Source organism: Pseudomonas sp. FP1740, from assembly GCF_030687165.1.
Taxonomy (GTDB): Bacteria; Pseudomonadota; Gammaproteobacteria; order Pseudomonadales; family Pseudomonadaceae; genus Aquipseudomonas.
In genome coordinates this window covers 3,116,877-3,232,219 of the sequence record NZ_CP117461.1, presented here as the reverse complement: position 1 = coordinate 3,232,219, position 115,343 = coordinate 3,116,877, and the positions used below count along the sequence as shown (strand labels likewise).

99 protein-coding genes and 5 pseudogenes (2 of these 104 cut by a window edge) are annotated in these 115,343 nt (G+C 58.1%); 65 read left to right on the top strand and 39 right to left on the bottom strand.

From position 1 onward, the window contains the following. The 4 genes from PSH69_RS14640 to PSH69_RS14625 form a co-directional block, all read right to left on the bottom strand. A protein-coding gene (locus PSH69_RS14640) for a GH36-type glycosyl hydrolase domain-containing protein (RefSeq protein WP_305412694.1) crosses the window boundary here: on the bottom strand, positions 1-5,758 show its 5' portion. It extends 2,747 nt beyond the left edge of the window; only the first 5,758 of its 8,505 coding nucleotides appear in the window; it begins with the start codon at positions 5,756-5,758; the stop codon falls past the left edge of the window. Between the two features lie 121 nt (positions 5,759-5,879). Then, on the bottom strand, positions 5,880-6,038 hold the full coding sequence (locus PSH69_RS14635) for a DUF3309 family protein (RefSeq protein WP_105341824.1): 159 nt from the start codon (positions 6,036-6,038) through the stop codon (positions 5,880-5,882). 180 nt (positions 6,039-6,218) lie between these two features. Further along, complete coding sequence (locus PSH69_RS14630; protein ID WP_105341827.1) at positions 6,219-6,419, bottom strand: DUF1656 domain-containing protein; 201 nt, start codon at positions 6,417-6,419, stop codon at positions 6,219-6,221. After that, positions 6,409-8,556, bottom strand: a complete 2,148-nt coding sequence (locus PSH69_RS14625; protein ID WP_305412691.1) for an FUSC family protein — start codon at positions 8,554-8,556, stop codon at positions 6,409-6,411. The genes PSH69_RS14630 and PSH69_RS14625 overlap by 11 nt, the downstream gene beginning before the upstream one ends. 210 nt (positions 8,557-8,766) lie before the next feature. Here PSH69_RS14625 and PSH69_RS14620 point away from each other — a divergent pair, with 210 nt between their 5' ends. The 4 genes from PSH69_RS14620 to PSH69_RS14605 all read left to right on the top strand — a co-directional run bounded on the left by PSH69_RS14620 (position 8,767) and on the right by PSH69_RS14605 (position 14,108). Beyond that, the gene (locus PSH69_RS14620; RefSeq protein WP_305412690.1) at positions 8,767-9,666 is read left to right on the top strand and encodes a bestrophin family protein; all 900 of its coding nucleotides are present in this window, start codon (positions 8,767-8,769) and stop codon (positions 9,664-9,666) included. 76 nt (positions 9,667-9,742) lie between these two features. Then, a complete protein-coding gene (locus tag PSH69_RS14615; protein ID WP_305412689.1) occupies positions 9,743-10,798 on the top strand; it encodes a tetratricopeptide repeat protein in 1,056 nt (351 codons plus the stop codon). A 140-nt stretch (positions 10,799-10,938) separates the two neighbouring features. After that, positions 10,939-12,441, top strand: coding sequence for an ATPase domain-containing protein (locus tag PSH69_RS14610; protein ID WP_305412688.1), 1,503 nt, complete (start codon positions 10,939-10,941; stop codon positions 12,439-12,441). Next, complete coding sequence (locus PSH69_RS14605) at positions 12,438-14,108, top strand: ATP-binding protein (protein WP_305412686.1); 1,671 nt, start codon at positions 12,438-12,440, stop codon at positions 14,106-14,108. Before PSH69_RS14610 ends, PSH69_RS14605 begins: the two co-directional genes overlap by 4 nt. A 29-nt stretch (positions 14,109-14,137) precedes the next feature. On the opposite strand, the gene PSH69_RS14600 is transcribed toward PSH69_RS14605, so the two are convergent. The 4 genes from PSH69_RS14600 to PSH69_RS14585 all read right to left on the bottom strand — a co-directional run bounded on the left by PSH69_RS14600 (position 14,138) and on the right by PSH69_RS14585 (position 20,156). After that, the gene (locus PSH69_RS14600; RefSeq protein WP_038983388.1) at positions 14,138-14,515 is read right to left on the bottom strand and encodes a response regulator; all 378 of its coding nucleotides are present in this window, start codon (positions 14,513-14,515) and stop codon (positions 14,138-14,140) included. Between the two features lie 44 nt (positions 14,516-14,559). After that, on the bottom strand, positions 14,560-15,774 hold the full coding sequence (locus tag PSH69_RS14595; protein WP_305412682.1) for a hybrid sensor histidine kinase/response regulator: 1,215 nt from the start codon (positions 15,772-15,774) through the stop codon (positions 14,560-14,562). A gap of 78 nt (positions 15,775-15,852) precedes the next feature. Further along, entirely contained in the window at positions 15,853-16,665 is an 813-nt protein-coding gene (locus tag PSH69_RS14590; protein ID WP_105341841.1) for a protein-glutamate O-methyltransferase CheR, read from the bottom strand. Further along, positions 16,665-20,156, bottom strand: coding sequence for a response regulator (locus PSH69_RS14585; RefSeq protein ID WP_305412680.1), 3,492 nt, complete (start codon positions 20,154-20,156; stop codon positions 16,665-16,667). The genes PSH69_RS14590 and PSH69_RS14585 overlap by 1 nt, the downstream gene beginning before the upstream one ends. A gap of 257 nt (positions 20,157-20,413) precedes the next feature. Here PSH69_RS14585 and PSH69_RS14580 point away from each other — a divergent pair, with 257 nt between their 5' ends. The 17 genes from PSH69_RS14580 to PSH69_RS14500 all read left to right on the top strand — a co-directional run bounded on the left by PSH69_RS14580 (position 20,414) and on the right by PSH69_RS14500 (position 43,471). Next, positions 20,414-20,776 (top strand): response regulator, encoded by a 363-nt coding sequence (locus PSH69_RS14580; protein ID WP_111453626.1) that lies wholly within the window; start codon positions 20,414-20,416, stop codon positions 20,774-20,776. Positions 20,777-20,976: 200 nt separating this feature from the next. Beyond that, complete coding sequence (locus tag PSH69_RS14575) at positions 20,977-24,768, top strand: hypothetical protein (protein WP_305412677.1); 3,792 nt, start codon at positions 20,977-20,979, stop codon at positions 24,766-24,768. Positions 24,769-24,914: 146 nt separating this feature from the next. Next, positions 24,915-26,210, top strand: coding sequence for a glycosyltransferase (locus PSH69_RS14570; protein ID WP_305412675.1), 1,296 nt, complete (start codon positions 24,915-24,917; stop codon positions 26,208-26,210). A 149-nt stretch (positions 26,211-26,359) separates the two neighbouring features. Continuing rightward, complete coding sequence (locus PSH69_RS14565) at positions 26,360-27,226, top strand: phospholipase (RefSeq protein WP_305412673.1); 867 nt, start codon at positions 26,360-26,362, stop codon at positions 27,224-27,226. A 189-nt stretch (positions 27,227-27,415) separates the two neighbouring features. Beyond that, complete coding sequence (locus PSH69_RS14560; RefSeq protein WP_305412671.1) at positions 27,416-28,297, top strand: phospholipase; 882 nt, start codon at positions 27,416-27,418, stop codon at positions 28,295-28,297. Between the two features lie 80 nt (positions 28,298-28,377). Continuing rightward, positions 28,378-29,283: an AraC family transcriptional regulator gene (locus PSH69_RS14555; protein WP_305412669.1), complete on the top strand. Its 906-nt coding sequence runs from the start codon at positions 28,378-28,380 to the stop codon at positions 29,281-29,283. A 288-nt stretch (positions 29,284-29,571) separates the two neighbouring features. Next, positions 29,572-30,882, top strand: a complete 1,311-nt coding sequence (locus PSH69_RS14550) for a sugar ABC transporter substrate-binding protein (RefSeq protein ID WP_018926037.1) — start codon at positions 29,572-29,574, stop codon at positions 30,880-30,882. A gap of 182 nt (positions 30,883-31,064) precedes the next feature. After that, positions 31,065-31,994 carry a carbohydrate ABC transporter permease gene (locus PSH69_RS14545; protein WP_370695243.1) on the top strand — a complete coding sequence of 310 codons (930 nt, stop codon included), beginning with the start codon at positions 31,065-31,067 and terminating at the stop codon, positions 31,992-31,994. Between the two features lie 10 nt (positions 31,995-32,004). Next, positions 32,005-32,835, top strand: coding sequence for a carbohydrate ABC transporter permease (locus tag PSH69_RS14540; protein WP_105341861.1), 831 nt, complete (start codon positions 32,005-32,007; stop codon positions 32,833-32,835). 32 nt (positions 32,836-32,867) lie between these two features. Beyond that, the gene (locus tag PSH69_RS14535) at positions 32,868-33,971 is read left to right on the top strand and encodes an ABC transporter ATP-binding protein (RefSeq protein ID WP_305412668.1); all 1,104 of its coding nucleotides are present in this window, start codon (positions 32,868-32,870) and stop codon (positions 33,969-33,971) included. A 16-nt stretch (positions 33,972-33,987) separates the two neighbouring features. After that, positions 33,988-35,463: a mannitol dehydrogenase family protein gene (locus PSH69_RS14530; RefSeq protein WP_305412667.1), complete on the top strand. Its 1,476-nt coding sequence runs from the start codon at positions 33,988-33,990 to the stop codon at positions 35,461-35,463. Between the two features lie 126 nt (positions 35,464-35,589). After that, positions 35,590-37,086: a xylulokinase gene (gene xylB, locus PSH69_RS14525; protein ID WP_305412666.1), complete on the top strand. Its 1,497-nt coding sequence runs from the start codon at positions 35,590-35,592 to the stop codon at positions 37,084-37,086. 13 nt (positions 37,087-37,099) lie between these two features. Continuing rightward, positions 37,100-38,038: a carbohydrate kinase gene (locus tag PSH69_RS14520; RefSeq protein ID WP_305412665.1), complete on the top strand. Its 939-nt coding sequence runs from the start codon at positions 37,100-37,102 to the stop codon at positions 38,036-38,038. Between the two features lie 396 nt (positions 38,039-38,434). Continuing rightward, complete coding sequence (locus tag PSH69_RS14515; protein WP_305412663.1) at positions 38,435-39,166, top strand: hypothetical protein; 732 nt, start codon at positions 38,435-38,437, stop codon at positions 39,164-39,166. Between the two features lie 227 nt (positions 39,167-39,393). Further along, the gene (locus tag PSH69_RS14510) at positions 39,394-41,601 is read left to right on the top strand and encodes a type VI secretion system tip protein VgrG (RefSeq protein ID WP_305412662.1); all 2,208 of its coding nucleotides are present in this window, start codon (positions 39,394-39,396) and stop codon (positions 41,599-41,601) included. Further along, complete coding sequence (locus PSH69_RS14505; RefSeq protein WP_305412661.1) at positions 41,598-42,596, top strand: hypothetical protein; 999 nt, start codon at positions 41,598-41,600, stop codon at positions 42,594-42,596. Before PSH69_RS14510 ends, PSH69_RS14505 begins: the two co-directional genes overlap by 4 nt. 155 nt (positions 42,597-42,751) lie before the next feature. Further along, positions 42,752-43,471, top strand: a complete 720-nt coding sequence (locus PSH69_RS14500; protein ID WP_305412660.1) for a hypothetical protein — start codon at positions 42,752-42,754, stop codon at positions 43,469-43,471. Between the two features lie 316 nt (positions 43,472-43,787). On the opposite strand, the gene PSH69_RS14495 is transcribed toward PSH69_RS14500, so the two are convergent. Continuing rightward, positions 43,788-44,084 carry a hypothetical protein gene (locus tag PSH69_RS14495; protein ID WP_111453612.1) on the bottom strand — a complete coding sequence of 99 codons (297 nt, stop codon included), beginning with the start codon at positions 44,082-44,084 and terminating at the stop codon, positions 43,788-43,790. A gap of 373 nt (positions 44,085-44,457) precedes the next feature. Here PSH69_RS14495 and PSH69_RS14490 point away from each other — a divergent pair, with 373 nt between their 5' ends. From PSH69_RS14490 to PSH69_RS14480, 3 genes are all read left to right on the top strand, one after another. Then, positions 44,458-44,991: a hypothetical protein gene (locus tag PSH69_RS14490; RefSeq protein ID WP_018926050.1), complete on the top strand. Its 534-nt coding sequence runs from the start codon at positions 44,458-44,460 to the stop codon at positions 44,989-44,991. A 171-nt stretch (positions 44,992-45,162) separates the two neighbouring features. After that, positions 45,163-45,432 (top strand): DUF2790 domain-containing protein, encoded by a 270-nt coding sequence (locus tag PSH69_RS14485; protein WP_305412658.1) that lies wholly within the window; start codon positions 45,163-45,165, stop codon positions 45,430-45,432. Positions 45,433-45,521: 89 nt separating this feature from the next. After that, positions 45,522-45,920: a hypothetical protein gene (locus PSH69_RS14480; RefSeq protein WP_305412656.1), complete on the top strand. Its 399-nt coding sequence runs from the start codon at positions 45,522-45,524 to the stop codon at positions 45,918-45,920. On the opposite strand, the gene PSH69_RS14475 is transcribed toward PSH69_RS14480, so the two are convergent. Continuing rightward, positions 45,917-46,186, bottom strand: coding sequence for a DUF1652 domain-containing protein (locus PSH69_RS14475; protein ID WP_305412833.1), 270 nt, complete (start codon positions 46,184-46,186; stop codon positions 45,917-45,919). The two genes, PSH69_RS14480 and PSH69_RS14475, sit on opposite strands and share 4 nt — an antisense overlap. A gap of 389 nt (positions 46,187-46,575) precedes the next feature. Between PSH69_RS14475 and eco the strand changes: the two genes are divergently transcribed. After that, complete coding sequence (gene eco, locus PSH69_RS14470; RefSeq protein WP_305412655.1) at positions 46,576-47,058, top strand: serine protease inhibitor ecotin; 483 nt, start codon at positions 46,576-46,578, stop codon at positions 47,056-47,058. Between the two features lie 30 nt (positions 47,059-47,088). Here eco and ilvA read toward each other — a convergent pair. Next, a pseudogene (gene ilvA, locus PSH69_RS14465) lies at positions 47,089-48,084 on the bottom strand (threonine ammonia-lyase, biosynthetic); the annotation flags it as partial. A 247-nt stretch (positions 48,085-48,331) separates the two neighbouring features. Between ilvA and PSH69_RS14460 the strand changes: the two are divergent. Continuing rightward, on the top strand, positions 48,332-48,649 hold the full coding sequence (locus PSH69_RS14460) for a DUF2834 domain-containing protein (RefSeq protein WP_305412653.1): 318 nt from the start codon (positions 48,332-48,334) through the stop codon (positions 48,647-48,649). Here the strand turns inward: PSH69_RS14460 and PSH69_RS14455 are convergent. Continuing rightward, the gene (locus tag PSH69_RS14455; RefSeq protein WP_305412652.1) at positions 48,624-50,102 is read right to left on the bottom strand and encodes a RimK family protein; all 1,479 of its coding nucleotides are present in this window, start codon (positions 50,100-50,102) and stop codon (positions 48,624-48,626) included. The two genes, PSH69_RS14460 and PSH69_RS14455, sit on opposite strands and share 26 nt — an antisense overlap. A gap of 200 nt (positions 50,103-50,302) precedes the next feature. Between PSH69_RS14455 and rimI the strand changes: the two are divergent. Further along, positions 50,303-50,749 (top strand): annotated as a pseudogene (gene rimI / locus PSH69_RS14450) (ribosomal protein S18-alanine N-acetyltransferase); the annotation flags it as partial. Between the two features lie 32 nt (positions 50,750-50,781). Here the strand turns inward: rimI and PSH69_RS14445 are convergent. Next, a complete protein-coding gene (locus PSH69_RS14445; RefSeq protein WP_305412651.1) occupies positions 50,782-51,939 on the bottom strand; it encodes a PQQ-dependent sugar dehydrogenase in 1,158 nt (385 codons plus the stop codon). 51 nt (positions 51,940-51,990) lie between these two features. Further along, positions 51,991-52,350: a hypothetical protein gene (locus PSH69_RS14440; protein WP_305412650.1), complete on the bottom strand. Its 360-nt coding sequence runs from the start codon at positions 52,348-52,350 to the stop codon at positions 51,991-51,993. A 205-nt stretch (positions 52,351-52,555) separates the two neighbouring features. On the opposite strand from PSH69_RS14440, the gene PSH69_RS14435 reads away from it, so the two are divergent. Next, positions 52,556-53,416, top strand: a complete 861-nt coding sequence (locus PSH69_RS14435) for a Ku protein (RefSeq protein ID WP_305412649.1) — start codon at positions 52,556-52,558, stop codon at positions 53,414-53,416. An 80-nt stretch (positions 53,417-53,496) separates the two neighbouring features. Here the strand turns inward: PSH69_RS14435 and lpxO are convergent, their stop codons facing one another. Continuing rightward, positions 53,497-54,396 (bottom strand): lipid A hydroxylase LpxO, encoded by a 900-nt coding sequence (lpxO, locus tag PSH69_RS14430; RefSeq protein ID WP_305412648.1) that lies wholly within the window; start codon positions 54,394-54,396, stop codon positions 53,497-53,499. Between the two features lie 234 nt (positions 54,397-54,630). Here lpxO and PSH69_RS14425 point away from each other — a divergent pair, with 234 nt between their 5' ends. Beyond that, positions 54,631-55,308: an SOS response-associated peptidase family protein gene (locus PSH69_RS14425; RefSeq protein WP_305412647.1), complete on the top strand. Its 678-nt coding sequence runs from the start codon at positions 54,631-54,633 to the stop codon at positions 55,306-55,308. A 182-nt stretch (positions 55,309-55,490) separates the two neighbouring features. Then, a complete protein-coding gene (locus PSH69_RS14420; protein ID WP_305412646.1) occupies positions 55,491-55,703 on the top strand; it encodes a hypothetical protein in 213 nt (70 codons plus the stop codon). Here PSH69_RS14420 and PSH69_RS14415 read toward each other — a convergent pair. Then, a complete protein-coding gene (locus tag PSH69_RS14415; RefSeq protein WP_305412645.1) occupies positions 55,673-56,014 on the bottom strand; it encodes a hypothetical protein in 342 nt (113 codons plus the stop codon). The genes PSH69_RS14420 and PSH69_RS14415 overlap by 31 nt on opposite strands. Before the next feature lie 154 nt (positions 56,015-56,168). On the opposite strand from PSH69_RS14415, the gene dapF reads away from it, so the two are divergent. After that, positions 56,169-56,987 (top strand): diaminopimelate epimerase, encoded by an 819-nt coding sequence (dapF, locus tag PSH69_RS14410; RefSeq protein ID WP_305412644.1) that lies wholly within the window; start codon positions 56,169-56,171, stop codon positions 56,985-56,987. Between the two features lie 38 nt (positions 56,988-57,025). Here the strand turns inward: dapF and PSH69_RS14405 are convergent, their stop codons facing one another. Continuing rightward, positions 57,026-57,307 (bottom strand): excalibur calcium-binding domain-containing protein, encoded by a 282-nt coding sequence (locus PSH69_RS14405; RefSeq protein ID WP_081626508.1) that lies wholly within the window; start codon positions 57,305-57,307, stop codon positions 57,026-57,028. Between the two features lie 348 nt (positions 57,308-57,655). On the opposite strand from PSH69_RS14405, the pseudogene PSH69_RS14400 reads away from it, so the two are divergent. From PSH69_RS14400 to PSH69_RS14390, 3 genes and pseudogenes are all read left to right on the top strand, one after another. Beyond that, positions 57,656-57,927, top strand: a pseudogene (locus tag PSH69_RS14400) (hypothetical protein); the annotation flags it as partial. Next, on the top strand, positions 57,911-59,500 hold the full coding sequence (locus PSH69_RS14395) for an ABC-F family ATPase (protein WP_026286413.1): 1,590 nt from the start codon (positions 57,911-57,913) through the stop codon (positions 59,498-59,500). The pseudogene PSH69_RS14400 and the gene PSH69_RS14395, both read left to right, overlap by 17 nt. A 246-nt stretch (positions 59,501-59,746) precedes the next feature. Further along, positions 59,747-60,934, top strand: a complete 1,188-nt coding sequence (locus tag PSH69_RS14390) for an MFS transporter (protein WP_305412643.1) — start codon at positions 59,747-59,749, stop codon at positions 60,932-60,934. A 27-nt stretch (positions 60,935-60,961) separates the two neighbouring features. Here PSH69_RS14390 and PSH69_RS14385 read toward each other — a convergent pair whose 3' ends face one another. Both PSH69_RS14385 and PSH69_RS14380 read right to left on the bottom strand, forming a co-directional pair. Continuing rightward, the gene (locus tag PSH69_RS14385; protein ID WP_111453602.1) at positions 60,962-61,999 is read right to left on the bottom strand and encodes a dienelactone hydrolase; all 1,038 of its coding nucleotides are present in this window, start codon (positions 61,997-61,999) and stop codon (positions 60,962-60,964) included. 169 nt (positions 62,000-62,168) lie between these two features. Beyond that, a complete protein-coding gene (locus PSH69_RS14380; RefSeq protein ID WP_064618091.1) occupies positions 62,169-62,780 on the bottom strand; it encodes an FMN-dependent NADH-azoreductase in 612 nt (203 codons plus the stop codon). A gap of 130 nt (positions 62,781-62,910) precedes the next feature. On the opposite strand from PSH69_RS14380, the gene PSH69_RS14375 reads away from it, so the two are divergent. Both PSH69_RS14375 and PSH69_RS14370 read left to right on the top strand, forming a co-directional pair. Then, positions 62,911-63,819 (top strand): LysR substrate-binding domain-containing protein, encoded by a 909-nt coding sequence (locus PSH69_RS14375; protein ID WP_305412642.1) that lies wholly within the window; start codon positions 62,911-62,913, stop codon positions 63,817-63,819. Next, on the top strand, positions 63,816-64,175 hold the full coding sequence (locus PSH69_RS14370) for an MmcQ/YjbR family DNA-binding protein (protein ID WP_026286414.1): 360 nt from the start codon (positions 63,816-63,818) through the stop codon (positions 64,173-64,175). The genes PSH69_RS14375 and PSH69_RS14370 overlap by 4 nt, the downstream gene beginning before the upstream one ends. A 7-nt stretch (positions 64,176-64,182) precedes the next feature. Here PSH69_RS14370 and PSH69_RS14365 read toward each other — a convergent pair whose 3' ends face one another. Together PSH69_RS14365 and PSH69_RS14360 are read right to left on the bottom strand one after the other, a co-directional pair. Then, entirely contained in the window at positions 64,183-64,611 is a 429-nt protein-coding gene (locus tag PSH69_RS14365) for a DUF1294 domain-containing protein (protein ID WP_305412641.1), read from the bottom strand. Further along, the gene (locus PSH69_RS14360) at positions 64,608-65,438 is read right to left on the bottom strand and encodes an undecaprenyl-diphosphate phosphatase (protein ID WP_305412640.1); all 831 of its coding nucleotides are present in this window, start codon (positions 65,436-65,438) and stop codon (positions 64,608-64,610) included. Before PSH69_RS14360 ends, PSH69_RS14365 begins: the two co-directional genes overlap by 4 nt. A gap of 261 nt (positions 65,439-65,699) precedes the next feature. Here PSH69_RS14360 and PSH69_RS30265 point away from each other — a divergent pair. The 10 genes and pseudogenes from PSH69_RS30265 to PSH69_RS14315 form a co-directional block, all read left to right on the top strand. Beyond that, positions 65,700-66,461: pseudogene (locus PSH69_RS30265) on the top strand (cache domain-containing protein); the annotation flags it as partial. Between the two features lie 171 nt (positions 66,462-66,632). Beyond that, complete coding sequence (locus PSH69_RS30260; RefSeq protein WP_370695259.1) at positions 66,633-67,367, top strand: methyl-accepting chemotaxis protein; 735 nt, start codon at positions 66,633-66,635, stop codon at positions 67,365-67,367. A 121-nt stretch (positions 67,368-67,488) separates the two neighbouring features. Next, positions 67,489-68,052, top strand: a complete 564-nt coding sequence (gene pnuC / locus PSH69_RS14350; RefSeq protein ID WP_305412638.1) for a nicotinamide riboside transporter PnuC — start codon at positions 67,489-67,491, stop codon at positions 68,050-68,052. Further along, positions 68,049-68,573 carry an AAA family ATPase gene (locus PSH69_RS14345; protein ID WP_305412832.1) on the top strand — a complete coding sequence of 175 codons (525 nt, stop codon included), beginning with the start codon at positions 68,049-68,051 and terminating at the stop codon, positions 68,571-68,573. Before pnuC ends, PSH69_RS14345 begins: the two co-directional genes overlap by 4 nt. Positions 68,574-68,941: 368 nt before the next feature. Then, positions 68,942-69,394, top strand: coding sequence for a hypothetical protein (locus PSH69_RS14340; protein WP_305412637.1), 453 nt, complete (start codon positions 68,942-68,944; stop codon positions 69,392-69,394). 1 nt (position 69,395) lies between these two features. Beyond that, positions 69,396-69,986, top strand: a complete 591-nt coding sequence (locus PSH69_RS14335; protein WP_019649954.1) for a hypothetical protein — start codon at positions 69,396-69,398, stop codon at positions 69,984-69,986. Between the two features lie 64 nt (positions 69,987-70,050). After that, positions 70,051-70,992: a heme utilization protein gene (locus PSH69_RS14330; protein WP_096480148.1), complete on the top strand. Its 942-nt coding sequence runs from the start codon at positions 70,051-70,053 to the stop codon at positions 70,990-70,992. Positions 70,993-71,059: 67 nt separating this feature from the next. After that, positions 71,060-71,740: a C39 family peptidase gene (locus PSH69_RS14325; RefSeq protein ID WP_019579214.1), complete on the top strand. Its 681-nt coding sequence runs from the start codon at positions 71,060-71,062 to the stop codon at positions 71,738-71,740. 45 nt (positions 71,741-71,785) lie between these two features. Further along, positions 71,786-72,532: a hypothetical protein gene (locus tag PSH69_RS14320; RefSeq protein WP_305412636.1), complete on the top strand. Its 747-nt coding sequence runs from the start codon at positions 71,786-71,788 to the stop codon at positions 72,530-72,532. A 46-nt stretch (positions 72,533-72,578) separates the two neighbouring features. Beyond that, on the top strand, positions 72,579-73,883 hold the full coding sequence (locus tag PSH69_RS14315; protein WP_305412635.1) for a hypothetical protein: 1,305 nt from the start codon (positions 72,579-72,581) through the stop codon (positions 73,881-73,883). A 67-nt stretch (positions 73,884-73,950) separates the two neighbouring features. Here the strand turns inward: PSH69_RS14315 and PSH69_RS14310 are convergent, their stop codons facing one another. Next, a complete protein-coding gene (locus tag PSH69_RS14310) occupies positions 73,951-75,276 on the bottom strand; it encodes a sigma-54 dependent transcriptional regulator (protein ID WP_305412633.1) in 1,326 nt (441 codons plus the stop codon). Between the two features lie 343 nt (positions 75,277-75,619). Here PSH69_RS14310 and PSH69_RS14305 point away from each other — a divergent pair, with 343 nt between their 5' ends. From PSH69_RS14305 to nhaB, 3 genes are all read left to right on the top strand, one after another. After that, positions 75,620-75,886, top strand: a complete 267-nt coding sequence (locus PSH69_RS14305) for a hypothetical protein (RefSeq protein WP_305412632.1) — start codon at positions 75,620-75,622, stop codon at positions 75,884-75,886. A gap of 274 nt (positions 75,887-76,160) precedes the next feature. Next, the gene (locus PSH69_RS14300; RefSeq protein WP_305412631.1) at positions 76,161-77,450 is read left to right on the top strand and encodes a hypothetical protein; all 1,290 of its coding nucleotides are present in this window, start codon (positions 76,161-76,163) and stop codon (positions 77,448-77,450) included. 78 nt (positions 77,451-77,528) lie between these two features. Then, positions 77,529-79,031 (top strand): sodium/proton antiporter NhaB, encoded by a 1,503-nt coding sequence (gene nhaB / locus PSH69_RS14295; RefSeq protein ID WP_305412629.1) that lies wholly within the window; start codon positions 77,529-77,531, stop codon positions 79,029-79,031. Between the two features lie 55 nt (positions 79,032-79,086). Here nhaB and PSH69_RS14290 read toward each other — a convergent pair whose 3' ends face one another. The 3 genes from PSH69_RS14290 to gnd are packed head-to-tail and all read right to left on the bottom strand — an operon-like array spanning position 79,087 to position 82,405. Beyond that, complete coding sequence (locus PSH69_RS14290) at positions 79,087-79,908, bottom strand: HAD family hydrolase (RefSeq protein WP_305412628.1); 822 nt, start codon at positions 79,906-79,908, stop codon at positions 79,087-79,089. Further along, the gene (gene zwf, locus PSH69_RS14285) at positions 79,905-81,428 is read right to left on the bottom strand and encodes a glucose-6-phosphate dehydrogenase (protein ID WP_305412627.1); all 1,524 of its coding nucleotides are present in this window, start codon (positions 81,426-81,428) and stop codon (positions 79,905-79,907) included. Before zwf ends, PSH69_RS14290 begins: the two co-directional genes overlap by 4 nt. Further along, positions 81,425-82,405, bottom strand: coding sequence for a phosphogluconate dehydrogenase (NAD(+)-dependent, decarboxylating) (gene gnd / locus PSH69_RS14280; protein ID WP_305412625.1), 981 nt, complete (start codon positions 82,403-82,405; stop codon positions 81,425-81,427). Before gnd ends, zwf begins: the two co-directional genes overlap by 4 nt. A gap of 272 nt (positions 82,406-82,677) precedes the next feature. Between gnd and PSH69_RS14275 the strand changes: the two genes are divergently transcribed. Further along, complete coding sequence (locus tag PSH69_RS14275; RefSeq protein ID WP_019579222.1) at positions 82,678-82,860, top strand: DUF6026 family protein; 183 nt, start codon at positions 82,678-82,680, stop codon at positions 82,858-82,860. Positions 82,861-83,054: 194 nt separating this feature from the next. After that, positions 83,055-84,800 carry a phosphoethanolamine transferase CptA gene (locus PSH69_RS14270; protein ID WP_305412624.1) on the top strand — a complete coding sequence of 582 codons (1,746 nt, stop codon included), beginning with the start codon at positions 83,055-83,057 and terminating at the stop codon, positions 84,798-84,800. 65 nt (positions 84,801-84,865) lie between these two features. Here PSH69_RS14270 and PSH69_RS14265 read toward each other — a convergent pair whose 3' ends face one another. From PSH69_RS14265 to PSH69_RS14235, 7 genes are all read right to left on the bottom strand, one after another. Beyond that, entirely contained in the window at positions 84,866-85,357 is a 492-nt protein-coding gene (locus PSH69_RS14265; protein ID WP_305412623.1) for a GNAT family N-acetyltransferase, read from the bottom strand. Between the two features lie 119 nt (positions 85,358-85,476). Next, the gene (locus PSH69_RS14260) at positions 85,477-86,058 is read right to left on the bottom strand and encodes a DinB family protein (protein WP_305412622.1); all 582 of its coding nucleotides are present in this window, start codon (positions 86,056-86,058) and stop codon (positions 85,477-85,479) included. An 18-nt stretch (positions 86,059-86,076) separates the two neighbouring features. Continuing rightward, positions 86,077-87,195 (bottom strand): cell division protein ZapE, encoded by a 1,119-nt coding sequence (gene zapE / locus PSH69_RS14255; RefSeq protein ID WP_258612103.1) that lies wholly within the window; start codon positions 87,193-87,195, stop codon positions 86,077-86,079. A 203-nt stretch (positions 87,196-87,398) separates the two neighbouring features. Continuing rightward, positions 87,399-87,740 (bottom strand): nuclear transport factor 2 family protein, encoded by a 342-nt coding sequence (locus tag PSH69_RS14250; RefSeq protein ID WP_105341972.1) that lies wholly within the window; start codon positions 87,738-87,740, stop codon positions 87,399-87,401. A gap of 52 nt (positions 87,741-87,792) precedes the next feature. Continuing rightward, positions 87,793-88,509: a YafY family protein gene (locus tag PSH69_RS14245; RefSeq protein WP_018926092.1), complete on the bottom strand. Its 717-nt coding sequence runs from the start codon at positions 88,507-88,509 to the stop codon at positions 87,793-87,795. A gap of 279 nt (positions 88,510-88,788) precedes the next feature. After that, the gene (speB, locus tag PSH69_RS14240; protein ID WP_305412618.1) at positions 88,789-89,748 is read right to left on the bottom strand and encodes an agmatinase; all 960 of its coding nucleotides are present in this window, start codon (positions 89,746-89,748) and stop codon (positions 88,789-88,791) included. Positions 89,749-89,770: 22 nt separating this feature from the next. Next, positions 89,771-90,862 carry a polyamine ABC transporter substrate-binding protein gene (locus PSH69_RS14235; protein WP_305412616.1) on the bottom strand — a complete coding sequence of 364 codons (1,092 nt, stop codon included), beginning with the start codon at positions 90,860-90,862 and terminating at the stop codon, positions 89,771-89,773. Between the two features lie 101 nt (positions 90,863-90,963). Between PSH69_RS14235 and PSH69_RS14230 the strand changes: the two genes are divergently transcribed. From PSH69_RS14230 to PSH69_RS14220, 3 genes and pseudogenes are all read left to right on the top strand, one after another. Further along, positions 90,964-91,857 (top strand): LysR family transcriptional regulator, encoded by an 894-nt coding sequence (locus tag PSH69_RS14230; RefSeq protein WP_305412614.1) that lies wholly within the window; start codon positions 90,964-90,966, stop codon positions 91,855-91,857. Between the two features lie 44 nt (positions 91,858-91,901). After that, positions 91,902-92,132: pseudogene (locus tag PSH69_RS14225) on the top strand (xanthine permease XanP); the annotation flags it as partial. 55 nt (positions 92,133-92,187) lie between these two features. Further along, positions 92,188-92,661: an LEA type 2 family protein gene (locus PSH69_RS14220; RefSeq protein WP_111453645.1), complete on the top strand. Its 474-nt coding sequence runs from the start codon at positions 92,188-92,190 to the stop codon at positions 92,659-92,661. An 8-nt stretch (positions 92,662-92,669) separates the two neighbouring features. Here the strand turns inward: PSH69_RS14220 and PSH69_RS14215 are convergent, their stop codons facing one another. Together PSH69_RS14215 and PSH69_RS14210 are read right to left on the bottom strand one after the other, a co-directional pair. Further along, positions 92,670-94,232, bottom strand: coding sequence for an alkaline phosphatase D family protein (locus tag PSH69_RS14215; protein WP_305412612.1), 1,563 nt, complete (start codon positions 94,230-94,232; stop codon positions 92,670-92,672). Between the two features lie 68 nt (positions 94,233-94,300). Next, positions 94,301-95,224 carry a carbon-nitrogen hydrolase family protein gene (locus PSH69_RS14210; RefSeq protein WP_305412611.1) on the bottom strand — a complete coding sequence of 308 codons (924 nt, stop codon included), beginning with the start codon at positions 95,222-95,224 and terminating at the stop codon, positions 94,301-94,303. Positions 95,225-95,309: 85 nt separating this feature from the next. Between PSH69_RS14210 and PSH69_RS14205 the strand changes: the two genes are divergently transcribed. Beyond that, positions 95,310-96,230: a LysR family transcriptional regulator gene (locus PSH69_RS14205; RefSeq protein WP_305412609.1), complete on the top strand. Its 921-nt coding sequence runs from the start codon at positions 95,310-95,312 to the stop codon at positions 96,228-96,230. On the opposite strand, the gene PSH69_RS14200 is transcribed toward PSH69_RS14205, so the two are convergent. Beyond that, entirely contained in the window at positions 96,223-96,474 is a 252-nt protein-coding gene (locus PSH69_RS14200; RefSeq protein WP_007983592.1) for a hypothetical protein, read from the bottom strand. The two genes, PSH69_RS14205 and PSH69_RS14200, sit on opposite strands and share 8 nt — an antisense overlap. A 166-nt stretch (positions 96,475-96,640) precedes the next feature. Between PSH69_RS14200 and PSH69_RS14195 the strand changes: the two genes are divergently transcribed. Next, positions 96,641-96,958, top strand: a complete 318-nt coding sequence (locus PSH69_RS14195) for a YqjD family protein (protein ID WP_019649979.1) — start codon at positions 96,641-96,643, stop codon at positions 96,956-96,958. 23 nt (positions 96,959-96,981) lie between these two features. Here the strand turns inward: PSH69_RS14195 and PSH69_RS14190 are convergent, their stop codons facing one another. Next, the gene (locus PSH69_RS14190; RefSeq protein ID WP_305412606.1) at positions 96,982-98,022 is read right to left on the bottom strand and encodes an Ldh family oxidoreductase; all 1,041 of its coding nucleotides are present in this window, start codon (positions 98,020-98,022) and stop codon (positions 96,982-96,984) included. Between the two features lie 229 nt (positions 98,023-98,251). Between PSH69_RS14190 and PSH69_RS14185 the strand changes: the two genes are divergently transcribed. Continuing rightward, on the top strand, positions 98,252-103,114 hold the full coding sequence (locus PSH69_RS14185; protein ID WP_305412604.1) for a dermonecrotic toxin domain-containing protein: 4,863 nt from the start codon (positions 98,252-98,254) through the stop codon (positions 103,112-103,114). 131 nt (positions 103,115-103,245) lie between these two features. After that, the gene (locus PSH69_RS14180; RefSeq protein ID WP_305412602.1) at positions 103,246-104,247 is read left to right on the top strand and encodes a FecR family protein; all 1,002 of its coding nucleotides are present in this window, start codon (positions 103,246-103,248) and stop codon (positions 104,245-104,247) included. 56 nt (positions 104,248-104,303) lie between these two features. Here the strand turns inward: PSH69_RS14180 and PSH69_RS14175 are convergent, their stop codons facing one another. Continuing rightward, positions 104,304-106,649 carry an acylase gene (locus tag PSH69_RS14175; protein ID WP_305412601.1) on the bottom strand — a complete coding sequence of 782 codons (2,346 nt, stop codon included), beginning with the start codon at positions 106,647-106,649 and terminating at the stop codon, positions 104,304-104,306. A gap of 234 nt (positions 106,650-106,883) precedes the next feature. On the opposite strand from PSH69_RS14175, the gene PSH69_RS14170 reads away from it, so the two are divergent. Beyond that, positions 106,884-107,285, top strand: a complete 402-nt coding sequence (locus PSH69_RS14170; RefSeq protein WP_305412599.1) for a fe2+ zn2+ uptake regulation protein — start codon at positions 106,884-106,886, stop codon at positions 107,283-107,285. Here PSH69_RS14170 and PSH69_RS14165 read toward each other — a convergent pair. After that, positions 107,275-107,463, bottom strand: coding sequence for a hypothetical protein (locus PSH69_RS14165; RefSeq protein ID WP_018926107.1), 189 nt, complete (start codon positions 107,461-107,463; stop codon positions 107,275-107,277). The genes PSH69_RS14170 and PSH69_RS14165 overlap by 11 nt on opposite strands. A gap of 158 nt (positions 107,464-107,621) precedes the next feature. On the opposite strand from PSH69_RS14165, the gene PSH69_RS14160 reads away from it, so the two are divergent. From PSH69_RS14160 to PSH69_RS14135, 6 genes are all read left to right on the top strand, one after another. After that, positions 107,622-107,759: a hypothetical protein gene (locus tag PSH69_RS14160; RefSeq protein WP_305412597.1), complete on the top strand. Its 138-nt coding sequence runs from the start codon at positions 107,622-107,624 to the stop codon at positions 107,757-107,759. A gap of 298 nt (positions 107,760-108,057) precedes the next feature. Further along, positions 108,058-109,299: an MFS transporter gene (locus tag PSH69_RS14155; RefSeq protein WP_305412831.1), complete on the top strand. Its 1,242-nt coding sequence runs from the start codon at positions 108,058-108,060 to the stop codon at positions 109,297-109,299. A 21-nt stretch (positions 109,300-109,320) separates the two neighbouring features. After that, positions 109,321-110,451 (top strand): acyl-protein synthase, encoded by a 1,131-nt coding sequence (locus tag PSH69_RS14150; RefSeq protein WP_305412596.1) that lies wholly within the window; start codon positions 109,321-109,323, stop codon positions 110,449-110,451. A 1-nt stretch (position 110,452) separates the two neighbouring features. Then, positions 110,453-112,855: an aldehyde dehydrogenase family protein gene (locus PSH69_RS14145; RefSeq protein WP_305412595.1), complete on the top strand. Its 2,403-nt coding sequence runs from the start codon at positions 110,453-110,455 to the stop codon at positions 112,853-112,855. A gap of 39 nt (positions 112,856-112,894) precedes the next feature. Continuing rightward, positions 112,895-114,184: a phenylacetate--CoA ligase family protein gene (locus PSH69_RS14140; protein WP_305412594.1), complete on the top strand. Its 1,290-nt coding sequence runs from the start codon at positions 112,895-112,897 to the stop codon at positions 114,182-114,184. Beyond that, positions 114,184-115,146, top strand: a complete 963-nt coding sequence (locus tag PSH69_RS14135) for a GNAT family N-acetyltransferase (RefSeq protein ID WP_305412593.1) — start codon at positions 114,184-114,186, stop codon at positions 115,144-115,146. The genes PSH69_RS14140 and PSH69_RS14135 overlap by 1 nt, the downstream gene beginning before the upstream one ends. On the opposite strand, the gene PSH69_RS14130 is transcribed toward PSH69_RS14135, so the two are convergent. Then, a protein-coding gene (locus PSH69_RS14130; protein WP_305412592.1) for a LysR family transcriptional regulator crosses the window boundary here: on the bottom strand, positions 115,135-115,343 show its 3' portion. It continues 718 nt past the right edge of the window; only the last 209 of its 927 coding nucleotides appear in the window; the start codon falls outside the window, past its right edge — the gene reads right to left on this strand; the stop codon is at positions 115,135-115,137. The two genes, PSH69_RS14135 and PSH69_RS14130, sit on opposite strands and share 12 nt — an antisense overlap.

Sequence of the window (115,343 nt, the reverse complement as noted above, 5' to 3'; positions counted from 1 at the left end):
CCTTTATCCGCCAGTATTCACGGGCACGCAGCAACTGACGGACCTGGGCGAGGTCCTCGACCTCGTCGATGCGCAAGAGAACCAACGGCAGATCACCAGAAATCCCCAGCGGCCATAGCCCCGACTGGCACCCCGCCCCTCGTATGATGGCCGGCGCCGAAGCGCGAAAACGTGGGTCAACATAGAGAATCGGCGCGGCCAGGCGCTGGAAGTCCGCCGCCTCCTCGGAGTCGATGCCAAGGTCGCGCAATTGCACCTGGGCCTGGGTCCAGGCCAGGGTCTTGGCGCGCTCGAAGGCATTGCGTTCATGGTGCTTGTCGATCAGATCCAGTAATTCCTCTCGCGAGCTTGCGACCACCGTCCAGAAGGCTACCCGCGCAACTTTGCCGGGCCCAACCCGCAGACGTTGACGCAAGGAAAAGATCGGATCGAGGACCGTCCCCTGGCTGTTCGACAGCGCCCGATGCCCGGTGATCGCCAGCGCCTCGCGCACGCTACGGTTGCGGCCAAGGAAACGCGCGCGGTCGGACTCGTATTGCGGATCAGCGATCAGCTCACCTTCCACCACCACGAAGTGCGCCGCCCATACCGGCGTTTCCTCCGGTCCACGCGGGCGGCGAGTGGCGACCAGTGCCGTGAACTCGGCAAGGTATTCAGTCTGCACGAACATTCGCGAGAACACTGGATGCGCGCTGTCAGCGGCCCGAGTCGCCAGGACCACCTCGGCATAGGAGGTCAGTTCGATGTCGCGTGGCCTGCGCCCGTTGTTGACCAGCGAAACTCGCCGCACTTCGCCGTTGTCCTCGCCGGACACCAGTACTTCCAGGCTGGTGACCAGCGAGCCTTGGCGATGAATGAACTCGGCCTGATCCTCGTGGAACAGTACCTCGCCGTTTTCCACGTCGCGGCCACTGGGCTGCAGCGTCGCCGACCAGGCTTCCCCACTCTGGGTGTCACGCAGGAAGATGAAGCTGCCCCAGTCATCGCGGGTGGCATCCTCACGCCAGCGCGTCACGTCGATATCCCCCCAGCGACTGTAACCGCCGCCTGCCGAGGTGAGCATCAGCGCGTAGCGGCCATTGGAGAGCAGATGGGTGATCGGCGCGCCGCCGCCTCCCGCATCGATGCGCCGCAGGGTTTCGCTGCGGCCCTCGGTCGCGGAAACCGTCACCTCTTCGGCTCGTGGATGCGCCAACAGTACGTCCCGTGGCACGCGCTCCTGCAGTAGCAAATCGCAGGCCTGAATCATCGGCTCGCGGTGGAAACGGCAGCGCATCCTGCCATCGTGCAAGGCATTGGCGATGGCAACGATGGTCATGCCCTGATGGTGGGCCATAAAGCAGCGAACGATCGCCACATTCTCGTCATCCGGCAGCCGTGAGCGGGTGAAGTCCAGCGCCTCGTAGAAACCATAGCGGCCCTGCGCGCCCATCCCGGCCAGCCGCTCGTAATTGCGGCGCGCCGCCTGCGGATCGATCATCGCCGCCAGACCGGTCGCATAAGGCGCGACCACCACGTTCTCGGACAGCCCGCGCTTGAGGCCAAGCCCGGGCACACCGAAATTGGAGTACTGGTAGGTGAATTCCAGGTCGCGGGCGTTGTAGGCGGACTCCGAGATCCCCCAGGGGATGCCCAACGAACGGCCGTAGGCTTCCTGTAACGCCACCACCAGACGAGTACTCTGTTCCAGCAGGCTGCCAGCCGGCGCGCGCATCACCAGCGACGGCATCAGATATTCAAACATCGAGCCGGACCAGGAGATCAGCGCCGAGCCGCCGGGGACCGGCGTTGCGATGCGTCCGAGGCGGAACCAGTGAGGTGTCGGGACATCCCCCTTGGCAATGGCGAACAGGCTGGCCAGTCGTGCTTCCGAGGCGAGCAGGTCATAGCAGCTCGGATCGAGGCGATTATCGGTCTGGGAGTAGCCGATCGACAGCAGCTTTCGTTCGGGGTCGAGCAGGAAGCTGAAGTCCATAGCTCCGGCCATCGCCCGGGCCATATCGGCGAGCGCTTGCAAGCGCGGCGCCAATGTAGACCGCGCCTCGTCCGGCAACATGCGGTCGCGCAGGTGTTCAGCCACTGCCTTGCGCAGCGCTTCGACCCAGAACAGCAGGTCATCACCCTCGCCGACCGGAACGACCCTGACGGCCACCTTGGCGGCCTTTTCGGTCAGCCGCTTCAGACTCGGCAACAGTCCGTCGAATGCTTGCAGCCCCGCCAAGTGGACGCGGACTTCCTCCAGATCGTCGCGCAGTTGCCGCAGCGGCTCGCCACCCGCGCCCGACAGCCCGGCGATGGCCTCCTGGACCAGCCACAGGTCGTCCATCAGGCCGCGACAGGCCTCCTGCGCCAACGGGCTTTCCCGCCACTCATCGCAAGCGTTGGCGAGCACGATCAGGTGCCCGGCGAAGTTACCACTATCGACCGACGACACGTAGGCCGGATGCAAGGCTCGCAGGTCTTGGGTCGCATACCAGTTGAAAAAATGCCCGCGGTAGCGCGGCAGCTTCTCCAGGGTTGCCATGGTCGCTTCCAGGCGCTCGAGCGTCTCAATGCTGCCGGCCCAGCCAAAGTCGCGGGCAGCGACTGCCGAGAGCAGATAGAGCCCGATGTTAGTCGGCGAGGTGCGATGTGCGAGTACCGGTTTGGGCTGTTCCTGGAAATTGTCCGGCGGCAGCAGGTTATCCTCCGCTGTAACGAAGGTTTCGAAGAAACGCCAAGTGTGTCGTGCGGTCAAGCGCAGGGCATGCGCGTCCAGCGGCGAAGCCGTGCGCTGGCGGGCGACCTTCGATGGCCGGCTGCTCAGCAGAGCCAGCGCCGGCGCCGCCAACCAGAGCAACGCTAGTGGCCCGACTAACGGCCAGGAGCTGGGCGCGAAGGCCAGCCCGGCGGCGCTCATCAGCAGCGCAAGCGCGGTGCCACCAGCCATCTGCCGGTAACTGCCGCGCAGGTCTGGCAAAGGGCAGCTGGACGCCTGCGCAGCGGTGGTCCATTCGAGCAGGTGATCGTGGCTGGAGAACATCCGCACCAAGGTGCGCCCAATAGCGTCACCCATGCGCCATGCAAGGTCCGCCAAAAAGGCCAGCGAGAGCACAATCTGCAGAGCCGCGCGACGCAGGTCGGCACCTAACATGCCGAAGTGATTGCGCAGACGGATGCCGCGCCGCTGCGGCAGCAGGGAGCAGACGGTTGGCAGCAGGGCCGGAATCATCAGGGTCGCCAGCACGAACAGTGTAGCGAGCAGCGCCAGCGGCAACGGCAGCCACCAGCAGAACACCAGACTGGCCAGGGCGAAGGGCGCGAACAACGAGCGACGCAGGTTGTCGAGCATCTTGCAGCGGCCGATCGGCGGTACCGCCTGAGCCCCCGTCCAGTGCCCGAATACCCAAGGAAGCAATTGCCAGTCGCCGCGCGTCCAGCGGTGCAGACGTTTGGCGGTGACATCGAAGCGCACCGGGGATTCTTCGATCACTTCGACATCCGAGGCCAGGCCGGCGCGGGCGAAGATGCCCTCGAATAGATCATGACTGAGCAGCCGGTTGTCGCCGACCCGGCCACCGAGCGCGGCTTCGAAGGCATCCACATCATAGATACCCTTACCGGTGTAGGAACCTTCGCCGAAGAGGTCCTGGTAAACATCCGAAACCGCCGCCGCGTAGGGATCTATGCCGCCGGGACCGGAGAACACCTGCTGGTAAAAGGAGCCCTCGCCGCCCAGCGGCAGAGAGGGCGTGACCCGTGGCTGGAGGATCGCGTAGCCGCTGACAATGCGCTTCAGCGCGGCGTCGAAACGTGGGTGGTTCAATGGGTGAGCCATCTTGCCAATCAGCCGCAGCGCCGCCTCCCGCGGCAGGCGGGTATCGGCGTCAAGGGTGATCACGTAGCGCACCCCGGCCGGCACTTTCGGTGCCTCGCCGAAGATGGACATGAAACTCGTCTCGCCATCCCCACGCAACAGGCGGTTTAGCTCGTGCAGTTTGCCGCGCTTGCGTTCCCAGCCCATCCAGCACTGCTCGCGGGCATTGAACAAGCGCCGCCGACAGAGCAAGAAGAAGCGCTGGCCGCCGGGCCCAGGCCCATAGCGGCGATTCAGCTGTTCGATCGCCTCGGTTGCTACCGTCAGCAAATGCGCATCGCTGTCGAGCTCCTCTTGCTGCGCATCGACGCCATCGGCCAGCAAGGCAAAGGCCAGATCGCCGCCGATGCCCGCCAAATGGTGGACCTCCAGTCGCTCGATCTGCTCCAACAGATCGGCTTCGCTGGTCAACAGCGTCGGCACAGCGATCAGCGTACGTAGCGCCTGCGGCACGCCGGCGGACAACTCCAACCCCGGCAGAGTAATGGCGCCGAAACTCCAGGTGACTATGCGATTGACCAGCGCCGTGGCCACCTCGGTGACCGGCACGCACATCGACAGCAGGAACAACAGGATCCAGCCAACAGCCACGGACGGCACCGCCAAGGCCCAGGCCATTAGCGCCAGTAGCAGCGTGGTCAGCAAGAAAATGCTGCCAACATAGCCGCCGATGCCCAGGCGAATGTTGAAGCGGCTGATGCGCAAGCGCAGAGGTGCGCGAAAGCCCATGGCCCGCTCCAGCGCCGGGCGTCCCTCGGCGATCAGGTGGTAGCCAGGATCGCTCGCTCGCTCGCCCCACTCCTCGCCCTGCTCGGCGCTCTCGGCCAGGCGGGCGGCCTCCAAGGCCCGGTCGGCGACCTCCAGTTCCGAGAGAGCCGAGCCACGCGCTAGTTGCTCGATGGCGCTGCGGTACAGGTTGCGCGTCGGGAAGTCCATAAGGGCAAACGCACTGCCCGCGCGCAAGCGCGCATCGACCAGGCTGACACTTTCAAACAGCTTGGCCCAGTCAATATCGGAAATCAGCCGCATGCTGGTGATGATGTTGCGCACCGTGACATTGGAGGCACCCTGGCGTTGCTGGGCGTGCTGCACCACCTCCTCGACGCAAACACCCTGTGCTTGCAGACGTTCGTCCAGCCAGCCCAGCGCCGGGGTCGTACGCGGATCCTGGTCGCGCAGGCGTTTAGCGAGTTGAGCGGCGAACAGCTCGGGCAACCGCCCGAGCGGACGCGCGGCGATATCTGCCAGCGCCGAACGGGCGCTGGCAGGTACGAGCAAACGATCGGCCAGTTCGTCGGCGTCCGCGCGGGCCATACGACCGTCGTCGATCTGCTCGGCGAGTCGGCGCAGGTTCTCGATCAGGACGATACGCAGGGTGATCGCCACAGCCCACAACTCACCGATGGTCAGCGGCTGGACCCGCTGGTACGCATCAATGAAACACCGCAGCATGTCGAGGTCGAGATGACTGTCGGTATGCGCAACGAAGGCCCAAGCCAGGCCAAAGACCCGCGGGTAGCCAGCGAACGGTCCCTCGGCGAGCTTCGGCAACTGGCGGTAGTAGCCAGGTGGCAGATCATCGCGAATTTCCCGGATCTGTTCCTCGACGATATGGTAGTTGTCCAGCAGCCATTCGGCGGCGGGCACCACGCTGTGGCCGCTCTCAAGCTCTGCGGCGCTCGCTCGGTAGGCGGCGAGCAGGACCGAAGCGTTGTCGTCGAGGCGTACATGCAAGGGAAGCACAGTGGGCGGCCTGGGTGTCACCTGCTGGGCGATGGCCAGACTCTCGGCATGTTGCTCAAGTCGCTCGATACCGAAAAGCGTCTCCCGTACCGGCGCATGGTCACTCCAGGGGGGGGATAGAACGCGCTGCCCAAGTGCCCGGCGGAAGATTGAATGCATAAATAACGTTCCGAGACACGCATCGGTCTCATTAGCAAGCTAGGTAGCGAACCTCAGACAAGGCGGCAAGGGGCTCGAAACAGCAACATGCCGCTGTTCAGCCAAGCCCGGCGCCAGTCAATCAAAGTCGCCCCATTAGCAGCAGCACGATGACGATGATCACCACAATGCCCAACCCACCGCTTGGCCCGTATCCCCAGCTCCTGCTATGCGGCCAACTCGGGAACGCACCGATCAACAGCAGGATGAGAATAATTAACAGGATTGTGCCCAAGCTCATGGCTATCTCCTCGGACGCATGAAGAAACTGGCTGGTTGACTATCGCTCAAAGCGCGTCCAGCAATCTGACAGAGCCGAGATTGAATGTATTCACAGGCACGAGTCTGTACGCCAACGCACAGAGTCCGCTCAGAAGCTGATGCGCGGTTCAACGTTAATGACCCCAGTTGAAATTACAGCTCAGGCGCCCATCACCAGAATCAACGTTGCGCATACGCAGGCATACAACGCGCCTTCGAACAGGGCTTCATGCCAGACAAAACGCAGTACCCCAATGCGGCGCAAGATCCAGTCCAACAGCAGAAAAATCGGCAAGGCCAGCAACAGGGCCTGGGCGATTGGCGGCAAATAGACGCCCCCCACTTCCAGATCAATGGGCAAGGGCTGGCACTCCTTCCTTGTCTGCGGGTTGGAAGTATTTACGATGACGCTCCAGAAACGACACCACGATCAACAACGCCACGCGCATCCTGAATACCGACCACAGGTGTTCATGTACGTCTAGATGCAAGTCGTCCATTTCATCGCCCAAGACATGCAAGCTTCCGAGCAACTGCTCAAGGTCAACCCCGGGTCGCCCGGCGATCAATCGCCCTGTCTCTCGGACAGCCGCCAGCAAACGGTTCTGTTGTTGCGTACTCAACAACGTATTGCTTTGCCCCTGTTGCCTGAGCTGGTTCAAAGCCACCCCCAGTGCCATGCACCCGAGGCTGACTTCGAACAGCTCGCGGGAATGTTTTTCGTTGGTCGCCGGCAACAGTCCCAGCATCATGGTCAGGCGATCGACCATGCGGCTTTCAAACGCAAATTGCTGTTCATCGGTGGCCGGCGTCTTCAACAAAGCGTAGACCTGCTCGCAGCTTTCATTGAACAGCCGGCGCATTCGCAAATCGGGCCTGAACGGGAAGATCAAGGCGTACACGCTGAGCGCCATCGCGGCTGCACTGATATACGCACCGGCAAACTCGAACCATTGAATGGCACTGTTTTGTCCGATTCCGACATTTTGCGGGCCCAGCAACAGCAAGGTGGTCAGTCCCAGGCCAATACCCGTGCCGGTGGTTGGCGGGCTGGCCAGCCCCACCGCGACGGCATACAGCAATGGGGCCAGCAGCAAAGCGAGTAACTCGAAATCACTGATCATCGGCATCAGCATGAACAGATAGAGCGCCGACACCACCAAGGCCAGACCCAGCCCCCTGGCAAAGCTTTGACTGGCCAGCAACGGTCGCGGAAAAGTCGCCATCAGCGAACAGAGAATCCCCACCACGATCATCCCGCCACGTGCCCCATCCCAAGCGGTCTCGATCCAGATCAGACCGGCCACCAGCAACGCGGTAAATGCCCGGATTGCGTTCATTGCCGCCAACGTGAAGTCCAGATGCAACGGGTTTTCCTGGCCGCGGAACACGCAACTGGCTTCACGTCCGTCCTGGATCGCGTCACTCAGTTCCAGAATCTGCCCCAGTTGCTCCAACATCCGCGCCTGCTCCCAGCGCAATGCCCAGGCCAGTGAGCGCAGGGTGGCAGGCATCGTCTCAGTGAGTTGTTCGGCCTTGTAGGCCTGGTCATCGAAGCGCTGTTGCAGCGCGCCGAAATGGTGCCGCGCCTCGTTCGACAATGAGCGCCCTTGCACGGCCAATTCATCGAGAAACGCCAGTTCCTCGGAACGCAAATGTTGTATTTCTTCCGGCAACGCGCCTATCCAGCGCTCGGTGAGCAGTTGCCGCTGGTGACGCAATGCCGTCAGCCGCGAAGTCAGCAGCACCAGTTGATTGCCGAGCAACTGCACCAGGCTATCGGCACTGCGCAACCGTGGCGCATCGAAGTACAAATGCCGACGCAGCCCTTCAAGGGCGCTGATCTCACCCAACAATTGCATTTGCCGCTGGTGGAAATCGGCCTCGCTTTCCTCGGTTCGAATGACCGCTGCCGCGTGAGTCGCGAGCAGCTTGATCACTTGATCGATCTTGGCGAAGTAACCCCGGGCCACCGCCTCCGGTCGCGCGGTCAGAAGACTGACGACACACACGCAGGCCACCGCCAATAATGTTTCAGTCACGCGGGTGACGGCCAGCAGGAACGTGCCCTCCTGGTCGGGTTGCGCCAGCAATGCCACCACCACCGCCGTGTAACCGCTCAGGACAAACGCCTGGGAACTGGTGTAGCGCAACAAGGTGCCACCGGCGGTACACAGCGCCAGCCATAAGGCCAGGGTGATGATGAAGGGCAGCGGCGCCTGGGGGAAAATGGCCATGATCAACACCGCGACTGCCGCGCCCAACGTGGTGCCAATGATCTGGCCGAAACTTCGGGCCAGGGCCATGCCGCCCAAAGGCTGACTGACAATGATCACCGCCATGATTGACCACTTGGGCTGGTCGAGGTCGAACACAAAGGCCAGATACAGCGTCAGCAACCCGGCCACGATGGTTCTCAGGGCAAACAGCAGCACCTCGCGTCCGGGGTTGAGAATCGCCTTGAAGTATTGAAGCAGCGGTTGCATGGGAGCGCTCATCGAGTCATCTCCTGCAAGCGTAGTCATTGCTTCCTTGCTACGACGAGTTTCAATGTCGACAAGACCTGTAGGCCATTTCGCCGATGGACACGCCTGCGCTGATAGAGCCTGTCGATCACTTCGTCAGCCAAAGCGATTGGACAGGATCCCCCCATGCCCCTAGGCTGAAATCGCTGCGCAAGCATCACTCTCTCTATAAAGCCCCTGCCCATGATTGTGCGTCCCAAGCCGAATCTGCTCGGCATGTTGTTTTCCCTTAAAGGCTCGATTGCCAAGCGCATTGCCTTGCGCAGTCTGTTGGTGACCCTGCTGGCGTCGGTAATCGTGCTGGTGGAGATCTGGCACCCGGCGTATTTCTCCAAGGTCAACGCCACGCCGTTCACCCTGTTGGGGCTGTCGTTGTCGATCTTCATGAGTTTTCGCAACAATGCCTGCTACGACCGCTGGTGGGAGGGCCGCAAGCATCTGGGGCAGTTGATCATCGAAGTGCGATCGTTGATTCGTCAAACCCAGGGTCTGATGGCGGCGGCCGAACGTGAACTTATGCTGCGTGAACTCTGCGGATTCGCCCATGGCCTGATCGCCCGCCTGCGCGTTGAAAACGAGATGAGTGCCATCAAACCGTGGACGCAGGACGCCCCGGACGCAGGGCACCCGAATATCACTGACGCGGTTTTGCAGCGGATCGGCGTCCGGTGCTCGGCCCTCGCCGAACGCGGTCAGATCAGCGAGTGGCGTTATACCCAACTGGAAACGCGACTGGTCAGCCTCAGTCAGGTCCAGGCCAGTTGCGAACGCATCAAAAGTACGCCGCTGCCCTTCCCCTACACCCTGTTGCTGCACCGCACCATCTACCTGTTCTGCATCCTGTTGCCGTTCGCCATGGCCGAACCCCTTGGCTGGTTGACTCCGGTGATCACCGCCATTGTCAGTTACACCTTTTTCGGCCTCGATGAAATCGGCGACGACCTGGAAGACCCGTTCGGTTTCGATGAGAACGATCTGCCGTGCAATGCGATTTTGCGCACACTGGAGCGCGAAGTGCTGGCAGCGCTGGGGCAAACCGACTTGCCAGCGGCCCTTGAGCCAGACGACTACGTGCTGAACTGAGCCAAGGTTTGACTCACAGCCCGGCCTGACCGAAGCTGGTGACTTTGTAAAAACCTGTCAGCTTCCGGATCCCTGCATGCCTCAGTCCCGCCGCTATCTGCTCATCAGCCTCTGTGCACTGCTTGCCCTCGCCCTCGCCTGGTTTTTTTTGCGCAGCACGACGCCTGTGGTGCCGGAGGCAATTCGACGCGGCTACAGCGAAGCGCTGACCCAGGCACGCACGGGGCAACCGGGGGCGGCGCGGGTTCTTTACCAGCAATTGGGCCGCCCTGACCTGTCCGACAAGCGCCGCGTCTGGCTGCATGCCGAACTGCCCAACTACCCCAGCCCGCAAGCCCTGAAACTGGCGGATGCGGACCTGCAACATCCATCGGCGGATGTACGCATCGCGGCGATCAAAAGCATCAGCGGTTTAGTGCCCAATGGACAGCGAAGTCTGTTGCTCGGGCCCTTGCTCGATGACAGCGACCCAAGCGTTCGGTTTGCGGCGGTCAACGCCCTGCTGGGGCTGTCCCCGGATGAGCTGGGGTTGTATTTCGGCCCTCTGGAGCAAGCCATTGATGCTTGGGAACAGGTCCTCAAGCAGCAGCCGGAAAACGCCGACACCCAGTACCAGCTGGCACGCCTGCATTTGCACAATGTCGAACTGAAGGACGCGCAGCAGGCATTGGAGCGCACGTTGCAACTGGCGCCCGGCAACTTGCCGGCCCTGGTGATGCAGATTGACGTGCTGGATCGACAGGGCCAAAGCGATGCCGCCCAGCAATTGTTGGCGAAACAGTTAAAGGCCCAGCCCGATTCGGCCTATCTGCAGCATGCGTTGGGGCTCTGGTTGCTGCATCACGGGCAAAGTGAGTTCGCGTTGCTCGGGCTGTCCAAAGCCGTGGAGCTTGAACCCGACAACAAGGATTACCGCTACGACCTGGCCACCACGTTGCATGGCGAGCAAGAGCTGGAGGCCGCGCAGAAACAGCTGCAGGAAATCGTCCAGCGCCACCCGGCCGATCGCAAGGCGCGCGTGCTGTTGATCAACTATTGGAAGGAAAGCGGGCAGTTGCAGAACGTACAGATCCTGTTGGCGCAGCTCGAGCAGCTCAATCCGGATGATCCGGCGTTGCAGCAAGGGCTATAAACGATCTCTCGGTAGCCGCTACAAATCAGAGCAAGAAAAGGTTGAACCGCCGACTCGACGAAAGGTCAAGTGATCAGGCAGCCCATTTCAGGCACTTGAAGCCTGCTGCCTCGCTTCCCCTAGTCATGAGAGGGCATTTTTTGACTACATCTAACGAGTTGATCAGCGCAAAAGCCGGTACCGGTATCGAAGGTCTGGATGACATCCTGGCCGGTGGATTGTCCCGCAGCCATCTGTTCTTGCTGGAGGGTGAACCCGGAACCGGCAAAACCACCGTCGCGTTGCATTTTCTGTTGGCTGGCGCCTGTGCCGGCGAACGCTCGTTGTACATCACGCTGTCGGAAACCGAGCGCGAGCTGCGCCAGGGCGCGTTGTCTCACGGCTGGGAGCTCGATGAGAACATCCACATCTTCGAGTTGACGCCGCCGGAAAGCCTGCTCAATGCCGAGCATCAGCAGAGCCTGCTGTACTCCTCGGACCTGGAGCTGGGTGAAACCACCAAACAGATTTTCGAAGTGGTCGAACGGGTCAAGCCGACTCGCGTGGTGCTCGACAGCCTGTCCGAAATCCGTCTGTTGGCCCAGAGTTCTTTGCGATATCGCCGGCAGATTCTGGCCATCAAGCATTACTTCGTGCGGTATGACGCCACGGTGCTGCTGCTCGATGACCTGACCACCGAATCCCTCGACAAAACCGTGCACAGCGTGGCCCATGGAGTGATTCGTCTCGAAGAGCTGACGCCCAACTACGGTGCCGAACGCCGGCGCATCCGCGTGGTGAAGTACCGCGGCCAGAAATACCGTGGTGGTTTCCATGACTTCACCATCATGGGCGACGGCGTGCATGTGTTCCCGCGCCTGGTCGCGGCCGAACACCGCGGGCGTTATACCCGCCAGCAGTTGACCAGTGGCATCACGGAAATGGACGCCCTGCTCGGTGGCGGTATCGAGACGGGCTCCAGCACGTTGATTCTCGGTCCGGCCGGGACCGGCAAATCGCTGATCTCGATGATCTTCGCCGCTGCGGCCGTGGCCCGTGGTGAGAAGGCCGCGCTGTTCATCTTCGATGAAGAGCTGGGACTGCTGTTCGAACGGATGAAAAACATCGGCATCGACCTTCAGGCATTGCAAGACACCGGCAACCTGATGATCGAGCAAGTGGACGCCGCCGAATTGTCCCCCGGCGAGTTCTCCCACCGGGTTCGCCGTTATGTCGATGAGGGCCAGATCAAAACCGTGGTGATCGACAGCATCAACGGCTATCAGGCCGCGATGCCCGAGGAAAATGCGCTGGTGCTGCACATGCACGAGTTGCTGCTGTACCTCAATCGTCAGGGCGCCGCGACGTTCATGACCGTCGCTCAGCATGGGCTGGTCGGGGACATGCAGGCGCCCGTCGACATTACCTATCTGGCCGACACCGTCATTCTGTTGCGCTACTTCGAGGCGCTGGGCAAGGTTCGCCGGGCAATCTCGATCATCAAGAAACGCACCGGCAGCCACGAATCGACCATTCGCGAATACCGCATCAGCAGCCAGGGCATCACCATCGGTGAGCCGCTGGATGCATTCCAGGGTGTGTTGCGCGGCGTGCCGACTTACATGGGCGCGAGTAATCCGTTGCTTCAGGAAGACGTCAAGTGACCGTCATCGAGGCGATGTCCGAACGCGCAATCATTCTTGCGCCGGTGGGACGCGACAGCCAGATCGCGCTGATGATACTCAACGAAGCCGGGTTCGACGGGATCATCACCCCGGATCTTGTTGCGTTGTGCAGTGAACTTGAGCAAGGCGCCGGATTGCTGGTGATCGCGTCCGAAGCCTTGTTGGGCGCAGACCTGGAACCGCTGCTCGGTCTGATCGAGCAGCAACCGGCATGGTCCGACCTGCCGATCGTACTGCTGACCCACCACGGAGGCCCGGAACAGAACCCGGCATCGCGGCTCGGCCCTCAGTTGGGCAATGTAACGTTTCTCGAGCGGCCATTTCATCCGGTGACCCTGATCAGCCTGGTCACCACCGCGTTGCGCGGGCGACGACGGCAGTATGAAGCCCGGGACCGACTGATTGATCTGAGCCAAAGCGAACTGCGCCTGCAAAATACTCTGGAAACCCTCGAACAACAGGTCGAAGAACGCACGGCACAATTGCGTCACAACGAAGAAGCCCTCAGACAATCGCAGAAAATGGAAGCGGTCGGTCAACTCACCGGCGGCATCGCCCATGATTTCAACAACATGCTGACCGGCATCATCGGTAGCCTGGAGCTGCTGCGTCGACGCCTGGCCCGAGGGCGCACCGAGGACCTGGACAGCCTGATCGACCTGGGGGTGACGTCCGCCAACCGCGCGGCGGGCCTGACTCACCGACTGCTGGCGTTCTCCCGACGCCAGTCGCTGGATTCAAAACCCGTGGAGATGAACGTCCTGGTGGCATCCATGGATGAACTGTTACAACGCAGCATCAACGAAAGCATTCACCTGGAAATACAACTGGACGACCAGCTGTGGGTGGCCGAGGCAGACCCCAACCAACTCGAAAGCGCCCTGCTCAACCTGGTACTCAATGCCCGGGATGCCATGCCCGACGGCGGAAAACTGCTGGTCAAAACCTCCAACCAGCATCTGGATGCGCAATACACCCAAGCCCATGACAATCTCCAACCCGGTGATTACATCGCCCTGAGCGTCACCGATACCGGTTACGGCATGCCGGAAAGCACCATCAACCGGGCCTTTGACCCGTTCTTCACCACCAAACCCATCGGCCAGGGCACGGGCCTGGGGTTGTCAATGATTTACGGTTTCAGCAAACAGTCCGGCGGCCACGTCACCATCCACAGTGACGTCGGAAAAGGCACCACGGTCAGTCTGTTTTTACCGCGTTTTCGGGGTGAGCTCGTTCAAGACACACAAGTCGATCTGCAACACGCGCCTTACGCCAGGGAAGGCGAAACCGTGCTGATCGTCGAGGACGATCCCGCGGTACGAGTCCTGGTCAGCGCCGTATTGAGTGAATTGGGCTACGCCTTCGTTGAAGCGGGCGATGCCGACAGCGCGCTGCCGATTCTCGATTCCGGGCAGCGTATCGACCTGTTGATCAGCGATGTGGGATTGCCCGGGATGAACGGCCGACAATTGGCGGAAATCGGCCGCCAATACCGGCCCGACCTCAAAGTGTTGTTCATCACCGGGTATGCCGAACACGCTGCCGTGCGCGGTGGTTTTCTTGACCCCGGCATGCAGATGATCACCAAGCCGTTCACGTTCGACCTGCTGACGGCGAAGGTGCGGGAAATGATCAGAATCTGAAGCACTCTTGCATAGGAGCTGCCGCAGCTTCAGGACAGCATGTCCTGCATGATCTGTTGCAACACATCCAGATCGAATGGCTTGGCCAGGATCGGTGCTTTGCGGGTGATCGGGCTGTCGGTCTCGCGGATCTCCTGCGGGTAACCACTGATGAAGATCACCTTGAGCTCCGGTCGCAATTTCACTGCAGGCTCGGCAATCTGCACACCGGAAATCCCGCCAGGCAGGCGAAAGTCGGTGATCATCATGTCCAGGTGCGGTTTACTCGCCAGAATTTCAAAGGCCTGCTCGCCGTTTTCTGCTTGCAGCACCCGGTAACCTTCACCAGACAAATAAGCTGACAACACCATCAGGATCGAAGGGTCATCCTCGACGATCAATACCACGTCTTGTGCATCTTCACTCATGGAAAACCTTTGTTCGGTCAATAGCTGCTGATACGACCGTATGGTCACTCAGAGGTTGCGTTCATTTGGCTGTTTTCCTGCAGCGGCAGACAAACGCGAAATAAGGCGCCTTCGCCAATCCGGCTCTCGACGGTGATGGAGCCACCATGGGCGGCGACAATCTGCTCCGAAATAAACAGTCCCAGGCCCAGCCCCGCCACAACCGCCCTGGCGGAAACTCGCTCGAACTGCTGAAAAATGCGCTGCTGATTCTCATCACTGATCCCGATACCACGATCCTGAACCTCAACCCGCGCTTGCCCGGCGTGATTGTACACGCGTACGTCGATCGGGCTCTTGGCACCATAGCGCAAGGCATTGGTCAGCAGGTTGGAAATCACTTGCTCGATACGGAACTCGTCCCAACAGCCCAACACGGATTGGTCGGCGATCAGGGTGACCGAGGACTCTGCCGCCTCGACCTGCGGTGCAAAGTTTTGCAAAAGATTGCGTACCAGTTGCACCAGGTCAAACCGACTGGGGCGGATCGACAGCTTGCCGGTGCGGATGCGCGAGACATCCAGCATGTCTTCGATCAGGCGGATCAAGCTTTTGATCTGCCGCTCATCGCGGTCGACCATGGCGTGCATCTTATCAAGGGTGAACGCTGCGGCGTTATCCCGGGCCAGGTGCATTTTGCGCAACTGGGTTTCGAGGATCAGGCCATTGAGCGGCGTACGGACTTCGTGCGCGACGATGGACATGAAGTCATCTCGCATGCGCACCGCTTGCTCAAGCTCATTGCGGGTGTGCTGCAACTGCTCGAACAGAGCCTCCTGCTCCCGGCGACTTTGCTCCAGGGCCTCGACTTGTCGCATCATCGCCTTGCTTTGGCGATACAGGTCGACGAAGACATTGACCTTGCTCTTGACCGCCATAACATCCAGTGGCTTGTGCAGAAAGTCCACGGCCCCGCTTTCGTAGCCCTTGAACGCGTAATTGAGCTCGCGGCCGGCAGCGCTGACGAACACGATCGGGATGTTTTTGGTTTTTTCCGTGCCGCGCATCAATTCAGCCAGTTCGAAGCCGTTCATGCCGGGCATCTGCACATCGAGAATGGCCATGGCGAATTCGTGCTGCAACAACAACGACAAGGCTTCGTCGGCGGACAAGGCCTTGTAGACGAGGCGGTCTTCACGCCTGATCAGCGCCTCAAGCGCCAGAAGGTTCTCCGGCAGGTCGTCGACGATCAGTAATTTGGCCTGGATATTACTTGGCATGCGATACGTTCCAGTTCGACAAGCAGACGGCCGAAGCACCGATGACGATAGCTCCTGTACACGGAAAACCTGCACTGTTCATGATTTTCGGTAGATCCGTTCTTGCTTGACCAACGGTTCGAACTGATTGCCGTAGGCCGAAAAATCCAGGGTTTCCTTACTGCCCAGCGCCAGAAAGCCCCGATGACACAGGGATTCATGAAACAAGCCGAACGTTCGATCCTGAAGATTTTTATTGAAGTAAATCAATACATTACGACACGAGATTAATTGTGTTTCCGAGAATACGCTATCGGTAGCCAGGCTGTGATCGGCGAAGGTCACGTTGTCGCACAGGCTCTTGTCAAAAATGGCGTAGTCATAGGCTGCCGTGTAGTAATCAGCAAACGAACGCTGACCACCGGCCTGCTGGTAATTGTGAGTGTAGGCCCGAACATTCTGCAGGGAGAAAATCCCTTGCCTGGCTTTATCCAGCGAGCGCGGATTAATATCGGTGGCATAGATGATGGTGCGCTCCAGCAGGCCTTCTTCGCGCAACAGAATCGCCATCGAATAGACCTCTTCACCGGTGCTGCAACCGGCAATCCAGACCTTGATCGACGGATAGGTCTTGAGCAGTGGCACCACTTCCTGACGCAGCGCCAGGAAGTGTGAAGGGTCGCGAAACATTTCGCTGACCGGAATCGTCAGCAATTGCAGCAGCTGCATGAATGCGGTCGGATCGTGCAGGACCTTCTCTTGCAGCGCCGAGATGGTATTGCACTCGAATTGGCTCAATGCATGGTTGACCCGACGCTTGATCGACGCGCCGGAGTAATCGCGAAAATCGTAGCTGTATTTGAGGTAGATCGCTTCGATCAGCAACCTCAATTCGATTTCGCTGCGCTCCATTAGAGGCGTTCCATCTTCGGTAACCACACACGAATCAGCGAGAACAGGCGATCCAGGTCGATGGGCTTGGCCAGGTAGTCGTTGGAGCCGGCCTGCAAGCAGCGCTCCTGATCGTCCTTCATCGCCTTGGCCGTCACCGCAATGATCGGCAGCTTGCGCCAGCGCGGGTCCTTGCGGATTTCCAGGGTGGCTTCGAAACCATCCATTTCCGGCATCATCACGTCCATCAGCACCAGGTCGATGTCCTCGACTTCATTTAATCGCTCAATTGCTTCACGACCGTTACGACCAATCACCACCACCGCGCCCTTCTGCTCCAGCGCGCTGGTCAGGGCGAAGATATTGCGTACATCGTCGTCCACCAGCAGCACTTTGCGCCCCTCGAACACCTTATCGCGGCTGCGGGCGGTCTTGAGCATGGTCTGGCGTTCATGGGATAAACGGGATTCGACCTTGTGCAGGAAGAGTGTCACTTCATCCAGCAACCGCTCGGGCGAACGCGCGCCCTTGATGATGATCGAGCGCGAATACTTGCGCAGCTCGGCCTCTTCGTCCCGGGTCAGATTGCGCCCGGTATAGACGATCACCGGTGGAAACGAGCAGATATCCTCGCAGGACATGCGCTTGAGCAAGTCATTGCCAAGCATGTCCGGCAGTTTCAGGTCGATGATCATGCAGTCGAAAATCGTGGTGCGCAGCAAATCGAGTGCATCCTGCGCCAGGCCGACGGCAGTGATTTCGATGTCCTCGTCGCCGATCAATCGGGCGATGCTGTCACGCTGCAGATCGTCGTCTTCGACCAGCAATATGCGTTTGACCTTCTGGGTCAGTTTGGCTTCGAGGCGGGCAAACACCTCCTTGAGCACCTCGCGCGTAGTCGGTTTGACCGCGTAACCGATGGCGCCCATGTGCATGGCGGCCTCGACACGGTCTTCGACCGAGATCACATGCACGGGAATGTGCCGGGTTTCGGCGTGCTCTTTCAGGCGCTGCAACACCGTCAGCCCGGAATGATCCGGCAGCCGCATGTCCAGCAGGATCGCGTCGGGGATGAATTGCCTGGCCAGGTCGTAGCCTTCATCGGCGCCGTAGGCCACCAGGCACTGATAACCCAGTTCATGGGCCAGATCGTAGAGGATGCGCGCAAAGTCCGGCTCATCTTCCACCACCAGGATGCAACGAGTGGCGAACGGCGCCTTGTAGCGATCATCATCGAAACCCGCGATTTCGACCTCGGCAACCAGCGGCACAGGTGCGGTAGCCACGATGGCTTGCGGCATGGCCACCGGCGTGGCTTTCATCGTTTCGACAGGCATATCGCCCGGTTCGATGTAGTGCTGCGGCAACACCAGGGTGAACACACTGCCCTGCCCCGGCGTGCTGGTCAGGCTGATGGAGCCGCCCAGCAACGTAGCCAGATCACGAGAGATCGACAGGCCCAGGCCGGTACCGCCGTAACGACGGTTGGTGGTGCCGTCGGCCTGACGGAAGGCTTCAAAAATGCTGTCCTGATGATCCGGCGCAATGCCGATCCCGGAATCACGGACGATAAAGGCGATGCCCTCGCCTGGCTGAGCCGCGACGATCAGGCTGACGGTGCCCTTTTCGGTGAACTTCACCGCGTTGGACAGCAGGTTCTTGATCACTTGCTCCAGGCGCTGGCGATCGGTGAACAGCATCAGCGGTGCGTCAGCGCGCAATTCGACTTCAAAATCCAGTTTCTTGTCCGCGGCCAACGGCTCGAACATTCCTCGCAGGCCTTCCACCAGGCGCGCAACGCTGGTGTTCTCCGGACGCACCTCAAGCTTGCCGGCCTCAACCTTGGAAATGTCGAGAATGTCGTTGATCAGGTTGAGCAAGTCGTTGCCGGCGGAATAGATCGACTCGGCGAACTTGACCTGCTCGGCGCTGAGGTTTTCCTGCGGGTTTTCCGCCAGCAATTTCGCCAGAATCAACGAACTGTTCAGCGGCGTGCGCAGCTCGTGGGACATGTTGGCGAGAAATTCGGACTTGTACGTGCTGGCACGCTGCAATTCTTCAGCGCGGGCCTCAAGCTCAAGCTGGGCCTGATTCAGCTGACTGTTCTTCAGGTCCATGGCGTCGCGTTGCTCGGCCAGGATCTGCGCCTGTTCGGCGAGTTGTTCGTTGGTTTGCTCCAGCTCGATCTGCTGGGTTTCCAGGTGAGCCTGGGACTCCTTGAGAACCCGCGACTGCTCTTCCAGCTCTTCGTTGGCGCTCTTGAGTTCTTCTTGCTGAACCTGCAACTCTTCATTGAGTTGCTGGGTTTCAGCCAGAACTTCCTGTAAGCGCTGGCGATAGCGCGCCGCTTCGATCGAGGTGCCGATGTTGCCGGCAACCAGTTCGAGCAACTCGATGTCACGATCTGTCAGCGGTCGCAGGAAACCGAGTTCGATCACCCCGTTGACGCGATCGTCATTGCTGGTCGGCGCCACCAGTACACTGTGTGGTAAACCTTCGCCCAGGCCGGAGCTGACTTTGAAGTAGTCCCCTGGCACCTCATCAAGACGAATCAGGCGCGCCTGTTGCGCCACCTGGCCGACAATCCCTTCGCCATTGTAAATCTGCTGCTCGAGTGCTTCCTGTTCCCGGGAGAAACCGTAAGACGCGATGCGCTTCAGGCCACCATGCTCCTCACGGACATAGATCGCCGCGACGGCGCTGCCCAGGTATTGCGCGCAGAACTGCAGGATATTGCGGCCCAACAGATTGAGCGATAACTGCCCCAGGACTTGCTCGGCCAGTTCGGTCTGGCCGTTGCGCAACCAGGCCTGCTGTTCCAGACGCCGGGCGCTGGCCTGTTGCGCGGCGAGGTTGACGCTGTAGCTGCGGGACAGGTTGAGCAGATCCCGGCGGCCGACATAGGCCAGCAATCCGCTGATACCGGCCACGAACAACAGATACAGGGCGATGCTCCAGATGGTGGTGCTTCGCACTTCTTCATTGCGCGTGGCACGCAACTGCTGCTCCATGTCGATCACGTCTTCGAATTGCTTGCGGATCTCATCGGTCAACCGTTTGCCGCGCCCGACCTTGACGACGCTGCGGTAATCACCGCCTGCGCGCTGCAAATCGATTATCGATTGCGCGTAATTGGCCCATTCCGTCTGCAAGGCCTGGAGCCGGTGCAAACGGTCGGTTTGCACCGAATTGTCCGCGGTCAGTTCGAGCAAGGTATTGAGGGCGACCGTTATTCTTGGCTTGGCCGTCTCATAGGGCTCGAGAAAATGCTCGTCGCCAGTGAGCAGGAAACCGCGCATACCGGTTTCCAGATCGACGGTCAGTTTTACGGCTTCATTGGCATTATTGATCACCCGGTCCGAGTGCTGGACCCACTGGATCACCGACAGCAGATAGGTGATCAGCAAGACAAAGAACGCCGCGCTGATGACACCGACACCCAACGGCAGGCTGACGTTGCGGCTCAGGAGTTTACGGAATCGTTGCTCATCAACCGCAGGCGCAGAGGTCATGGGAAGCCTTGTCGAACTGTTGAAAGCCATCGAGTCTGCCCCAAATCAGCCGAGGGTATCCATTTTTCTGACACGTTTTTCGGCAAAATCCTGCATTTCACTGCCCCAGCGCAAAGGAGCGGTTACTCTGTGCGGCTCTTGTGCGGCTATTGTTCTTTGTAACGCCTCGGGAACTTGTCGTGATCCGTCACTTACTCATGCAAGAGCCCGGCGATTTCGATCGACGCTATCGCAAATCCAACCTTTGAGACCCCACTATGTCCACCAACGCATCCACCATCCTGGTCGTCGAAGACGATGCCATCGTGCGCATGCTGATCGTCGATGTGCTGGAGGAACTGGAATACCGGGTACTTGAAGCCGATGGCTGCGAAGAGGCGTTGGATTTCATCAACGATGAGGATCGGCACATCGACTTGCTGATGACCGATGTGGGGCTGCCAATCATGGACGGTCGGGAGCTGGCCAAGCAGGCACGCATGCTGCGCCCCGAGTTGCCGATTCTGTTCGCCAGCGGTTATGCCGAAAGCATCGAGGTGCCTGATGACATGCATGTGATCGGCAAGCCGTTCTCGATTGATCAACTGCGGGATAAGGTCAAGGGCATACTTGAAACGTAACTAAGCGCTTAAGCCGCGCCAAGCACCTGCTCCTGAAAAGAGCGGTACTTCTTAGTTGTTCCGCAACGGAACAGTCCGCACCCATAAATACTTTATGACCCCACCTGAAACAGGCACTAATACAATGTCAGTTGCCCAATAACTTAAACTAAAAGAGGATCTCCGCACCTTTAAGCAACAACCAGTAGAAGGAACTACCAATGAACCAACCGCGCACAGCTGCGAATTATAATTTGCAACCATCAAGCCCTCAAGATATTACCCCTCGACTTAAGCAAGGTATTGAGGGCGATAAAATCGAGCGAGGCGAAATCATCGCACAGCTTAAAAAGGCTATTTCCGGAAAAGAAAACAATGAGCAGATAGACTGGGAAGAGCTATTCATTACAGTGACCGAAGGTTCTTCGTTCGAACAGGCACTGCGCCCCGGGGCTGTCATGTTGCAGAGCATGATCGACAAGCCCGCCTTTAAAGAAGTGCTCGCCTACTATGCCGTTCATCCTGATGCTTCGTTCTATGTTGTCGATGCCGGACACATCATCGCGTCCCATAATGGCCGCGAAATACGATTGACCGCAAAAACGAAACTTGATCCGGATCTCAATGATGATCTGGTTGCAATCGCTGATATTGCAGCAACCATCGACAGAGTGGTGTTCTTCGACAATCGGCTGGGTGTTGCTCAATGGATCACATTCCACGAATACGAACTGCCCGAAGATGTAAAACGCATTAAAAACCTGATCAAGCATCTGGAGTTTGACTACCACCCTTCCCCGGCATTGGGTAACTACTGGGAAGCCATCACAGGCAGTGAGGACAAGGCTTTGGTGCTATCGGCGGATGACAGGCAAACAATTCGTACCTTGACCGCTCAGCATATCGGGGGACGCGGAAAGCTGCTGGTGGACCTGTGCAGTATTGTATTGGGAAACCGTTCGAAAACAGCAAACCGATTGAATTGCCGCGAACTGCTGCACGAATTGGGTGTACACCCCTATTTCAAAATTTGGTCCGAAAGTTATTTAAAAGCGCTTGACTGGTACGGATCCAAATCAGGTGAGTCCGTCTCTGAGTTGAACCTCGAGCAGGTGCTCATGACTGCAATTATTCTCGACATTTACCCGGACGCGGGAGGCGACGAGCGTCGAAATCACATCGCGGGTTACAACCTTTATGCGCCTGAAAACATAGAGAAATCGGTTCCAGAGGTTTTCACTGAACTGGAACGGCATCTTGAGAGTGAGCATGACATTCCTTCTAACACCAGTACTCTCGCCGCCTACTTGCTGCTGGCAGGCAGGGCACCCGAATTTCTGGTAAGAGATCTGCCCGAATCATTGCGACTGGGCACCCCCGAATGGATTACGTTCTGTCGGGGCGTTGCCATAGCAGAAGCCAACGCTTGCGGTTCCGTGCTTTCCATGACCTTTGCAAACGTCATGCAACTTGAAGCGATTGAGCCAGTCAACAAGGAGCAGGAGATTCTGCACAGCGTGCTGTCAGTCGATCCGATTATTGACTGGGCGCTGTTGAACAACGTGATTACGCTTGAGCAGGTGATCATTGACTATAAAGGTTCTAGTGATCGTGCCATTGGGGCTTATCAGACCTTTGCGGATGTCTATTCGCAAGCAGTCGCCACGTTATCGACCCCACTGCCCAGCCGAAAAGCGATTTCCCGGGAGATACTTGAGCAGATCGTGCCGGACTGCGATTTCATCGACGAAAAAATACTGTTCGAGAAACAACGGGGTTGGCACGAGTTCAACAATTTCGAGCCGTTAGCCATGTCCATGGTAGAGCTCAACATGTCCAACCATCTGGGGACACTGAACTGGGATTTGAAAAAAAGCCCTAGTCTCTACCAGAGATTTCCGCACCTTGTGCCTAATCTGGTCTCTACGGAGGGGATTTTCAAACGTCGCTTTGACCAGGCTTATGCGCCATTGGAAAAAGCGATGGCCAGTATTGTCAATCTGGCTTTGTCGGCGTTACCGCCGGCTGACCGGGTTCGTTTGCTGTGCGGTGAAGTCACTTTCTTCACTATCCGCCCCTCGGTTGCCATCATCCAGCCTCCCGATTTGTTTCCTCAGGAAAAACAGAAAGCCAAAGATGAAGCCACGGGTCGCTATGGCGTCGTGATGTGCTCGAGATATGAAGGCCGGCTGTATTGTTATGAATTGTTCACCTTGCACGGTGAATGCAGGGAGAACCCGCAACTGGCAGCACTTGTGCAAAAAGAAGGACTGCTGGCACAACCTGCGAGACTGGACTTTACCGACCACATCAACAGTTTGAGCAAAGCTGCAAAAATCCACAATTTGCCAACTGATATAGAGAGCTATACCCATGGAGTTCCACCAGGCAACACACAGTCCAGTCATGGGGTCATTGAAAAACTGGGATCATTGAACGCATCGATAAAAACAAGACGCACTGTTAAGCCTGGTTATTATGAGAGCTATCTAAGCGAAGAATTCAGCACCCTGACAAATTTCATTTTGAAGCATCGCCCCCTCTGGACGTACGCCGAATTGATAGAAGATGCACGGGGCCGAACAGCGCTGGAGCAAAGGTACTTAAAAGAAGAACAACAATTCGAGACATTCATTAATATTATTGTGCCTTTTAAATCCTGCATCGAAGACTTCTTCTCCGACGATCCGGACCGTAACAGGGGCAGTACGTTGTCCTGCACGCTTGAACTTGCGATGACCGTTTTGCTGGTCGTTGGCGTCGCCGCAAAAGCCGTTAGCGTCGCGGCAAAGGCCGTTTCCACGGCCTCGAAGACCAGAGCGCTAGCCAAGTTGGGCCTAGGGTTTCTCCATTCTGTGTTCAACCCGCTGGACGGTACGCCAGAGCTGATCCTGGGCGTCGGAAAGTATTTAAAGAAAGGTGTATCGGGTATCAGTCGGGCTGGTTTGAACTCTTTGGAAAATGCAACCCATCAATTTCGAAGACTGACCGGCAGCGCTGACTCTTATGACTTGATCAAAGCGGCGCAACGAACTGATATCGGACAAGGAACCTGGCGTCCACTGGGTAGCTCTGGAGATTCTTTCGTCGTGTCGGCGGTCCGTATGCAGGATGACTGGTACGCTCTCAACCGGCTGGGGCAGCCGTGGGGAAAGAAACTCAAAAACTTCGACTTGAGTTTCAAGTCCTACGTTCGCAAGAAGCTCCTGCCGGATAGTTTCGTCTGCGCCTATGTCAAAAGAAGCTTACCGATCGCCCAGACAAAAATTGACACCGCATTGCATCAACTGGTGGCGAACAGTGCTGATTTCGAAGTAAAAGCAGTAATAAAATATTTCTTCGGCAACAGTTCCACTCAAACTGTTGAGCACCTGACCGAAGCATTACGCAAAATGAAAAAAGACCTCAATCACATCTCCCTGAAGAACATAGATATTGTAAAAAAACCTTCGGACGGCGCACTGGCGGCAATGCTTCCCGAGACCTTCGCGCGATGGAAAGCAGCGAATTACTCCGCTGACTCGGTTGAAAGTCGATTCATTAAGATCTACTCGGACAATATGACTGACTTTTTCCAAAAGGAAAGGTTCGACAAAGGACGGATCGCTGATGGCGTGGTGCATGAGATGTCTCATGGCTCACAACGTACGATTGACCTGATGTATGGCAACCCGGATCCCGAATTTGGTAAGGCAGGCGATGTCGATGTGACTCAGTTGATGAATCTGGCGAAACATCCGGAAGGACTAGATCCTTTCACATTGCGGGATGCCGATCACAACGGGTTCCGTGAGTTTAACCAGCTTAAAAAAGACTTGCCCAAGATCGTTGCCGAGGCTCCTGCACTCCTGAACGCCGACTCTTACGCCCTGGCTATTGGCTTGCTGAATCAACGATCGGCCAATTACCCGCGTTTTCTCGAAAACCTGGGCCGGATGAGGAGCAAGTTCGACACCGCAACCGGTAAGCACATCACGGAGGCTGTGATCATTAATCTGTCTACACTCGCCTAGATGCCTGGGGCAGAAAATCTCTGTCAACGGGGTCGCTGACCTCCCGTAGACTCAAGTAAACGGCCGCAAACTCACAGGAATCGCCTCCTGTGGTTTAATTGCGGCCTTTTCTTCGTCTCTCCTCGCCTACACCAAGGAACACTGTCATGAGTCAGCCCAACGCAACCAAAGTCTTGGTCATTGGTTACGTCTGGCCCGAGCCCCGTTCTTCAGCGGCCAGTGGGCACGTCATGCAAATCCTTGAGACATTCTTGCAGCAGGGCTGGGACGTCACCTTCAGTAGCCCGGCCGGCACCGGTGAACATCGGGCTGATCTGACGGCGTTGGGCATTCGTGAAATTCCGATTGAATTGAACAACAGCAGTTTCGACGACTTCGTCAGCGAACTTGCTCCGGACATAGTGCTGTTCGATCAGTTCATGATGGAAGAGCAGTTTGGCTGGCGGGTCGAAAAATACTGTCCCGATGCCCTGCGTGTCCTTGAGACATCGGATCTGCAAAGCTTGCGGCACGCCCGGCATCAGCGCCTCAAGGATCGCTTGAAGGCCAGTGACGACAACAATGATTTCAGCGACTTGTTCGCGCCGGCGTTGCGCGAAGAGTTCGAACTGATGGCTGATACCGATCTCGCCAAACGGGAGATTGCTGCGCTGTACCGTTGCGACTTGAACCTGATGATCTCTGAAGTGGAGATCGAATTGCTGGTCGAGCAGTTCAAGCTGCCGCGCAACTTGTTGCACTGGTGTCCGCTGATGGTCGAACCTGAGGGCGTGCCGCCGACAGCCTTTGAAGATCGGGCGCACTTTCTCAGCATCGGCAATTTTCGACATGCGCCGAACTGGGATGCGGTGCTCTGGATGAAAACAGCCATCTGGCCGTTGATCCGCGAGCAACTGCCCACGGCTCAGTTGCATATCTACGGTGCTTACACGCCCCCCAAAGCTACCGCGCTGCACAACCCGGCCCAGGGTTTTCATGTCATGAACTGGGCAGAAGATGCTTTGCAAGTGATGTCGGCGGCACGCATTTGTCTGGCGCCTCTACGCTTCGGTGCCGGTATCAAAGGCAAGATCGTCGACGCCATGTTATGTGGCACCCCCACGGTGACGACGCCCATCGGCGCCGAAGCCATGCACGGCAATCATCCCTGGCCTGGAGCCGTGGCCCGTACGGCACGGGAAGTGGCTGACTGTGCGGTGCGGCTGTACAAGGATGAAGCGCTTTGGGCGCAGGCCCAGTCCCACGGGCAGAGGTTGCTGGCCGATCGATATAAAACGTCGGAACATGGCCCGGCATTGATCAAGAAGTTGTTGCACTGCCAACAGCACTTGCCTCAACTTAGACGCGATAACTTTACCGGTAGTATGTTGCGCCATCACCACCATAAAAGTACGCAATACATGGCGCAATGGATTGAGGCGAAAAACCGAAACCCTGCCTAAGTCACGCACAACCAAATACACATATCTTGCATTATCACAACGATTGATCGCCCCACTCTTTCCCTTTATAAATTATTGACCGAAGTGAGTAACAGCCACTCACTTCGGCCAACCGATAACACCTATCAAACTATGCAAGGAAGCATTAAATGGACAATACTGTTCAGAGCAACTACGCACTTAGAAACTGGATGGCCAGCACGCCGGCAATCGATACACTGTCGCTCAATGAGTTGACACTGCCAGGCACCCATAACGCCGGAAGCGACTGGAAAGCCACTTGGCTGCAAGGCCCTGGAGCCCATTGGCTGGCCTGTCAGCATAAATCGTTTTATTCCCAGCTACACAACGGTTCCCGCGCGCTGGATATTCGCCTGACTTACGACGCCCGCGCGCCGGGACTTGGAAAATTTCGCTGTCATCATAACAATTATCGCAATGACCGAACCCTGGGCCAACTTGTAACCGATGTAGAAAAATTCCTTCAGGAAAACCCCAATGAATTCATCATCCTGGACTTTCACGATCTGAGCGGAAGCACGTTTGACTTCGCTTATTTTAATGACATGATGATCCACTTTCTCGGTCATCGGATCATTCCCCGCAAAAACCGGTCGCTGAGTCTGCGTCAACTCAAACAAATCAGTTCTTTGCAAAGAATACTGGTCGCAGCCCCCTGGAACAGAGCCCTTGATCAAAACCTATTCATTGAACAGATCGAGCACAAATGGTCTGGCAACGGCCTCACCAGTGCCGCTGAGTTGGAGCAGCACATTATAAAAGTGCTGAAATTCCCGCCAGGCACATGGGCACCATGGTCCCTGTCCGCGACCAGTTATAGCGTTCTAGGTGGCCCGGTAGATATTCACGATGAGCTTAATTCGTGGTTTGACCCGAATAAAAGCGACTGGGCAACACGGTGCAACATTATCAACGTCGACTTCATTGAAGAAAGCAACATCGTTGCATATTGCCTGACCGCGAACCTGAGTAAAGCGGCCAAGCGCGCCAACTAACGCTGAGCCATTAAAGGGTTATTTCTTGTGCAAGTATTTCCGTGACTGGCAATGCTGTCGCGCACTTCTATGCTGGGTCATGAAAGTCTTTCTACGCAGGCGAGTAATAGAGGGATGGCACGCAGCCACACCCGAAACATGGACCTCGTCCCCTCCATGGTGGGGACGAGTCTACGACAAGGAGCTGTCATGACCCATAACGCAGTAATCACGCTGGATAAACAAAAGTGGATGAGTAATGCCCTCGACATCGATCGTATAAAACTGACTGATGTTATCTGGCCCGGCGCCCATAATGCCGGCATGGATAAACAGGCGCCTAATTATGAGGTGGTCGTCGGCAACTGGACGACGTGTCAAAACGGTTCATTTGCATGGCAACTGTCCAATGGCGCACGGGCATTCGATATCCGCCTGGGCTACACCGAGGGGGCTGATCAGTCGATTTTCTATTTCCATCACAATGGATATCAGTCACATCGGGTTCTCGATGAACTCATCAGCGCAGTTTCATCTTTCCTGGACCGAAATCCGGATGAATTCGTGGTTTTGGACTTTCATCAGCTAGGGGACGGTAACAAACGCTTTGACTATCAGAAACTCAATGAGCTTCTGGTCAGCCAACTCGGACAACGAGTAATACCGCCCGACAACGCCACAAAAACGATCGGCGAGCTCAAGCGGATCAGTGCTCGCCGCCGGGTGATATTAGCGGCGCCCGTACGGCGGGAACTGGATGAGAATTATTTCTGGCCGCCCATTGCACACAAGTGGATCAACAAGCGGTTTACCGACACCGAGGATTTGAAAACCCATATCTCCAACACACTCAAAGACGCGCCATACGAAACATTTTTATGGTCGTTATCGGCCACCAGCTACGCGTTTCTGGGAGGGCCTCAAGACATCAAAAACCACATCAATGACTGGTTCAATCCCACCCGGGACTGGGTCACGCGCTGCAGCATCATCAATACCGACTTTTTCGACGAATCCGAAATCGTTCGTTACTGCTGGAGTGCCACCAGCATGAACGCGGTATACGGTGATGCCTTGCATGCCCCCGCCTGAGCACAGTCGCGTTGCAAGCTGGCCTTAGGCATCCCGAAAGAGGCATGATCAAGGGGCGATAACAATTAAAGCACCCTGACATGACCCGAACAGCCAGAGTCACCGATCCTTCCTACGAATTGATGGACGACCACAACGGGTTGTCCATCATCTATCGCCAACACGGATTCCCCTGCCCCCTGGTGCGCTGGCATTTCCACAAGGAATACGAACTGCACTTGATCATCGCCAGCTCCGGCAAGGTGTTCATCGGTGACTACATCGGTAACTTCTACCCGGAAACACTGTTCCTGACCGGCCCCAACCTGCCCCACAACTGGATCAGCCAGGTGGGCGAAGACGAAGTGGTACCCGAGCGCGACATGCTGGTCAACTTCACTGACGAGCTGTTCGAAAGCGGCCATCAGGTATTCGCCGAACTCAAGACAATTGCGCCCTTGCTGGAGCGCGCGCAGTACGGCATCGAGTTTCGCTGCAAGCGCACCATCCGCCAGGCCATGACCTTGATGCAGCGCATCGCCGACACCCAAGGCATGACCCGGCTCGGGCATTTTTTCATTCTGCTGGAGTTGCTGGCGGCGTCCGATGACTACCAGTTGCTGTCCGGTGCCACGACGCCGCAATTGGCCGATGAACACAATATCGACCGTACCAACCGCGCGGTGGATTACATCTTTGCCCATTACGCCAGGGATTTAACGCTGGAAGAGGTGGCCGAGCATCTGGGTCTGAAGCCGACCTACTTCAGCCGAGTGTTCAAACAGGCCACCGGACGCTGCTTCATCGAGTTCGTCAATCGTCTGCGCATCAGCAAATCCTGCGAGCTGCTGGCCGATGGCGACAAAACGGTGACCGATGTGTGTTTCGAGTCGGGCTTCAATAATATTTCCAACTTCAACCGGCGTTTTCAGCAACTCAAGGGCATGACGCCGTCGCACTATCGGCGGCTGGCGGTGCAGCGGTTGACTGAGCAAAACCTGGGCTGAATTTTAGATCGCCTTCGCGGGCAAGCCTCGCTTCTGCAGGAGCGAGGTTTGCCCGCGAAGAGGGCGATGAAATCTGTACAAATTCAATGACCGCTCGCCTCTGCAGAGCCTGTCCTTGCATCTCCCCCGCCAAAGCCCAGTGCAAAAAAGTATCGATCACAGTGCGATGGATGATTTGTCAGCCCATCAATTGAAGGCTGTAATCGCTGCACATTCTTCCCTCCGCAGGAAGACACAAAAACAATAACTGTCCTTCTGTACCCCCTGGGTGCAGAAAAGGAGTGCACGATGCAACCTTCTGTAAAAGCTCTGCTTGCCCTCACCTGCATGACCCTCAGCAGCGTCAGCCTCGGCGCTCAGACCCTGACCATCGCCACCGTCAACAACAGCGACATGATCCGCATGCAAAAACTCTCGAAAACCTTCGAGGCCGAGCATCCGGACATCAAGCTCAATTGGGTGGTGCTTGAAGAGAACGTCCTGCGCCAACGGCTGACCACCGACATCGCGACCCAGGGCGGGCAGTTTGATGTGTTGACCATCGGCATGTACGAAGCCGCACTCTGGGGCGCCAAGGGTTGGCTGGAACCGATGAAGGACTTACCGGCCAACTACGCCCTCGACGACGTTTTCCCTTCGGTGCGTGAAGGTCTTTCGGTCAAGGGCTCGCTCTATGCCCTGCCGTTCTACGCTGAAAGCTCCATCACCTATTACCGCACCGACCTGTTCAAGGAAGCCGGGCTGACCATGCCGGAGCGCCCGACCTGGGAACAGATCGGCGAATTCGCCAGCAAACTCACCCATAAAGATAAAGAACAGTACGGCATCTGCCTGCGCGGCAAGGCTGGCTGGGGCGAAAACATGGCGCTGATCACCACCGTCGCCAACGCCTACGGCGCACGCTGGTTCGATGAGAAATGGCAGCCGGAATTCACCGGTCCTGAGTGGAAAAATGCGCTGAATTTCTACGTCGACACCATGAAAAAGTCCGGCCCGCCTGGCGCATCGAGCAACGGCTTCAACGAGAACCTGGCGCTGTTCAACAGCGGCAAGTGCGCGATCTGGGTCGATGCCAGTGTGGCCGGCTCGTTCGTAACCGACAAAACCCAAAGCAAAGTCAGCGACCACGTCGGCTTTACTTACGCGCCGCATCAGATCACCGACAAAGGTTCGGCCTGGCTGTATTCCTGGGCACTGGCTATCCCAACCAGTTCCAAGGCCAAGGAAGCGGCGAAAACCTTCAGCGCCTGGGCCACGTCCAAGGAGTACGGAGCCCTGGTCGCGGAAAAAGACGGCATCGCCAACGTGCCACCAGGCACTCGCGCCTCGACCTACACAGAGGCTTACATGAATGCCGCGCCGTTCGCCAAGGTGACGCTGGAATCGCTGAAAGCCGCGGACCCGAGCCAACCGTCGCAAAAGCCCGTGCCCTACATCGGTATCCAACTGGTAACCATTCCTGAATTCCAGGCCGTGGGCACCCAGGTCGGCAAGCTGTTCTCAGCGGCGCTGATCGGCCAGACCACGGTCGACCAGGCCCTGACCGCCGCCCAGTCAACCACCGAACGTGAGATGAAGCGCGCCGGTTATCCCAAATAACCAGCGCCCCCCATGTAGGGGTCGGCTTGTGTGGCGAGGGAGCTTGCTCCCGTTCGACTGCGCAGCAGTCGCAAAGCTTTTGGGGCCGCTTCGCGACCCAGCGGCAGCAAGCTCCCTCACCACACAAGCCTCGCCCCTACAGTTGATCTTCATTTGTCTGTTCCCAATCGGTTCTGATCGCCATGAATACTTCAACCACTGCCAAAGCTCACATGGACATCCCGCAACCGGTGCGTAAAAGCCGGTTGACCAACCCCGGCTGGTTTCTGGTCAGCCCCTCGGTGGCGTTGCTGCTGCTGTGGATGATCGTGCCGCTGGGCATGACCGTTTACTTTTCGATGATCCGCTACAACTTGCTCTACCCCGGTGAAAACGAATTCGTGGGGCTGGAGAACTTCAGCTATTTCCTGAGCGATTCGGGTTTCCTGCCCGGCGCTACCAACACCCTGTTGCTGGTGGGCAGTGTGTTGCTGGTCAGCGTGGTGTTCGGCGTGTTGATCAGCGCATTGCTGGAGGCCAGTGAGTTTCTCGGTCGCGGCATCGTGCGGGTGATGTTGATCTCGCCGTTCTTCATCATGCCCACCGTCGGTGCGCTGATCTGGAAGAACCTGATCTTTCACCCGGTCTCGGGGATTCTCGCCTACATCTGGAAGCTGTTCGGCGCGCAGCCGGTGGACTGGCTGGCGCACTACCCGCTGCTGTCGATCATCATCATTGTGTCCTGGCAATGGCTGCCCTTCGCGATCCTGATCCTGATGACCGCCATGCAGTCCCTCGACCAGGAACAGAAAGAAGCCGCGCGCCTGGACGGTGCCGGCCCGATCGCGATCTTCTGGCACCTGACCTTGCCACACCTGGCCCGGCCGATTGCGGTGGTGGTGATGATCGAAACCATCTTCCTGCTGTCGGTGTTCGCCGAAATCTTCACCACCACCAACGGCGGCCCCGGCTACGCCTCGACCAACCTCGCCTATCTGATCTACAACCAGGCACTGGTGCAGTTCGACGTCGGCATGGCCTCCGCCGGTGGTTTGATCGCGGTGGTGATTGCCAACATCGCGGCCATCGTGCTGGTGCGCATGATCGGCAAAAACCTGACAGACAAAGCCTGAGGCCCGCGCCATGACTCTTCAACAATCCCGTCGTCTGCAAAGCCTGCTGCTCGGCACCCTGGCCTGGGCCATCGCGATCGTGATTTTCTTCCCGATCTTCTGGATGGTGCTGACCAGTTTCAAGACCGAAATCGACGCGTTCGCCACGCCGCCGCAGTTCATCTTCATGCCGACGCTGGAGAACTACCTGCACATCAACGAGCGTAGCGATTACTTCAGCTTCGCCTGGAACTCGGTGGTGATTTCCTTCAGCGCCACGGCATTGTGCCTGCTGATTGCGGTGCCAGCCGCCTACTCCATGGCGTTCTACGAAACCCAGCGCACCAAAGGCACGCTGCTGTGGATGCTCTCCACCAAGATGCTGCCGCCAGTAGGCGTGCTGATGCCGATCTACCTGTTGGCCAAGAGCTTTGGCCTGCTGGATACGCGAATCGCGCTGATCGTGATCTACACGCTGATCAACCTGCCGATCGTGGTCTGGATGGTTTACACCTACTTCAAAGACATCCCCAAGGACATCCTCGAAGCGGCACGCCTGGACGGCGCCACCCTGTGGCAGGAAATGGTCCGGGTGCTGCTGCCGATCGCCAAGGGCGGCCTGGCCTCCACGGTGTTGCTGTCGCTGATCCTGTGCTGGAACGAAGCGTTCTGGTCGCTGAACCTGACCTCGTCCAAAGCCGCGCCGCTGACTGCACTGATCGCCTCTTACTCAAGCCCCGAAGGTTTGTTCTGGGCCAAGTTGTCGGCGGTGTCGACCCTGGCTTGCGCGCCGATCCTGATCTTCGGCTGGATCAGCCAGAAACAGCTGGTCCGCGGCCTGTCGTTTGGCGCCGTGAAATAGCCCTAAAAGAATAAACATAAAGGAGCGCCATCATGGCCAACCTGAAAATCAAAAATCTGCAAAAAGGCTTCGAAGGTTTTTCCATTATCAAAGGCATCGACCTGGAAGTGAACGACAAGGAATTCGTGGTGTTCGTCGGCCCGTCGGGTTGCGGCAAGTCCACCCTGCTGCGGCTGATCGCCGGCCTTGAAGAAGTCAGTGGTGGCACCATCGAACTCGATGGCCGCGACATCACCGAAGTCAGCCCGGCCAAGCGCGACCTGGCGATGGTGTTCCAGACCTACGCCCTGTACCCGCACATGAGCGTGCGTAAAAACATGTCGTTCGCCCTCGACCTGGCCGGTATAGCGAAAGCCGAAGTCGAGAAGAAGGTCGGCGAAGCAGCGCGCATTCTGGAGCTCGGGCCGATGCTCGAACGTAAACCGAAACAGTTATCCGGCGGTCAGCGTCAGCGCGTAGCGATCGGCCGGGCCATTGTGCGTAATCCGAAAATTTTCCTGTTCGACGAACCGCTGTCCAACCTCGACGCCGCCCTGCGGGTGCAAATGCGCCTGGAACTGTTGCGCCTGCACAAAGAACTGCAAGCCACCATGATCTACGTGACCCACGACCAGGTCGAAGCCATGACCATGGCCGACAAAGTCGTCGTGCTCAATGGCGGCAAGATCGAGCAGGTCGGTTCGCCACTGGACCTGTATCACCAGCCGGCCAACCTGTTTGTCGCAGGTTTTCTCGGCACACCGAAAATGGGCTTCCTCAAAGGCAAAGTCACCCGTGTCGACAGCCGGGGCTGCGAAGTGCTGCTGGACGCCGGCACCCGCATCACTCTGCCACTGAGCGCTGCCAACCTGAGCGTCGGCGGTGCGGTAACGCTGGGCATTCGCCCGGAACACCTGGAGTTGGCGCAACCTGGCGACTGCACGTTGCAAGTCACCGCCGATGTCAGCGAACGTTTGGGCAGCGACACCTTCTGCCATGTGCTGACGTCTTCCGGTGAAGCGTTGACCATGCGCGTTCGCGGCGATTTGGCCAGCCGTTATGGCGAAACCCTAAGCCTGCACCTGGATGCGGAACACTGCCATTTATTCGATGCCGACGGCGTGGCGCTGACCCGCCCACTGCGCGCCGCAGCCTGACCTCAGAGAACATGCGATGAAACTGAACAAGTCCAACCTCAACCGCCTCGCCCCCGAGGTAGCCCTGCCCGCCTACACCCTCAGCGACACCCGCCAGGGCATCGCGCACATTGGCGTCGGCGGTTTCCACCGCGCACATCAGGCGTACTACACCGACGCCTTGATGAACACCGGCGAAGCACTGGACTGGGCCATCTGCGGCGTTGGCTTGCGCGCCGAAGACCGTCGTGCCCGGGACGATCTCAAAGAACAGGATTACCTGTTCACCTTGTTTGAACTTGGCGATACCGATGACACCGAAGTGCGAGTCATCGGCGCGATCCGCGACATGCTGCTGGCCGAAGACGGCGCCGAAGCGCTGATCGATAAACTGGCCAGCCCCGAGATCCGCATCGTCTCGCTGACCATCACCGAGGGCGGCTACTGCATCGACGACAGCAACGGCGAGTTCATGGCGCATCTGCCACAGATCCAGCACGACCTGACCAATCCGAACACGCCGAAAACCGTGTTCGGCTTCCTCTGCGCCGCGCTGGCCAAACGGCGTGCAGCCGGCACGCCCGCGTTCACGCTGATGTCCTGCGATAACCTGCCGCACAACGGCGCGGTGACCCGTAAGGCCCTGCTGGCGTTCGCCGCCCTGCACGACGCCGACCTGCGGGACTGGATCGAGCGCAACGTCAGCTTTCCCAACGCCATGGTCGACCGCATCACGCCGATGACCAGCATCCAGCATCGCCTGCAATTGCACGACAAACACAGCATTGACGACGCCTGGCCAGTGGTCTGCGAACCGTTTGTGCAGTGGGTGCTGGAAGATAAATTCGTCAACGGTCGCCCGGCCTGGGAAAAAGTCGGCGTGCAGTTCACCGACGACGTCACGCCTTATGAAGAGATGAAGATCAAACTGCTCAACGGCAGCCATCTGGCCCTGACCTACCTGGGGTTCTTGAAGGGTTACCGCTTCGTTCACGAAACCATGAACGACCCGCTGTTCGTACGCTACATGCGCGCCTACATGGACCTGGACGTGACGCCGCAACTGGCGCCGGTGCCCGGCATCGATTTGACCGAGTACAAAAACACCCTGGTGGCGCGCTTCTCCAATCAGGCGATTGCCGATCAGCTGGAGCGGGTGTGTTCGGACGGTTCGTCGAAGTTTCCGAAATTCACCGTACCGACCCTCAACCGCTTGATCGCCGACGGCCGCGAGACCAAACGTGCGGCGCTGGTGGTGGCGGCCTGGGCGCTGTACCTCAAAGGCGTGGATGAGAACGGTCAGACCTATGCAATTCCGGATCCGCGGGCGGCGTTCTGTCAGGCGCTGGTGGCCGATGATGCATTGATCACCCAGCGGCTGCTGGAGGTCGAGGAAATTTTCGGCACGGCGATTCCCCGTTCGCCAGCGTTCGTCGCGGCGTTCGAGTGGTGCTGTAACAGCTTGCGCGAGGTTGGCGTGACGCAGACGCTCGAACGAGTGCTGGCCGTCTGATCATTCCCACGCTCTGCGTGGGAATGCAGCCCGGGACGCTCCGCGTCCCATCCAGAAGCGGACGCAGAGCGTCCATTGATGCATTCCCACGCAGAACGTGGGAACAATCTTCGGTAGGGTGTTTCCATGGCAAACCAACAACTATTCCTGGGCATCGACTGCGGCACCCAAGGCACCAAAGCCGTGATCCTCGACGCACACAGCGGTCAGGTCCTCGGTCAGGGCGCTGCTGTCCACAGCCTCATCAGCGGCCCCAATGGCCGTCGCGAGCAAGACACTGCCCAGTGGCTGGAAGCCTTTACCCAAGCCACCCGCCGCGCGTTGCTCGCCGCGGATGTCGATGGTCAGGCCATTCTCGGCATCGGCGTTTCCGGCCAGCAACATGGCCTGGTGCTGCTCGACGATCACGGCCAGGTACTGCGCCCGGCCAAGCTCTGGTGCGATACCGAATCCACCCCGGAGAATGATCGTCTACTGGTTCATCTGGGCGGTGAAAAAGGCTCCCTGGAACGCCTCGGCATCGTTATCGCGCCGGGCTACACCGTGTCCAAGCTGCTCTGGACCAAAGAACAGCACCCGGAAATTTTCGCCCGCATCGCCCGCATTCTGCTACCCCATGACTACCTCAACTATTGGCTCACCGGCCGCAGTTGCAGCGAGTACGGCGATGCGTCGGGCACCGGTTATTTCAACGTGCGTACGCGTCAGTGGGACTTGCAACTGCTGCGCGACATCGATCCCACCGGGCGCCTGCACGCCGCGCTCCCGGAGCTGATCGATGCCCACCAGCCGGTCGGTACGATCCTGCCAGGCATCGCCGAGCATCTGGGCATCAACCCCAAGGCCCTGGTCTCCAGCGGCGGTGGCGACAACATGATGGGCGCGATCGGCACCGGCAACATCAAGCCCGGCGCGATCACCATGAGCCTCGGTTCTTCGGGAACGGTCTACGCCTATGCCGAGCAAGCGCACGTCAGTCCAGACGCCTCGGTGGCGACGTTCTGTTCCTCCAGCGGCGGCTGGTTGCCGCTGATCTGCACCATGAACCTGACCAATGCCACCGGCGCGATTCGCGAGTTGTTCGAACTGGATATCGAGCAGTTCAACGCCTTGGTCGAACACGCGCCGATTGGTGCCGAAGGCGTGTGCATGCTGCCGTTCCTCAATGGCGAACGCGTTCCCGCCCTGCCCCATGCCAGCGGCAGCCTGCTGGGGTTGACCATGACCAACCTGACCCAGGCCAATTTGTGCCGCGCCGTGGTGGAAGGCACCACCTTCGGTTTGCGTTACGGGCTGGACCTGCTGCGCCACAATGGCTTACAAAGCCGCAGCATCTGCCTGATCGGTGGCGGCTCCAAAAGCCCGGTGTGGCGGCAAATCGTCGCCGACATCATGAATACACCGGTGATTTGTACCGAACAGAGCGAGGCCGCGGCGCTTGGCGCAGCGATTCAGGCGGCGTGGTGCAAGTCTTGGGCAAACGGCCACGAAGACAGTCTGGCGGACTTGTGCGAGCGCTGCGTGAAGCTCGACCTGGCCAGTGAAACCCTGCCGATTGCAGAAAATGTACAGGCCTGTCAGCAGGCCTACGAACGCTATCAACAGCATGTCGCAACCCTTTAAAGAGCGAGCAACTATGTATTTGGTGTGTGGTGAAGCGCTGTTCGATTTCTTCAGCGAAGACGATGCCAGCGGTCTGGCGTCCAAAGTGAATTTCAAGGCAATCGCCGGCGGCTCGCCGTTCAACGTCGCGGTGGGTTTGCGCCGCTTGGGCGTGGATGCCGCGCTGTTTGCCGGACTGTCGACCGACTACCTCGGCCGTCGCTTGCAGCAAGTGCTGCAGGATGAAGGCGTACGCCCGGATTACCTCGTGGACTTCGCCGCGCCGACCACGCTGGCGATGGTGGCGGTCGGTGCCAACGGCTCGCCTCACTACAGCTTTCGCGGCGAAGGCTGCGCGGATCGACAGTTGAGCCTGGCGCATCTGCCGCAATTGGGGCCTGAAGTGCGCGGCTTGCACATCGGCTCGTTCTCGCTGGTGGTGCAACCGGTTGCCGATACCTTGCTGGCGCTAGTTCAGAGGGAAAGCGGCAAACGCCTGATCAGCCTCGACCCGAACGTGCGCCTGAATCCCGAGCCGAACATCGAGTTGTGGCGTTCGCGGATCGCCACTCTGGTGGAGCTGGCGGACCTGATCAAGGTCAGCGATGAAGACTTGAGCCTGTTGTATCCCGAACAGGATCCCCAGCGCGTGATCGAAAGCTGGCTGGAGCATCGCTGTCAGCTGGTGTTCCTGACCCGTGGCGGTCAGGGCGCAACGGTGTTCAGCCGGGCTCATGGCACATGGTCGGTGCCGGCCTGCTCGGTGAAGATTGCCGACACCGTGGGGGCTGGCGATACCTTCCAGGCGGCGCTGATTACCTGGCTGACCGAGCAACAGCTGGATTCGGTTGCGGGTGTGCAGCGGCTGAGCCGTGAGCAGATTGACGCGATGCTCAGGTTTGCGGTGAGCGCTGCAGCGTTGACCTGCAGCAAAACCGGGCCGGATTTGCCGTATCGGCGGCAGTTGAGCTGAAATACACGCCCTCATACCTCCCCCTGCTATGGCAGGTCCTGATTTCAGGGCCTGTCGGCGGACATGAATAAAAGACAGCCTGCATATGTTTCTTTTGGGCGTTATATCTTTTCGCCCATTATATTTTTTAGATATATTCTTATTGCAATTTAAAACTATAAAACCAGGCAAAAGATAAGCGGCTGTTGACAGCCCTATATTTTTATATGCGAAGTAAATTTATAGCATTTTACACTTGCAACTATTCCAAAAAAATAATTACCCACAGCCAATTACAACCAAGTAGTTACTTGACCGCCACATGCCTTCAACTAGTATCTTTTCCACGCACGGCGCAGGTAAGGACAATTGCTGTGCGAATCCTTATACCACCACAACAGGAAAAGGAACTCCAACATGGAAAGTGTCGCTATCTCAGCTGCCCAAATTAACTGGAACGGCGGACAACGCATTACGCTCACCGCAGGTGATACAGCCACCTGTACCGCGCTTAGCCCAGGCCAACTGTATGGGATCTTTATCTACAACTCCGCGCAAAATGACAACAACTCGACTGTCTCCGTGAACTGGAGCAACAGCCAGCCGCCCGTACCGATCACGGTGCCTGGCACCACGGCCAATGCAGGCCTGGCATCGTTGGGTTTTGTCTCGGGCACCGATACTCAAACCGTTTCGGTCTCACTGTCCAGCAACGCCGGTAAATCACAGGTCGAAATCTGGCTGGGAAGTGTCAGCATGCCGACCAACACATCGGGGCTCAGCAACTATCCGCTGCCGGCCGATGGTGAGCAGCATCCGTTCAACAAGTACACCCGCTACTATGCGGTCCCCCCATCGAAATGGATGAACCTGACGATCACCAGCACCATTACACAGTTCCTCTCCTGCCAGTTCCGTGAGGCGCAGGCGACCGTGTTCGTCGTCAATGAGACGTCGAACGGCCTTCTCTCCGGCCAAGTCACCACGATTGGGCCTACTGCAAGTGAAGTTGGGGCCGTCAAAATCAGTTATTCGCAGATTCAGAGCATTACCAATAATCTGCAAGGCGACGGTACGCAGTGGGTCTGGATGGATGCTGACAGCCAGCAAAACTCGCAGAGCGCGACCATTTCCCTGCAATCGCTTTAAATTTATTGGCTGAGTCATAAACGAAGGCCCCATCTGTGGGGCCTTCTTTTTATCTGGCGTAGCGGTCAATTGCCTCGAAAAGTGCCTGTATTCATCGTGCAAAACCTCAGCTATAGGGGAAAGCCCTACAAGCGTCAGGCCCCTGACCTACGGCATTTTCGCCTTGAACATGGCCATTTAATACTGCACCATCCGCCCCTGCTTTTTCAAAGGACGGAATTCAAGGCATGCTGGACGCAAACGCAATCCATATCTTCCTCACCCTCGAAGGCGTTTCCGTCGACCTTCAGGTGCTCAGCTTCATCGGCCGCGAGGCCCTCAACCAGCCCTTCTGTTTCGACATCGAACTGGTCAGCGCCCGCCCCGACCTGAAACTCGAAGAGCTGCTGCACAAGCCCGGTTGCCTGACCTTCGGCGCCACCGGCCAGGGCAAAATCCATGGCCTGGTGTACCGCATCGAGCAAGGCGATTCCGGCAAGAGCCTGACCCGCTACAGCATCAGCCTGGTGCCGCAACTGGCCTACCTGCGCCACAACCACGACCAACAGATTTTCCAGCAGCTCAGCGTGCCGAAGATCATCGCCCAGGTCCTCGAAGCCCGCGGCATTCTGGCCGACGCTTACAGCTTCCAGCTCGGCGCGATCTACCCCGAGCGCGTGTACTGCGTGCAGTACGACGAGTCCGACCTGCATTTCATCCAGCGCCTGTGCGAAGAAGAAGGCATCCACTTCCACTTCCAGCACTCGGCCAGCGGCCACAAACTGGTGTTCGGCGATGACCAGACGGTGTTCCGCAAACTGGCGCCGGTGAGCTACCAGCAGGATTCCGGCATGGCCGCCGAAAAACCGGTGATCAAGCGCTTCAACCTGCGCCTGGAAACCCGCACCACCCGCGTCAGCCGCCGCGACTACGACTTCGAAAAACCGCGCCTGTTGCCGGAAAGCGCAGCCAAAAGCGCGTTCGCCCCGGACCTCGAAGACTACGACTACCCTGGCCGTTTCACCGACCGCGTGCGCGGCAAGCAACTGGCGACCCGCGCCCTGGAACGTCATCGCAGCGACTACCAACTGGCCGAAGGTAAAGGTGACGAGCCAACCCTGGTCAGCGGCCACTTCCTGGCCCTCAGCGAACACCCGCGCGCCGAATGGAACGACCTGTGGCTGCTGCTGGAAATCGTCCACGAGGGCAAACAGCCGCAAGTGCTCGGCGAGAACATCACCAGCGACGTCACCGACAGCAAGGACGATTTCCATCAGGGCTACCGCAACCGCTTCCTCGCCACCCCGTGGGACGCCCATTACCGCCCAGCCCTGGAACACCCGAAACCGCAAGTGCTGGGCAGCCAGACCGCCATCGTCACCGGCCCGCCGGGGGAAGAAATCCACAGCGATGAATACGGCAGGGTCAAGGTGCAATTCCACTGGGACCGCGACGGCCAGTCCGACGACAAGACCAGCTGCTGGCTACGCGTCGCCAGCGGCTGGGCCGGCAACGCCTACGGCGGCATCGCCATCCCGCGGGTCGGCATGGAAGTGCTCGTCACCTTCCTCGAAGGCGACCCCGACCAGCCGCTGATCACCGGCTGCCTGTACCACAAGGAAAACGTCGTCCCCTACGACCTGCCGGCGAACAAGACCCGAAGCACCTTCAAAACCCTCAGCTCGCCGGGCGGCAAGGGCTACAACGAGTTTCGCATCGAAGACAAAAAAGGCGCGGAACAGATCTACCTGCACGCCCAGCGCGACTGGGATGAAAACATCGAGCACGACCAGAAGATCCGCGTCGGCAATGAACGACATGACACGGTCGAGGCCAATGTGTTCAGCGAGTTCAAGGTAGAAGAGCACCGGATTACCCATCTGGACCGCAAGACCGAAGCACGGGCGGATGATCACCTCACCGTGGGCGTGACCCAGCATGTGAAGGTGGGCACGGCGCAGTTTGTCGAGGCGGGTCAGGAGATTCATTACCACGCCGGGGAGAAGGTGGTGGTCGAGGGTGGCATGGAGCTGACGGCCAAGGCTGGCGGGAGCTTTGTGAAGATTGATGCGGGGGGGGTGACGATTAGTGGGGCTGAGGTGAAGGTCAACTCGGGTGGTGGGCCAGGTTCCGGCACCGGGATTGGCATTCTCGCCCCGCTCATTCCTGTCATTGCCGATCAAGCTCGTGCAGGAAGCTTGCTCAAGGCGAAAGTTAGCGAACGATACGATGAACAACTTAAATTCGTTACGCGCCGTGGGCAACCCGTCAAATCCGTAAAAACAGCGCTGATTGTGCCGTCCGAAATAGCACCACAAATATCGAAAAGCGACGCTAATGGTCTCCACCCTCGCGTGCAAACAGACGCCGAAGAGCCGGTAAAGGCCCACTTGGTGTGGGATGAATTGATTGTGCCTTCTGGTGCAGATGACTACGAGGCGAGCAGAAAGAAATGAGCGCTCAACCGATTACGACCTTCAAAACCAATGACAAAGAATGCTCTGTCCACGAAGTTGTCTTGGGCTGCGATAAGCTGTGGGCTATGGGACAGGAAGAAGCCATACGCCGCTTAAGCAAAAAGCGCTCATCGGGTTCGAGCAAGTACGAGCTGATTTCGGACTTCGGCGCTCGCGCCGCGAGGATTGCCGCCGCTTACGCCAGTTTCTATTTGGAGCAGGGTGAAGATGGAAAACCGGAACTCAAGGGCCGTTTCTATTGGATGGGTCTTGCGGCGTTTGCCAGCAAGCAGGTGAAGTGCGGTCTGGACTTTATTCCGAATGATCCTTACCTGGCACTGACGCCTCCTATCGTCCAGCCGCCTCTGCGCATTGGCAAGAACGCGCTGGGCAAAGGCAATTTCTGGCTGTTTCAGGACATTTTTGTCTGGCATTGGTTTTACAGTAAATACAAAGAACAATTCGATGAGTGCGCGCCTGAACGCAATGTGCGTAGTTGTGAGGGGCAGATCAAGACCAATATCGATAGTTTGCCTTGGGCTGATGAGGCGCTTGCTACGCTTAGCAATTTGCATGTTACGGACGACGTAAAAAAAGGATTTAAGGACATTCAACAAACAGAAATACTGCCTATTGGAAAAGCAAGAAGGAGCATGCAACTGTCTTCACTAATGGCAATTGCAGATCACGAACAACGAAAAATTCTTCAGCCTTTGATTTACAAAAACCTGCCCTTTCGAGCGACACTGAAGATGCAGGCTGGTTTCGAATGGGCACCTTTTGTTCCAGTAAGAGTGGCTGCATTCAGCCCAGCCTGCGACGTCAAACAGCCGGAGCTCAGAGTACAAATGTCAGAAGGTGATTTGTATGATGAAAGCGACAGAATGAAATTTATTGGCGCCATTGCAAAACAATACCACCTGCTGATGGGCACGCGCGAAGCGTATATGGAAGGCGAGATACGCACAATTTCTACTTGGGCGAACGCGCAATGAAATTTCATTGGCTCTTCATCTCTTGCGTTTTTCTTACTGCATGCAATGACAGCGAATCAATTATGACAAATAAGACAGCACCCATCGAAGTAGCTCTTCATGCTCCTATACGAGATATTCTAAGCAATAGTACGACCGCATTCTCTCAGGAGTGCATGAGTGACCTGGGGCTATGCTGGTACAAAATAGATAAATCAGCAAACGATAAGAACCTTCCCGACGCAGTGGTAAAAAACGCCGCTAGCACGCTAAATCTTCCGGAGGTGACCAACATCACAATCGTTGTTGATGAGCAAGTTGGAAGTAACGTGGAAAACATCGACATCACGCTTAGAGGCCTTCCCGACAACAGCACCCACGATCAATACAGAACGTTCATCTATAAACTAATTAAAAGCATCAAGTCATCAGGCTGGGAACACTACTATTTCGTTGAGGATCCACGCATATCAGGATCGCAAGCCGGCAAGATAGACTCTCCACAATATGTACTAGGACATCATGTGTCCAGCCATCCTTGGTTAGATCCTGACTATCCAATTGATATCGACCGCTGGCTAAAAATTTCCTCCTTCTACAACTGGTATTTCTACAATGACGGAGCGTATTTAAATCTAAAGGCTTGGCGCCACGACTCCAAAGACAACCCTACAGAAACAGGAACTTACCTAATCACTTTGGAATTTCAATCAGAGATGGAATTCTGGAAATCTGGCATCACCAACGAAAAAGATAGACTTCACTGGAAAGAACTATTGCCAGCGAGATTAAATGATTATCACGAGACAAGATTAACGATCGAGAAAAAAGCTCGTGATGCAGGAATAGAAATTGATGATTCCTATCAAGACCCACCGATTCACGCGCTTAAATAATAGATGACTCAGTACAGGCTGCCCCCATCGTCCATACAAGGCAATGAAGTTTCTACACGCTTTTTGATTTATGACTATTTGTCGGACAAAGGCCAAAGCGACGAAGCCAATAGTAGTGATAGTGTGCCGGCGAAGCGTGGATTCGAAGACGTACGCCTCAAGTAAGAAAAAGGATGACTTCAGTAAATCATGAGAGTTTTTCTGTTCGGCCTTAGGCTGGTAGCGCTGAGCATTCAGGCAAATGCTGTTCTGCCTCCTTACCCCTCAAATTAAGCCAGCTTCCACGGAGGCTGGCTTAATTTTAAAAATTCTACGGTCAGACCGGCGCTTTCCACCCCATCATCCGCTGCTGCGCAACCTGCAGCAGGTCGTAACCATCCTGAGTCAGCAGATAAAGCGCATGGGTAATGTGCGGAATGTCCTGAACATCACCGTGCTTGAAGCAAAGGCAGTGGAGTGTTTCAAGTAACTGGCTGGAGGCCCGGATGCGCTGGAGAGCGGATTCGAGGATGTCTTGGGGATTGGCTTCTGTGTCGATCACCAAGGGATTTGAGTCGGTAAGGCCACTTTTAATTGAACGGTAGCGCTCGGGGAATGGGTTTATCGTTGGCATAGTAATTACTCGGCATTAATTTAGTAATCGCCAGCACCGTGACCAAACGATGGGTGGCGGCTGTGCACAGGCTTGGTCAACCGATAACGCCAAATCGGCTCGCCCAAAGGCGTCCCGCACACAGCCGCCATTACAACGCAATACGAGACGTAGAAGTCCGCAGTGCGAATGAGGGCACAAATATGTGCGACGTTAACAGGTGACCAAACCTGTTCGCTGATTTTGCAGCGACGCCAAACAGTAACCGCTGGAAACCAGCCGGCGAAAGACGACAACACGCCCGAGCCTGTAGGAACGGGACGAAGCTTTCTTAGGATTTATCACGACTCACGGGCAGTAATGTAGGACCCGACAACCGAAGGGATTTCCCCGAATGCAAACACCATGGAAGTACATCATCGCGGCACTGCTAGCCGCCCCGGCCTACGCGCAACCACTCCAGACAATCCTCACCTGCCCTTTGGCCGATAGAACTCAGGTGTCCTTGCTGGCGGAAACGAATGCGCAAGGCCAGCGCCTGTTTGTGAAACTCGACAGCAAAATCCAACCGGCCTTTACCGACATCCCGGATTTCGACTTTTTCGGCGAAGTCTTCCTGGCAAAGTGTGTTTCTTCCAGCCTGATATTCGCCTTCGCATACGGCTCGCCGTATTTAAAAGGCGTCGTTTTACGCAAGAACCCTGTCACTCACACCGTCGAGCGAATCGATTTTGCCGAGAAGGCGTTACCACGTTGGCTGTACCTCGGACGAGAGCAGATCCGGCTGGTCATTCCTAATATTGGGTATGAAGTGTCGGCGAAGTTTTTGGTCTATGACTATGTTGCTGGAAGGGGGCAGTTGGAAGGACCCGCTGGTATAGAGACGCCTCCAGATCGACGTGGGTTCAAGGTTGTGCACCTCGAATAGATAACCGCACAACCGGCTCGCAACAACCATTAGCCCGCTACTTAACCTTCGATTAATCCTGCGGTCCAAAACTTTACTGGACCGCACTCCCTCAGCACCCTCTGACGCCCAGTGCGGCAGGTTCGACGCTCTTGCATCGAACTGGCTTCCCCTCTGCACTGGAGACCCATCATGAACATGCGAACACTGCTGATGACCACCGCCCTCGCCTGCACCGCATTCGCCGGTTTTGCTCAGGCCAACGATACGTCGCCCTCCCAGGCCGTGCCTTATCACTACGGCATGCCTCTGAATGTGGGCAAGGTCATTTCCATGACCGAACCGTCGACGCTGGACTGCCAAGTGGTCACGGCGGACATGAAATACATCGATAGCACTTCGGGTAAACCGGAGGAAATTACCTATCGAAAACTTTCTGACGCGTGCAGTTATCAGGGCTGACAGACGATTCCGATTCGGCACTTGGCAGTAGGCCTGCGGGGATTCTGACGCTATGCTTTGGCGCTCTCTCACTGCCGCAAGGATTCGCCATGCAGTTCTCGTTTCGTACGCTGTCGACGTTCACCGCCGCGCTCTGCTTTCTGCTGGCGCTGGTGTGGGGCTTGATGCCGCAATGGTTGCTGGCGATCTGGAGTATCGAGTATTCGTCCGCGGCGGGTTTTGTGGCCAGGCGCAGTGCGGTGCTGTTCGGTGCGCTTGGAGTGATGTTTTATCTCGTGCGGCAGGCACCGCCCTCGGCGGCGAGAAGTGCGATGTGCAGCGGCTTTATGGTCGGGTGTTTCGGCTTGGCAGCGCTAGGCTTCGGCGAATGGCTCAATGGTCATGCCGGGCCGGGTATCTTACTGGCGATCCTGGTGGAGTTGGCACTGGGTCTGGGGTTTATCCAGACCCGGCGCATATCGCTTGAACTGGGTGAAACGGCCGGTTAATGGGCTTTTGACTTTGGGCTGAACACTTGGCTATGGTTTTTTTGCTCAAGGTCGGTGCGTAACTCGGCGATCAAGTTATTGATCTCCCGACAGCCGTTGAGGCGATGGGCGTCTATGCCAGTGACGCACAGGTCGAGATGGTCAGTCTCGTTGTCCGAATACACCTTGACGGTCATCGACAGGTCTGGCGACAGCGTGCATTGGCAGCGTTTCGGAAGAAAACTGCTTTCAACGATATTGCGTAGTTCCAAGGCAGAAAGAAACATGGCCACCCTCTCGGTATTGTGAGATTGCCAATCGAAAATCAATTGTCGGTCGGAGCTCAGATCGCCCGTTCTTTTCTTCCTTGCGGGCTTCATCGTTCCAACGTCCGACCGTTTTTTTGTTTCAGCGCTGACTCAATGGGACCGTGGTCAGCTCAAGACAGCTTCAGCATAAAACATGCCCGGAATTTCGCCCTGCGCCTCGTCGGCAAATCAAGGTTTAGAGAAGATGGCAACACATTGCGTCATGCAAAATGCAAGAAAGGTCAGCTTTCAATACCTGCATTTTGCACCCCCCTCTGAGGGCGGGTTTGCATTGGGCAAGGACGGCAGTGAGAATGCGGTCCATCTTTTCAGTATCTGCTGACCCCACACACACGCAAGGAGGCATCATGGGTACTTTGTCCTTTAACACGACCGCCGGGCTGATAGTTGTCCTTCTGTCGTCCGCAGCCCACGCTGCGACACTCGAAGACGTCGCACCGTACCCCAAGCCGGAGAGCGGCTTTACCCGCCAGGTCATTCACCTTGCCCCGCAAAAACAGGAAGACGGCTATCAGGTGGAGATCCTGGCCGGCAAGACCCTGACCGTCGACTGCAACCGTCAGCGCCTGGGCGGGATGCTTGAGGAAAAGAACCTCGAAGGCTGGGGCTATCCGTTTTACCGGCTGGAAAAAGTCACCGGCCCGATGAGCACATTGATGGCCTGCCCTGACGGCAAGAGCAAGAAGGACTTCGTGCCGGTGGTCGGTGACGGTTTCCGGCTGCGTTACAACAGCAAACTGCCGATCGTGCTCTATGTGCCCAAAGACGTCGAAGTGCGCTACCGAATCTGGTCGGCGTCGAGCCACGTCGAGAAAGCCGTTCAGGAATAATCCGCCCATCCCTTATGCCGGGGCGCCACTCAACGCGGCGCGCTCGGCCACATGGCGCAAACTGTCAAAGTTGATATTCGCGCCGGAGTCGATGGCCACCAGGGTCTGTCCCCGGGCGCCGGTTTGCGCCACGTACTGCTTGATCCCGGCCACGGCCAAAGCGCCGGAAGGCTCGGTGATCGAGCGGGTATCGTCGTAGATGTTCTTGATCGCGGCGCAGAGCTCGTCGTTGCTGACGGTCAGCACTTCATCGACACAGAACCGGCAGACCTGGAAACCATGCGCGCCGATCTGGGCGACGGCCACTCCATCGGCGAAGGTGCCGACGGTTGGCAGCACAACCCGTTCGCCGGCCTGTAAGGCCGCCTGCAAACAGGCGGAATGTTCCGACTCGACGCCGATGATGCGCACTTCCGGGCGCAGGTATTTGACGTACGCGGCGATACCGGCGATCAAGCCACCACCGCCCACCGGCACAAAGATCACATCCAGGGGCCCTTGGTGCTGACGAAGGATCTCCATGCCGACGGTGCCCTGCCCGGCGATCACATCCGGGTCGTCGAAGGGCGAGACAAAGGTGCGGCCGGTTTGCTGCGCCAGGTCCAGCGCATAAGCCAGGGCGAACGGAAAACTCTCGCCGTGCAGCACCGCATCGGCTCCCCGGCTGCGCACGCCCGCTACCTTCAGTTCCGGTGTCGTGCAGGGCATGACGATGGTGGCGGCGATCCCCAATTCGCGTGCCGCCAATGCGACGCCTTGGGCATGATTGCCCGCCGAGGCGGTGATCACGCCTCGGGCCTTCTGTTCATCGCTCAGGTGCACCAGCTTGTTGTAGGCGCCGCGGATCTTGAAGGAAAACGTCGGTTGCAGGTCTTCACGCTTGAGCAGGATCTGATTGCCCAACGCCTCGGACAACGCCGGTGCCGCTTGCAACGGCGTGCGCACCGCCAGTTCGTACACCGGCGCGGCGAGGATCTTTTTCACGTAATGCTCAAGCAAACTCTGCTGGGCGGGGGTGCTGTTCATGGTCGTCTCCTGACTTTGATCGGAGCCCAAGAGACAGAAAGTAAAAACCCGCCTCTAGGGCGGGTTGGGTGCTGCAGTCGTGTGCTAGCCCGCCAAATAAGGAATGGCGGTAATAATGCTTGGCTGGCAGCGCAATACGGTGGAAGTCATGGCTGGAAATTAGCCGGCCGCTGATGGCAAGTCAATGGCCAATTTTCAACGGGCTCTGTAGGCTGGCGATTCTGCTCATCGTCCAAGGAAGGAAACCATGAAGTCTGTCGCCCTGCCCCTCGTTGCCCTGATCGCTTTCGCCAGCTACACCGTTTCGGTGATGCTGCAAGCCGAACAGTCGTTGCTCGACTTCGGTATCAGCCTGATGTCACGGCCCGATACCGCGCAGGTGGTCATTGATTTGTACCTGTTAGCAACGCTTGCCGGTATCTGGATGTACCGGGATGCACGCAAGCGTGGGCGGTCAGGGTTGTCGGTGGTTCCTTATTTGTTGGTGACGGCGATTTTCGTGTCTGTGGGGCCGTTGTTGTATCTGGTGGTGCGGGGGCTCACCAAGCCTGACCACGACGTTTAAGCTCCAGCCGCCGGACGAACTCTTCCAGCACCAACGTGTACAGATCGTCCTGCAGGTACGCGTCTTCGATGCCGGCGTCGATGTTCGGGTTGTCGTTGACTTCGATCACCACCACTTTGTCGCCGGACTGTTTGAGGTCGACGCCATAGAGTCCGTCGCCAATGAGATTCGCGGTTTTCACCGCCAGTTCAACCACCGCGCGCGGCGCTTCGTGAACCGCCAGGGTGCGGCATTCGCCGTTGATGTCCTGGCCTTTGGCCTTGTGGTTGTAGATCTGCCAGTGGCCCTTGGACATAAAGTACTGGCAGGCAAAAATTGGTTTGCGGTTGAGCACACCTATGCGCCAGTCGTACTCGGTGTAGAAGAACTCCTGGGCCAGCAGCAACACCGAGTGTTCGAACAGTTCGGCGGTGGCCTTGAGCAAGGCTTGCTGGCTTTCGACCTTGATGACGCCCCTTGAGAAACAGCCGTCGGGGATCTTCAACACCAAAGGAAACCCGAGTCGCTCGCCTACCCGCTCAAAGTCTTCCGGTCGCTCCTTGTAGAGGATTTCAGTGGCCGGCATGCCCAGTTGATGGCTCTTGAGCAAGTCAGTCAGGTAAACCTTGTTGGTGCAGCGCAGGATCGACGCCGGATCGTCTATCACCACCAGGCCTTCACTCTCGGCTTTTTTCGCGAAACGGTAGGTGTGATTGTCGACACTTGTCGTCTCGCGTATCAGCAGCCCGTCGTATTCGGCGATTCGGGCGTAGTCCTTGCGTTCGATCAGCTCAACGTCGATACCCAGCATCTTGCCGACCCTGACAAAGTTGTCCAGAGCCTTGGGGTTGGAGGGCGGCAATGCTTCTTGCGGGTCGTGCAGAATGGCCAAGTCATAACGGGCCAAACGCCGAGAGCGTGGCAGGCGCCAGATCTTGCGACTGAAACTATCCAGCGCGTTAGCAAACTGATCTTCCTGATCTTCACGCAACTTATGCAGGGTGCCAAACTTTACACCTTCGATGTGCCAACCGTTAGTTCGGCGAAATTCAACTAACAATATCGGACAAGGGAAAACCTCGAATAACTGTCGAGCCAATTCCTGTAATGGCTCGATGGAGGTCTGGCCAAAGTACAGGGTCAAGGTGAAGCCTTCGGTATCGCTGTAAACATGATGACTTAAGGCTTTTTCCAGGGTTTTATCCAGATCGTCCAAGGCCAGGCCATACAGGGACTTTCGGGTCAGTTCGCTGATGGTCCGCACCGACGGAATCACCTTATGCCCCCGTGCCTCGGCCAGCAGCGAGCAGTAATAACCGTGCCCGAGGTACTTGTAACTGCGGCACAGGTTGATCACCTGAACCCGTTTGCCCTGCTCGTTGTTGCGGGTCTGTTCGAGGTATTCCTGGGCGGTGACGATGTCTTCACTGGGAAAGTAGGAGGCCCAGTCTTCCTTGCGTTCGACGATTATCATCAACGGGCTGGAAGTTCTGATCGAGGCATTTAAATAGTTTGCAGAAGTTATTGCTGTCGGCAAAGTTTGTTCGGATACTTCGCGCCAATGACCTTGTACCGCTGACATAGTGATTGATCCGTTGGAGAACAAGACCTTTCCTATTAAGCACGAACTTTTTCGAAAGTCCCGTTTCGTTACGCAACTTTTACGGCGGTCATATGAATCCTGTTTTTCGCCTGGCGGTCATTGAAGACCTTCCAGCACTGCTGGCACTCGAACAGCAATGCTTCACCACCGACCGGCTCAACCGGCGCAGTTTTCGATGGATGATCAGCCGGGCTCACGGGCAACTGCTGGTGGCCCAACGTGGCGAGCGATTGGTGGGGTATGCGCTGGTGTTGTTTCACCGGGGTACTTCACGGGCACGTCTGTACTCGATTGCGATCGCCGTTGATGCTCGCGGCAGTGGGTTGGGCAGGCAATTGCTCGAACGTGCCGAAGCCTGCGCCCTTGAGCACGATTGCGCCTACCTGCGACTTGAAGTGCGCATCGACAACCCGATGGCAATCGCTCTGTACGAACGCAACGGTTATCGGCGATTCGGGCTGATTCATGACTATTACCAGGACCATGCCGACGCGCTGCGACTTGAGAAACACGTTCTGTAGCAGCTACCGAACGCGGGCTACGCCAGCTGCTACAAAGGCTGCTTCAACCCAACCTTATACAACGCACCATCGTCTTCATCGGTCAGTACATACAGATAACCATCCGGCCCCTGTCGCACATCGCGAATCCGTTTGTTCAGCTCACCCAACAGCCGCTCTTCGTGAACAACCTTGTCGCCGTCGAACTGCAGGCGGATCAGCTCCTGGCCCACCAGCGCGCCGATAAACACGTTGTGCTGCCAGGGCTTGAAACGGTCGCTGTCGTAGAAGGCCATGCCGCTGAGGCCGGGGGATTTTTCCCAGACATGCTGTGGGCCCACGGTACCTTCGACGATTTTGCCCTTGGCTTCCGGGATCGGCAGGCCGGAATAGTTGATGCCGTGGGTTGCTATCGGCCAGCCATAGTTCTTGCCACGCTCGATGATGTTGACTTCGTCACCGCCCCGGGGGCCGTGCTCGTTTTCCCAGAGTGTGCCGCTCCAGGGATTGAGCGCCGCGCCTTGCGGGTTGCGATGGCCGTAGGACCAGATTTCCGGGCGAACGCCTTTTTGCCCGACGAAGGGGTTGTCCTTCGGGACCTTGCCGTCCGGATAGATCCGCACGATCTTGCCTTGCAGCTTGTCGAGGTCCTGCGCCGTGGGTCGATCGTTGTTCTCGCCCAGAGTGATGAACAGATAACCGTCGCGGTCGAACACCAGACGGGAGCCGAAGTGATTGCCAACCGAAAGCTTGGGCTCCTGGCGGAAGATCACATTGAAGCCCTTGATGGCCGTCAGGTCTTCCGACAACCGTCCGCGACCGACCGCCGTACCCGCCTTGCCGCCCTCACCGCCGCCTTCGGCATAAGACAGATAGACCATGCGGTCTTGCTTGAAGTCGGGCGACAAAACCACATCGAGCAACCCGCCCTGCCCCTTGGCCCAGACCTGAGGCACACCGCTGAGCGGACTCGAAAGTTTGCCATCGGCACTGACCACCCGCAGGTTGCCCGGCCGTTCGGTCACCAGCATCCCTTGGCGACCGGGGAGGAACGCCAGCGCCCAGGGATGCTCCAGACCTTTAACGATCGGCGTGACCTCAAGGGTGCCCTCCTCACTTTTCAGTTCCTGGGCAGGCGTCGCAAACACGGGCGCACTGGTGATCAGTACGCCGGCAAATAGTGTGGTCAGGAGGGTCTTACGCAACATGCACGATTCCTTTTGTGGTCAAAATGGCTGGCAAGACCTCTATCCTGCCGTTCAACGGTTGCTGGTGTCTGCGTCCCGATGAGGTGGATTGGGTATGAATGTCGGTGGGCTGGCGGGAGCCTGGCGATCCTGCGGATAACGGTTGCCGATACCGCCGTTCTCCAGGGTCGGCGGTCGCGGCGCGGGCGCCGTACTCGGCCCGCGGATCACCGGGATGCCGGGGCGCGTGCCTTGCATGCTGTTGGGGTTGGCCCGGCGGATCGGGTTGTTGTAAGGATTGTTATTGGTGCTGCCCGGCAGGTTCTGGGCCAGCAGCAAGGGCGAGGACGGCATCGCGGTGCCCGCCAGAGCCCAATGGCTCAGCACGCCGTTTAATGCCAGGACGATGATGCCAAGCACACATCGGTTCATGGGGACCTCTCGAAATGAGCGTGCAACGTGATTTGCCTCACGCTACGCCCGGACTTCGGTTTTGTTAACTAAAACCTCCTTCAAAAGGTGTAACACGAGTTGACTGCACTGCTGATCCGCCCGCCGAACCGGGCCGCAGGCGACTGAAACTTTTGCCCTTGCGTGCAGGTCACCTGAACATCAATCGACTGACGAGAACACGGCGATGGCACGGGCAATCTGGAAAGGCGCAATCAGTTTCGGTCTGGTGCATATCCCCGTGGCGCTGGTTTCGGCAACGTCTTCCCACGGGGTGGATTTCGACTGGCTCGACAAACGCAGCATGGAGCCGGTGGGCTACAAGCGCATCAACAAGGTCACCGGCAAGGAAATCACCCAGGAAAATATCGTCAAAGGCGTCCAGTACGAAAAGGGGCGTTACGTGGTGCTCAGCGAAGAAGAAATTCGCTCGGCGCACCCGCTGTCGACCCAAACCATCGACATTTTTGCCTTTGTCGACAGCGAGCAGATCCCCCTGCAAAACATCGACACACCCTATTACCTGGCGCCGGACAAACGCGGAGGCAAGGTCTATGCGCTGTTGCGCGAAACGCTCAACAAAACGGGCAAGGTCGCCCTCGCCCGCGTTGTGCTGCATACCCGTCAGCACCTGGCGGCTCTCATGCCGCTGGAATCAGCCCTGGTTCTGGTGATGCTGCGCTGGCCGGCCGAAGTGCGCAGCCTGGATCAACTGGAGCTTGGTAGTGAAGTGACCAAGCCGGATCTGGCCAAGGGCGAGCTGGAGATGGCCAAACGGTTGGTGGAGGACATGAGCGCGGACTGGACGCCCGAGGAATACCGCGACAGTTTCGAAGACAAGATCATGGCGCTGGTTGAGCAGAAGGCGAATGAAGGCAAGATCGAAATCGTCGAAACCGCTACCGGTGAGGAGGAGCGCAGGACGGCGGATGTCATCGATCTGACCGAACTGCTCAAACGCAGCCTCGGTGCCAGGAGTGCCGGTAAAACGGCAGAAAAAGCCAAAGCGAGCACAGATAAAAAAGCCACGAAGCGTTCTCGTGGCTGATCGGTGAGTGGAGTGCCCATACGTTATGCGGTGAAAATACTGGCCTGCTCGCAATGACTAAATGCGCCGCAAAGCAAAACTCAGATCAGCACAAAAATCGCCAGCAACCCGCCAAAAATCGCCCACTTCTCCAGGTAATAGCGAGCGCGGTTACGCTTTTTGAGTGCTTTACCGCGCAGGCGAACCGTGTAGATTTTGGCAAACAAACGGTTGATAGCACCGGTCTTGTCACCCGCATCGTTCGGTGCCCCCGCAGCCGCCATCACTGTGCGGCTGAACCAGCGGTTGAACGCCGCCGCCCAGCGATACTTCATCGGCCGTTCGACGTCGCAGAACAGGATGATACGGTTCTGCTGGGTGCTGTTTTCAGCGTAATGGATGAACGTTTCATCGAACATCACCGCTTCGCCGTCACGCCAATGGTAGCTCTCGCCGTCGACGTTGATATAGCAACCGGCATCGTTCGGCGTTTCCAGCCCCAGGTGATAACGGTAAGAGCCGGCATACGGATCGCGGTGGCGGACCAGTTTGGAACCCGGTGGCAGTTCGGCAAACATCGCTGCCTTGATCGAACCAATGCTTTGCACCAATTCAGTAGTACGCGGGCAGAGCTTCGCGGCCGATGGGTGACTGTCGCCATACCACTTGAGATAGAAACGCTTCCAGCCACTTTTGAAAAACGAGTTGAAACCGACGTCGTCGTACTGATTCGAGCGCTTGATCTCCCCAGCCTTGAGCAGGTTCTGGCCTTCGGCGCGAATCTCTTTCCAATGAGCCTGCAAAGGGCTCAAGTCAGGAAAGTCCGCTGGATTGAGATAAGGCCGATTGGGGATTTTCGAGAACATATAAAGGAAGCAATTGATCGGCGCCAGAAACGTCGAGTGGTCGCTTAGTTGGCGGCCTAGTTTGTGGCGCACCTTACCGCGCAAGTGGACATACGCGATGGAGATGACATAGATAGCGGCAATAATGAGTTTCACGGAAATCGTCACACGTCTGAAATGAACAAAGTGCGTCCCGATGGCGCGTTCTTGAGCCATGCCGACAATCGACATGGGGGCGAAAGATGTCATTTTAGCCATACTTTGTAACCAATAGTTAACCTTCAACTGTGAAAATGTGTCTACTCATGCCCGCCAAAACGCCACGCGGCTTTAACGCCCTATTAGTTCAAAGGATCGTCTAAGCTCAGATGTAAGCATGAGGGCTCAGCCATGTGCGGACGACTTTCGCAGTACCGAGGCATTCACGACTTCGTCAAGGCGCTGAGCATGCCCAACGCCTTGGTCAACAATGCCGGCGATCAGCCATTCGAGCTCTACAACGCCGCGCCGACGACTCAGCTCGCTCTCTTCCACCAGGAAGGCGACGTGCTGCACGCCGACAGGGTTCGCTGGGGCTGGCGGCCGCATTGGTCCGAAGAACACCCTATGCCGATCAATGCCAGGGTCGAGAAAGTCAGTCACGGCCCATTCTTCAAAGCCATATGGCCGCACCGGGCGATCGTTGCCATCGATAACTGGTTTGAATGGGTTTACGAGGGCGGCCCGAAGAAGCAGCCCTATCTGATCCGCCGCAAGGATCGCGCACCGATCCTGTGCGCGGCGATCGGTCAATACCCAAGGTACGAACATCTGCCGGACGAACATGACGGTTTCGTGATCATCACCGCCGACAGCAAGGGCGGCATGGTGGATGTTCATGATCGCCAGCCGGTGACGCTGAATGCCGAACTGGCCCGGGAATGGCTGGACCCGGCCACGCCGAAAGAGCGAGCCGAGCAGATAGTACTGTCGCAGGGCGAGCCGGCCGAGACATTCGAGTGGTTCAAGGTTGATCAGGCCGTGGGCAATGTGCACAACGATGGCCCTGGCCTGATCGAACCTATCTGAACATCGCGCGACACCATTCGTCGCATGGAAAGCGTGGCGCGGAATACGCGTCAATGTCTGGCTTAGGGTTTGCACATGCCGGCGATAGCTGCCCCAAAACGACGTAATTCTGACGCGGCGGCATTCACATTAACGTTTAAGGACTCCAGCGATCCGCTTGGTCAGTCACCGGGAGATGTAACGTGTCAACTCTCAACGAAATCGCAGCGAACCACGCGAGAATGGCTAAGGCAAAGGAAGAAGAGTCGACCGGGCTGAGTGAGCGACACCCTCAAATAGTGGGCAGTTTCGAAATCATATGCATTGATGAGCAACAGCACATTCCACTGCACCTGATCACTGGCGTACAGGACAACCACCATCATTACAACGGGCAGATAGCAACAACGTCATAACCACTGTCTGGAGAAGTGATCTGCACAGTCCAGCCTTGCGTAAAAGTCATCTCGTGATACTCGACGATGGCGCTGATTTCCGGGCAAAGCTTTTTGGCTTCCTCTGGAGAACGGTCTACAGAGATATTGACCGTACGATCCTCGGCCGAGAACTCGGAGGCCTGGGTCAAGGCGTCATTGCCATCGAGGATTTTGCAGAGTAATGAGGCGTTTTCGGCGGACTCATCCGTAGCGCTGGAGTAAGCGTATTGAACCGTCACAATCGTCAGGAAACAGAACATACCTGCTGCGAATTTGTTTCTCACTTCCATGTTCCTTGGGTGGGGGATGGAATACTAATTCAAGAGTCGATCAATCGTTATCGGTTTTGAGGGCCGGTGTTTTTCTTTACCCGCTCACGGCTTGCAAAGGTTATGTGATTGGGGCTAGATCGTTCTCAAACGCCAGTTCACCCGGGATCTATTTATGCCGCTGAGTTTTCATAAAATGCACGCCAATGGCGATGACTTCGTCATTGTGGACTCGCGAAACTCGGCCAATCCAGTGACAAGTAGTTTGGCTCGGCGAATGGGTGATCGGAACCGAGGCGTCGGATTCAATCAACTCGCAGCAGTGCTTGATTGCGATGATGCCGATGCCCGCTTGATGTTTTGGAATGCAGATGGCTCCACACTGGATGCTTGTGGCAGCGCAACGCGGGGTGCCGCGGACATGCTGATGCGCGAATCCAATATGACTTCGATAGCGCTGCGAACCAACCGTGGCCTACTCACTTGCGAACGAACTTCAGCCGGCGCAATTTCGGTCAACATGGGCGAGCCGCTTTTCGGCTGGTCGGATATTCCCCTGGCTCAGGAACTGGACACTGCTGTTTTGCCACTGACTGGTGGCCCGGCAGCTTGCAGCATGGGCAACCCTCACTGCACCTATTTTGTGGATGATCTGACAGCCATTGATATAGCGACCCTCGGACCGACCATTGAAACCGACCCACTGTTTCCCCTCAGGACGAACGTGCATTTCGTCCAGATCATTAACCGACAACACATACGGTTGCGCATTTGGGAGCGCTGGGGTGGTATTCCGCTTGGTTCAGGTTCTTGCTCTTGTGGCGCCGCAGTCAGCGGAATTCGTCGTGGTTTATTAGACCATTCCGTTGAGGTTGAATGTGATGGCGGCACCGTAACGGTTCAATGGGATGGCGTGGGCGAGGTCTTTCTCATCGGCCCGGTAGAGACTATTTTTTCGGGAACAATCACGGACAACTTATTACAAGTTTTGTAGCCGTCAGGCCCGTTTATTCCCTTGTCCCGCGGCAAAAGTCATTGGCACCACTGCGACTCACAGGGCACGCCATCGTTGTCGCCATCCATTTTCATTCCCGGACAATTTTGCAGAAATTTTTTGGCCTCTGCACATGAGGTCATCTGCGAGCAATATTGGCGTCCGTCACATTTGAATGGCGCAGAAACAGGTTTCGGCGCAGTCGCGACTGTAGGGGTTACTTTCGGGGGCGGTAGCTTGGCTTCAACCCAAGGTTGTAACTCGGGGGAAAGCTTCCAGGCCAACAAACCAATGATTAACACGACCAAAATCAGTTTCATTTGATTCATCCGTGACTAGAGGCCGTTTATATTCTAGTCGCTTAGAACGAATCATCTGGCAAGGGCAACCAAAGCCTCGATGCTCTGGAGAGAGACTGCCGCCTCATGCGGCATGGAGAGATAAATCCGGATAGGTGCCCACCCTGACCAAGTGCTGGCCATTCAGCAATCCTTCTGAAAGACACCTGGCCGGGCAAGCGCTGCCGACTTTACCCAGAGCAGCGTCCGGTGTCCCGAACACAACGCTGAACAAAAATAACATTGGCGTGTAATCAAGGATTTGCGCAGCGTTTCGCCACCCACCAGGATGAACCATCCCCTCGGGCAGACCCAAGCTGCGGGGCCAACCTGAAGAAGGTCGCGACACGTTATCGCGCGCCGTACAACTGCCGTCACACTTATGCGACAATATGCAGAATGTCTGGCATGAATCCCGCCTTTATTGCCCAACAGCTTGGACAAGCGTCCAGATGCTGCTCTCGACTTATGCGCGCCGGTTGAAGTCTAGCGGTGACTGGGGAGAGATGGAGAAACTCCAAAACGCCCCAGGTATGGCCCAAGCGCCAAAATGCGCAGCTCGCAACCCATTGATAGGTAAAGTAATTGATCTCCACAGCTAACATCACGATGCAGTTCGGCGCCAAGCCGCTATTCGAAAACGTTTCGGTCAAATTCGGCGCGGGCAACCGCTACGGCCTGATCGGCGCCAACGGTTGCGGCAAGTCGACCTTCATGAAAATCCTCGGTGGCGATCTCGAGCCGTCCGGCGGCCAGGTCATGCTTGAGCCGAACGTGCGTCTGGGTAAATTGCGTCAAGACCAGTTCGCCTACGAAGAATTCACCGTGATCGACACCGTGATCATGGGTCACGAAGAGCTGTGGAAGGTCAAGGCCGAGCGCGATCGCATCTACTCGCTGCCGGAAATGACCGAAGAAGACGGCATGGCCGTGGCCGAACTGGAAACCGAGTTCGCCGAAATGGACGGCTACACCGCCGAGTCCCGTGCCGGCGAGCTGTTGCTGGGCCTGGGTATCGGCATCGAGCAGCACTTCGGCCCGATGAGTGAAGTGTCGCCAGGCTGGAAACTGCGCGTGTTGCTGGCGCAGGCGCTGTTCTCCGATCCTGAAGTGCTGTTGCTCGACGAACCGACCAACCACTTGGACATCAACACCATCCGCTGGCTGGAAAACGTGCTGACCCAGCGCTCCAGCCTGATGATCATCATCTCCCACGACCGTCACTTCCTGAACAGCGTGTGCACTCACATGGCTGACCTGGATTACGGCGAGCTGCGCCTGTTCCCAGGCAACTACGACGAGTACATGACCGTGGCGACCCAGTCCCGCGAGCAGCTGCTGTCGGACAACGCCAAGAAGAAAGCGCAGATCTCGGAACTGCAATCGTTCGTCAGCCGCTTCTCGGCCAACGCCTCGAAAGCCAAGCAGGCAACTTCCCGCGCCAAGCAGATCGACAAGATCCAGCTGGCCGAAGTCAAACCTTCGAGCCGTGTCAGCCCGTTCATTCGTTTCGAGCAGACCAAAAAGCTGCACCGTCAGGCGGTCATCGTCGAGCGCATGGCCAAAGGCTTCGACGGCAAGACCCTCTTCAAGGACTTCAGCTTCACCGTTGAAGCCGGCGAGCGCGTGGCGATCATCGGCCCGAACGGTATCGGTAAAACCACCCTGCTGCGCACCCTGGTCAACGAACTGACCCCGGACGCCGGCACCGTGAAATGGACCGACGCTGCCGAGCTGGGCTACTACGCCCAGGACCACGCGCACGACTTCGAAGACGACTGCAACCTGTTCGACTGGATGGGCCAATGGACCCAGGGCGGCGAGCAACTGGTTCGCGGCACCCTCGGGCGCATGTTGTTCTCCAACGACGAGATCCTCAAGTCGGTCAAGGTCATCTCCGGTGGTGAGCAAGGTCGCATGCTGTTCGGCAAGCTGATCCTGCAAAAGCCGAACGTGCTGGTAATGGACGAACCGACCAACCACTTGGACATGGAATCCATCGAGGCGCTGAACCTGGCGCTGGAGAACTACCCGGGCACGCTGATTTTCGTCAGCCACGACCGTGAGTTCGTATCGTCCCTGGCCACCCGCATCATCGAGTTGAGCGCCGATGGCGTGATCGATTTCAGCGGCACCTATGACGACTACCTGCGTAGTCAGGGTGTGTTGATGTAAGGCGGCTTCTGGCTGCAAATGGAAAGCCCCGTCCTGGTGACGGGGCTGATCGTTCCCACGCTCTGCGTGGGAACGCCGCCAAGGACGCTGCGCGTTCCCGCTTTGAAGGGGGACGCAGAGCGTCACGGGATACGTTCCCACGCAGAGCGTGGGAACGATCGCCAGCTGTATCGTTAGCCTGCTTTCTTTTATTTCACACCCGCGCCATGATGCAGTTCTCCTACCGCCGCCCGCGAACGAGCTCTCATGTCTGTGCAGCAACTGCCCCCGCAAAGCTCCATGGCGATCACCCTGCAGATCGTTTCCATCGTTTTCTATAGCTTTATTGCCTTCCTTTGCATTGGCCTGCCGATTGCCGTGTTGCCGGGGTATGTCCATGAACAGTTGGGGTTCAGCGCCATCGTCGCGGGGCTGACCATTGGTTCGCAATACCTGGCCACCCTGCTCAGCCGTCCGATGGCCGGGCGCTTGTCAGACAGCGTCGGCACCAAACGGGCGATTGTTTACGGGTTTTCGGGGATTGTGTTGAGCGGCGTACTGACGCTGATATCGACCCTGCTGCAAAGTTTCCCTTTGTTGAGCCTTTTCATCCTGATCGCTGGCCGGTTGTTGCTGGGGATCGCCCAAGGGTTGATCGGGGTCGGCACCATCAGTTGGTGCATGGGCCAGGTCGGTGTCGAGCACACGGCGCGTTCGATTTCCTGGAACGGGATCGCCTCATACGGCGCCATTGCCATTGGCGCACCGTTGGGCGTGGTGATGGTGGCTGAATTGGGCTTCGCCAGCCTCGGGATTGTGCTGTCGTTACTGGCCCTGTTGGCACTGCTGTTGATCCGCAACAAACCCTCGGTGCCAGTGATTCGCGGCGAGCGGTTGCCGTTTTGGGCGGTATTCGGGCGCATTGCCCCTTTCGGCGCGAGCCTGAGCCTGGCGTCTATCGGCTACGGCACGCTCACCACTTTTATTACCCTGTATTACGCCAGTCGTAGCTGGACGGGTGCGGCTTACTGCCTGACGGTGTTCGGGGTGTGTTTTATTCTGTCGCGGCTGTTGTTCATTTCCAGCATCAGCCGTTTCGGCGGTTTCACCTCGGCCATTGCCTGCATGAGCATTGAAACCGTGGGGCTGGTCCTGTTGTGGCTGGCGCCCTCGACCGTTTACGCCTTGATTGGCGCAGGCCTGACCGGCTTCGGCCTGTCGCTGGTCTATCCGGCGCTGGGCGTGGAAGCGATCAAGCAGGTGCCCAATTCCAGTCGCGGCGCGGGTTTGAGTGCTTATGCGGTGTTTTTCGATCTGGCGCTGGCGATTGCCGGGCCGTTGATGGGCGCGGTGGCGTTGAACCTGGGGTATGCGTGGATTTTCTTCAGTGCGGCGTTGTTGTCCGTGACCGGGCTCGGTTTGACCCTGTTACTGAAACACCGGGCGATGGTCTAAAGCCTGCTGTAAATCTCTTGTGGGAGTTTATTGATCGGCAGTTTGCATGCCGGCCCGACTCGGTTTGCCCAAGGCATGGGAGAAGAAACGTCCGGCTTCGGAGATCAGGTTGCGGTGAATGTCCTTGCGGTCGACGCCGTCGGCATCGGTGCACAGCGCCGGCATGGCGGCGATCTGTTCCTCGTTGCACGGTGCCAGGAACACGAAGTGCCCTGCCCCGGCCAGCAATTTGAAATCCGGTGCAGTCGGCAGTTTGCGCGCCAGCGCTGCGGCGTTTTTGTCGAACGCCACCAGTTTGTCGCCATCGCCGCTGTATAGAAGCACCGGCACATGCACCTCGGCCAAGGTCTGGCGGCCGAACTTCAGACTCAGCGGTGCCATCAACAGCAAGGCATGCACTCGCGGGTCTGGCACTGGCTGCAAGTCATCGCGGTCGACGATCAATTCACCTTGCGTGTTGCAGGCATCATGATCGTCCGGGCGCTCATGGCAATAACGGCGCAGACGGTCCAGGTCCGGGGTGGCGCCGGACAGGATCAACGCGGTCTCACCGCCCGCCGAATAGCCGATCACCCCAACCTGATCGGCATTGACGAAGGGCGCAAGCATACGGTCGCCCAAGGTCGCGGTTATGGCTTCGGAAATCTGGATCGGCCGCCCGTAAAGATTGCTCAAGGTGCCGAGGCGGCTGTGGTCTTTGGAGTTGTCGCCGGGATGGATCACCGCCACCACCACAAACCCCTTGCGTGCCAGCGAGGTGGCCAGATCGTGCAGGGCCAGCGGGGTTCCGGTGTTGCCATGGGACAGCATCAACATCGGGAAGCGTCCGATGGCGACTTTGGTGTCTTCACCGGCTTCGACCGTGTAGCCCTCGAGCTTGCTGGAATGTTCCCTCTCACTGGACGGATAAAAGGCGATGGCGCGCATCGGCTGCAAGTCCAGCGGGTCGAGGAATGTCATCTCATGGAAACCGACGCTCCAGTGAGGAAACAGCACAGGCGCGGCGTGCACCGAATTCAGGCTGCCGAACAGGCAAATCAGTAATGTTGCACAAAGACGCACCATGGGATGCCCCACCTTATTACCTGACCGCAGATGTTAACCCTCGACTGCATAACCTGGGCCAGAAACTGATCGCCCCCAGAAACAAAAAACTCTGTACCTGGCCATCACGATGACCAGAATACAGAGTTTCAGGGGTATTGCCCGAGCTGTTTACGACTTTACGCAAGCCTTACGCGGCGGCGAACAATTGTTCGCTGATTTGCGCCTGAGCGTCGCTCATGGCTTTGCTGCGCACTTCATCACCGTAGGCCAGGCCATGGGCGCGGACGAACTCGATGTCGGTGATACCGAGGAAGCCGAACATCACCTTCAAGTACTCTTCGTGAGCAGTGCCAGTCGGTTGGCCAGCGTGCAAACCGCCAGCCGTCGAAACGATCACCACTTTCTTGCCGCCGCACAGGCCTTCAGGGCCGGCTTCGGTGTAGCGGAAAGTCTGGCCGGCTACGGCGATGCGGTCGATCCAGGCCTTGAGTTGGGTCGGGATGGTGAAGTTGTACATCGGCGCTGCAATCACGACGGCATCGGCGGCGAGGAATTCGGCCAGGGCCTGCGCACCCAAATCGGCTTCATGCTGTTGCGCGGCGTTGCGTAGCTCAGCGGCGGTGCCAGCGGCGACCAGCGTGGCGGCGGAGAAATGGCTGATGGCATCGGCGGCCAGGTCGCGGTAAGTCACCACAACGCCAGGCTCGGCGGCTTGCCAGGCTTTGACGACTTCACCGCTCAACTGACGGGAAGCCGAGTTGTCACCCAGAATGCTCGAATCGATATGCAGTAATTTCATGTGGGATCTCCAAGGTGAGGATCGCCACCCGGCGATCTGATGGAAACAATCCTACCAACGAAACCAATAGCTGATTAGCCGGCAATAGTGCGATAGTTCGTCCCACTGATAGAACAGTTGGATTTAAATCATGCAAGATCTCAACGACCTCTACTACTTCGCCAAGGTGGTCGAGGCCGGCGGCTTCGCGGCGGCCGGGCGTTTGCTCGGGATTCCCAAGTCTCGGTTGTCACGACGCATCGCCGAACTGGAAGAACGCCTGGGCGCGCGCCTGCTGCAACGCACCACCCGCCAACTCAACCTGACCGCCGTGGGCGAGCGCTACTTGCGGCACTGTCAGGCGATGCTGCTGGAGGCCGAGATGGCCGACGAAGCGGTGGCCAGCATGTCCAGCGAACCCCGCGGCCGACTGCGGGTTTCCTGCCCGGTGGGGTTGGCCCACGACATGTTCCCGTCGGTGATCAGCAAGTTCCTTGAGAAATTCCCGCAGGTTCAGCTGGAGATGCTGCTGCTCAACCGCCGGGTTGATCTGGTGACCGAAGGCGTCGATGTCGCCTTGAGAGTGCGGGAACTGGGAGATGAAGACCCACTGCTGGTCACCCGCCGCTTACGTCAGGCGCAGACTGTCATGGTCGCCAGCCCGGCGTTTCTTCGCGAGCGGCAGATCAAGACCCCGGACGACTTGAAAAACGTGCCGATATTGGGCGCACTGGAAGCCGATCGGCTGGTGCATCTGCGGATGCTCGACCAGCAGGGCAAGGCCTGTGAAATGACATTCGAAGCCCGATTGGGCATCGACGATTTTCTCGTGCGCAAGGCGTGTACCCTGTCCGGGCTGGGTTTCACCGTGTTGCCGATGATGTACTGCGAGCAGGAACTGGAAAGCGGCTCGCTGGTGCAATTGCTGCCCGACTGGTCATTGCCGGGCGGCTGGCTGCAAGCGGTCTACCCTCATCGGCGCGGGGTAATGCCGGCAGTACGCGCCTGGATCGACCATTTGATCGAATCATTCAATGCCTGTGGGGACCGACTGTTATGAAGGCAAGACCAATGAGCGAAGAGGATGTCGCGCAATTCTGCCTGGCGCTGCCCGGCGCGCGGGAGGATTACAAGTGGGGGGGCGTAAGGGTGTTTTCGATTGCCGGGAGCAAGATGTTCGCCTTGCAGAACCTGCGGGGCCAGTCCCTGGCCTTCAAGGTCGACAAAGACCTATTCCTGGGCCATTGCGACCGACCGGGCATTCACCCGGCGCCGTATCTGGCCCGGGCGCAGTGGATCATCATGGACACGCCCTACCCGCTGGGCACCGAAGAGCTGCAAGGCTTGCTGCAACGTTCCCACCAACTGGTGGTGAGCAAGTTGCCCAAGCGCACGCAGATCGGCTTGCTGCTTTAAAACAGCTTTAGAACAGCGCGAACAGCTGAGCACCCAGAAACAACTGGTCGATCCAGAACACCTGATGCATCAGCACGATGAGCCAGAACACCAGTTGAAACGAAACCTTGCGGGTCTTGTGCCGAAACACTTGCTGGGCCAGCAAGGCACCCGGCCAACCGCCCGCCAGTTCCACTGCGTGCAAGACGTTCTCCGGCGTGCGCCAACTGTCGGCGCGGGCCTTGTGCTTGTCGCTCCAATACAGGAAAAACGCCAGCACGCTGACAAGGCCGTAGGCTGCCAGGGGAATCACCGACACCCCGCGCAGCCACAACGACACCGAGCCAAACAACGGCGCTGCACACAGTACTGCGAACACCAGCAGTTTCAGCCGCAGGTTTTGAATGGCTCCCCCGGAGTTGCGACCGGAGTTGTTGCGCGCGCTGGAATCATTCATGGCTTGGCCGCGGTCCAGTCGACCCAACCGAATTGCCAGGTGGCCAGAATCACCAGACCGAACGCAATGCGATACCAGGCGAACGCCGCGTAGCTGTGGCTGGCGATGAACTTGAGCAAGCCGCGAACAGCGATCATCGCAAAGATGAACGCGGTGACAAAACCAATGGCGAACACCGGAAAATCAGCCGGCACAAACAGATGGCGGTATTTATAGCCCGAGTACACCGCCGCGCCGACCATGGTTGGCATGGCGAGGAAGAACGAGAACTCGGTGGCCGTCTTGCGCGACAAGCCGAACAGCAAACCGCCAATGATCGTCGAGCCGGAACGCGAGGTCCCCGGGATCATCGCCAGGCATTGGGCGAAACCGACTTTCAGGGCTTCTTTCCAGGTGATGTCATCGACGCTTTCGGCATGCACGACATGCTGCCGGCGTTCGGCCCACAACATGATGATCCCGCCCACGACCAATGCACTGGCTACGGTGATCGGGTTGAACAGGTACTTGTGGATCAGGTCGGCGAAAATCACCCCCAATACCACGGCCGGCAGGAAGGCGATCAACAGGTTCGCGGTAAAGCGTCGAGCGCTGGGCTGCGTCGGCAAACCAATAACCACGTCGAAGATCTTGCGGCGAAACTCCCAGACCACCGCCAGGATCGCCCCGAGCTGAATGATGATATTGAAGGCCATGGCCCGCTCGCCACCGAAATCGAGCAGGTCCGCCACAATGATCTGGTGCCCGGTACTGGAAATGGGCAAGAACTCGGTCAGCCCTTCTACAACGCCTAAAATCAATGCCTGAAAGGCTGTCCAAAGATCCATCATTCCCCCAAGAAGCCATGCCCCCAGGCATGCCCCGTTAATAATTTGTAGAGCGTTATTCGCGATCAGCGTGCGCTGAAACCCCGCGCGCACAAGATCCACACAAAACCGTAAAAATTCCGTGAAAAATCGACTTGGACTCAGGTTTTTCCGCGCGGGGCCGAAATCCTATCAGACAAGCCTCATTTACGCTGCCGCGTAATAGGACATGAGTCGGATAGGCCCGATCGGCAACGTGTGGTTGGATGCTGGCGATCGTTTATGACAAGAACAAGAAAACGGAGTAACAGCGTTATGAACAGCTTGCGCAGTGTGTCGATCAGCCGACGCTTGTGGCTTATCTTGATCGTGGCCGTGGTGATGCTGTTGACGTTGGGCGCGTTGATGCTCAAACAGATCCACGACGACCTCTATCAGGCCAAGGCCCAGAAGACCCAGCATGTGGTGCAGACCGCCAGTGGCATCCTGACCTACTATCACGACCTGGAAACCGCCGGCACCCTCACCCGCGCCGCCGCGCAACAGCAGGCACTGACCGTCGTGCGTGGTTTGCGCTACGACCAAAATGACTATTTCTGGATCAACGACCTGACGCCGGCCATGGTCATGCACCCGACCAACCCAAAACTTGAAGGCCAGAACCTCTCGACGATCCGCGACCCGGACGGTTTTGCACTGTTCAACGAAATGGCTGCCATCGCCAAGGCCAAGGGCGCCGGCATGGTCAACTATCGCTGGCCGAAACCGGGCGCCAGTGCACCGGTGGAAAAAACCTCCTACGTCAAACTGTTCGAGCCCTGGGGTTGGGTGATCGGCTCGGGTGTGTACATCGACGACATGCAGGCCGAGTTTAATGCGCAGGTCTGGAAGGCGTCTTTCGTCGGCCTGGTGATTGCCCTGATCATGGCGCTGCTGGTGATCATGATTGCCCGCAGCATCGTGCGCCCGTTGCAGGAAACCGTGAATGCCATGGCCAATATCGCCAGTGGCGAAAGCGACCTGACCCGCAGCCTCGATACCCACGGCCAGGACGAAGTCACGCAACTGGCCCGGCACTTCAATGCCTTTACCGCCAAACTGCGCCTGGTGATCAGTCAATTGCAAGTGTCCGCCGGCGCGCTGGGCCAGTCTTCCAGTGACCTGGGCAACGACGCCGCGCAAGCCCAGCAACGCAGCCAGCAGCAGTCCCAGCAAATGGAACTGGTGGCGACCGCGATCAACGAAGTGACCTACGGCGTGCAGGATGTGGCGAAAAACGCCGAACACGCGGCCAGTGAAATGCGCGATGCCGAATCTCAGGCGCAGCAGGGACAGATCAATATCGATGGCAGCCTGCAGCAGATCGACAAGCTGTCTTCGACCATCGATCAAGCGGTGGAAGTGATTCGTACGCTGGCCGACGAAAGCACGCAAATCGGCAGTGTCCTGGAAGTGATCCGCTCCATCGCCGAGCAAACCAACCTGCTGGCCCTCAACGCCGCCATCGAAGCCGCCCGGGCCGGTGAGCAAGGTCGAGGGTTTGCGGTGGTCGCCGATGAAGTGCGCCTGCTGGCCCAGCGCACCCAGAAGTCGACGGCAGAAATCCAGTCGATGATCGAACGCCTGCAAAGCCATTCCGAAGCGGCAGTCAAGGTGATTGGCGACAGCAGCCGCGCCTCGCAACTGACCATCGAGCAGGCCGGTCTGGCCGGTGCCAGTCTGAATGCCATCGGCCAGGCCTTGCGCAACCTCAACGGCTTGAATGCCTCGATTGCCAGTGCAACCTTGCAGCAGGCGCATGTGGTGGAAGACATCAATCAGAACGTCACCCAGGCCGCCGGGTTGTCCCACAGCACGGCATTGGCGGCCGAGCAGTCGAGCGTGGCCAGTGTTCACCTCAAGGAATTGAGTGAACAGTTGAACGGGTTGCTCAAGCAGTTTCGCGTCTGATCACTTATAGCAGCTGCCTCGCAGGCTCGGCAGCTGCTACACCGGACCGCGCAAGCCGGTTCTACTTGGCCGCGCCTGCCGCTACAATCCTCCCCCCTTTCGTCTTCCCCAAGGATCCCCCATGTCCGGGCTTGAACTGTTTGCCGCCGCCCTCGGTGTGATTGCCGTCTGGCTGACGGTCAAACAGAACCCCTGGTGCTGGCCGGTCGGTCTGGTCATGGTGCTGCTGTACAGCTGGATCTTTTTCGAGGTGAAGCTGTATTCAGACATGCTGCTGCAAGTGATCTACGCCGCGTTGCAGCTTTACGGCTGGAGGCAGTGGACTCGCCCGGGCGTGACGCATGACGGGCGGCACGTCAGCCTGCTCGATGGCAAATCCGTCGCGCTCGGGCTGGCCGTGGGCGCGGTCGGCAGCCTGCTGCTGGGGGCTGCGATGGCTCACTGGACCGACGCCGCCCAACCCTGGCTCGACGCCGCCTTGACCGGTTTCAGCCTGGTAGCACAGTTATGGATGGCGCAAAAACGCCTGCAATGCTGGCCGCTGTGGATCGCGCTGGACGTCATCTTCGTCGGCCTGTTCATCTATAAAGAGCTGTATCTGACCGCCGTCCTCTATGGGGTTTTCGCCCTGCTGGCGGTGCAAGGCTGGCGGACGTGGCGCGCCGACCCGGCGTTGCGCACATGAAAGTGCTGGTGCTCACGGGCCCCGAATCGAGCGGCAAGAGCTGGCTCGCCACCGAGCTGCAACAGCAATTTGGCGGCGTTTTGGTGGGCGAATACGTGCGCTGGTTCATTGAACAGGAGGCACGGGACACCTGCCTCGCGGATATCCCCGAGATCGCCCGCGGCCAGTTGCAATGGGAAGATGATGCCCGCGCCCTTGCGCCACCGTTGCTGATTCTCGACACGCACTTGCTGAGCAACATGCTTTGGAGCCAGACCCTGTTTAGCGATTGCCCGGCCTGGCTCGAACAAGCGCTGCTGGCCCGGCATTACGACTTGCACTTGCTGTTGTCGCCTGAACTCGTCGACTGGACCGACGATGGCCAGCGCTGTCAGCCGCAGCTGGATCAACGCCGGGCTTTTTTCAACGCGACTCAGGCGTGGCTGGAGCAGCATCGCCAACCTGTTCAAGTGATCCAGGGTGACTGGGCAGAACGCCGAGCCCAAGCGTTGCAGGCCGTCACTCTGCTGCTAGGTTGCTGAATTCGGCTGCTACAGCCACCAACACCCAGCCCCACCAGCATTTGTTGCGATATTTTTGCAAATGCGTCCGTTTGTGAAACATACCTTTGCACTCGAACAGCCCGTTTCAGCGCTATTCATCATTGCGTCATGATCTGTGTTAAAGCGCTGATACATCACAACGCAAGCTATGGATCCAGAGCGTTGCGCCTCCTTTTCCCCGTTATAGCCCCCGCTTTTGTCTCAGGCCTGAAACAGCTCAATCAAGGATCCATTTAGCCTGATCGATAACCCCTTGAATCAAAACAACAATCAAAAAGCGGCACGACTTTCGCTCTCTCCTTCACAACGCTGATTAGGGCCAGCGCACAACAGAAGGAATCGCAGTCGTGGGGACTTTTCGTAAAGGCTTTACGCGCTTGATGCTGCTCGGATGTGCCACCGTCTCACTCCTCAGTTTTGACGTTCAGGCTGAAGGCAATGGTGTGATCGTACTCACTCGTGATGTACAGCCCCACACCGTCGGCAGGCCGCCGTTCCAGAAAGACCCCTACCCGACCACTGTCAACGCCAACCCTTCGGATCGTGTCACTTCGACACTCAACAGCACCGAACTGAGCGATGGTGAGTTCGCCAGCGTGGCCAGCGGTTCGTCCATCAGCAACAGCATCAACCAGAACGGCAACATACCCGGCAGCCTCAATGTCGTGACCAATCCCAATGGCATGCCCGGCATGAGCGCCGGTCACAGCGGCGGTAGCGGTGGCGCGATTTCGGGAACGATCAACCATGCCATGAGTTCCGGCCTTGCGCCGTTGGGCAGACTGGCGGGAGGTCAATGACATGAGCCGCTCCCTGATCCTTCTCGCCCTGGTCATCGGTGCCAGTGTGAGCCCAGGCGCCATGGCCGACTCCAGCGTTCCGGTGGTCAACACCGCCAACATCCTGGATTCCGGCGCCCGGTACAACGGCAACTTCAACGTCAACCAGGCCTCCGGCGATCAACAGCAACAGGCCAACACCCGCGCTATCGCCATCGGCACCGATGCCTCGGCGACCACTCGCGTCATCCAGAAACTCGACACGCCCGCCAACCCGTCGATGAACGCGACGGCCACCATCGGCGGCAACTCTTTCAGTCAAGGCAACGGTGCACTGGGTGTCAACCAGGGCGCCGGGGCCAATAACCAGATGGCCAACGCAATGCGCATCAGCATCAGTGCTGCGCCGCAAAGCGTCGACGATAGCGCCCTTTCTCAACAGAACGTGGCGTTGCTACCAAGCTCAGGGGCAACTGACGCTTCAAAAGGCAGTCGCCAGGTCGTGACAAGCGACCAGGCCTTCACCGGCAGCCGAGGAGTGATTCAGGTGAACCAGAGTGCCGGGGTGGGGAACCGAATGGCTAACACCCTGAGCATACGGGTCGCTGACTGACCCGAACGCAGTGCGATTAGAAAGTAACCAACACTTAACCAACTAATAAGCACGGAGAAACACCATGAAACCCACAATGGCTCTCAAGCCTCTCGTCTTCGCCCTGGCTGCCGTCATGGCGATGGCTGCACAAGCCAACGATAACGACCATGGTCACGGCCACCATCATCACGGCCCCAAAGGCCCCACCTGGGAACAGCAACTGTCAATCGACTCAGCCGCCAGCGCCTATGTAGGGGATACACAGGACAGCAGCGGCAACTCGGTACTCAACCAAGGCACCAACAACACCGCTGAGGCTGACAACTCGCTCAACGGCTCCAACGGCAACATGGGTGCCAACGTCGCGGGGGGCGATGGCAACCAACAAGACAACGCCGCCGCGCTGGCTACCGCGGATGAAAGCTTCATCTTCGGTTCTGCCGAGGCAACCTCCACCGCGTATCAATACAACACCAATAACTACGTCAAAAACCGCTCTACTCAAAATAACGCCACGCTCAACAATGCGGGCAACAACGGCTCCGGCAACATTGGCATCAACGTGACTGCCGGCAACTTCAACCAACAGAAAAACAACCTGGCGATTGCCGTGTCTGGCGGCCGGGTAGCAACAGCCTCGGCTGACGCTTACCAATCCACCACCGGCCTGGATGTCGACAACAAGGCTGACCGGACCCACGTCACCACCACCCTCACCGATACCACCACGTCCTCGGGCACCTTCAAGGCCAAAGGCACCGGGACGATCGACGACAGTGGCTGGGGTCACAGAGGCGATGACAAGTTCAAATTCAGCGCCGTGGGTACCTTCGATCTGGCTGGCGTCACCACCCATCAAGTGCTGACTCCAGACGGCTGGAAAAACCCGGTTGTGAACAACGCCTCCATGACCAACTCGATGAACAGCTTCTCCGGCAACGGCGGTGCCAACGTGTCGGCGGGTGTGGGCAACCAACAAAGCAACTCTCTGTCCATTGCTGCCGGCTGCAGAGCCTGCATGTAATCGCGATCGAAATGAAAGCCCCGGCAACGGGGCTTTCTTTCCACGGCTCACCAAAGGCGTATCGATCATGCGTACGACAGCCTGTTTCGCCCTGCTGTGCCTGTGCGGCCTGACTCAGGCGGCGCAGATGCCGGTGGCCGCCTTACCGGGCGGCATGCTGGTTTACAAGCAGGTGCAAAGCGTGCGTGAGCGCAAGTTCAGCGACATCGTCGAACAAAAAACCGACTTCAGCTGCGGCGCTGCCGCACTGGCCACGGTGCTACGCCAGGCTTACTGGCTCGATGTCGATGAGGAACACATCATCAAAGGCATGCTGGTCAATGCTGATCAGAACCTTGTCCGTACTCAAGGTTTCTCCATGCTGGACATGAAGCGCTACATCGAAGCAATCGGCATGCGCGCGCGTGGCTACCGGATACCGCCCGAAAAACTCGAAGCGGTGACCATTCCGGTGGTGGTGCTGATGGAAATTCGCGGCTACAAGCATTTCGTGGTGATGCAGCGGGCGGACAAGAACTGGGTCTATATCGGCGACCCGGTGCTTGGGCACAAACGCTATTCCCATGACGACTTTGTCAAAGGCTGGAACGGCATTGTCTTCGCTATCGTGGGTCCCGGTTACGACAAAACCAATGCACTGCGTAGCCCTCCGGAACCGCTGACGGCCAAGAACAAACTGGACACTTTCAACCCGGTCAAAGATGCCGAATTGATGGACTTTGGCTTCATTCAGAGCGACTTCTTCTAATCGCCCACTGATGATAGAGAGGGCCGGATGCCCCGGGAGCAGCAGATGAAAACCTCATACTGGCTGGCCGCCGCTTGCCTGGCAGCAAGCGCATCGGGCTATGCCAATGCAGGATTCAAACCCATCGAACTCAAGGACCATGAGCTCGCCGAGCTACGCGGTCGTTATGTCATGCCGGGGCGGATCATCAGCTTCGGCATCATCATGAGCAGCACCTGGCGCAATGCCAGCGGAGACCTGATCGGGGTGGCGACGGCCATGCAGATCCAGGCCTCTACCGTAAAGCCGCAACTTTACGTGTCGACCATTAAAGAAACCGGTAACGGCAGTACGCCGCCATCGGGCACCGGAAATGTGATCGGTGGCGCAGGACTGACCACCACCCAGGGAGTCACCCAAACTGTGCGCGCCGCTGGAGACGGCAATACCGCCTACAACAATGTCGCCATCAACGTCCAGGAGGCCAACCAGGCGCCGGCGCCGACTCCCGTCCAAGGGCAGGTGCTGACGAGCGGGCAAACCATTACCGACAGCAATGCCGCCGGTAACGTCGCGGTAGCAGCCACCGGTGGTGGCGTGCAAATGGCCATCCAGGCCAGCAACAACCAAGGCACGGCCATGCAACAGGTGGCTCAGGGGGGGCTGGTGCAGAACACCCGGCTTCTGGGCAACAGCAACAGGGTCAATAACCTGACGCAACTTAATGTGGTGCTTAACAACAACGGCCGAAATGCCGGAGCAGTCAACTGCAATCTGAATCAACTCAAAGCACTTCGCAGCCTGGGATATTGAACTACGCTGATGTTCGATCATCGGGCTTCATGGGGGACGACTTATCATGTATCGGTCAGTACCGCTGCGCGCGATCGTTTGTCTGAGTACTTTGTTCCCGTCGGCGCTGCTGCAAGCAGCGTCCGATGCGGACGTGGAAGCGTTGAAGCAACAACTCATGGAGCTCAAGCAACGATACGAAGTACAACAAAAGGCCTTGGCGGTACTCGAACAACGAGTCCGCCAAGTGGAGGAACAACCGGCGGCGGCACCGCCTAAACGCCTGGCCAAGTCGCCAGCCGACATGAAAGGCAACCCGCAAGTGGCCACAAGGACGGGAGCGGCCGCGGCTTCAGGAGGCGCCGCAGGCAGCGGCAGTTCCTATGGACAATCGCTGGCCGATGACTCTCAACCGGCGCAGAGTGTTTCCAACCTGTATGACGAGGCCAGCGGATTCTTCGGCGGCGGCAAGTTCAGCCTCGAAACCGGGCTGACCTATTCGCGTTACGACACCCGCCAGCTGATCCTCAATGGCTTCCTCGCACTGGACTCGATCTTTCTGGGCAACATCAACCTGGACCGGATCAAGGCCGACACCTGGACGCTGGACCTCACCGGGCGCTACAACTTCGACAATCGCTGGCAGTTCGACCTGAACGTACCGGTGGTCTACCGCGAATCAACGTATCAGTCCGGCGGCGCCAACAACGGTGCGGCGGGAGTGACCAGCGAAGAAACCGTCACCCGGGATCCGACGCTGGGCGATGTCAACTTCGGGATCGCCTACAAATTCATGGACGAATCGGTCAACACCCCGGATGCTGTGTTCACCTTCCGGGTCAAGGCGCCGACCGGCAAGGACCCGTTCGGCATCAAGCTGCGCCAGACCGACGCCAATACCAACCTGTTCGTGCCTGACACCTTGCCGACCGGTAACGGCGTCTGGTCGATCAGCCCCGGTATCTCGCTGGTCAAGACCTACGATCCGGCGGTTCTGTTCGGTAGCCTGTCCTACACCCACAACTTCGAAGAATCCTTCGACGACATCAGCGCCACCGTCAATCAGAAAGTCCCGGGCAAGGTGCGGATCGGCGACAGCTTCCAGATTGGCGCGGGGATCGCCTTTGCACTGAACGAAAAAATGAGTATGTCGTTCTCGATGTCTGACCTGGTGCAACGCAAAAGCAAGCTCAAGCAGGATGGCGGGGATTGGGAGTCTGTGGTGTCCAGTGACGCCAACGCCGGTTACTTCAACGTCGGCATGACCATCGCCGCCAGCGACAATCTGACCATTGTTCCCAACCTGTCCATCGGCATCACGGACGATGCGCCGGACTTTTCCTTCAGCCTGAAATTCCCGTACTACTTCTGATCGCTTCACCCCAATGGAAAAGGCCCGCTGCGATGGATGTCGCAGCGGGCCTTTTCGTTTACCCGCCCTAGCGGATCTGGTGCTTGTGCAGCAATCGGTAAAAAGTCGGCCGTGACACGCCCAGGACTCGAGCGGCAACACTCAGGTTGTCGCTGTGTCGGTTCAACACATCGCACAGCGCCTGGCGTTCGGCGCGAGTCTTGTAGTCTTCAAGGGTGCCCATCGGCGTGATGAAGGCGTGTTGACTGAGCAGCCCCAGGTCTCGCGCCTCGATCTGCCGCCCTTCGGCAAGTACCAACCCACGACGTACCCGATTGGCCAGCTCGCGGACATTGCCCGGCCAGTCGTGCTTGCCCATGGCGACCAATGCATCTTCGCTGAAGCTGCGCGGACGACGACCGGTTTCACTGCTGTAGAAATGGGAAAAGTGGTTGGCCAGCATCAATAGATCACCATGGCGCTCCCGCAGCGGCACGGTGACCACTTGCAGGACGTTCAAACGGTAGTACAAATCTTCGCGAAAGCGTTTGTTCTCGATGGCCTCTTCAAGGTCGACGTGCGTCGCCGCCAATACCCGCACATCCACCGGAACAGGCTGATGACCGCCAACCCGCTCGATGTGTTTTTCCTGCAGGAAGCGCAGCAGATTGGCTTGCAGCTCCAGGGGCAGATCGCCTATTTCATCGAGAAACAGGGTCCCGCCGTTGGCCGCTTCTATCCGCCCGACCTTGCGCTGATGGGCGCCGGTAAAGGCCCCCTTCTCGTGACCAAACAATTCGGACTGGATCAAGTGCTCGGGAATCGCGCCACAGTTGATCGCCACGAATGGCTTGCGGTGGCGCTGGGATTGTTGATGCAGGGTACGGGCGACCAATTCTTTACCGGTGCCGCTTTCGCCGCGGATCAGCACCGGCGACTCGGTGGGCGCCAGTTTGCTCAGTAATTTGCGCAGCTCGCGAATCGGTTTGCTGTCGCCGAGCAGTTCGTGTTCAGGCTGATCGATATGAACCGTGCCCTGCCCGCGCAGGCGCGCCATGCCGAACGCTCGGCCCAGAGTGACCTGAACCCTTGAAACATCGAACGGCAAGGTATGGAAGTCAAAAAACCATTCGCAGACGAAATCCCCGACATTCTGCATTCGCAGGACATCCTGATCGAGCACGGCGATCCACTCGGTACCGCTACGGGTGATCAGTTCCTTGACGGCTTCCGGACGCTCCAGATGAAATGGCTGCAAGCGCAACAGGCCGACGTCGCAGGTTCGTTCCGCGGCGTTTTCCAGGGTACAGCTGTCGACATCCCAACCCACAGCGCGTAAACCCGGCAGCAAACGGTGGCAGTCGTCGCAAGGATCCACTACTAAAAGACGTCGTAAAGCAGGCGCTTCGATCATGACTGTTCCTTGGCGCCAAATTTTAGGAAATATTATTAAAAACAGTCATTTGGCGGGCTTCGGTGTAACACTAGCAAAATATTGACGCGAGCTTGTATCGATTGCTTATAGGGACGTCGGCTTATTAGTTATAAAAAATCACTTAATGAGTTGCCTAACGAATTGAACCTTTCATTCAGCTTTCAGCAACTGCCTGAATCGCCGGCGAATCAAAGAAAGTTGAAATTTCTTTTGATTGTGTGTGACCCAACCCCCGGTTGCGGACATCAGTACAAGTAACCAGCCGAACGGTAAGCCCAACCGACGGCACATCACTTGATTGGGCATACAGAGAGAAGACCCCATGAACGCCCCGCTCCGTATCAACGAAGCTCTTTTGATTGCCGACCGCGCATTCCAACCCTTTCAATGCGTGGCCTGGGCGCCACAAGACGGTAATGGCGAGCTCAGCCTGGCCATCATTGATCGCACTAACACTCGCATCAGCAGCAAACAAATCCCCAGCAGTGCCTATTCCGATCCGGAGCAACTTGCACACTTGCTGGAACAAGCCCGCGCCGAGCTGAGCGAGGAAGGTTACACACTGCAATCGTGGTCCATGCCGCATTAATCTTTTTCGCGGATTACCACCCGGTAATCCGCGTCCCTCGCTCCCCTTAGTTGATGGTTTTCTATCGTCAGCCACCCCATTTTTTCATCTTCTAACTCGTCAGATTACTTGGCAGGCTTGTCAGTGGTTCGAAAAGACACTGTTCTGGCACAAAACGCCCTGCTTCCCGAGAGTAATGGCAGTTGCGCATCATCGCATTCAGGGATTGAATGTTCTTCTCATGCAGTCAACCTCCGGGCACCCGGACAAGGACGGCTGGCAAGGAGATGCGTGCATGTCACTCCAGACTGCTTTTGCCATACCGGCAGCGGTGAAAGACGCCGGGCAACTCGATAGCCATTTCGCCGGCAGCGGCAAGACTCAAGTGTATTTCGCCGGCAGTACCTCCAGCAGGGTCAATGGCGTGGCGATTGACCACACCGGCCGAATACTGGTGTCAGCCAAGGTCGGCACGCCAGGTGGCAGCCGCTTTGGCCTGGCCCGCCTGCGTGAGGATGGTTCGGCGGATCTGGCCTTCGGCAAACAAGGCAGCATCATCGGGCAATTCGCCCACGGCTACGAGGCCATGGCGGGCACGGTGCGGGTGCTGGCCGACGGGAACATTCTGGTGGCCGGCCTGCACTACGAAAATGCTCATCGTACGTTGCCCGCCGTGGCGATGTTTGATCAACGAGGCTACCCGATACAGGGTTTTGGTGAGCACGGCCGCTGCGTGGTGCGCCTGCCGGGGAAGCTCTCCGAAGGCGCTCGCGACGCCTGGTTACCACCCGGCGTGCCGGGTACCGAGGCCTGTGATATCTGGGTGCAGGACGATGGTCGAATCCTGCTGCTGGCCAATCATCACTTTGAATTGGCCGATCACGTCGGCATGCTGATTCGGCTCAATGCCGACGGCTCGCTGGACAGCACCTTCAACGGTCGTGGCTTTGTCATGGTCCGGCACTTATTGATGAACACCTGGCTGAACAGTCTGATGGTGCAACATGACGGCCGAATCCTGGTGGGCGGATCGATCAATTTCCCCGAGGAAGGTTTGCTGGCGCGTTATCACACCGATGGCCAGTTGGATGACGGCTTCGCCGTGGATGGCTTCATGACCTTCAAGGCCTGGGGTCAGAGTGCCCAGGTCTGCCAGATCGTCCAGCACGAAAATGGTGATTTGCATTGTTTTGGCAGCAGTCGCGACCCGATGCACTGCCTCGCCCTGAACGTTCACAGCAATGGCCGACCTGACATGCATTGCAATAGCGGCCAGCCACAACTGTTGGAAATCAGCCACAGCGGCTGCCAGTGGACCGCCGCCCAGGTACAACCGGACGGTCGGGTACTGACGGTCGGAGCGACGGTCGGGGGGCTCGAAGGCGATTTCATTCTCGCCCGGTATTTATCCAGCGGGGCACTGGATTGCAGCTTCGCCAATGGCCAGGGCTGGGTCCGCACACGCCTGAGTCGTGGTCCGGACACCGCCACTTCATTGGCCGTGCAGGCCGATGGTTGCATCGTCGTCGGCGGCTATTCACTGGATGGCAACTACCGCGCCGTCGTCGCGCGCTATCAACACTAGACCGACATCTTTTTCCTGCACTTGATCTTCCCTTCCGCTTACGGCAAGTTGCGCGCTTCTTAATACAAGGAGTAGCCGATGTCCGGCTCAATGGCCCAGGCCTTCGCACACAATTTTCTTGGGCATTCACCCCGCTGGTACAAAGCCAGCATTATCGGATTCCTGATTCTCAACGCCCTGGTGTTGTGGACGATCAGTCCGGTGGCGGCCGGCTGGTTGTTGGTGCTGGAGTTCATCTTCACCCTGGCCATGGCGCTCAAGTGTTACCCGCTGATGCCCGGCGGGTTGCTGCTGATCGAAGCACTGCTGCTGAAAATGACCACGCCCCAGGCGCTCTATGACGAACTGGTGCACAACTTCCCGGTGATCCTGTTGCTGATGTTCATGGTGGCGGGCATCTACTTCATGAAAGACCTGCTGCTGTTTCTGTTCTCGCGCCTGCTGCTGGGAGTTCGCTCCAAGGCGCTGCTGGCGTTGATGTTCTGTTTCCTGTCAGCGTTTCTCTCGGCGTTTCTCGATGCATTGACCGTGACCGCGGTCATCATCAGCGCGGCCGTGGGGTTTTATTCGGTGTATCACCGCGTCGCCTCGGGCAACGATCCGCGTCAGGACAGTGAGTTCGGCGATGACCGGCAGTTGCCGACGTTGCACCATGCCGACCTCGAACAATTCCGCGCCTTCCTGCGCAGCCTGCTGATGCACGGCGCGGTCGGCACAGCATTGGGTGGTGTTTGCACGCTGGTTGGCGAGCCGCAAAACCTGCTGATCGGCCATGAGATGGGCTGGCACTTTGCCGAGTTCTTTCTGAAGATCGCCCCGGTGTCGTTGCCGGTGCTGGCAGCGGGCCTGGTGACCTGCGTACTGCTGGAGAAACTGCGCTGGTTCGGTTATGGGACGCTGCTGCCGGACAACGTGCGTGCGGTGCTGGCCAACTACGCCGCTGAAGACAACGCCGAGCGCACTTCGCGTCAGCGCGCCGCGTTGCTGGTTCAAGGGGCGGCGGCGCTGATTCTGATTGCCGGGCTGGCGTTTCACATCGCCGAAGTCGGCCTGATCGGCTTGATGGTGATCGTGCTGATCACCGCGTTTACCGGTATCACTGACGAACACCGCCTCGGCACCGCCTTCAAGGACGCCATGCCGTTCACCTCGCTGCTGGTGGTATTTTTCGCCGTGGTGGCGGTGATTCACGATCAGCAACTGTTCGCGCCGCTGATCCAGTGGGTATTGGCCCTGCCGGCGGACCAACAGCCGGGCATGCTGTTTATTGCCAACGGCTTGCTGTCGGCCATCAGCGACAACGTGTTCGTCGCGACCATTTACATCACCGAAGTGAAACAGGCATTCGTCTCCGGCCATATGAGCCGCGAACACTTTGAAACCCTGGCGATTGCGATCAATACCGGGACCAATCTGCCGAGCGTGGCGACGCCTAATGGCCAGGCGGCGTTCCTGTTCCTGCTGACCTCGGCGATTGCCCCGCTGATTCGTCTGTCGTACGGGCGGATGGTGTGGATGGCGCTGCCATACACCGTGGTGATGGGGGTTCTTGGCTGGTATGCGGTAAGTTACTGGCTGTAACCCAGAACAAAAATGTGGGAGCGAGCCTGCGCGCTCCCACATTGGTTTTGTGTGCTTATCGAGAGAGGATGTATCGCTCGATCGCCTCGGCCGCACCGTCTTCGGTATTGGCCCCGGTCACCACGTCGGCCTGACGCTTCACCGCCTCTTCCGCCTGCCCCATCGCAATCGACAGCCCGGCACGATGAAACATCGCCGGGTCATTGCCGCCGTCGCCCATGGCGGCGGTCTGTTCCAGCGACACCCCGAGAAACTCGGCCAGCGTCGCCAGTGCCGCGCCCTTGTTGGCCTGCACCGCCGTCACATCCAGATAGACCGGTTGCGAACGCGACACCTGCGCCTGCCCTTCGACCTTGGGCAGCAACCGCGCCTCCAGCTCGATCAACAGTTCGGTGTTATTGCTGGCAGCGACGATCTTGTCGATGCGTGCCAGGCAAGGCTCAAAACTCTCGACCACCACCGGCGGATAACCCAGGCCATGCTGCTCTCGCGGGACCATCGGGCCGCTTGAGTCCTTCAACAGCCAGTCGCCACCGCTGAACACCCAGACTTCAATGTCCGGCTGATCGGCAAACAGCGCCAACGCCGTCAGCGCTGCGGTTGCCGGTAGATAATGCGCCACCAGCAAACTGCCGTCCGGGTTGACGATCGTGCCGCCATTGAACGCCGCCGTCGGCAGATCAATGCCCAGGGCTTCGATCTGCTGCAACATGGCTTTGGGTGGACGCCCGGTGGCCAGGCTGAACAGCACGCCGGCGTCACGCAAGGCGCGGACGGCATCGATGGTGCGCTGGCTGAGGCTGTGATCGGGCAGCAACAACGTGCCGTCCATGTCACTGAGCAGAAAACGGATGGGTTGTTGCGTGACGTCACTCATCCGAGGCTGTGCCATACGCGACCATCGCGGGTCAGCAGTTCGTCAGCGGTCTTGGGTCCGTCTTCGCCGGCCGCATAGCTCTCCACGGTTGCGTCCTGCTGCCAGGCGTCGAGGAACGGCTGCACGACGCGCCAGCCGTTCTCGATGTTGTCGGCACGCTGGAACAGCGTCTGATCGCCGGTGAGGCAATCGTAGATCAAGGTTTCGTAGCCGGTGGAAGGCTGCATTTCAAAGAAATCCTTGTAGGCAAAGCCCAGCTCGATATTGGCCATGTTCAACGCCGGCCCCGGCCGTTTGGCCAGCAGGTCGAACCACATGCCTTCGTTGGGCTGGATCTGGATCCGCAGGTAGGTCGGCTGCAATTCTTCGACCTCGGTGTCACGGAACTGCGCATACGGCGCCGGTTTGAAGCAAATGACGATCTCGGTGTCGCGCACGCTCATGCGCTTGCCGGTACGCAGGTAGAACGGCACACCGACCCAGCGCCAGTTGTCGATCATCACTTTGAGCGCGACATAGGTTTCAGTGGTGCTGTCGGGCGCGACGTTGGTCTCCTGACGATAACCGGGCAGCCGATTGCCATCGATCTCGCCGGCGGTGTATTGGCCGCGCACTGAGTTGGCTCGCGCTTCCTCGGTCGACCAGGGGCGAATCGCGCCGATGACTTTGGCCTTCTCGCCGCGTACCGCATCGGCGCCAAACGCCGCCGGCGGTTCCATGGCGACCATCGCCAATAATTGGAACAGGTGATTAGGCACCATGTCCCGCAGGGCGCCGGTGACCTCATAAAAACTGCCACGGGTTTCCACGCCGACGGTTTCAGCGGCGGTAATTTGTACGTGGTCGATGTAATGGTTGTTCCAGAAGGCTTCGAACAGGCTGTTGGAGAACCGGCTGACCAGAATGTTCTGCACGGTTTCCTTGCCCAGATAGTGATCGATCCGGTAGATCTGCTTTTCCGTCATCACATTGAGCAAGCACGCGTTCAAGGCTTCGGCGGTGTACAGATCCGAGCCGAAAGGCTTTTCGATTACCACTCTTCTGAACGCTTCGGGGGCTTCTTGCAACAATCCGGCAGCCCCGAGACGCCGCACCACTTCACTGAAAAAGCGCGGTGCGGTGGCCAGGTAGAAAACGGCGTTGCCGGTGCCGCTGGCGTCGATTTTCGCCGCCAGCGCGTCATAAGTGCGCTCATCCAGGAAATCGCCCTGGACGTAGCTGATGTGTTTGGCCAATTTGGTCCACAACGCCGGATCAAGGGCGTGATCGCCCTTGCCGACCTTGGCTGCCACTTCCGCCCGAATGAAATCTTCGAGTTTTTTGGCAAAGGCTTCGTCACTGATGGCGTTGTGATCAACGCCAACGATCCGCAGTCCATTCCCCAGCAAACCATCGCGACTCAGGTTGTACAGCGCCGGCATCAGCAGGCGCTTGACCAGATCACCATGGGCACCGAACAGAAACAGCGTGGTGGGCGGTGCGGGTTCTGCCTTGGATTTCCTGCGGATCACGTGGGTCATTTTTTCGCAGTCTCCACATGGCCGCCGAAGCCGAAGCGCTGGGCCGAGAGAATCTTGTCGCCAAAGTTGCCTTGCCCGCGCGAACGGTAGCGAGAGAACAGCGAGTTCGACAGCACCGGTACCGGCACCGCTTGTTCCATGGCGGCTTCGATGGTCCAGCGCCCTTCACCGCTGTCGGCCACTTCACCCGAGTAGCCGTCGAGTTTCGGATCGGACGCCAGCGCATCGGCGGTCAGGTCTAGCAGCCAGGACGAGACCACGCTGCCACGACGCCAGACTTCGGCGATGTCGGCCACGTTCAGGTCGAAACGCTGATCTTCCGGCAGGTTGGTGCTGGCTTTGGTCTTGAGGATGTCGAAGCCTTCGGCGAAGGCCTGCATCATTCCGTATTCGATGCCGTTATGGATCATCTTGACGAAGTGGCCGGCGCCGGCGGGGCCTGCGTGGATGTAACCGCGCTCGGCGCGATCGTCATCGGACTTGCGATCCTTGGTGCGCGGAATGTCGCCCATACCCGGGGCCAGGGACTCGAACAACGGGTCAAGACGCTTAACCGTCTCGGCATCGCCGCCGATCATCATGCAGTAGCCACGTTCCAGGCCCCAGACGCCGCCGGAGGTGCCGACGTCAATGTAATGCAGACCTTTTTCCGACAGGGTTTTGGCCCGACGGATATCGTCCTTATAGAAGGTGTTGCCGCCATCAATGATGGTATCGCCCGCTTCAAGCAAGGTGCTCAGGGTGTCGATGGTGTCTTCGGTCGGTGCGTCGGCGGGGAGCATGACCCACACCGCGCGCGGCTTGGCCAGGCCAGCGACCAGGGCTGGCAAATCGGCGACGCCGGTGGCGCCCTCTTCGGCCAGGGTGTCGACAAAAGCGGTATTGCGGTCGTAAACAACGGTGGTGTGCCCGTTGAGCATCAGACGCCGCGCAATATTACCGCCCATGCGGCCCAGTCCAATAATCCCGAGTTGCATGTACTGATGCTCCCTACTACAAATAAAGTGTGTCTAAGGTTATAGCCCAACGCGACTAGTGAAGGTTAGTCCAGAGCGGCGGGATGAAGTTTCCGGGCATTGTGCCCGATCCAGACTGATAACGTCGGGAATCGTGCCGAAGACACAACGACCATGAAAAATAAAAAAGTTCCCTTCAAGGGCAAAAGAAATCAAAATTGGCGCCGATAGTAAGTGAGCACCCGATTTCGGGAGCCGACTTACAGTTGATACCGCCATTTGCGAGGTGAGCAATGGGCACCGTACACACAGCACTGCCAGCACAAACCCTTTACGTCACGATCCGTCGCGATGAACTGCGCCAGTTGAAAGACGAGCGCGATCAGTTGAAGCGGGAAGTTGCGCAATTGCGCCTGCTGACCCAAGGCAATCAGGCTCAGCCCTTGCCCATCACCCAACGTGCTCCTCACGCCTGATCTCCTCGCTTGAGTCGGAAGCGGCCCACCGCTGTTTCTGACTCGCTGCAATCCTGACCGCTGCGACAACTCACAAAGTTTTCACACTTACTTGGCGATACTCCGGCCCTTTGTGGCTGCTTGCTTTGCGAGCGGCATCCGTTCGTCTGTAACAAGGAGAGTGCCGACGGCCGATCATCAGGCTGGAGTGTTGAATGGCTTTGTTTAAACGCAGCAAAACGTCTGCGAATGGTTTTGATTGGGCAGGATTTCTCTGGTTATTTCTGTTTTTCTGGTATTTCTCCGGTATCACCCAACTGCTGATTCAACTGACGGGCACCTCCGGTTTTAGCGGGTTCCGCCAGGCCTTTGTGATGAGCGCCGTCTGGCTCGCGCCAATGCTGTTATTCCCCAAACAAACCCGTGTAATGTCCGCGCTGATCGGCGTGGTGCTGTGGGCCTGTTCGATGGCCAGCCTGGGTTATTTCTTCATCTATCAGCAGGAATTCTCCCAGAGCGTCATCTTCATCATGTTCGAATCGAACGTGTCTGAAGCCGGCGAGTACATGACGCAATACTTTGCCTGGTGGATGGTACTGGCGTTCCTCGCCCACACCGCGTTCGCGTACTTCCTTTGGACCCGCGTGCGTCCGGTGTACCTGCCACGCGTCCAGGCACTGATTGCCGCTACGGCGATTGTGCTGGCCGTGATCGGTTACCCGCTGATCAAGCAGACCGCGCACACCGGCAGCCTGGCGGAAGGCTTCGATAAATTCGAAACCCGCATCGAGCCCGCGGTGCCGTGGCAGATGGCCGTGGCCTATCACCGTTATCTCGGTACCCTGGCCGGCATGCAAGACATGCTCGACAGCGCCAGCAAGATCCCGCCGCTGAAGAACTTCACCGATTCGATGGCCAATCAGCCGGCGACCCTGGTGCTGGTGATCGGCGAGTCCACCAACCGTCAGCGCATGAGTCTGTACGGCTACCCGCGGGAAACCACCCCGGAACTGGACAAGCTCAAGGACCAACTGGCGGTTTTCGATAACGTCATTACCCCACGCCCCTACACCATTGAAGCGCTGCAGCAGGTGCTGACGTTCGCCGACGAAGAAAACCCGGACCTCTACCTGACGACGCCGTCATTGGTCAGCATGATGAAACAGGCGGGTTACAAAACCTTCTGGATCACCAACCAGCAGACCATGACCAAGCGCAACACCATGCTCACGACCTTCTCCGAACAGGCCGACGAGCAGGCGTATCTGAACAACAACCGCAACCAGAACGCCGCCCAGTACGATGGCGATGTGATCGAGCCGTTCAACAAGGCGCTGGCCGATGCGGCGCCACGCAAGCTGATCGTCGTGCATTTGCTCGGCACGCACATGAGCTACCAGTACCGTTACCCGCCGACGTTCAACAAGTTCACCGACCGCAAAGGCGTGCCGGACGGCGTGCGTGATAATCAAGTGCCGACGTACAACAGCTATGACAACGCGGTGTTGTACAACGACTTCGTGGTCTCGAGCCTGATCAAGGACTATGCCAAGACCGATCCGAACGGCTTCCTGCTGTACCTCTCCGACCACGGCGAAGACGTGTTCGACTCCGCTGGCCACAACACCCTGGGCCGCAACGAGAACAAGCCGACCGCGCCGATGTACACCATTCCATTCGTGGCCTGGGCCTCGCCGAAATGGCGCGAAACCCATGACTGGAGTTTTGCCGCTGATCTAGGTCGGCCGTACAGCAGCTCCCAGCTGATTCACACCTGGGCGGATCTGGCCGGCCTGAGTTTCGATGAACTGGACCGCAGTAAAAGCCTGGTCAGCGACAGCTTCAAGCCTCGGCCATTGATGATCGGCAACCCTTACGAGCGTGAGCAGCGGCCGTTGATCGACTTCAGCCTGATAAAACCCAAGGTCGCGCCTGTCACTCCGACGGTCGTTCAGCAGTAGTTTTGAGGGGCCGACAAATGACTTAAGGGCGTCCTGATCGACGCCCTTTTTTATGGCTCGGAGGACTAAAGCGCTTTGGTCCAGAACAGCATCCGGCCGTGCGCGGGGTCAAACATACCCGGTGAAAAACCGAATTTGCCATAAGACGCCTGGGCCACTGGATTGCCTTCCAGCACTTCCAGGGTGATTTTGCAGCAGCCGCGCTGACGTGCGATGTCCTCGACTTTGTGCAGCATTTTCTGGCTCAGTCCCAACCCGCGAAACTTCGACACCACGACCACATCGTGCACGTTGACCAATGGCCGACAGGCAAAGGTCGAAAAGCCTTCGAAGCAATTGACCAGCCCTGCCGGCTCGCCACCGACAAACGCCAATACACTGAAGGCATGGGGCCGCTTGGCCAGCTCCCCCGGCAGTTGTTGCAACACATGGGTGGGCAACGACTTACCGACACCCATCGGGTCTTCGGCGTAATGGTTCAATACAAGACAAATCGCCTCGGCATGTGTCGGGTTGCTGTAACTGGCCTGAAGCACAAGAATTTCTGCGGATTCCATTTCCACCCTCGATCACACATGAAGTTGCCCCAGTTCGCTTCTTGCGCACTGAAAGGTCCTGCGACCTTATCGCGAGCACCGGGGTGCCGACAACTGGATCCTGTTGCGATCGCGCGCGCTCAAGCCCCCCAGATCAGTGCCTCAGTCCATCCCAGCTCGGCAAAATCCTCGGCCCTCAACCCCGCCTCACCGGCACAGAAAAACTCGTCCAGTTGCGGCGGCTTGACCGACGTGCCGCTGAGCATCGCGTGAACCTGCCCGCGATGGTGAATCTGGTGCTCGAACAGATGGGACAGCAGGCGTAATCGGCTGTCGTGTTGCGGGGTATCGCGCGCAATGGTCACGATTCGCCCAAGCTCTGCGTCACGCAATTGCTCGCAGTAGGCGATCAGTCGACGATCGACCAGGGCTTGCTCGCGCTTGAGATCGGCGCCGTCGGTGAATGGCTCATCCTGGTTGAAAAACACATGGCAATCGGGATGCGGCTCGTCACCGCGCAACTCCCGCTCCAGGGCGTCCGCATAGAACCAGTCGCACGTCAGAATGTGGTTGAGGGTTGCGCGCAGGCTGGGGAAAAAACTGACTCGCGGCGCCACCAGCTCGGCCGGGCTCAGCTGAAGCCAGGCCTTGGCCAATCGGTGATTGGCCCAGGCATTCTGATAGGCCATGGTCAGCAAATGGTGGGACAAGGGCTGGTTCATGTTCACATCCCCCGGGCATCAAGCCTCGGCAAAACGTTTTAGCTGCATCTCCTGCAAACGGCTGAGGGTGCGGCGAAACGGGAATTCCAGATAGCCCTCGGTGTACAACGCCTCCATCGGTACCTGCGCTTCGAGGTACAGCGGCACCTTGCGGTCGTAGCATTCGTCCACCAGGGCAATGAACCGCCGCACGCCGTCGTCATGCACCGACAACTGTGGCAACTCGCGATCCCCCGCCGCCACCCGCTCGACACCGTCTTCAGTGCCGCGGGCGATGCGCCCTTCGCGTTTTTGCGCGCTGAGATTGGGCACGTCACTCAACAGAATAGCGCTGAAGGTGTCGCACAGGGCCATGAAGTCCATGGCGGCAAAAGGCTGCTCGCAGACCTCGGCGTAACGGCACCAGAGCACGGTTCGACTGGCCTGCATGACATTGACCGAACGGTAGCCGATCTGCACCGGAGCGCTGGACAGCGACTGGCCGACAGTCAAGGCCTTGAACACTTCGCCGAGGGCTGCGGGCCGACCCGGAACGTTCACCCAGTAACGCTGCAGGCCGGCGCCAGGGTGCAGACGATGATCTTCCCCACCGTCCACCGCAATGACCTGCATGTGCTGCTTGATCGCAGTAATCGCCGGCACGAAGCGGTCGCGGTTGAAGCCATCGGCGTACAGCTGATCCGGCGGTTGGTTGGAGGTGCAGACCACCACCACGCCCTGCTCGAACATCACCTGAAACAAACGCCCGAGAATGATCGCGTCACCAATGTCATTGACGAACAGCTCATCGAAACACAACACCCGCACTTCCTGACTCAGTTCTCGAGCCAGCGCTTTCAACGGGTCGGCGGTGCCGGTCAATTGGAAGGAACGCTGATGCACCCAGCCCATGAAGTGGTGAAAGTGCTGCCGCCGGGCCGGGACGCGCAGGTTTTGATAGAACTGATCCATCAACCAGGTCTTGCCCCGCCCGACCGGGCCCCAGAGGTACACGCCGGTGATGGGTGCGCGGCCTTCCTGCAAGGCTTCGTGGCATTTTTGCAGCGCCCACACGGCATGTTCCTGGGCTTCGTCCTGGACGAAGCCCTTCTGTTCGATGGCGTGTTGCCAGGCGCTTAAGGGAGAGTCGACATTCATGTGCGGCAGTATACGTCTCTATAGCGGCTCGCCAAGCCCGGGCCGTAGCAGCTGTCGAGCACCGCGAGGCTGCGTTCGGCGGCGAAGCAGTCGTAAATCCTGAATGCACAGTGCGTCTGACGGACCGCTTCGCCTGATTTCACGACAGGCTTCGCCACCGAACGCAGCCTCGCAGGCTCGACAGCTGCTACATAGGCCGGTGGTTACAGCGAGATGTCCAGCCGGGCGATCTTGCCTTGCTCATTGAGGCGGAACATATAGCGCAGTTCCAGCGGACTACCGGGAAAGGTGCCGGAGATCAGGTTGTGCACCAGCACTTTGCCGGTGCGCAGTTGAACGTCGAGCACCTCGACCCGGGGCTGGTAACGTTGTGCGGTGTCTTGCATCCATTGGGCGATGGCTTGCGTGCCGACCTGATGCTGCCCCTCATCGAACACGTTGGCATCCTCAGCGAAAAAACTGGCGACCCTGGAGGTGTCGCGGGCATTGGCGGCGTCAATGTAGGCGGCGATGGCGGGGGCCAGTGAAGAGGCGGGACTGGACATGTTTACGGCTCCTTGTGAGTTGATTCTGGAGCCATGCTAAAACAAGCCAGTGTCAGTTCTTGTCAGGAGTGAAACGCCCTGCTTCATCCAGTTGCATCTGTTTTCGCCAGGTGCGCAACAGGTCGCTGCGCCGCCCCGGATAGCGTTCGCCCTGTTCACTGGCGGCCGAGATCCGGTCGGTGCGAAACGTGCGATAAGCACTGCGCAACTCACACCAGGCAACGATGATCCGCACCTCATTGAGAAACCCCAGGGCCAGGGGCCAGATCAACCGCTGGCTGGGCACCTGGTTGGCGTCTGCGTAATCGATATGCAACTTGGCTTGATCGCGGATGGCTTGGCGAAACACATTCAACGGCACGGCGTTTTGCGGATAGCCACAGCCCGGCGGCCCCGGCAACACCGTCGGGTTACGCAAGGCGTCCTGAGCCGTGGGGTCAAGCACCGCGGCGATTTTTGCCAGGGCATCGGCCGCCGCTTTGCTCAACACCTCATCACCGCGTTGATCCACGTAGCGCAAACCGAGCACGATGGCTTCGGTCTCATCGGCATTGAGCATCAAGGGCGGTAGAAACAGACCGCTGCGCAATACATAGCCGATCCCCGCCTCGCCAAAGATCGGCGCGCCGAGTGCGGTGAGTTCAGCGATGTCGCGGTACAGCGTGCGCTCGGAAATTTCCAGCTCGCTGGCCAATGTCGCGGCAGTCACCGGACGACTTTTGCCCCGCAGCACTTGTAACAAGGTCAGTAAACGGGTGGTTCGGGACACGGTCGGCAGACTCCTTTCTGGAAGTCGCCGGAGCTTAGCAGAGGCTGCTGTCAGAAAGTGGCAGTAGCGATAGGCCTGACACAGGTCGAGTGTGTGCGGGCTTGTGTGGCGAGGGGGCTTGTCGGACCGCCGCACCGCCCCGTTGGGGTGCGAAGTGCCCCTGAAACCAGGCATCGCGGTCTTGCATTAGAAATGCAGTGACCGGTTTACGATTGCTCCGCAATCGAACGAGGACAAGCCCCCTCGCCACACAGGCTCGCTCCCACAATTGGCAACGCGTTACCGATCGACCTTATGCCTGGCCGCATACAAACACAGCATTTCCATGGCCAGGGTCGCCGCGGCCAGTGAGGTAATGTCGGCGTGGTCGTAGGCCGGCGCCACTTCCACCACGTCCATCCCCACCAGGTTGATCCCGCGCAAACCGCCGAGAATCTCCAGCGCCTGCACCGTGCTCAAGCCGCCGCACACCGGCGTCCCGGTGCCGGGCGCGAAGGCCGGGTCGAGGCAGTCGATGTCGAAGGTCAGATACACCGGGTGATCGCCGACTCGCGCACGAATCGCCTCGACAATCGCCTCGCACCCTTGCCGATGCACCTGCCGCGCATCCAGCACCTGAAAGCCCTGATGATCGTCATTGGTGGTGCGCAAGCCGATTTGCACCGAACGCGACGGATCCACCAGCCCTTCCCTGGCCGCATGCCAGAACATCGTGCCGTGATCGACGCGCTTGCCCTCTTCATCCGGCCAGGTGTCGCTATGGGCATCGAAGTGAATCAATGACAACGGGCCGTGCTGGCGGGCATGGGCCTTGAGCAGCGGATAACTGATGAAATGATCGCCGCCGAAGGTCAGCATCGCGCAACCGTTATCCAGGATGTGCCAGGCGTGGGCTTCAATGCTTTCCGGCACCGAATGCGGCGTGCCGTAATCGAAGGCGCAGTCGCCGTAGTCGATGACTGCCAAGTGATCGAACGGGTCGAACGTCCACGGCCAATGGCGTTCCCAGGCGATCCCGGTGGACGCCGCCCGAATGCCGCGTGGTCCGAAACGCGCACCGGGGCGGTTGCTGGTGGCGGTGTCGAACGGCACGCCGCTGACCACCACGTCGACGCCACGCAAGTCACGGCTGTAGCGCCGGCGCATGAAACTGGTGATACCGGCGTAGGTGCTTTCGGCGGCAGTCCCGTAAAGACTGTCGCGGGTCATGGCCTGATCGTTCTGTGCAGGGACGTCCATGGGTGTGTTCCTTATTGTTGGCTTATTGGTTGCTACGGAAAGTGGTCCACAGGCGGGTGCGCTGACGCATGTCCTTGAGGCTCATGCTGCGGTCGGCGTACAGCCGCTCACGCACCTCGGCCTGCGGGTAGATGTCGGGATCGCTGCGCACCGCCTCATCCACCAGCGGCGTCGCCGCCTGATTGGCCGTGGCGAAGAACAGCGTATTGGTCAGCGCGGCAACGGATTCGGGGCGCAACATGAACTCGATGAAGGCTCGGGCGGCTTCGGGGTGCGGCGCGTCCTTGGGCATCGCCAGGTTGTCCTGCCACACCAGCGTGCCTTCACGTGGAATGCGGTAAGCCACCTCGAACGGTTTGTTGGCCTTGCGCGCCTGATCGGCGGCCATGCTCGCGTCACCGTTGTAGGTCAGCGCCAGGCAGACGCTGCCATTGGCCAGATCGTTGATCTGCCGCCCGGTGGCGACGTACAGCACCGACGGCTGTAGCTGACGCAACAGGGCGTCGGCTGCTGTCAGATCAGCCTTGTCGGTGCTGTAGGGATCTTTACCCAAATAATGCAGCGCCAGGCCAATCACCTCTTGCGGCGAATCGAGAATCGCGATGCCGCAGTCTTTCAGTTTGCTGGCGTATTCGGGCTTGAACAGCAGGTCGAGGCTGTTGAGCGGGACGTTGGGCAAACGTTGTTTTACCGCTTCGACATTCATCCCAAGCCCGAGCGTGCCCCAGGTGTAAGGCACGCCATAGCGATTGCCGGGATCGACCGCCGCCAGTTTTTCCAGCATGTCCGGGTCGAGGTTGGCGTAACCCTTGAGGCCATCGTGAGGAATTTCCTTCAGCGCTCCCGCCGCCAGACCGCGCGCCAGGACGCTGGACGACGGCACCACCACGTCGTAACCGCTGCCGCCGGTGAGCAGTTTGGTTTCCAGGACCTCCGGCGTATCGAACGTGTCGTAGCGCACGTGAATGCCGGTCTCCTTTTCGAACCGCTGCAAGGTCTCGGGCGCCACGTAATCGGCCCAACTGTAGAGATTGAGAACTTTTTCCTCAGCCTGGGCCGGCACAGCCATGGCGAGGAACAGCGCGGGCAAACACAGCTTGAAGAGCGGAGCCATGACGAACACCTGACTGGAGGAAGTGGTTGCAGGATGCGTCGTCGGTTACATTGAAAAAATACCAAGTTAGTTATCCTGACTTTATTGCGGAGTAATGTTTGATGCTCGGCCAACTGCATGATCTGGACCTGCACCTGCTGCGCCTGTTTGTCAGCGTGGTGGAATACGGAGGCTTCAGCGCGGCCCAGGGTGACCTGGGGCTGAGCCAGTCGAGCATCAGCCAGCAGATGGCCAAGCTCGAAACCCGGCTCGGTTATCGCCTGTGCAGTCGCGGCAAGGGCGGGTTCAAGATCACGCCCAAGGGTGAACAGTTGCTCGTTGCCACCCGTGCCTTGTTCCAATCCATTGAAGCGTTCCGCCATCAATCCAACGGTGTGGCCGGACGTTTGATCGGCGAAGTGCGCCTGGGTTTGTCCGAAGCGCTTGATCAGTCCGTGCTGAAACGGGTGGCCGAGGCGATCCGACGCTTTCGCGAACGTGACGAATCGGTGCGCATCGAGTTGATCAGCGCCATGCCCGGCGAAATGGAGCGGCTGTTGCTGCAACAACGGCTGGACCTGGCGATCGGCTATTTCTCACAGGCTCAGCGTGCTTTTGACTACCGTGAACTGTTCACCGAAACCCAGCACCTGTACTGCGCCTCCGGGCATCCGCTATTCACCGATGACGCACCTGACGATCAAGCGCTCCAGGCCTGCGACCGGGTCGATCACCCCTATCGTTTTCTGCGCAGCGATGAGCCGTTTCAGGGGAAGCTCTGTTCAGCGCGATCCGAGCAGGTCGAAGGCACCCTCGCCTTCATTCTGTCCGGCAAGCACGTGGGGTATTTACCCGATCACTTCGCCCAAAACTGGGAAGACAAAGGGTTGCTCCGTGCCGTGCGCCAGGGTGATATGAGTTTCGAGGTGGCGTTCCACCTGGCGCGCCATCGCGCACAGGTGCCGGGGGATGCGCAAAAGGCCTTTGAAGAGGATCTGCTTGCGGCGTTTGCTTGAAGCTCTGCCGTTGAATGATCACCCCTGTGGTGAGGGGGCTTGTAGTCTTGCGCGAGCTGCCGAAGGCGCTGCACAACATCTTCGAATCGCCGATCACTGTCGGTGCGTTGTGCGCTATCGTGCTGAATATCTTCCTGCCCGAAGAGTTCATCGAGTTGGAAGAAGACGAGTTCGACCCGGAAGCCTCGGTGCTTCAGGTGATGCAGAACCCGGATGTTGCGGCCAAGGGTGAACCCACGTCACCTGTGGCTGTCGCACAGTTGAACCGTCCGTAATGCTCGAAGGCCGAGCTTTGAGCGGTTCGGCCTTTTTCTTTACGAGAATATGTTCATGCGCAGATTGCTAGCCCTGTCCCTATCCCTTCTATTGCTCTCCCTGAGCGCCTGCGCCCTGTTCCCCAGTCGCGACCCGCTGCACATCAATGTGGTCGGTATCGAGCCGCTGCAAAGCCAGGAGCTGGAAGTGCGTTTCGCGGTAAAACTGCGCGTGCAAAACCCTAATGAAACGGCGATCGCCTACAACGGCGTGGCGCTGGACCTGGAGGTTAATGGCCAGCCGCTAGCTTCCGGCGTCAGCGATCAGTCGGGCTCGATCCCGCGCTTCTCCGAAGCAGTGATCGTGGTGCCGGTGAGCGTTTCGGCCTTCTCGATGCTGCGTCAGACCCTCGGGCTGAGTCAGACGCAGACACTGGACAATCTGCCGTACGTACTGCGCGGCAAACTGGCCGGAGGGGCGTTCGGCACCATGCGTTTTGTCGATAGCGGCAAGCTCAGCCTGCCAGGCTCGATCTCTGGCACCTGGTAACGCCCCCGCTAGGTAACGGGGTCGATCACCTGCGTCACACTATGCTTCAGACCTTCTACGTGCCAGTTGGCCCACAGTCGGGTCTTGCCGTTGCCGCCTTCATCCGGTTCTATCGCCAGCCAGTTTCGAGCGGCGATCAGGTAACGCCCCCTTGCGCCGACAGGCAACATGGTTCCAGTGATGCCGTAATCGATCTGTTCCTGATTGCCACCGATGGACTCCAGAAAGTGCACCGCCAACACCGGCGGCGCAGGATGCACGACGCCGGTGGAAATCAATTGGTAGATTTTCCCCGCGCCGTCGCAGCCATGCCGGGGCAGCTTCGACTCGATCACGCAGACCCCGGCCACATGAACGTCGCCAGACACCAGCGTGACCTTGCATGATTGGGCTTTGGCGAAATCCAGCAGCCGCATGATCAAGCGCTTGCGTTCACTGCGGTGCGGCAGGCTTCGCCAGTGGTCGCGTAAATCGTCCTCGAGCTCCTGTTGCCCCATCATCACGTCCAGCGCCTTTTCGGCCGCCTGCAAATCAAGGTAGCCCACCGGAATACTCGACATCAGCAACAGGTGCTTGTGCGCCGGGACCTTGTCCAGCCAGGCATAAATCGCATCCCAACTGACAGGCGAAATGACCCGGGTTTGTTGGGCCTGCGGGGTGGTCAAGTCCGGTGCACGTTCGCTGCGTAGATCGGGAACCAGCAAGGCCAACTCGCCCAGACCGGTGAAGCCCAGGTGAAAGCCGTCGGCGGTTCCGGGAATCGCGCAGGGATGGGTATCAGCGGACGGTTTGAGGTGAGGATGCGTCTGGATCAGTTGCTGCTGGAAAATCCTGAAATAACGTTTGGCCGTGGCAAACAGCCCTTGGAACACCGGGCTCGAATGCAATATCTCATCGTAGGAACCCCAGCCATCGATGATGTCATGGTCATCCCACATCATCACCGTCGGAATGGCGCCGAACACCTTGGCCATCTCGGGCTGTTTCCAGCATTCCAGGTAGAGCCTGGTGAAAAACTTGTCCAGATCGGCTTCGATCACCTTGCTGTAAGCGGCCTTTTGCCGGTCGGCGAAAGGTTTGGCGAACCATGCTTTCATCGACGGCACACTGCTGCGCATGTCGTCGCTGTAAACCTGATCGCCGCCCATCAACAGCAGATGATAGGGCTCGCCCTGGTGAGCGCCCCACATGTGCTCCCAACGCTCGTTGTTCCGGTCTACCTTCTCCATCTCCTTGGGGTCGGAGAAACCGTTGCATGACACATACACAATGCGCGGCGACTGGCCCTTGGCCGGAACGACGAAGTTGGCCTGCGTACCGTCTACGGTAACCGTGTAACTGGTGGCAACGGCCTGATCCTGCGCCGTTTTGAAATCGATGCGCCAGACCCGGGAATTTGGGTTGAGCAGCGGGATATCGGCGATGGCCAAGGGTGTGTCGGCAGTCACACCCTTGGGCACTTTTACCGTGGGTGGTGGCGCGCCCAAGGGTGAAACCACCAGGGCAGACACGTTGTAGACATTATTATTGATGCCACGAAACTGCAGTATCGGGCCTAGTAACAAACTCATGGCGAGTCCATCCGTTGACGGGGGTGTGAACGCCTGGAGACTAGACGACAATCACACCCCCCGACGGATTATGCGTTGAACCGCACGCCCGGTCTGACTCGCTCATCCACGGTCAACTCAAACACGTCCGGACGCGCATAGTGCCCGACCACGTCGTAGTCATAACGAGCGCGGATCAGATCATCGGTGTCGATTTCCGCAGTCAGCAAACCTGCCTCACCACGCAGCGGCCCGGCAAGAATGTCGCCCATTGGCCCGACAATCACACTGCCGCCAGCAATCAACGGACGCTCCGCCGGCCAATTGGCGATGGCCACGCCCAAGGCTTGCGGCGAGTCCTGAACCTGACAGGCACTGACCACAAAGCAGCGTCCTTCATGGGCGATGTGGCGCATGCTGACCTGCCACATTTCCCGCTCATCCACGGTCGGCGCGCACCAGACCTCAATGCCCTTGGCGTACATCGCGGTGCGTAGCAACGGCATCATGTTTTCCCAGCACACCACCGCGCCGATCCGCCCGACCTGGCTGTCGAGCACCGGCAAGGTCGAGCCGTCGCCGTTGCCCCAGATCAGTCGCTCGGTGCCGGTGGGCATCAGTTTGCGGTGCTTGCCCACCAGCCCGGCCTGCGGGTCGAAATACAGCGCGGTGCAATACAAGGTGCTGCCGGCGCGTTCGATCACGCCGATCACCAGATTGGCGCCGGTGCGTGAGGACAATCCGGCCAAGGCTTCAGTCTCGGCACCGGGCACGTCGATGGCGTTGGCGAAATACCGGGCAAAGGCTTCTCGACCTTCCGGCAGCCGGTAACCGAGTTGCGTGCCGAAGTTCTCGCCTTTGGGGTAGCCACCGAGCAACGCCTCGGGCATGACCACCAACTTCGCGCCGGATTCGATAATGGCGGTTTCCCAGGAAAGAATTTGATCGAGAGTATCGGCCTTGCCGCCGGGCAAGGCGCCGATTTGCAGGGCAGCGACAATGGACTTGGGCATCGCGGTGGCTCCGTCGTTAATGAAGTGTTGCTCATTCTCCGGCGCCACCTGATCATGAATAAAGCCCGACTGACTGCTGAATGATATGAACCAAATGAATATCGCCACCATCGATCTCAACTTGCTCAAAGTCTTCGAAGCGCTACATGAGGAGTCCAGCGCCAGCCGCGCCGCCCTGCGTCTTGGCGTGACGCAATCGGCGGTCAGCGCGGCGTTGCGTCGGTTGCGCGAGGTGTATGGTGATCAGTTGTTCGTGCGCACCGGCCGAGGTCTGGCGCCGACGCTCAAGGCCGACCAGTTGAAACCGGTGGTCAGTGATGCACTGAACAAATGCCGGCAGAGCCTGGCCATGGTCGATCCTGCGGCCCATCACTACGACGGACGCTCGGTCACGGTGGGTTTGTCGGATGATTTCGAAATCGCCTACGGGCGACGATTGATCGAGGAAATCGCTCACCGAGCGCCGAAGCTGCGGCTGATCTTTCGCCAGACCCATAGCCAGATCGTCGCCCGGGCCTTGATGGAACGCAGCATCGATCTGGCGATCACGGCAGGCGGGTTTGCCGAGCGTTTGCTCAGCCGTCAGGTGCTGGGTGAAGGGGGTTATCTATGCCTGGTGGATCCTCTCAGCCTGGCCGAGGGACAACAGAGTCTCAGCCTTGATGAGTTCGTCACCCGCGAACACATTCTGGTGTCCTCGGGCGGTTTTATCGGGATTACCGATGAAGGCCTCGCCGCGTTGGGATTGAGTCGGCGGGTATGCGCATCGACCACCCACTTTGCCGCGTTGCCGTATCTGCTCAAGGGCAGTCAGGCGGTGGCGACCATTCCGGCCCATGCGGCGCAAAGTATTGCGGCACTGTGCGGATTGGCGTTGCTGCCCTGCCCTTTGGCGCTGCCGCGTTACCCGATCGAACTGGGCTGGCGCACCAGTGCTCAGCTCGATCCGGTGGTGTTGAAAGTGCGTGAAGCGATTGCCGCGATTTTTTCCGGGGCGTTTATTTAGCGGCCATCAGCCGATTGACTTCACTGCGCACCATGTTCGCGAATTCCGGGGGCGACATGCCGTCGAGTTCGGCGCGTACCCACTCGGCCCATTTGCCTTTGCGCTTGGCGCGCTCACCGAACAACCGTGCGGCTTCGCCCTTGGCTTTGCCCAGGTTGTTTTGCCAGAGTTCGAACAGACGGGATTTTTCATCTTCAAGCGCGGCGCGCTCGGCAAGGGGTTTGTCGGCCAGATTGAAGCTCATGGGGAATTACCTGCTGCGTAAAATAGGCGACATCTTACACTGTAGGAAGAAATGTCCTGCGCTGGATTTTTCGTCAGGGGTGAGCCACCGCGCAAAATGGCTGCAACTTTTGCCACGGCGGCAGACTCCATTGTTCACTGTCCATTCACCAGCAAGGAGTACTCCAATGGCGCGCAAAATCATCGATCAAGTCGCCGAAGATCAAATCAAGGATCAGGTCTTCAGCGAACTTCAGTCCCTGATCGAAGAGTCTGAAAAACTGCTCAAGAGCAGTGCTTCACTGGTCGGTGAGGAAGCGGACACCCTTCGTGGGCAAATCGCCCAGAAACTCCAGCAGGCCCGGGACTCGGTAACCAGTGTTCGTGAGCGGACCAGGCCCGCGGTCGACGCCACCGAAACCTACATCGGCGGCCATCCATGGCAAACCGTGGCCATCTCTGCGGGTTTCGGCCTGGTGGTTGGTCTGTTGTTGGGTCGGCGTTGAACCATTGATCTGTGGGAACGGGCTCAGAGCCCGGCCAGTTCCCGCAGATTCGCCAGCGTCTGTGGATCGAGCGCAATGCCTTCAACATTGGCTTTGGCGCGTTGCAGGTGACGCCGATCCCCCGGTAAACGCTTGAGCCCCACACCATGCATCTGCCGGACCAGTTCCTGACTGCGTTCGGCAAAATTCTGCCCCGCCGCTTTGCTCGGGTCGATCACGATCAGCAGTTGCCCGGTCCAGGGGGTTTTGGCCCCCGGATGGTTCGACCAGTCGAACTCGAAAGAAAAATTGCCACCCGTCAACGCCGCCGCCAACAACTCCACCATCATCGACAGCGCCGAGCCCTTGTGCCCGCCGAACGGCAGCAACGCGCCACCTTCGAGAATGGCTTTCGGGTCCTGAGTCGGCTGGCCGAGGCTGTCCACACCCATGCCCGCTGGCAAGCGTTCGCCTTTACGCGCGGCGATCTGCACGTCGCCATGGGCGATGGCGCTGGTCGCCAAGTCGAAAACAATCGGCGCACCGCCGGCCCTGGGCGCGGCGAAGGCAATCGGGTTGGTCCCGAACAGCGGACGATCGGCACCGTGCGGCACCACACAGGTCATGCTGTTGACCACGCTCAGCGCCACCAGCCCTTCATCGGCAAACGGCTCGACGTCCGGCCACAAGGCGGCGAAGTGATGGGAATTGCGGATCGCCAACACCGCAATGCCGGCATTGCGGGCTTTTTCCACCAGCAAGGGCCGCGCCGCCGCGAGGGCCGGTTGGGCAAATCCATTGCCGGCGTCAACCCGGACAAAACCCGAGGCCACGTCCTCGACCACCGGCACGGCCTGGCCATTGACCCAGCCACTCTGCAACGTCGACACATAACCGGGAATACGGAAAACGCCGTGACTGTGAGCCCCGTCACGCTCGGCGCCGGCGCAGTTGAGGGCAAGCGTTCTGGCGACATCGGCCGAGGTGCCATGGCGCAGGAAAATCTGTTCGAGCAATTGAACAAGCGCGTCGAAATCGAGGGTTTGGGTGTTCGAGTTGACGGCCATTTCAGGCGATGCGGTCATCTGAAGCTCCGGTTTTATTATTGGGTATGGGCAACAGGTCAAGCGAGGTTGCAGGGCAACCGAAAAAAGTCGTCGATTAAGCGCTGTTTTACCGGCGTCCTGTCAAGCCTGCGACAACGGATCAGCTCAAGCAATATGTACCGCACCCGGACTTTCCATTGGTCCTACTGTTTTCCCTCGACCCAACGACCTGCGATCGCCATCGATCGCAGCCTATCGAGGAAAACTCATGACTGCTCCACCACTGCCGTATTTTTTCGACGAGGCAGAACGTGCATCCAGTGCCAGGCGACTCGGCGAGCGCGAGAAAGCGCTGCATCTCACTCTTGACGATTTGAAATGGTTGAAGGGTGGTGTTTATCTCGCCACCCACGAGATTCGCGCAGCTCAAAAGACTCCGATGCAAATAGATCGGTTGATGTTGAAGATGCCCGATGGGACCGACATTCCATTGGCCGGTGCGTTTTGCATGAGTCACCCCAAAGTCGAAGACGACGTCAAAAACGAACACAAGGCCAACGGCGAAGTCATCCTCTACACACCGTGGAAAGGTCTCGTCAAATACGCGGACATGACCGACCTCATCGAGAAACTCGAGGAACTGCTGAGCCAGGACGACGGCAAGCAGGCGCTGTTGCGTTATCTCTCCATCGAACAGCGGGCGACTGCATTGGCCGCCATGGGCTTGACAGTGATGACGCAAAAAATCGAGGGGGCGGGGTTTCAGGACCAGGAGCAGATCCTTGATCGCAACCAGACGCAAAACATCCAGACGATGCTGGCAGAACTGGTGAAAATTCCGTCGCTGCAATCGATGTTGGACGAGCTGCTCAACATCGCCTTGGCCAAGCATTTTCCCAAACTGGACCAGCGCCATACGCAACTGGATAGTTTTATCGACAGCGCGTCTCCCTCCTCCAATACCGACAACCCGGAAAACCGGCGCAAGCTTTCTTCGCTGTCTTTGAGCGATGCCCTGCTGCACTTCTACCTGACCAATCAATGGCCGGATGGCGACATCAGGACCTTCTCCAACCCCGGCCACGGTGTGAGCAGCGACGCTGATAACCAGACCTGGGAACTCGAGGTAAAAGAGATCGCGCAAAGCTTCACGCCCCATCTGCAAAGTCTGCTCGAAACCTTCTGGAATTCTCCCATGAGCAGCGGGCGGTCCCGTTCCGACTTTTTCGCCGAGGGCATGCGGGATGCCTACCATGTGGATCTGCTGCGAAAACGTCAGCAAGGTATTTTGAACACCACTGAATATCTGGAGTTGATGAGCGTCAGCGGCGCCGCGCCTACGCCAGCCCTGCCGTTACGGGTCGAGACAGTTCGTGTCAGCGCCCTCTACAAACATTACGTGGAGCTCGCTTCCACCTTTATGTGCGGTAACTCGGACACCTTGGGCTACCTGTACACCCACTCCTCAGGCATCCAGGCCAGTACCGATCTTGCAGCGATAAAAGACACGATACTGACCATGCTCAAAAGCGAGGGGCACGAGGACAATCTGCTTAATTTCATGTCCCTCGAGGAACGCGGCACCTTCCTGTCGCTTGAGCCACAGGAGCGCCTGATCATTGCAGAACCGATTAGCGGCCAGGTGTTTGAGCGACTCATTGAAGATGTCCGGGCCAAGCAATGGCAGAACCTGACCTACGCCCTGAGCCGGTACCGGGAAAGCGAAGGCACGCTCAATGTACATGCGTTGCTCGACAATGCGCTGGATGTACGGGGCCTGATCGACAATCGCCTGTTGACCGGCGACGCAAACGGCCGCTGGAGCACCCGGGCCGATCAGCGATGGAATGCCCGACCGGCCACCGTGCGTGCTGAATCGGCAAAAGAACAACTGGAAAGCCTCTCCACCGTCAAGCAGGCACTCGAGCAACAGCTTGATAAACACCCGTCCATTTCGGTTAAAACGTTAGCGGCGGCACAATCCCTCACCCGTTCGTCCCTTGAGCAACTGCAACCCAAGTTTGTGCATACCCTGACTACCGCATTGCGTAGCGAGCACAAGCTGCTGGGTGTCATCCGCGCGCTTGGGACGACGGAACTGGCGATGATCAAGACGGTGCTAGAGACGCCGGTCCGGCTGCAACGCGCAGCTCTGAACGGGTTTCTGCCGGATGTCTTTTCCCTTGCGCTCAAGGCCGGCGACTCCGGTGACTTGCTCGATCTCGCCAGTTGTTTTGTACTCACCGAACGCGGCGGCCTGGACCCGACCCACTCCGGCAAGGCGATTTTATGGACCCCCGCCTCGGGATTCGAAGCCTTTTCCGCCCTCACACCGCTGCTGACAGCGTTCAATAAACGTTTGCAGAGCGAGGACGATCGCCCGGCGATTCTGGAGAATCTCGAAAGAAGCCAGCGAATATCGGGGCGCACCTTTACCCTCGCGCCATTACAGCTGATTCATGAGAATTTTCTGGATCACGTACAAAAACCATTTGTTCGGCTGGATCAACTGTCCGTCGAACGCGCATTGGCCTCCCCACTGACCGAACCGGTCCTGAAGAATCTACTGAGCCTGGTGGCATTGCATAAACCGATGACGGGGCTGCGTCGGGCAACAGACCTCGCGCGCTCTCTGACGACACAACAAAAGCTTCCGGCATGGTTGGCCAAAGCGTCCATACAGGATCAGAGACTGCATGCAGAACTGCTTCAGCAATATCTGAACAATGCCCGGGACGATAAGGATTACCTGAGCGGCGTGCGCTCTCTTGAACGCACGGCACAGTTCGAGTTGAAAGAGTTACTCAAGGCCGATCAATTGGCCATTGATCCGGACAACGTCCAGGTGCAGGTTGCCTCGCGCCTGATGTCCGCGGCAAAGACGTTAACACTGTCGGCTTTTGCATTGACTCACTTTGATGAACTGGACAGTGCCGACTTCAAGTTGAAGTCACTCACCTCTGCCGCCATCCCTGCCAAAATGGACAAGCCTTACATCAAAGGCCTGATACGAAAGCTGAATGTCGGTCAGTTCCACAAAAAATTTGTGGAGGCGGCGCTTGCCGAAACCGGCACCGCTGCGAAATCCTGCAGACAGCTGTTCGCCGCCCAATTGCCCTGGCAACTGCTGCACTACGCGCATTCGCTAAAACTGCAGGAACGCCTGAGCGAAACCGGGTTCGACCTCGTTCGGCAGGTCATGGACATGCCCGATGCAATCGCCCGCGAGGCCGTCAACGGCACGAATGCGATAATCCGTCCACTTGAGCTTCTCTTCGGTAAAGACCAGTCGATCAAAGTCCCGGGAATGTATTTGATCGGCCCCAAACAGAACACCCCGGGACCCGAGGTGCTGATCGCGCCCTATAGCCCTGAGCATGGCGTGAAGGAATATGAAAGCGAAAAGCTGTTGCTGACCGAGCTCAAGTCACAAGGTCCATTACAAAGTTGGGTGCGCAACAGTCTTTCGGACACTGGCCGCACACATTACGACACCCAGGTGACGGGTACGAACGCGTCCGGCACGATCAGTCTGGCCTTCAAGCCTATCAAGGGCCATCTGTTCAGGCACCTGTTCAACGAAAATATCAAACTGCTCGCACGACTGTTGGGCACCCAGTCCAACAAAGACGCTCAAGGCGAGTGGGAAACCGTAAAACGTGTATTGGGCGACGATCTGGAACAGGCCTATACGTTCCTGATGGGCAAACTGGCCTACCCGATTGTCGTGTGGCGCAGCTATCGTGAGGTCAAGCAGTCTGCGGAGGAGCTTCAACAACACAAATGGGGCCCGGCGATCACATCCTTTATCAGCGGCATCACGCAACTGGCGATGTTGCGCCAGTTAATGGAAGGCCAGGCAGAGCCCTCTGCAGCGGCCAGCGAGTCTTCTTCCTCCGCAACCAGTGCCAGCCTTAAATGGCAGGACATCGCCACTACCGATCCCGCACGCACCGGTTTGCAGAACCACGAGCACGTTGATGCCGACCTTGGCTCAATGACCCGGGACACCGCCCTTGGGCTCTACACGCACCCGACCACACAGAAAAAATACGGTGCGGTTGAAGGAAAGGTCTATCAACTCGAAAAACGTGGCCTGCGCTGGCGCATCAGCGGTCCGGACGGAAGCGGCCCCCATGTTGCTCGGAACGCTTCCAAACAGTGGGTACGGGAGCCGGACGAGCTGGTTCGGCAGTACAGCTTAATCAAGAGGTTGAAAACGTGGAACGCTGTCCGTGCGGGGATGAACGTCGAAGCCAGCGGAATGGCCGAAATACGCCGGCTCTTCCCTGTGCGGGCACGGCTGATCGATGAAGGCCTTGATTACGCAACCACCTATGCGTGGAACGGTTTTCGTAACTTGCAACTGTTAAAAAAAACAGGCGACACAAAGACACCGGTTCATCAGCTCGTCAGGAGGTTTCTTGATGTGGCGGAGATATCGCCCGAGCATGTGACGATGATCCAGAAGGTCGTAGAGGGCATCCTCGGTGCCTTGTTGGACCCGACCCTCAGGAACGAGCAGTCGGAACGCTTCGTCACCGGGAGAGCTCACCCCGGAGACCGGGACCATATGTTTGCCTTCACGATCCCCACCGATCAGCAGAAAAAAATCTACCTGGCAGAGAAATATTTTATGCCTTACATGGATCACTACCGTAATTACATGACCGATGCCACGTTCCCGATCCGTGCCCACGCCCGAGCAACGACGTTGATCCACGAGCTGTCGCATGTGATTTGTGACACGGAGGATATTGCTTACATGGATGCAAGCAGACCGTTTGTCGACCTGATTGATACCACTACGACTCGTGGCAACCATTTGAGCAAGGCGCTGACACAGCTTCAGAAGGAAGCACTTTCAATCCATACCCCCTTATCCGAACTGTTCGCCGTTTTGAATGACGATACAAATGTATGGGAAGATTTTGGTCAAACCTTCTACGAGGAAACCAACCGTACACGTGACCGGATTTTGAGTTTGACCGGAAAAAAAACGCTGGCCGAAGCACGCACGCATTTCAAAAAGGATGCGACGACAAGACTGGCTGTCCAGCTGGCCAATGCTGACTCTGTCGCTTGGCTTATCTCTCATTTGGGACGTCAACTTCACGTCGACACCCCCTGAAACGCGGTCACCAGGCACTGGCGCAATGTCAGTGCCCTGAAAATAACTTCGACTTTGATGGGGAAATGCCATGACGGTTGTTCTCGCAGACTTCCCCTCAAGGTTAGAATGCAGGAAATCAGGAAGAGTCAATGACCGACCACTCTCTCTCACAAGCCCAATACGACGCCATCACCGATGCCGCTGCGCACTGGTGCATGCGTCTGCACGCCACCGACTGCACGGCAGAGGAACGCCTGGCGTTCGAGCAATGGCGTGATGCTCATCCGCTGCACGCCTTCGAGTACGAAGCCATGCTGGAGATCTGGGATGTTGCGGGGGATTTGCCTCGTCCCGAATCCGCTGCGCCGGTTGTTCGGGTCAAACCGACAACACCCTGGCGCACTTTCGGCATCGCAGCCGCGATCTGCGCCCTGGCGCTGCCACTGGCCGCGTATACCGGATGGAACCTGGGGTGGCTGCCCAATGCCTACCAGCATTTCGAGGCGACCGATAATGTTCGTCAGGTCACGCTGGGTGACGGCAGCCAGGTGGAGCTGAACCTGGGCAGTGAACTGACGTTCAGCAACTACAAGGATCAGCGTCGGGTCACGCTGAAAAAAGGCGAGGCCTTCTTCAGCGTCAGCCACGACCTGCAGCACCCGTTCATTGTCAGGGCGGGCGACGGCAGGATTCGCGTCACCGGCACCCAATTCAATGTCTGGATGTATGAAGACCAGGTACGCGTGAACCTGATCGAGGGTTCCGTGCTGGTGACCAGCAACGATGCCCTGCCCGGCGACGGTCTACGCCTGGAACCTGCAATGCAGGCACGTTACAGGCACGGCGACTTCACGCCACAAATCAGCCAGACCGATGCCAACGACCAGTCGCTGGCTTGGCGCAGCGGTAAACTGGTGCTTGATAATCTGGCGCTGACCGACGCCCTGCCCTTGATCAATCGTTATCTGAACAAACCGGTGATGCTCGCGGACCACAGCGCTGGTTCGATTCGCCTCGGCGGTATCTACAACATCAAAGAGCTCAATAACCTGGTGGCTTCGCTGCCCAAGGTGCTGCCGGTCTACCTGACCCGCAACAAGGACGGCAATCCAGTTCTCAATTCGATGCCGCAGCAAGCCCCAAAAAGCTGAAGGCCACCACCTTTGCGGGGTGCGGCCTTCACTTTTTCATTTAAACGCTATCGCTGTTACTGCGCGGCGACCTTCCCTGCTTTTTCATCCTGCTCGCGGATCGTCTGAGCCTGGTACTGCGGATCAGCCGTGATCTGCTGCTCGGTAAATGGCAACACACTCAACTGTTTCTTCGAAAAGGCCTGTGTCTGGTCCCGGGAATACTTCGACGCCGGATCACTGGACAACGAGAATGCCAGCAAACCCTGAGCCTGCGGCCCCTCGTCATCGAACGTCACCACCTGCAAATAGCTGGTGCCACTGACGACTTCACGTTTGCCGTCGGTTCTCGGCACACTTTGAATGGCGTTATACACCCCCAGCGTGCCCGGCCCGCCGTGGATCGGCGTTTGCTGCCCGCCACTGCTGGCCACCTGGATATCGCCCCAGCGGCTGTCGGCCTTCAGGCCAAGGGCCTTGACCTTTTCTACCGAAGCCAACATCGCCGCCCGAACCGCTTGGGCGACTTCCGGCCGTTCGGTTGCCAGGCCACTCGGGGTGTGTTGCGGGTCCTTCGTATCGAACGCCACACGCCAGAAGTCAGGGGTTTGCTGCAACGCCAACATGACGTTCTGAAAATGCACAAAGCCCAGCCCACTGTCCAGATTCACTCGGTGATCCCAAGCCTTGAGACTCGCACACAAGGGCGTCAGCGTCGGCGCATCGGTGCCGAGGTCCGCAGCACAGAATTGCAGCAGGTCCGGCATCACCAGGGCCGCCTGATACACCTGATCGTCCATCACCATGTGTTGCAGATCCGCCGCCGCTATAGGGCCCGCCTTGTTCAAAAAGCTCAGGCGCTCCAGGGCGAAGCGCGAACGCAGCCCCAATGGCTGGCTGTCCTGACTGATCAATGGCGAGAAACCGGTGAGCAGTTGTGCCGGGTTAGCCATCCAGGCCGAATCGTTGGAATGCTGCACAAAATCCTTGCGCAACAGTTGCGGCAATTTGTCTGCGGCATAAATGCCTTGTTGCGCGGCGTGCGGGTCGATGTCCCAGGCGCAGGCGCTGTTGGAGCCATCGAGCAAGATCATCTGCAATCCGGCTCGAGGATCGCTGCAGTTGGCCAACTTGTCAGCGCTGACGTTCGGCACCACTGACAGGTTCATGTAAAGCGTCTGCCCTTGATCATCCACCGCCAGAGTGTTGACCCACGGAATCCCCTGGATCTTGTGCACCGAAGCCTGTAAATCCTTGAGGTTGACGGCACGGTTCATCGCGTACCACTGCTGCAAGACCCGGTCGTTATCCAGGTTGGCATCGCGCAGGCTATAGGCGAACTGATTGTTCCAGTCCAATTTTCCGGGCCATTGCACAATCGGCCCGAACGCCGAGCTATAGACCACATGGGAAATCTGCCGGGTCTGGCCATCGGGTTGCTTCACGCTGACGACCAGCGTCTGCTTTTTCATTGGCAAGGACTTGCCATCGAGCAGGTAGCGGGTCGGCTCCTTCGGATCGAGTTGCAGGCGATACAAGGTGAAATGCTTGGACGAATCCACGGTGTGGGTCCATGCCAGATGCTGATTGAACCCGATGTTAATCATCGGCAGACCGGGCAACGCGGCGCCCATCACATCCAGTTTGCCGGGAATGGTCAGGTGCATCTGATAAAAACGCATCCCGCCCGCCCAAGGGAAGTGCGGATTGGCCAGCAGCATTCCGCGACCGTTGAACGAACGCTCGCTGCCAACCGCCACGGCGTTGCTGCCACGATCCAGAGCGAAGCGTTGCATGCGCGATGCCGCCAACTGGAACGACTCCGGGTCGCCTGCCGCATGAGCGACGGCTTTAGGCGGAGTCGCGCCGGCCAGTGCTTCGGCAAACTGACCCACGCCGCCTTCAACCAACAATCGACGAGTCAACTTGACCAGGTCCTGGGCGGTAATTGCGCGCACCCATTCGCCCTGGCATTGCTGCGGTAAACCTTGCGCTCGACGCTCTGTCAGCGAACGGTTGTAACCCGCCACATAACCTTCAATGAGCTCACGGACTTCCGGAGTTTGCGCCTGCCAGAAACCGGCGACAGCCTCAGGGGTGTTCAGCCAGTTGAAAAACAGATCGCTGGCCAGGTTGCCGCGCTCCTCGAGCGTCACCTGCTCCGGGCCAAAATACCGCGAACGCTCGCCATTGACGGTGACGATCTCATTGGCCAGCAAGCACAAGTTGTCTTGAGCGTAGACATAGCCAATGCCATAGCCGAGCCCGCGCTCGTTTTCGGCGCGGATATGCGGTACGCCGAAACTGGTTCGACGGATGTCGGCCGTCGCCTGCTCTGGCTGACTGCGCGCGTTTGCCGCAAAGCTCAGCCCCAGAAACACACCCGCCAGGCTCAACCTGGTTAACTGCCTGGAAATAATCACGCTCGCTCCTGATCGAAAAGACGTATGACACGCAATGCGCCTTCCAGAAAAACGAAGCAAACACCAAAAAAATTAGGTCTTTGAGGGCATCCCCGATGCCCTTCTCACAGAGCGCTGACGTCGCGGCGACAAATTTTCTACATGCAGGTCTTCATTATTTCCCGGCTCGTTCGTCTTATTGATCAAGAGCACCCATCACATTTTCATGATCAGGCTCTGGAAAGGAGTTTTTGCATGTACAACCCGCAACTGCCAACGGCTGGTAGCCATGCATCAAAGGGCAGCGCCATGAGCTCCGGTGCTTGCAATCAACAGACCGAACGCCAGGGCAACGAACGGATCAGGTTTTTGCTCAAGTGCTTTGGCCTGCGGACCAGCCTGATTCGCCTGAAAGTCATCGACGCCTTGTTAAGCGCCGCCGAAGGCGACCGCAGCCTGGGTGTGCGCGGTGTGCACAGTCATTTGCTGGACCTGAACATTCCCCTGTCCTTTCTCAGTGTCCGCGAAGTGTTGAAACGCCTGTGCAGTGAAGGCGTGATCACGCTCAATCCAGACAAAAGCTACAGCCTGCATCCACAAGCTGTAGCCGTCCTTCATGGTGAGCAATCAGGCCAGCAGGCGTCGCTCAAGGCTTGACCTTGCGACGCATCACGCCATTGATGACCACCACGACCACCGCCACGCCAATGGCGATGTACTGGAACAGCTTCTCGCTGATGAACCCTGCGTTCTGCAGCCAGGAAAGGCCGAACATGATCCCCAATACCACCAGGGAAATCAGAATCGAGTATTTCAAACGTTGCGACTGGGTCATTACGGGTTCCTGAACCAAAAAAATGTATCCGGTTTGTATCCGATTGCATACCAAACCCCTACAGTTCTGTGCGAATGCGGGGCTGCAAATGGGGTCTCATGTTACAGCCGATGAAGAGTTTTGACTTCATTGCGGCGATAACCATGAGGATTTTTAAAATGTTCCGTCGAATCACACGGCTGATTCCACTGCTCGCCCTCCTGACCCTGAGTGGCTGCATCATTTTTCCTAATAACGGCTGGCATGGCGGCCACCATTACGACCGTGACGGACACGGCTACTATCAGCGTCGATAACGTTAAACTGCTTTCTTGACCAGCGAATAACTTACCATTCACTCACAAGATGAAGAAATCACCCTACAAGTCGCGTATAAATGCCTGCTCTATAGCGGGCATTTTTGTGTAGGACTATTCCTATTCCCGCTGTAGTCTTATTTACAAAACCCCACTCCTCTTTTCCCTGAACTTCCAGCCAGACACTTAACGAAAAATTTTGAAACTCTTAGCCTCACATAAGCACATGTAATTATTCATGAGCCATGGTTACTCTTGCTCTGCTGCCTTATCCAACTCCAGCACCAACGGGAACACCATGCGCAAACTTTTGATAGATATAAGTCCGCCTCGATTATTTGGTTTTTGCCTTGCAATCACTCTTTTCGAACTACTGACTTATATGGCCAGCGATATGATTATGCCGGCCATGTTGACCGTAACTCATCAACTGGATGCCAGTCCGAATCACGTTCCATATGCCTTCAATCTTTACTTGATTGGCGGCATTCTGCTGCAGTGGCTTATCGGACCATTGTCCGATCACTTCGGTCGTCGCAGGCTGCTGCTCATCGGTTGTGCAGTGTTCGCCCTGGCCTGTGCCATGGCGTTCTACGTGCAGAGCATTCTTGCCTTTAACGGCTTGCGCCTGATTCAGGGCATCGGATTGGGATTTGTCATTGCAGTCAGTTATCCAGCCCTGCAAGAAGTCTTCTGCGAAGCCGACGCGGTAAAAATCATGGCGTTGCTGGGGAACGTTGCGCTGCTCTCCCCACTGCTCGGCCCCCTGCTCGGCAGCCTGGCGCTGGAATGGCTTTCCTGGCGGGAGCTGTTTTTAGTGTTGGGTGTCGGCGGCGCGACGGTCTGGCTCGGGCTTTACCTGTTCATGCCGGAAACCGTGGGCACTGTACGCCAGGACGGTCAACAATTGGCCGCAGTGCCCTTTGAATGGAACGGCACTGTGCGCCGATACACCGCGTTGCTCACCAACACACAATTCCTGAACGCTACCGTCGCCCTGGGACTAATGAGCTTGCCGTTGATTGCCTGGATCGGCTTGGCGCCAATCTTGCTGATCCAGAGCCAGGGACTTTCTCCTCTGCAATATGGCCTGTGGCAAATCCCGGTATTTGCGGCCGTCATTCTGGGCAATCTGATACTCAACCGATTGATTGCCAACACTGAACTGCCCCAACTGATTCGATATGCGCTCTGGCCATTTTGCGGCGGGCTCATTGCATTGATCACCATAACGTTCACCGGTGCTTCAACGGTGCTGTTGGTCAGTTGCCTATCGCTTTACGCCATCGGTCTCGGCATGAGCAATGCCGCGCTGTACCGGCTCGCCCTGTTCTCCAGCGATGACAGCAAAGGCCTGGTCTCGGCCATGATCGGCATGATCTCCATTGCCGTCATGGGTAGCGGCGGCTCGATCATTGCCGCTCTGGGTGCCGGTGACAGCCTTGAAGCTTTCGCCCTGATGGCCGGTCTTACGGGACTCTTGTGCCTGGCGCCCTTACGACTGTTTCTGCACCGCTCTCATATCACGCTTGCCGTCTGACACCCCCCCATAGGTCTTTTGATGATCCATCTACCCCACGCCGATGCGCTTTGCGCGTTAACGCAACCCTATTGCCTTGAATCCATGCCCGAAGGCCTGTTCGACCGGGCCATGGGTGAAATCAGCCTGTTTCATTGTCATCACACGCCCGGATATGAACGCTGGCTGAACGCCAATGGGCTTGATGCCAATGCTTTGGAAGCACTGGATGACTGGTCAAGGCTGCCACCGATTTTCGCCAGCTACTTCAAGCGTCATTTGCTGTTCGGCCCCACAGGCGAGAACGCGTTGGAGCTGACATCGTCCGGCACCAGCGGCCAGAAGAGTCGCATGCGCTACGACCATCGCAGCATGACCGCGGCACAAGGCATGGTGAGCCACATCTTCCGGCATTACGGCTGGGATACTCCGCACACCCCCTGCAATTACCTGCTTCTGAGCTATGAACCCGAGGCGGCCATCACGTTGGGCACGGCCTACACCGATCAGTTTCTTTGCAGCTATGCCCCCATCAACCGAGTCGTTTACGGCTTGCGCCTGACCGGAAAAGGTCACGAATTCGACCTTTTCGGTGTAATTCGTGCCTTGCAGGAGTTTGCCGAGGAAGGATTACCCGTTCGCATTATCGGTTTTCCGGCATTCCTTTCGCACGCGCTTCAATGCATGGAGGACACCAGCGTGGCCGATTTGCAGTTGCCTGCCCAGTCACTGGTGTTTCTGGGAGGTGGCTGGAAAACCCAGGCCGCGCAGGAAATCCCCCTGCATCTGCTATACGCCCGAGTCAATCGGCAATTGGGTATCGACCTGTCTCGCTGTCGGGACGGCTACGGCGCTGTAGAGCATGCCGTGCCCTATATCCAGTGCGCCCACCATCATTTCCATGTACCGATCTACTCGAAGGTTTTCATGCGCAACCCATCCGACTTCACTGTCCAGCCCTACGGCCAGCGCGGCTTGCTGGAGTTCGTTTCCCCCTACATTTCGTCCAGCCCCGCTCATGCGGTGGTCATGAGTGATCTGGCGACATTGCATCCCGGCTCCAGTTGCGGATGCGGCCTGACGACCGATTGGTTCGAACTGCATGGACGTGCCGGCACCACCGCCAGTCGCAGCTGTGCCATGGCCGCTTCAGAACTGATCGGGGGGGCTTGATATGTACCTGATCAATGGCCAGTTGCGTGATGACGTCACCCCGCATAGCGCCCTGCAACTCCTTCAAGAGTCATTGCCGCGACTGCTTTGCGCACCGATCGATAGCGAGACCGTCATCGAGTCCGCCGCTCGCTTTGCGGCGCAGTTGCAAACTCGTAGCCTGGATCTGTCCCTCGACGACGATCAATATCAAGGGCTGATCGATTTCTGCCAACACGGCAACCTGAGCACCAAGCTTGAGCGGGAACTGGGCCAGCTACCGCGTTCGCTGCGACGCATCGACTACCGGCAGCCGTGCTTCGAAAGCTGGCACCCGTTGGGGTTGGTGGTGCATATCACCCCGGGCAATGCGCCGATGCTGGCGTTCTGCGCGATCCTCGAAAGCCTGCTGGCCGGTAACATCAACTGGCTTCGCCCCAGCTCCAGCGATCAGGGTTTAACCGCACAGTTGCTCGCCGCCCTTGTGCAGTGCGACACCAGCGGCAGACTGGCCGAATTCGTAGCGGTACTGCCGGTGAACACCTCGTGCATCGCTCAACTCTGCGCCAAGGCCGATGGAGTTTCCGCCTGGGGCGGGGAAACGGCGCTTAAATCTATCCGTCAGCAGATCCCGTCCGGCTGTCGCTGGATCGATTGGGGACACAAAATCAGCTTCGCTTATCTGTCACCTGACGCGGCGACCCCTTCGGCGCTCGATGCGTTGGTGGATGAAGTCTGTCGACTGGATCAGCAGGCGTGCTCCAGCCCTCAATGGGTGCTGGTGGACAGCAACGATCCGGCCGTCCTGCAGAACCTCGGAGATCGACTGGCCGAAGCCTTCATCCGTCGCGCCCCACACTGGCCGGCGTTAACGCCGACAGATCAGGAAGCATCGGAAATCACTACCCGAACCGCCATGGCGCGGCTCGGCCAGTGCTTTGCCAATCAGACCGGCCAGGTGTGGACCGGCCTCGGATGGCGTGTCATCTGGGAGCACCATCAAACGCTCGCGCCGTCACCACTGTTTCGTACGATTATGCTCAAACCGGTTCCGCAGCACCTGCTCGCCGAGACGCTGCAGCCCTGGCGCAATTTCCTGCAAAGCTGCGCGTTGATGTGCTCCTCGGCAAAAACGCCCGAGGTCGTTCGAACATTGGTCAATGCTGGCGTCAGTCGCATTGCGCCTTGCGAGTCGATCCATGACGGATACACCGGCGAGCCCCACGATGGCGTCTACGCGCTGTCGCGTCTGAGTCGCCGCCTCTCGGTGAGTTTGCCCCCGCATGTGTCGACGGGCCGCGCGACGCTCGACCCGGTTCCGCCTGCCCCTGACACATCTAATGACCCGATCATGGACAAATGCACTTTTATGGCCCAGCCGATCGGGGCCGCCGCACAGCTGTACTTCCGTTCCGGCGGAAGCAGCGGGACGCCGGCGTTGGCTGGATTCAGCTATCAAGACTTTCAACGACAAATGCGCGCCGCAGCCGATGGCATGTTCTGCGTTGGCCTCGATCCGTCTATGGACCGGGTGATGAACCTGTTCTACGGCGGCAACCTTTATGGTGGTTTTTTCAGTTTTTCCAACATTCTTGAACAGATGGGTGTTGTGCATTTGCCCATGGGGGCTCCCCAGGACGATGACTTCAGCGAAATCGCCCGACTGATCGTGGAGCAGCGTGTCACTGTGCTGATCGGCATGCCCAGTACGCTGCATCGCCTTTTTCTCAAAGAGCAGGCCCGACTTCGCGCTTATGCCGGTATCGGAAAAGTATTCCTTGGCGGCGAACATCCAGGAGAAGCCAGTCGGCGCCTGATGGAAAGTTGTGGGGTGTCGACGATTCGCTCCGCCCTGTATGGCTCCGTCGATGCCGGCCCCCTGGGGCATGCCTGCCGGGCAACGGCGGACGGCGTATTCCATTTGATGAGCGAAACCCAGCATCTGGAAATCGTTCAGCTCGAACAGGATGTGCCGGTACAGACCCATGAGATCGGCCGGCTGCTGTTTACGTCCCGCGCCCGGCAAGGTCAGCACGTGCGCCGATATGACATCGGCGACACCGGCCGCTGGATCCCCGGAGCCTGCCCTTGCGGACTGGAGACGCCACGATTCGAACTGCTGCAGCGGCACGGCAAGCTGGTGCGCATTGGCACGGAATTCATTGCGCCTGCGGCGCTGGAACTCAGTGTGGGATCCCCCATTCAAGTGGTCCTGGACCACAACGCCGACGGGATCGAGCGAATGCACGTTCTCGCGGATGCAGATGCCACCTGGGTACACGAAAAACTGCTGACCCACGAAGCCTTGGCGAATGCGGTGCGCGCTGAACTTTTAATTGTGGAGGTGACGACATGCGCTGAACAAGCATTCACCCGAAACAAACACAGTGGCAAAACACCGTTAATTATCGATCAACGAAAATAAAAAAGTCGACGCAAGACGCTCACTATAAAAGAGAACGCCGTGAAGCCAACTTACTCGCTTGAACAACTTGTACCTTATATAAGACAACACTCCAACTTCTACCGCAAACATCTGGAACACTTGCCCGCGAACAGGCTTACTTTAAAAGATCTGCCATTAACCAATGTGGCCGACTATTGGTCCGGTAGCAACGACTTGAGTCATTGGTCAGTCCTGACCGGAGATGTCAATGATGCACTGGTATTTAAAACCGGCGGCTCGACCAGCCAGGGCAAACTTGCGGTTTACTCCTCCGAGGAATGGCAAACTTTGGTCAGCACGTTCGGCGCCAGCCTCTCAGCTCAACTGAACAACGGCGACCGGGTTGCCAACCTGTTTTTTTCAGGGGATCTCTACGCCAGCTTTCTGTTTATCCACGACTCCCTGGCTCATGTCGGGCGACCTATCTGTGAGTTTCCATTTACCGGCAGCGTCGAGCTCGACGTACTGGCGGATGCCATCGCACGACATCGGATCAATGTTCTGGCCGGAGTGCCGGCACAGTTACTGCGATTCGCGGCTTACCTGGCGCAGCATCGGCTTGTTTTGTGCGGGGTCGAGACGCTGCTGTACGGCGGCGAAAGCCTGTTTACCGCGCAGTTGGCAATGCTCGCAGAAGTGTTCCCCAACGCACGCATTGCCTCTATTGGCTATGCCAGCGTAGACGCCGGACTCATTGGCGCCAGCGATCGCGACTGTGCATTGGGCGAGCATCGGGTATTCGAACCACAAACCCTGCTGGAAATCATCGATGAACACACTGGTGAAGTGATTGAAGAATGCGATCGCATCGGGTTGTTGGTACTGACCAACCTTACACGCCAGCTCATGCCGCTGCTGCGTTACCCGGTAGGAGACCGTGCTTGTTGGCGTGAACCGACCACAACCCCGATGCGTAAATTCGCCCTCAAGGGGCGCAGTGCCCATAGTCAACGTATACGAGTAGGTGTGCTGTCGCTGTTTACCGAAGAAATACACGAGATCGTTCAGCGTGCAGCACGCACTGAGCAATGGCAATTGCTGATCGAGCAGACCGGTCACAAAGATCTGTTGAGCGTGAGATGGGTGCCTGAACCTCACTTGCAAACCGTCGAACCGGATCGCCGCGCATTGCGTGAGGCGCTGCTTGCCCACTACCCCGCCATCGACGAGCTAAGCCGCGAGGGTCTGCTGGAGTTGCGGGTGCTGACCTGCACAACCACAGAGCTGAAGCTTCACCCTCGCTCGGGCAAACAACTCAGGGTGGTGGATTTGCGAGTGTATGACACTCCCTCGCTGGAGGCTGTGTGATGACCCGGTTGACATTTCGCGCTTACCGCCCCTCCGACGCAGGTGCCGTGAGCCACCTGTTCCGAGAGGTCTACGGCGATCATTACGTTCAGCCGGATGTCTACCTGCCGAACATGATCAGTCAGCACCACGCCGCGGGGCGCTGGCAATCGATGCTGGCCGTGGACGACGCACGCGTTCTGGGGCATGCCGCATTGTGTCGCGACACGCTTTCGAATACCGCGGAACTGGCCCTCAGCGTGGTCCATCCCGCCGCACAGGGACAAAGTATCGCAACCCGCCTGGGCCGAGAGTTATTGAGGCAGTCAGGTTCTCTGGGGCTCACGAGCGTTTCGATCAAGCAAGTGACCCACCATCCCTACACTCAACGCATGGCAGAAAAGATCGGTTTTCACAGCACCGGATTGCTTCCCGACTATGTCCCTTCGCCATTCGCTGAACCACTCCCGGAAACCATCGTGATGGGGTGTCGCATGGTCGAAGGATGCGAGCACCCGCTCCCCGACATCCCTTGGCCCGAACGCTACCGGGTGCTCATGAAGCACCTGTGCTCGGTGTTCGGAACCCGGCAGGCTATAGCGTCACGGTCAGAGATGCCTTTGCAAATAAAGCAACACCAGCATCGGTTCGATATTGTCATTCCTCGCTTGAACAGACACTTGCTCCAACAGCTCTGGCAGCTGCCCAGGCAGTGGACGATCTGCGCCAGACTCGAACTGTCCCGGCACTTCACACGAGACTTGCGAAGCTTTTCGGCGCTGGGCTTCGCCTTCACCGGCCTGATGCCCACGCTGGGTGGCAATGGCTGGTGCGCCCTGTTTCATCGAGGTGTCCAGTCTCGCCCCCTCAAGCTGAACTGCCCACACATGCAACAGTTGCATGACGATCTACAGCAGAACGCCAACGCCACGATAGGCCACCGCTGCGCCGACGTCCCCATAGGTGCCCGCTCAGCCGCGTGAGTCTTCTCTGTAAAAACCATTACCCGACTGAGCGCAAAGCTCCACCAGCCAGTCGACAAATACCCTAACCCGCCGGGACAACTGGCGGTGAGGAGGATAGAGCGCCGTCAGCGGCATACCCGGTGGCGGCACATCCCTCAGGACCTCGATCAAACGTCCCTCCTTCAATTGACGGGCAACGTGATAATACGGAGCCT

Bases quoted from the DNA above. Each gene is read 5' to 3' on its own strand.
- PSH69_RS14230 (WP_305412614.1), top strand. From the start codon at position 90,964: ATGCTCGGCCAACTGCATGATCTGGACCTGCACCTGCTGCGCCTGTTT.
- PSH69_RS14480 (WP_305412656.1), top strand. From the start codon at position 45,522: ATGCAGTTCTCGTTTCGTACGCTGTCGACGTTCACCGCCGCGCTCTGC.
- PSH69_RS14515 (WP_305412663.1), top strand. From the start codon at position 38,435: ATGGAAAGTGTCGCTATCTCAGCTGCCCAAATTAACTGGAACGGCGGA.
- PSH69_RS14625 (WP_305412691.1), bottom strand. From the start codon at position 8,556: ATGAGCGCTCCCATGCAACCGCTGCTTCAATACTTCAAGGCGATTCTC.
- nhaB (WP_305412629.1), top strand. From the start codon at position 77,529: ATGTCCGGCTCAATGGCCCAGGCCTTCGCACACAATTTTCTTGGGCAT.
- PSH69_RS14530 (WP_305412667.1), top strand. From the start codon at position 33,988: ATGAAACTGAACAAGTCCAACCTCAACCGCCTCGCCCCCGAGGTAGCC.
- PSH69_RS14160 (WP_305412597.1), top strand. From the start codon at position 107,622: ATGTTCCGTCGAATCACACGGCTGATTCCACTGCTCGCCCTCCTGACC.
- PSH69_RS14535 (WP_305412668.1), top strand. From the start codon at position 32,868: ATGGCCAACCTGAAAATCAAAAATCTGCAAAAAGGCTTCGAAGGTTTT.
- PSH69_RS14170 (WP_305412599.1), top strand. From the start codon at position 106,884: ATGTACAACCCGCAACTGCCAACGGCTGGTAGCCATGCATCAAAGGGC.
- PSH69_RS14300 (WP_305412631.1), top strand. From the start codon at position 76,161: ATGTCACTCCAGACTGCTTTTGCCATACCGGCAGCGGTGAAAGACGCC.
- PSH69_RS14615 (WP_305412689.1), top strand. From the start codon at position 9,743: ATGCCTCAGTCCCGCCGCTATCTGCTCATCAGCCTCTGTGCACTGCTT.
- PSH69_RS14375 (WP_305412642.1), top strand. From the start codon at position 62,911: ATGCAAGATCTCAACGACCTCTACTACTTCGCCAAGGTGGTCGAGGCC.
- PSH69_RS14260 (WP_305412622.1), bottom strand. From the start codon at position 86,058: ATGAACCAGCCCTTGTCCCACCATTTGCTGACCATGGCCTATCAGAAT.
- PSH69_RS14250 (WP_105341972.1), bottom strand. From the start codon at position 87,740: ATGTCCAGTCCCGCCTCTTCACTGGCCCCCGCCATCGCCGCCTACATT.
- PSH69_RS14540 (WP_105341861.1), top strand. From the start codon at position 32,005: ATGACTCTTCAACAATCCCGTCGTCTGCAAAGCCTGCTGCTCGGCACC.
- xylB (WP_305412666.1), top strand. From the start codon at position 35,590: ATGGCAAACCAACAACTATTCCTGGGCATCGACTGCGGCACCCAAGGC.
- PSH69_RS14570 (WP_305412675.1), top strand. From the start codon at position 24,915: ATGAGTCAGCCCAACGCAACCAAAGTCTTGGTCATTGGTTACGTCTGG.
- PSH69_RS14215 (WP_305412612.1), bottom strand. From the start codon at position 94,232: ATGAGTTTGTTACTAGGCCCGATACTGCAGTTTCGTGGCATCAATAAT.
- PSH69_RS14600 (WP_038983388.1), bottom strand. From the start codon at position 14,515: ATGAGTGAAGATGCACAAGACGTGGTATTGATCGTCGAGGATGACCCT.
- PSH69_RS14145 (WP_305412595.1), top strand. From the start codon at position 110,453: ATGTACCTGATCAATGGCCAGTTGCGTGATGACGTCACCCCGCATAGC.
- dapF (WP_305412644.1), top strand. From the start codon at position 56,169: ATGCCGCTGAGTTTTCATAAAATGCACGCCAATGGCGATGACTTCGTC.
- PSH69_RS14575 (WP_305412677.1), top strand. From the start codon at position 20,977: ATGAACCAACCGCGCACAGCTGCGAATTATAATTTGCAACCATCAAGC.
- PSH69_RS14405 (WP_081626508.1), bottom strand. From the start codon at position 57,307: ATGAAACTGATTTTGGTCGTGTTAATCATTGGTTTGTTGGCCTGGAAG.
- PSH69_RS14190 (WP_305412606.1), bottom strand. From the start codon at position 98,022: ATGACCGCATCGCCTGAAATGGCCGTCAACTCGAACACCCAAACCCTC.
- PSH69_RS14580 (WP_111453626.1), top strand. From the start codon at position 20,414: ATGTCCACCAACGCATCCACCATCCTGGTCGTCGAAGACGATGCCATC.
- PSH69_RS14500 (WP_305412660.1), top strand. From the start codon at position 42,752: ATGAGTGACCTGGGGCTATGCTGGTACAAAATAGATAAATCAGCAAAC.
- PSH69_RS14165 (WP_018926107.1), bottom strand. From the start codon at position 107,463: ATGACCCAGTCGCAACGTTTGAAATACTCGATTCTGATTTCCCTGGTG.
- PSH69_RS14150 (WP_305412596.1), top strand. From the start codon at position 109,321: ATGATCCATCTACCCCACGCCGATGCGCTTTGCGCGTTAACGCAACCC.
- PSH69_RS14195 (WP_019649979.1), top strand. From the start codon at position 96,641: ATGGCGCGCAAAATCATCGATCAAGTCGCCGAAGATCAAATCAAGGAT.
- PSH69_RS14635 (WP_105341824.1), bottom strand. From the start codon at position 6,038: ATGAGCTTGGGCACAATCCTGTTAATTATTCTCATCCTGCTGTTGATC.
- PSH69_RS14550 (WP_018926037.1), top strand. From the start codon at position 29,572: ATGCAACCTTCTGTAAAAGCTCTGCTTGCCCTCACCTGCATGACCCTC.
- PSH69_RS14315 (WP_305412635.1), top strand. From the start codon at position 72,579: ATGTATCGGTCAGTACCGCTGCGCGCGATCGTTTGTCTGAGTACTTTG.
- PSH69_RS14220 (WP_111453645.1), top strand. From the start codon at position 92,188: ATGCGCAGATTGCTAGCCCTGTCCCTATCCCTTCTATTGCTCTCCCTG.
- PSH69_RS14155 (WP_305412831.1), top strand. From the start codon at position 108,058: ATGCGCAAACTTTTGATAGATATAAGTCCGCCTCGATTATTTGGTTTT.
- PSH69_RS14505 (WP_305412661.1), top strand. From the start codon at position 41,598: ATGAGCGCTCAACCGATTACGACCTTCAAAACCAATGACAAAGAATGC.
- PSH69_RS14565 (WP_305412673.1), top strand. From the start codon at position 26,360: ATGGACAATACTGTTCAGAGCAACTACGCACTTAGAAACTGGATGGCC.
- PSH69_RS14370 (WP_026286414.1), top strand. From the start codon at position 63,816: ATGAAGGCAAGACCAATGAGCGAAGAGGATGTCGCGCAATTCTGCCTG.
- PSH69_RS14590 (WP_105341841.1), bottom strand. From the start codon at position 16,665: ATGGAGCGCAGCGAAATCGAATTGAGGTTGCTGATCGAAGCGATCTAC.
- gnd (WP_305412625.1), bottom strand. From the start codon at position 82,405: ATGCAACTCGGGATTATTGGACTGGGCCGCATGGGCGGTAATATTGCG.
- PSH69_RS14445 (WP_305412651.1), bottom strand. From the start codon at position 51,939: ATGTTGCGTAAGACCCTCCTGACCACACTATTTGCCGGCGTACTGATC.
- PSH69_RS14510 (WP_305412662.1), top strand. From the start codon at position 39,394: ATGCTGGACGCAAACGCAATCCATATCTTCCTCACCCTCGAAGGCGTT.
- PSH69_RS14585 (WP_305412680.1), bottom strand. From the start codon at position 20,156: ATGACCTCTGCGCCTGCGGTTGATGAGCAACGATTCCGTAAACTCCTG.
- PSH69_RS14595 (WP_305412682.1), bottom strand. From the start codon at position 15,774: ATGCCAAGTAATATCCAGGCCAAATTACTGATCGTCGACGACCTGCCG.
- pnuC (WP_305412638.1), top strand. From the start codon at position 67,489: ATGTCCGGGCTTGAACTGTTTGCCGCCGCCCTCGGTGTGATTGCCGTC.
- PSH69_RS14335 (WP_019649954.1), top strand. From the start codon at position 69,396: ATGAGCCGCTCCCTGATCCTTCTCGCCCTGGTCATCGGTGCCAGTGTG.
- PSH69_RS14475 (WP_305412833.1), bottom strand. From the start codon at position 46,186: ATGTTTCTTTCTGCCTTGGAACTACGCAATATCGTTGAAAGCAGTTTT.
- PSH69_RS14305 (WP_305412632.1), top strand. From the start codon at position 75,620: ATGAACGCCCCGCTCCGTATCAACGAAGCTCTTTTGATTGCCGACCGC.
- PSH69_RS14485 (WP_305412658.1), top strand. From the start codon at position 45,163: ATGAACATGCGAACACTGCTGATGACCACCGCCCTCGCCTGCACCGCA.
- PSH69_RS14330 (WP_096480148.1), top strand. From the start codon at position 70,051: ATGAAACCCACAATGGCTCTCAAGCCTCTCGTCTTCGCCCTGGCTGCC.
- PSH69_RS14325 (WP_019579214.1), top strand. From the start codon at position 71,060: ATGCGTACGACAGCCTGTTTCGCCCTGCTGTGCCTGTGCGGCCTGACT.
- PSH69_RS14185 (WP_305412604.1), top strand. From the start codon at position 98,252: ATGACTGCTCCACCACTGCCGTATTTTTTCGACGAGGCAGAACGTGCA.
- PSH69_RS14360 (WP_305412640.1), bottom strand. From the start codon at position 65,438: ATGGATCTTTGGACAGCCTTTCAGGCATTGATTTTAGGCGTTGTAGAA.
- PSH69_RS14390 (WP_305412643.1), top strand. From the start codon at position 59,747: ATGTCTGTGCAGCAACTGCCCCCGCAAAGCTCCATGGCGATCACCCTG.
- PSH69_RS14380 (WP_064618091.1), bottom strand. From the start codon at position 62,780: ATGAAATTACTGCATATCGATTCGAGCATTCTGGGTGACAACTCGGCT.
- PSH69_RS14520 (WP_305412665.1), top strand. From the start codon at position 37,100: ATGTATTTGGTGTGTGGTGAAGCGCTGTTCGATTTCTTCAGCGAAGAC.
- zwf (WP_305412627.1), bottom strand. From the start codon at position 81,428: ATGACCCACGTGATCCGCAGGAAATCCAAGGCAGAACCCGCACCGCCC.
- PSH69_RS14425 (WP_305412647.1), top strand. From the start codon at position 54,631: ATGTGCGGACGACTTTCGCAGTACCGAGGCATTCACGACTTCGTCAAG.
- PSH69_RS14495 (WP_111453612.1), bottom strand. From the start codon at position 44,084: ATGCCAACGATAAACCCATTCCCCGAGCGCTACCGTTCAATTAAAAGT.
- PSH69_RS14205 (WP_305412609.1), top strand. From the start codon at position 95,310: ATGAACCAAATGAATATCGCCACCATCGATCTCAACTTGCTCAAAGTC.
- PSH69_RS14135 (WP_305412593.1), top strand. From the start codon at position 114,184: ATGACCCGGTTGACATTTCGCGCTTACCGCCCCTCCGACGCAGGTGCC.
- PSH69_RS14435 (WP_305412649.1), top strand. From the start codon at position 52,556: ATGGCACGGGCAATCTGGAAAGGCGCAATCAGTTTCGGTCTGGTGCAT.
- PSH69_RS14320 (WP_305412636.1), top strand. From the start codon at position 71,786: ATGAAAACCTCATACTGGCTGGCCGCCGCTTGCCTGGCAGCAAGCGCA.
- PSH69_RS14310 (WP_305412633.1), bottom strand. From the start codon at position 75,276: ATGATCGAAGCGCCTGCTTTACGACGTCTTTTAGTAGTGGATCCTTGC.
- PSH69_RS14365 (WP_305412641.1), bottom strand. From the start codon at position 64,611: ATGAATGATTCCAGCGCGCGCAACAACTCCGGTCGCAACTCCGGGGGA.
- PSH69_RS14275 (WP_019579222.1), top strand. From the start codon at position 82,678: ATGGGCACCGTACACACAGCACTGCCAGCACAAACCCTTTACGTCACG.
- PSH69_RS14265 (WP_305412623.1), bottom strand. From the start codon at position 85,357: ATGGAATCCGCAGAAATTCTTGTGCTTCAGGCCAGTTACAGCAACCCG.
- PSH69_RS14490 (WP_018926050.1), top strand. From the start codon at position 44,458: ATGCAAACACCATGGAAGTACATCATCGCGGCACTGCTAGCCGCCCCG.
- speB (WP_305412618.1), bottom strand. From the start codon at position 89,748: ATGGACGTCCCTGCACAGAACGATCAGGCCATGACCCGCGACAGTCTT.
- PSH69_RS14440 (WP_305412650.1), bottom strand. From the start codon at position 52,350: ATGAACCGATGTGTGCTTGGCATCATCGTCCTGGCATTAAACGGCGTG.
- PSH69_RS14415 (WP_305412645.1), bottom strand. From the start codon at position 56,014: ATGGAAGTGAGAAACAAATTCGCAGCAGGTATGTTCTGTTTCCTGACG.
- PSH69_RS14460 (WP_305412653.1), top strand. From the start codon at position 48,332: ATGAAGTCTGTCGCCCTGCCCCTCGTTGCCCTGATCGCTTTCGCCAGC.
- PSH69_RS14180 (WP_305412602.1), top strand. From the start codon at position 103,246: ATGACCGACCACTCTCTCTCACAAGCCCAATACGACGCCATCACCGAT.
- zapE (WP_258612103.1), bottom strand. From the start codon at position 87,195: ATGAATGTCGACTCTCCCTTAAGCGCCTGGCAACACGCCATCGAACAG.
- PSH69_RS14620 (WP_305412690.1), top strand. From the start codon at position 8,767: ATGATTGTGCGTCCCAAGCCGAATCTGCTCGGCATGTTGTTTTCCCTT.
- eco (WP_305412655.1), top strand. From the start codon at position 46,576: ATGGGTACTTTGTCCTTTAACACGACCGCCGGGCTGATAGTTGTCCTT.
- PSH69_RS14210 (WP_305412611.1), bottom strand. From the start codon at position 95,224: ATGCCCAAGTCCATTGTCGCTGCCCTGCAAATCGGCGCCTTGCCCGGC.
- PSH69_RS14235 (WP_305412616.1), bottom strand. From the start codon at position 90,862: ATGGCTCCGCTCTTCAAGCTGTGTTTGCCCGCGCTGTTCCTCGCCATG.
- PSH69_RS14270 (WP_305412624.1), top strand. From the start codon at position 83,055: ATGGCTTTGTTTAAACGCAGCAAAACGTCTGCGAATGGTTTTGATTGG.
- PSH69_RS14545 (WP_370695243.1), top strand. From the start codon at position 31,065: ATGAATACTTCAACCACTGCCAAAGCTCACATGGACATCCCGCAACCG.
- PSH69_RS14345 (WP_305412832.1), top strand. From the start codon at position 68,049: ATGAAAGTGCTGGTGCTCACGGGCCCCGAATCGAGCGGCAAGAGCTGG.
- PSH69_RS14555 (WP_305412669.1), top strand. From the start codon at position 28,378: ATGACCCGAACAGCCAGAGTCACCGATCCTTCCTACGAATTGATGGAC.
- PSH69_RS30260 (WP_370695259.1), top strand. From the start codon at position 66,633: ATGGAACTGGTGGCGACCGCGATCAACGAAGTGACCTACGGCGTGCAG.
- PSH69_RS14560 (WP_305412671.1), top strand. From the start codon at position 27,416: ATGACCCATAACGCAGTAATCACGCTGGATAAACAAAAGTGGATGAGT.
- PSH69_RS14290 (WP_305412628.1), bottom strand. From the start codon at position 79,908: ATGAGTGACGTCACGCAACAACCCATCCGTTTTCTGCTCAGTGACATG.
- PSH69_RS14200 (WP_007983592.1), bottom strand. From the start codon at position 96,474: ATGAGCTTCAATCTGGCCGACAAACCCCTTGCCGAGCGCGCCGCGCTT.
- PSH69_RS14455 (WP_305412652.1), bottom strand. From the start codon at position 50,102: ATGATAATCGTCGAACGCAAGGAAGACTGGGCCTCCTACTTTCCCAGT.
- PSH69_RS14385 (WP_111453602.1), bottom strand. From the start codon at position 61,999: ATGGTGCGTCTTTGTGCAACATTACTGATTTGCCTGTTCGGCAGCCTG.